The 115,343-nt window shown below is 46.5% G+C and carries 109 protein-coding genes, 1 tRNA gene and 1 pseudogene (2 of these 111 cut by a window edge); 71 read left to right on the top strand and 40 right to left on the bottom strand.

What is annotated here, in order from left to right; translation table 11 throughout:
• The 6 genes from ACUJFK_RS16120 to pepA all read right to left on the bottom strand — a co-directional run.
• Positions 1-270: the 5' portion of an HAAS signaling domain-containing protein gene (locus ACUJFK_RS16120; protein ID WP_445425461.1), read on the bottom strand. Its footprint begins 678 nt before the window's first position; only the first 270 of its 948 coding nucleotides appear in the window; its start codon is at positions 268-270; the stop codon falls past the left edge of the window.
• Between the two features lie 2 nt (positions 271-272).
• Complete coding sequence (locus ACUJFK_RS16115; protein WP_226751761.1) at positions 273-614, bottom strand: PadR family transcriptional regulator; 342 nt, start codon at positions 612-614, stop codon at positions 273-275.
• A 267-nt stretch (positions 615-881) separates the two neighbouring features.
• Positions 882-2,381 carry a Na+/H+ antiporter NhaC family protein gene (locus ACUJFK_RS16110; RefSeq protein WP_445425460.1) on the bottom strand — a complete coding sequence of 500 codons (1,500 nt, stop codon included), beginning with the start codon at positions 2,379-2,381 and terminating at the stop codon, positions 882-884.
• Positions 2,382-2,672: 291 nt separating this feature from the next.
• Positions 2,673-5,531, bottom strand: a complete 2,859-nt coding sequence (locus tag ACUJFK_RS16105; protein ID WP_445425459.1) for a valine--tRNA ligase — start codon at positions 5,529-5,531, stop codon at positions 2,673-2,675.
• Between the two features lie 17 nt (positions 5,532-5,548).
• A complete protein-coding gene (locus ACUJFK_RS16100; protein ID WP_306177796.1) occupies positions 5,549-6,013 on the bottom strand; it encodes a DNA polymerase III subunit chi in 465 nt (154 codons plus the stop codon).
• Positions 6,013-7,521, bottom strand: a complete 1,509-nt coding sequence (gene pepA, locus ACUJFK_RS16095) for a leucyl aminopeptidase (RefSeq protein WP_445425458.1) — start codon at positions 7,519-7,521, stop codon at positions 6,013-6,015. Before pepA ends, ACUJFK_RS16100 begins: the two co-directional genes overlap by 1 nt.
• A 214-nt stretch (positions 7,522-7,735) precedes the next feature.
• Here pepA and lptF point away from each other — a divergent pair, with 214 nt between their 5' ends.
• The gene (gene lptF, locus ACUJFK_RS16090) at positions 7,736-8,839 is read left to right on the top strand and encodes an LPS export ABC transporter permease LptF (protein ID WP_226751766.1); all 1,104 of its coding nucleotides are present in this window, start codon (positions 7,736-7,738) and stop codon (positions 8,837-8,839) included.
• A 1-nt stretch (position 8,840) separates the two neighbouring features.
• Complete coding sequence (lptG, locus tag ACUJFK_RS16085) at positions 8,841-9,908, top strand: LPS export ABC transporter permease LptG (protein ID WP_445425457.1); 1,068 nt, start codon at positions 8,841-8,843, stop codon at positions 9,906-9,908.
• Here the strand turns inward: lptG and ACUJFK_RS16080 are convergent.
• A complete protein-coding gene (locus ACUJFK_RS16080; RefSeq protein ID WP_445425456.1) occupies positions 9,905-10,408 on the bottom strand; it encodes an RDD family protein in 504 nt (167 codons plus the stop codon). The two genes, lptG and ACUJFK_RS16080, sit on opposite strands and share 4 nt — an antisense overlap.
• Positions 10,409-10,854: 446 nt before the next feature.
• Here ACUJFK_RS16080 and ACUJFK_RS16075 point away from each other — a divergent pair.
• Positions 10,855-10,941: transfer RNA gene (locus tag ACUJFK_RS16075), tRNA-Leu, on the top strand.
• A gap of 116 nt (positions 10,942-11,057) precedes the next feature.
• Here ACUJFK_RS16075 and ACUJFK_RS16070 read toward each other — a convergent pair.
• Positions 11,058-11,525: an Hsp20 family protein gene (locus ACUJFK_RS16070; RefSeq protein ID WP_445425455.1), complete on the bottom strand. Its 468-nt coding sequence runs from the start codon at positions 11,523-11,525 to the stop codon at positions 11,058-11,060.
• A 244-nt stretch (positions 11,526-11,769) separates the two neighbouring features.
• Between ACUJFK_RS16070 and ACUJFK_RS16065 the strand changes: the two genes are divergently transcribed.
• The 4 genes from ACUJFK_RS16065 (at position 11,770) to ACUJFK_RS16050 (ending at position 14,514) form a co-directional block, all read left to right on the top strand.
• Positions 11,770-12,024, top strand: a complete 255-nt coding sequence (locus tag ACUJFK_RS16065; protein WP_445425454.1) for a type II toxin-antitoxin system ParD family antitoxin — start codon at positions 11,770-11,772, stop codon at positions 12,022-12,024.
• Positions 12,017-12,313: a type II toxin-antitoxin system RelE/ParE family toxin gene (locus ACUJFK_RS16060; RefSeq protein WP_445425453.1), complete on the top strand. Its 297-nt coding sequence runs from the start codon at positions 12,017-12,019 to the stop codon at positions 12,311-12,313. Before ACUJFK_RS16065 ends, ACUJFK_RS16060 begins: the two co-directional genes overlap by 8 nt.
• 127 nt (positions 12,314-12,440) lie before the next feature.
• Positions 12,441-13,439, top strand: coding sequence for an SMP-30/gluconolactonase/LRE family protein (locus ACUJFK_RS16055; protein WP_445425452.1), 999 nt, complete (start codon positions 12,441-12,443; stop codon positions 13,437-13,439).
• Between the two features lie 94 nt (positions 13,440-13,533).
• Positions 13,534-14,514: a GGDEF domain-containing protein gene (locus tag ACUJFK_RS16050; protein ID WP_445425451.1), complete on the top strand. Its 981-nt coding sequence runs from the start codon at positions 13,534-13,536 to the stop codon at positions 14,512-14,514.
• 31 nt (positions 14,515-14,545) lie between these two features.
• Here ACUJFK_RS16050 and ACUJFK_RS16045 read toward each other — a convergent pair whose 3' ends face one another.
• Positions 14,546-15,283: a substrate-binding periplasmic protein gene (locus ACUJFK_RS16045; protein WP_445425450.1), complete on the bottom strand. Its 738-nt coding sequence runs from the start codon at positions 15,281-15,283 to the stop codon at positions 14,546-14,548.
• Positions 15,284-15,511: 228 nt separating this feature from the next.
• Here ACUJFK_RS16045 and ACUJFK_RS16040 point away from each other — a divergent pair, with 228 nt between their 5' ends.
• Entirely contained in the window at positions 15,512-17,899 is a 2,388-nt protein-coding gene (locus ACUJFK_RS16040) for a zinc-dependent metalloprotease (RefSeq protein WP_445425449.1), read from the top strand.
• A gap of 46 nt (positions 17,900-17,945) precedes the next feature.
• Here the strand turns inward: ACUJFK_RS16040 and ACUJFK_RS16035 are convergent, their stop codons facing one another.
• Positions 17,946-18,860 carry a LysR family transcriptional regulator gene (locus ACUJFK_RS16035; RefSeq protein ID WP_306177748.1) on the bottom strand — a complete coding sequence of 305 codons (915 nt, stop codon included), beginning with the start codon at positions 18,858-18,860 and terminating at the stop codon, positions 17,946-17,948.
• Positions 18,861-18,994: 134 nt separating this feature from the next.
• On the opposite strand from ACUJFK_RS16035, the gene ACUJFK_RS16030 reads away from it, so the two are divergent.
• On the top strand, positions 18,995-19,834 hold the full coding sequence (locus ACUJFK_RS16030) for a type 1 glutamine amidotransferase domain-containing protein (protein WP_445425448.1): 840 nt from the start codon (positions 18,995-18,997) through the stop codon (positions 19,832-19,834).
• Positions 19,835-19,886: 52 nt separating this feature from the next.
• The gene (locus ACUJFK_RS16025) at positions 19,887-21,041 is read left to right on the top strand and encodes an iron-containing alcohol dehydrogenase (protein ID WP_229587400.1); all 1,155 of its coding nucleotides are present in this window, start codon (positions 19,887-19,889) and stop codon (positions 21,039-21,041) included.
• 130 nt (positions 21,042-21,171) lie between these two features.
• Here the strand turns inward: ACUJFK_RS16025 and ACUJFK_RS16020 are convergent, their stop codons facing one another.
• The 3 genes from ACUJFK_RS16020 to ACUJFK_RS16010 form a co-directional block, all read right to left on the bottom strand.
• Entirely contained in the window at positions 21,172-21,807 is a 636-nt protein-coding gene (locus tag ACUJFK_RS16020) for a GNAT family N-acetyltransferase (RefSeq protein WP_445425447.1), read from the bottom strand.
• A gap of 110 nt (positions 21,808-21,917) precedes the next feature.
• Complete coding sequence (folM, locus tag ACUJFK_RS16015; RefSeq protein ID WP_445425446.1) at positions 21,918-22,700, bottom strand: dihydromonapterin reductase; 783 nt, start codon at positions 22,698-22,700, stop codon at positions 21,918-21,920.
• A 202-nt stretch (positions 22,701-22,902) separates the two neighbouring features.
• Entirely contained in the window at positions 22,903-23,151 is a 249-nt protein-coding gene (locus tag ACUJFK_RS16010; protein ID WP_445425445.1) for a DUF3297 family protein, read from the bottom strand.
• Positions 23,152-23,420: 269 nt separating this feature from the next.
• Here ACUJFK_RS16010 and ACUJFK_RS16005 point away from each other — a divergent pair, with 269 nt between their 5' ends.
• The 5 genes from ACUJFK_RS16005 to ACUJFK_RS15985 all read left to right on the top strand — a co-directional run bounded on the left by ACUJFK_RS16005 (position 23,421) and on the right by ACUJFK_RS15985 (position 29,512).
• Positions 23,421-24,407: an alpha/beta fold hydrolase gene (locus ACUJFK_RS16005; protein ID WP_445425444.1), complete on the top strand. Its 987-nt coding sequence runs from the start codon at positions 23,421-23,423 to the stop codon at positions 24,405-24,407.
• Positions 24,408-24,842: 435 nt separating this feature from the next.
• Entirely contained in the window at positions 24,843-25,058 is a 216-nt protein-coding gene (locus tag ACUJFK_RS16000) for a TIGR02450 family Trp-rich protein (protein ID WP_445426797.1), read from the top strand.
• Between the two features lie 106 nt (positions 25,059-25,164).
• Positions 25,165-27,633, top strand: a complete 2,469-nt coding sequence (locus ACUJFK_RS15995) for a tetratricopeptide repeat protein (protein ID WP_445425443.1) — start codon at positions 25,165-25,167, stop codon at positions 27,631-27,633.
• Positions 27,630-28,049 (top strand): hypothetical protein, encoded by a 420-nt coding sequence (locus tag ACUJFK_RS15990; RefSeq protein WP_226751027.1) that lies wholly within the window; start codon positions 27,630-27,632, stop codon positions 28,047-28,049. Before ACUJFK_RS15995 ends, ACUJFK_RS15990 begins: the two co-directional genes overlap by 4 nt.
• Before the next feature lie 92 nt (positions 28,050-28,141).
• Positions 28,142-29,512 (top strand): GAF domain-containing sensor histidine kinase, encoded by a 1,371-nt coding sequence (locus ACUJFK_RS15985; protein WP_445425442.1) that lies wholly within the window; start codon positions 28,142-28,144, stop codon positions 29,510-29,512.
• Between the two features lie 68 nt (positions 29,513-29,580).
• On the opposite strand, the gene ACUJFK_RS15980 is transcribed toward ACUJFK_RS15985, so the two are convergent.
• Both ACUJFK_RS15980 and ACUJFK_RS15975 read right to left on the bottom strand, forming a co-directional pair.
• A complete protein-coding gene (locus ACUJFK_RS15980; protein ID WP_226751029.1) occupies positions 29,581-30,315 on the bottom strand; it encodes a sulfite exporter TauE/SafE family protein in 735 nt (244 codons plus the stop codon).
• Positions 30,316-30,333: 18 nt separating this feature from the next.
• Positions 30,334-31,029 (bottom strand): pirin family protein, encoded by a 696-nt coding sequence (locus ACUJFK_RS15975; RefSeq protein ID WP_306177739.1) that lies wholly within the window; start codon positions 31,027-31,029, stop codon positions 30,334-30,336.
• Between the two features lie 129 nt (positions 31,030-31,158).
• Between ACUJFK_RS15975 and ACUJFK_RS15970 the strand changes: the two genes are divergently transcribed.
• The 5 genes from ACUJFK_RS15970 (at position 31,159) to ACUJFK_RS15950 (ending at position 35,253) form a co-directional block, all read left to right on the top strand.
• Complete coding sequence (locus tag ACUJFK_RS15970; RefSeq protein ID WP_306177738.1) at positions 31,159-32,016, top strand: DMT family transporter; 858 nt, start codon at positions 31,159-31,161, stop codon at positions 32,014-32,016.
• Between the two features lie 143 nt (positions 32,017-32,159).
• On the top strand, positions 32,160-33,074 hold the full coding sequence (locus tag ACUJFK_RS15965; protein WP_445425441.1) for a virulence factor BrkB family protein: 915 nt from the start codon (positions 32,160-32,162) through the stop codon (positions 33,072-33,074).
• A complete protein-coding gene (dtd, locus tag ACUJFK_RS15960; RefSeq protein WP_445425440.1) occupies positions 33,071-33,511 on the top strand; it encodes a D-aminoacyl-tRNA deacylase in 441 nt (146 codons plus the stop codon). Before ACUJFK_RS15965 ends, dtd begins: the two co-directional genes overlap by 4 nt.
• A 4-nt stretch (positions 33,512-33,515) precedes the next feature.
• The gene (locus tag ACUJFK_RS15955) at positions 33,516-34,445 is read left to right on the top strand and encodes a bifunctional GNAT family N-acetyltransferase/hotdog fold thioesterase (RefSeq protein WP_445425439.1); all 930 of its coding nucleotides are present in this window, start codon (positions 33,516-33,518) and stop codon (positions 34,443-34,445) included.
• Positions 34,438-35,253, top strand: a complete 816-nt coding sequence (locus ACUJFK_RS15950; protein WP_445425438.1) for an NAD(P)H-binding protein — start codon at positions 34,438-34,440, stop codon at positions 35,251-35,253. The genes ACUJFK_RS15955 and ACUJFK_RS15950 overlap by 8 nt, the downstream gene beginning before the upstream one ends.
• Positions 35,254-35,260: 7 nt before the next feature.
• Here the strand turns inward: ACUJFK_RS15950 and ACUJFK_RS15945 are convergent, their stop codons facing one another.
• From ACUJFK_RS15945 to hutC, 4 genes are all read right to left on the bottom strand, one after another.
• Positions 35,261-37,282: a methyl-accepting chemotaxis protein gene (locus ACUJFK_RS15945; RefSeq protein ID WP_445425437.1), complete on the bottom strand. Its 2,022-nt coding sequence runs from the start codon at positions 37,280-37,282 to the stop codon at positions 35,261-35,263.
• 156 nt (positions 37,283-37,438) lie between these two features.
• Positions 37,439-38,974 carry a histidine ammonia-lyase gene (hutH, locus tag ACUJFK_RS15940; protein WP_445425436.1) on the bottom strand — a complete coding sequence of 512 codons (1,536 nt, stop codon included), beginning with the start codon at positions 38,972-38,974 and terminating at the stop codon, positions 37,439-37,441.
• Positions 38,971-40,653, bottom strand: coding sequence for a urocanate hydratase (gene hutU / locus ACUJFK_RS15935; protein ID WP_445425435.1), 1,683 nt, complete (start codon positions 40,651-40,653; stop codon positions 38,971-38,973). The genes hutH and hutU overlap by 4 nt, the downstream gene beginning before the upstream one ends.
• A gap of 11 nt (positions 40,654-40,664) precedes the next feature.
• Entirely contained in the window at positions 40,665-41,372 is a 708-nt protein-coding gene (hutC, locus tag ACUJFK_RS15930) for a histidine utilization repressor (protein ID WP_226751039.1), read from the bottom strand.
• 181 nt (positions 41,373-41,553) lie between these two features.
• Between hutC and hutI the strand changes: the two genes are divergently transcribed.
• Positions 41,554-42,786, top strand: coding sequence for an imidazolonepropionase (hutI, locus tag ACUJFK_RS15925; RefSeq protein WP_445425434.1), 1,233 nt, complete (start codon positions 41,554-41,556; stop codon positions 42,784-42,786).
• A gap of 11 nt (positions 42,787-42,797) precedes the next feature.
• Here the strand turns inward: hutI and ACUJFK_RS15920 are convergent, their stop codons facing one another.
• The 7 genes from ACUJFK_RS15920 to priA all read right to left on the bottom strand — a co-directional run bounded on the left by ACUJFK_RS15920 (position 42,798) and on the right by priA (position 49,643).
• Positions 42,798-43,865 (bottom strand): formimidoylglutamase, encoded by a 1,068-nt coding sequence (locus ACUJFK_RS15920; protein ID WP_445425433.1) that lies wholly within the window; start codon positions 43,863-43,865, stop codon positions 42,798-42,800.
• Between the two features lie 3 nt (positions 43,866-43,868).
• A complete protein-coding gene (gene rraA / locus ACUJFK_RS15915; RefSeq protein WP_226751041.1) occupies positions 43,869-44,354 on the bottom strand; it encodes a ribonuclease E activity regulator RraA in 486 nt (161 codons plus the stop codon).
• 166 nt (positions 44,355-44,520) lie between these two features.
• A complete protein-coding gene (locus tag ACUJFK_RS15910) occupies positions 44,521-44,892 on the bottom strand; it encodes a gamma-butyrobetaine hydroxylase-like domain-containing protein (RefSeq protein ID WP_226751042.1) in 372 nt (123 codons plus the stop codon).
• Entirely contained in the window at positions 44,892-46,220 is a 1,329-nt protein-coding gene (gene hslU / locus ACUJFK_RS15905; protein ID WP_226751043.1) for an HslU--HslV peptidase ATPase subunit, read from the bottom strand. Before hslU ends, ACUJFK_RS15910 begins: the two co-directional genes overlap by 1 nt.
• Before the next feature lie 11 nt (positions 46,221-46,231).
• Positions 46,232-46,750 (bottom strand): ATP-dependent protease subunit HslV, encoded by a 519-nt coding sequence (gene hslV / locus ACUJFK_RS15900; RefSeq protein WP_226751044.1) that lies wholly within the window; start codon positions 46,748-46,750, stop codon positions 46,232-46,234.
• 57 nt (positions 46,751-46,807) lie between these two features.
• A complete protein-coding gene (locus tag ACUJFK_RS15895) occupies positions 46,808-47,377 on the bottom strand; it encodes an SPOR domain-containing protein (protein WP_226751045.1) in 570 nt (189 codons plus the stop codon).
• Positions 47,378-47,468: 91 nt separating this feature from the next.
• Positions 47,469-49,643, bottom strand: a complete 2,175-nt coding sequence (gene priA, locus ACUJFK_RS15890) for a primosomal protein N' (protein WP_445425432.1) — start codon at positions 49,641-49,643, stop codon at positions 47,469-47,471.
• Between the two features lie 212 nt (positions 49,644-49,855).
• Between priA and rpmE the strand changes: the two genes are divergently transcribed.
• A complete protein-coding gene (rpmE, locus tag ACUJFK_RS15885) occupies positions 49,856-50,068 on the top strand; it encodes a 50S ribosomal protein L31 (RefSeq protein ID WP_226751047.1) in 213 nt (70 codons plus the stop codon).
• A 230-nt stretch (positions 50,069-50,298) separates the two neighbouring features.
• On the opposite strand, the gene ACUJFK_RS15880 is transcribed toward rpmE, so the two are convergent.
• Together ACUJFK_RS15880 and ACUJFK_RS15875 are read right to left on the bottom strand one after the other, a co-directional pair.
• Entirely contained in the window at positions 50,299-51,198 is a 900-nt protein-coding gene (locus ACUJFK_RS15880; protein ID WP_445425431.1) for a tetratricopeptide repeat protein, read from the bottom strand.
• Positions 51,199-51,299: 101 nt separating this feature from the next.
• Positions 51,300-51,491 carry a hypothetical protein gene (locus ACUJFK_RS15875; RefSeq protein WP_226751049.1) on the bottom strand — a complete coding sequence of 64 codons (192 nt, stop codon included), beginning with the start codon at positions 51,489-51,491 and terminating at the stop codon, positions 51,300-51,302.
• Between the two features lie 88 nt (positions 51,492-51,579).
• On the opposite strand from ACUJFK_RS15875, the gene ACUJFK_RS15870 reads away from it, so the two are divergent.
• Positions 51,580-52,821, top strand: coding sequence for a malic enzyme-like NAD(P)-binding protein (locus tag ACUJFK_RS15870; RefSeq protein ID WP_226751050.1), 1,242 nt, complete (start codon positions 51,580-51,582; stop codon positions 52,819-52,821).
• Positions 52,822-52,863: 42 nt separating this feature from the next.
• Here ACUJFK_RS15870 and metJ read toward each other — a convergent pair whose 3' ends face one another.
• Positions 52,864-53,199 carry a met regulon transcriptional regulator MetJ gene (gene metJ / locus ACUJFK_RS15865; protein WP_226751051.1) on the bottom strand — a complete coding sequence of 112 codons (336 nt, stop codon included), beginning with the start codon at positions 53,197-53,199 and terminating at the stop codon, positions 52,864-52,866.
• Between the two features lie 177 nt (positions 53,200-53,376).
• Between metJ and metB the strand changes: the two genes are divergently transcribed.
• The 7 genes from metB to argH all read left to right on the top strand — a co-directional run bounded on the left by metB (position 53,377) and on the right by argH (position 63,217).
• Positions 53,377-54,549, top strand: coding sequence for a cystathionine gamma-synthase (metB, locus tag ACUJFK_RS15860; protein WP_226751052.1), 1,173 nt, complete (start codon positions 53,377-53,379; stop codon positions 54,547-54,549).
• A gap of 260 nt (positions 54,550-54,809) precedes the next feature.
• The gene (locus tag ACUJFK_RS15855) at positions 54,810-57,713 is read left to right on the top strand and encodes a ligand-binding sensor domain-containing protein (RefSeq protein ID WP_445425430.1); all 2,904 of its coding nucleotides are present in this window, start codon (positions 54,810-54,812) and stop codon (positions 57,711-57,713) included.
• A gap of 122 nt (positions 57,714-57,835) precedes the next feature.
• Positions 57,836-58,864 (top strand): N-acetyl-gamma-glutamyl-phosphate reductase, encoded by a 1,029-nt coding sequence (gene argC / locus ACUJFK_RS15850; protein WP_306177717.1) that lies wholly within the window; start codon positions 57,836-57,838, stop codon positions 58,862-58,864.
• Entirely contained in the window at positions 58,861-59,625 is a 765-nt protein-coding gene (gene argB, locus ACUJFK_RS15845; protein WP_226751055.1) for an acetylglutamate kinase, read from the top strand. Before argC ends, argB begins: the two co-directional genes overlap by 4 nt.
• A gap of 63 nt (positions 59,626-59,688) precedes the next feature.
• A complete protein-coding gene (locus tag ACUJFK_RS15840; protein WP_226751056.1) occupies positions 59,689-60,603 on the top strand; it encodes an ornithine carbamoyltransferase in 915 nt (304 codons plus the stop codon).
• Between the two features lie 8 nt (positions 60,604-60,611).
• Positions 60,612-61,826, top strand: coding sequence for an argininosuccinate synthase (locus tag ACUJFK_RS15835; protein WP_226751057.1), 1,215 nt, complete (start codon positions 60,612-60,614; stop codon positions 61,824-61,826).
• 5 nt (positions 61,827-61,831) lie between these two features.
• Positions 61,832-63,217 carry an argininosuccinate lyase gene (gene argH / locus ACUJFK_RS15830; RefSeq protein WP_226751058.1) on the top strand — a complete coding sequence of 462 codons (1,386 nt, stop codon included), beginning with the start codon at positions 61,832-61,834 and terminating at the stop codon, positions 63,215-63,217.
• 35 nt (positions 63,218-63,252) lie between these two features.
• Here the strand turns inward: argH and ACUJFK_RS15825 are convergent, their stop codons facing one another.
• Positions 63,253-65,817: a penicillin-binding protein 1A gene (locus ACUJFK_RS15825; protein ID WP_445425429.1), complete on the bottom strand. Its 2,565-nt coding sequence runs from the start codon at positions 65,815-65,817 to the stop codon at positions 63,253-63,255.
• A gap of 156 nt (positions 65,818-65,973) precedes the next feature.
• On the opposite strand from ACUJFK_RS15825, the gene ACUJFK_RS15820 reads away from it, so the two are divergent.
• The 9 genes from ACUJFK_RS15820 (at position 65,974) to ACUJFK_RS15780 (ending at position 74,873) form a co-directional block, all read left to right on the top strand.
• Positions 65,974-67,053, top strand: coding sequence for a pilus assembly protein PilM (locus ACUJFK_RS15820; protein ID WP_226751060.1), 1,080 nt, complete (start codon positions 65,974-65,976; stop codon positions 67,051-67,053).
• Positions 67,041-67,640, top strand: a complete 600-nt coding sequence (locus tag ACUJFK_RS15815) for a PilN domain-containing protein (protein ID WP_306177714.1) — start codon at positions 67,041-67,043, stop codon at positions 67,638-67,640. The genes ACUJFK_RS15820 and ACUJFK_RS15815 overlap by 13 nt, the downstream gene beginning before the upstream one ends.
• Complete coding sequence (locus ACUJFK_RS15810) at positions 67,637-68,236, top strand: type IV pilus inner membrane component PilO (RefSeq protein WP_226751062.1); 600 nt, start codon at positions 67,637-67,639, stop codon at positions 68,234-68,236. The genes ACUJFK_RS15815 and ACUJFK_RS15810 overlap by 4 nt, the downstream gene beginning before the upstream one ends.
• A complete protein-coding gene (locus ACUJFK_RS15805) occupies positions 68,233-68,766 on the top strand; it encodes a pilus assembly protein PilP (protein ID WP_445425428.1) in 534 nt (177 codons plus the stop codon). The genes ACUJFK_RS15810 and ACUJFK_RS15805 overlap by 4 nt, the downstream gene beginning before the upstream one ends.
• Positions 68,767-68,781: 15 nt before the next feature.
• A complete protein-coding gene (locus ACUJFK_RS15800; protein ID WP_226751064.1) occupies positions 68,782-70,851 on the top strand; it encodes a type IV pilus secretin PilQ in 2,070 nt (689 codons plus the stop codon).
• A 172-nt stretch (positions 70,852-71,023) separates the two neighbouring features.
• Positions 71,024-71,542, top strand: coding sequence for a shikimate kinase AroK (gene aroK, locus ACUJFK_RS15795; protein WP_226751065.1), 519 nt, complete (start codon positions 71,024-71,026; stop codon positions 71,540-71,542).
• Between the two features lie 20 nt (positions 71,543-71,562).
• A complete protein-coding gene (aroB, locus tag ACUJFK_RS15790; protein WP_445425427.1) occupies positions 71,563-72,618 on the top strand; it encodes a 3-dehydroquinate synthase in 1,056 nt (351 codons plus the stop codon).
• Positions 72,618-74,039: an SPOR domain-containing protein gene (locus tag ACUJFK_RS15785; protein WP_445425426.1), complete on the top strand. Its 1,422-nt coding sequence runs from the start codon at positions 72,618-72,620 to the stop codon at positions 74,037-74,039. Before aroB ends, ACUJFK_RS15785 begins: the two co-directional genes overlap by 1 nt.
• Complete coding sequence (locus ACUJFK_RS15780) at positions 74,040-74,873, top strand: Dam family site-specific DNA-(adenine-N6)-methyltransferase (RefSeq protein ID WP_445425425.1); 834 nt, start codon at positions 74,040-74,042, stop codon at positions 74,871-74,873.
• On the opposite strand, the gene ACUJFK_RS15775 is transcribed toward ACUJFK_RS15780, so the two are convergent.
• The 3 genes from ACUJFK_RS15775 to ACUJFK_RS15765 form a co-directional block, all read right to left on the bottom strand.
• Positions 74,870-75,064, bottom strand: coding sequence for a DUF2970 domain-containing protein (locus tag ACUJFK_RS15775; RefSeq protein ID WP_226751069.1), 195 nt, complete (start codon positions 75,062-75,064; stop codon positions 74,870-74,872). The two genes, ACUJFK_RS15780 and ACUJFK_RS15775, sit on opposite strands and share 4 nt — an antisense overlap.
• A 9-nt stretch (positions 75,065-75,073) precedes the next feature.
• Positions 75,074-75,310, bottom strand: coding sequence for a hypothetical protein (locus tag ACUJFK_RS15770; protein ID WP_445425424.1), 237 nt, complete (start codon positions 75,308-75,310; stop codon positions 75,074-75,076).
• Positions 75,311-75,427: 117 nt separating this feature from the next.
• Positions 75,428-76,111 (bottom strand): TorF family putative porin, encoded by a 684-nt coding sequence (locus tag ACUJFK_RS15765; protein WP_445425423.1) that lies wholly within the window; start codon positions 76,109-76,111, stop codon positions 75,428-75,430.
• Between the two features lie 225 nt (positions 76,112-76,336).
• Here ACUJFK_RS15765 and rpe point away from each other — a divergent pair, with 225 nt between their 5' ends.
• The 9 genes from rpe to speD all read left to right on the top strand — a co-directional run bounded on the left by rpe (position 76,337) and on the right by speD (position 84,721).
• Positions 76,337-77,011: a ribulose-phosphate 3-epimerase gene (gene rpe / locus ACUJFK_RS15760; RefSeq protein WP_267867517.1), complete on the top strand. Its 675-nt coding sequence runs from the start codon at positions 76,337-76,339 to the stop codon at positions 77,009-77,011.
• An 80-nt stretch (positions 77,012-77,091) separates the two neighbouring features.
• Positions 77,092-78,096: a tryptophan--tRNA ligase gene (gene trpS / locus ACUJFK_RS15755; protein WP_229586502.1), complete on the top strand. Its 1,005-nt coding sequence runs from the start codon at positions 77,092-77,094 to the stop codon at positions 78,094-78,096.
• A 28-nt stretch (positions 78,097-78,124) separates the two neighbouring features.
• On the top strand, positions 78,125-78,712 hold the full coding sequence (locus tag ACUJFK_RS15750) for an anthranilate synthase component II (protein WP_445425422.1): 588 nt from the start codon (positions 78,125-78,127) through the stop codon (positions 78,710-78,712).
• Positions 78,713-78,983: 271 nt separating this feature from the next.
• Positions 78,984-80,201 carry an aspartate aminotransferase family protein gene (locus ACUJFK_RS15745; RefSeq protein ID WP_226751074.1) on the top strand — a complete coding sequence of 406 codons (1,218 nt, stop codon included), beginning with the start codon at positions 78,984-78,986 and terminating at the stop codon, positions 80,199-80,201.
• 117 nt (positions 80,202-80,318) lie between these two features.
• Positions 80,319-81,338, top strand: coding sequence for an arginine N-succinyltransferase (astA, locus tag ACUJFK_RS15740; protein ID WP_226751075.1), 1,020 nt, complete (start codon positions 80,319-80,321; stop codon positions 81,336-81,338).
• A gap of 15 nt (positions 81,339-81,353) precedes the next feature.
• Positions 81,354-82,823 carry a succinylglutamate-semialdehyde dehydrogenase gene (gene astD / locus ACUJFK_RS15735; protein ID WP_445425421.1) on the top strand — a complete coding sequence of 490 codons (1,470 nt, stop codon included), beginning with the start codon at positions 81,354-81,356 and terminating at the stop codon, positions 82,821-82,823.
• 135 nt (positions 82,824-82,958) lie between these two features.
• On the top strand, positions 82,959-83,309 hold the full coding sequence (locus tag ACUJFK_RS15730; protein ID WP_306177704.1) for a DUF3802 family protein: 351 nt from the start codon (positions 82,959-82,961) through the stop codon (positions 83,307-83,309).
• 122 nt (positions 83,310-83,431) lie between these two features.
• Positions 83,432-83,842, top strand: a complete 411-nt coding sequence (locus ACUJFK_RS15725; RefSeq protein WP_226751078.1) for an OsmC family protein — start codon at positions 83,432-83,434, stop codon at positions 83,840-83,842.
• Positions 83,843-83,914: 72 nt separating this feature from the next.
• On the top strand, positions 83,915-84,721 hold the full coding sequence (gene speD, locus ACUJFK_RS15720) for an adenosylmethionine decarboxylase (protein ID WP_306177703.1): 807 nt from the start codon (positions 83,915-83,917) through the stop codon (positions 84,719-84,721).
• 58 nt (positions 84,722-84,779) lie between these two features.
• Here speD and ACUJFK_RS15715 read toward each other — a convergent pair.
• Positions 84,780-84,884: pseudogene (locus tag ACUJFK_RS15715) on the bottom strand (hypothetical protein); the annotation flags it as partial.
• Positions 84,885-84,973: 89 nt separating this feature from the next.
• Positions 84,974-85,855, bottom strand: a complete 882-nt coding sequence (locus ACUJFK_RS15710) for a phosphoribulokinase (protein ID WP_226751080.1) — start codon at positions 85,853-85,855, stop codon at positions 84,974-84,976.
• Positions 85,856-86,124: 269 nt separating this feature from the next.
• On the opposite strand from ACUJFK_RS15710, the gene ACUJFK_RS15705 reads away from it, so the two are divergent.
• Positions 86,125-86,520: an MAPEG family protein gene (locus tag ACUJFK_RS15705; protein ID WP_226751081.1), complete on the top strand. Its 396-nt coding sequence runs from the start codon at positions 86,125-86,127 to the stop codon at positions 86,518-86,520.
• Here ACUJFK_RS15705 and ACUJFK_RS15700 read toward each other — a convergent pair.
• The 3 genes from ACUJFK_RS15700 to ACUJFK_RS15690 all read right to left on the bottom strand — a co-directional run bounded on the left by ACUJFK_RS15700 (position 86,517) and on the right by ACUJFK_RS15690 (position 90,506).
• Positions 86,517-88,289: an ExeM/NucH family extracellular endonuclease gene (locus ACUJFK_RS15700; protein WP_445425420.1), complete on the bottom strand. Its 1,773-nt coding sequence runs from the start codon at positions 88,287-88,289 to the stop codon at positions 86,517-86,519. The genes ACUJFK_RS15705 and ACUJFK_RS15700 overlap by 4 nt on opposite strands.
• 97 nt (positions 88,290-88,386) lie before the next feature.
• A complete protein-coding gene (gene purD, locus ACUJFK_RS15695) occupies positions 88,387-89,676 on the bottom strand; it encodes a phosphoribosylamine--glycine ligase (RefSeq protein WP_445425419.1) in 1,290 nt (429 codons plus the stop codon).
• Positions 89,677-89,696: 20 nt separating this feature from the next.
• Complete coding sequence (locus tag ACUJFK_RS15690; protein ID WP_445425418.1) at positions 89,697-90,506, bottom strand: class I SAM-dependent methyltransferase; 810 nt, start codon at positions 90,504-90,506, stop codon at positions 89,697-89,699.
• A 180-nt stretch (positions 90,507-90,686) separates the two neighbouring features.
• On the opposite strand from ACUJFK_RS15690, the gene trmJ reads away from it, so the two are divergent.
• The 19 genes from trmJ (at position 90,687) to ACUJFK_RS15595 (ending at position 110,768) form a co-directional block, all read left to right on the top strand.
• On the top strand, positions 90,687-91,430 hold the full coding sequence (gene trmJ, locus ACUJFK_RS15685) for a tRNA (cytosine(32)/uridine(32)-2'-O)-methyltransferase TrmJ (RefSeq protein WP_226751085.1): 744 nt from the start codon (positions 90,687-90,689) through the stop codon (positions 91,428-91,430).
• Positions 91,431-91,435: 5 nt separating this feature from the next.
• Positions 91,436-92,245, top strand: coding sequence for a serine O-acetyltransferase (gene cysE, locus ACUJFK_RS15680; protein WP_229586535.1), 810 nt, complete (start codon positions 91,436-91,438; stop codon positions 92,243-92,245).
• A 262-nt stretch (positions 92,246-92,507) separates the two neighbouring features.
• A complete protein-coding gene (gene iscR / locus ACUJFK_RS15675; protein WP_226751086.1) occupies positions 92,508-92,987 on the top strand; it encodes a Fe-S cluster assembly transcriptional regulator IscR in 480 nt (159 codons plus the stop codon).
• Positions 92,988-93,004: 17 nt separating this feature from the next.
• Positions 93,005-94,219 carry an IscS subfamily cysteine desulfurase gene (locus ACUJFK_RS15670; RefSeq protein WP_226751087.1) on the top strand — a complete coding sequence of 405 codons (1,215 nt, stop codon included), beginning with the start codon at positions 93,005-93,007 and terminating at the stop codon, positions 94,217-94,219.
• Between the two features lie 36 nt (positions 94,220-94,255).
• Positions 94,256-94,639: a Fe-S cluster assembly scaffold IscU gene (gene iscU, locus ACUJFK_RS15665; RefSeq protein WP_226751088.1), complete on the top strand. Its 384-nt coding sequence runs from the start codon at positions 94,256-94,258 to the stop codon at positions 94,637-94,639.
• A gap of 6 nt (positions 94,640-94,645) precedes the next feature.
• Entirely contained in the window at positions 94,646-94,969 is a 324-nt protein-coding gene (gene iscA / locus ACUJFK_RS15660; protein ID WP_226751089.1) for an iron-sulfur cluster assembly protein IscA, read from the top strand.
• An 18-nt stretch (positions 94,970-94,987) separates the two neighbouring features.
• Complete coding sequence (gene hscB, locus ACUJFK_RS15655; RefSeq protein WP_229586541.1) at positions 94,988-95,512, top strand: co-chaperone HscB; 525 nt, start codon at positions 94,988-94,990, stop codon at positions 95,510-95,512.
• Positions 95,513-95,519: 7 nt separating this feature from the next.
• Complete coding sequence (hscA, locus tag ACUJFK_RS15650) at positions 95,520-97,376, top strand: Fe-S protein assembly chaperone HscA (RefSeq protein WP_445425417.1); 1,857 nt, start codon at positions 95,520-95,522, stop codon at positions 97,374-97,376.
• Between the two features lie 3 nt (positions 97,377-97,379).
• A complete protein-coding gene (gene fdx / locus ACUJFK_RS15645) occupies positions 97,380-97,718 on the top strand; it encodes an ISC system 2Fe-2S type ferredoxin (RefSeq protein WP_226751092.1) in 339 nt (112 codons plus the stop codon).
• Between the two features lie 160 nt (positions 97,719-97,878).
• Positions 97,879-98,310, top strand: coding sequence for a nucleoside-diphosphate kinase (ndk, locus tag ACUJFK_RS15640; protein WP_226751093.1), 432 nt, complete (start codon positions 97,879-97,881; stop codon positions 98,308-98,310).
• Between the two features lie 140 nt (positions 98,311-98,450).
• Positions 98,451-99,578, top strand: a complete 1,128-nt coding sequence (locus tag ACUJFK_RS15635) for a bifunctional tRNA (adenosine(37)-C2)-methyltransferase TrmG/ribosomal RNA large subunit methyltransferase RlmN (protein ID WP_445425416.1) — start codon at positions 98,451-98,453, stop codon at positions 99,576-99,578.
• A 21-nt stretch (positions 99,579-99,599) separates the two neighbouring features.
• Positions 99,600-101,657, top strand: a complete 2,058-nt coding sequence (pilW, locus tag ACUJFK_RS15630) for a type IV pilus biogenesis/stability protein PilW (protein ID WP_445425415.1) — start codon at positions 99,600-99,602, stop codon at positions 101,655-101,657.
• Entirely contained in the window at positions 101,650-102,630 is a 981-nt protein-coding gene (locus ACUJFK_RS15625; protein ID WP_445425414.1) for a RodZ domain-containing protein, read from the top strand. The genes pilW and ACUJFK_RS15625 overlap by 8 nt, the downstream gene beginning before the upstream one ends.
• Complete coding sequence (gene ispG, locus ACUJFK_RS15620) at positions 102,630-103,730, top strand: flavodoxin-dependent (E)-4-hydroxy-3-methylbut-2-enyl-diphosphate synthase (RefSeq protein WP_226751097.1); 1,101 nt, start codon at positions 102,630-102,632, stop codon at positions 103,728-103,730. Before ACUJFK_RS15625 ends, ispG begins: the two co-directional genes overlap by 1 nt.
• Before the next feature lie 101 nt (positions 103,731-103,831).
• Positions 103,832-105,097 carry a histidine--tRNA ligase gene (gene hisS, locus ACUJFK_RS15615; RefSeq protein WP_445425413.1) on the top strand — a complete coding sequence of 422 codons (1,266 nt, stop codon included), beginning with the start codon at positions 103,832-103,834 and terminating at the stop codon, positions 105,095-105,097.
• Positions 105,098-105,117: 20 nt separating this feature from the next.
• Positions 105,118-105,747 carry a YfgM family protein gene (locus tag ACUJFK_RS15610; protein WP_226751099.1) on the top strand — a complete coding sequence of 210 codons (630 nt, stop codon included), beginning with the start codon at positions 105,118-105,120 and terminating at the stop codon, positions 105,745-105,747.
• A 9-nt stretch (positions 105,748-105,756) separates the two neighbouring features.
• Positions 105,757-106,944, top strand: coding sequence for an outer membrane protein assembly factor BamB (bamB, locus tag ACUJFK_RS15605; protein WP_445425412.1), 1,188 nt, complete (start codon positions 105,757-105,759; stop codon positions 106,942-106,944).
• 73 nt (positions 106,945-107,017) lie between these two features.
• On the top strand, positions 107,018-108,493 hold the full coding sequence (der, locus tag ACUJFK_RS15600; protein WP_226751101.1) for a ribosome biogenesis GTPase Der: 1,476 nt from the start codon (positions 107,018-107,020) through the stop codon (positions 108,491-108,493).
• A 16-nt stretch (positions 108,494-108,509) separates the two neighbouring features.
• Complete coding sequence (locus ACUJFK_RS15595) at positions 108,510-110,768, top strand: arginine/lysine/ornithine decarboxylase (RefSeq protein WP_226751102.1); 2,259 nt, start codon at positions 108,510-108,512, stop codon at positions 110,766-110,768.
• A 255-nt stretch (positions 110,769-111,023) separates the two neighbouring features.
• On the opposite strand, the gene ACUJFK_RS15590 is transcribed toward ACUJFK_RS15595, so the two are convergent.
• Entirely contained in the window at positions 111,024-111,593 is a 570-nt protein-coding gene (locus tag ACUJFK_RS15590; RefSeq protein WP_445425411.1) for a gamma-glutamylcyclotransferase, read from the bottom strand.
• Between the two features lie 269 nt (positions 111,594-111,862).
• Between ACUJFK_RS15590 and ACUJFK_RS15585 the strand changes: the two genes are divergently transcribed.
• The 3 genes from ACUJFK_RS15585 to ACUJFK_RS15575 all read left to right on the top strand — a co-directional run bounded on the left by ACUJFK_RS15585 (position 111,863) and on the right by ACUJFK_RS15575 (position 114,265).
• Complete coding sequence (locus ACUJFK_RS15585) at positions 111,863-112,789, top strand: tetratricopeptide repeat protein (protein WP_445425410.1); 927 nt, start codon at positions 111,863-111,865, stop codon at positions 112,787-112,789.
• 783 nt (positions 112,790-113,572) lie between these two features.
• On the top strand, positions 113,573-113,842 hold the full coding sequence (locus ACUJFK_RS15580; protein WP_445425409.1) for a hypothetical protein: 270 nt from the start codon (positions 113,573-113,575) through the stop codon (positions 113,840-113,842).
• A 111-nt stretch (positions 113,843-113,953) separates the two neighbouring features.
• Positions 113,954-114,265: a hypothetical protein gene (locus tag ACUJFK_RS15575; RefSeq protein ID WP_445425408.1), complete on the top strand. Its 312-nt coding sequence runs from the start codon at positions 113,954-113,956 to the stop codon at positions 114,263-114,265.
• 149 nt (positions 114,266-114,414) lie between these two features.
• On the opposite strand, the gene xseA is transcribed toward ACUJFK_RS15575, so the two are convergent.
• On the bottom strand, positions 114,415-115,343 hold the 3' portion of the coding sequence (gene xseA, locus ACUJFK_RS15570) for an exodeoxyribonuclease VII large subunit (protein ID WP_445425407.1). Its footprint extends 409 nt past the window's final position; only the last 929 of its 1,338 coding nucleotides appear in the window; its start codon lies off the right edge, out of view — the gene reads right to left on this strand; the stop codon is at positions 114,415-114,417.

Below are 115,343 nucleotides of genomic sequence, written 5' to 3'. Positions count from 1 at the left end.
GAGTACTAGCGTTAGGGTATAGCGATAAATGGGCATATAACTGGCGTTAATAAATGGCTGCTCGGGTACAAACTGTCTAGCAACTTGTCGTGGATGGCCCATTTGCTTTAACAGCTGGCTGACATCTGCGTCGCTTAAGGCACCTTGCGCTGCCGTTAACGCATCCAGTTCATCCATAATGTTGGCCTGCAACTCTCTCGCAATTTCTTCGCGTTTCGCCGCCGGTAGCTCGCGCTGCACCGCAGCAATATATCGAGTGACTAAGTCCATGACTATTTTTCCTTCTCAGTAACCAATAAGTTAGCCAGTGCGCCATTGAGGTTTTGCCACTCTTGCGTTAGCTGTTGTAACAACGTTGCACCCAAGGCAGACAACTTGTAATAACGTCGCTCACGCCCCTCTGCTTGCTGCCATTCGCTCTCTAGTAGACCTTGCTCAGCTAGCCGCCGGATCAACGGATATAAGGTGCCTTCATCAATGTCGATGCCGCCTTGCTGTAACTGTTGCCGCAGTGAATAGCCATAGTGCGCCTGTTTTAGTGAAGCTAATACTGCCAACACTAGCACGCCACGGCGTAACTCTAGGCGCATTTTATCGCGTTGTGCCAAGGTCATCTGCTTGCTCCTTCTGTTGATGTCGGCGATACTGTACGGCACATACTGTGCGGTACACAGTTAATATGCTAGGTGACGCACAGTAAGATTGCAAGTGATTTTATTTTTATACTTTGCTTAATAAGCGCAGCCATTGCACGACGCTATAATCGGCCATTATTGAGTTTGTGTAAGGGTATTTGCGGGTTTGTTGGCGACTGAAATAGACACAATACAAAACAATAAAGGCGCTTTACGCGCCCTTATGGTTTTTTGCCTGGGCAAAACCTACGCCAGTAAGATAAACCCAAAGAACGCAGCAATGGCCGCCATTAACGCATAAGGGAATTGCGTTAGCGCGTGGCTCATCAAGTTACAGCCTGAGCCTTGTGCGGCCAGTACGGTAGAGTCACTGTAGAAACAGGCTTGGCTACCAAACGAGCTGGCTGAGAGCAGAGCGCCGATCACCAGTGGGATATTCGCCTCGACAGTCATGGCTAATGGCATAACTATGGGGATTGATACCGCGAAGATGCCCCAGCTTGAACCCGTGACAAAAGCTAATACGGCCATCGCGACGAACACTAAGGCAGGGAGCATTTGTGCTGTCATGTAGGGGGCTAAATTCTCAATCACATACAGCGGTAAGCCGAGTTGATCGCAAACATCTTTAAAGGTAAAGGCAGCGATAACGGTACAAATAGCCGGTAGCATGGTTTTAAAACCATGCATCATTAACTCCATCATATCCACAAAGGGCATTAAACGCTGCGCCATGTACATCGGAATGGTGATAATAAACGTTAAAATGAGCGCGGGCCAAATTTCCGCTTCAAACCAAATGGTAAAACCAATCAGCATCAACATCGGTAATAAGAAGTTCATCAACTTGCCGTCGTTCTTATCGGCATGATCAAATTCTTCTTCTAACGATGCTACGGCAAAACCCGTATGTGGTTGGCCGGTAGCCGTGGCGTGATTAGCTTCACTGCTGGCGAGTGCTTTGGCACTGACCACGCTGTCCACCGGGGTATCCACTGCTTGCATCGCGGCTAACTCGGCTTTTTTCATTGGGCCAACTAAGGGCACTATGCCTAAAATAACCAACGGCACTAACAACAGCGCTAACCAGGCATAGATCATGTAAGGAATGGCCGCGATATAGGTTTTAATACCATTCGGATCGCTAGCTGGCGCAATATCGTTGGCAACTAATAAGCCCCCAAAGAAAATAGCCCAGGTTGAGATCGGTACTAACACACACATGGGGGCTGCGGTGGAATCGACCACATAGGCCAGCATTTCGCGTGACACTTTATATTTATCGGTTAACCGTTTCATGGTTTCACCGACAGTCAGGGCATTTAGGTAATCATCAATAAAAATAATTAAACCTAATAGGTAGGTCATGAACAGGGACGGTTTACGGCCTTTAGCATATTGCTGCGCCATGCGGCCAAAGGCAAAGGCCCCACCGGTATGCACCAACAGCGCAATTAACGCACCAAAGCCACCGCAAACTAAAATGAGCCAACCGATGGTTTCATCTTGCATCACGCGAACAGATGTTTCGCCTAAATTAAATAGCGCGTCGAGTGGTGAGCCAATTAATAATAGACCTGACGCAGCACCTAGCACCAGCGCCAAAATGGGGCGCTTTAACCAGATGGCAAAGGCTAGAACAACAAGAGGTGGGATTAAACTTATCGCACTTGGCGCAATGGCGGCCGCTTCGACCGCCGCTGCAACAGGCTCGGCCAAACTCCCTAAGGTATCTTCTGCTGACATATTTTTATTCTCGTATAAAAGTCCGGCTTACCGGCAAAAAAGGTATTGAACCGTTGCAGCAGAATGGACAACTCAACGGAGCGATAGTCACAGTGCGAGCAGTAGCTGTGGCTTGAAAAACTTACCGTAAAAGCTTTCTTACCTGAGCACGCTAATTGTGTTTGTTTAGGATACAAACAAACCTGTGCATGATAACAAAAACTCGCGCTTGTACAATTACCAGCGCTAACAAAAAAATACCCACGGCCAGTTACTGGCCGTGGGTATTGCTTAACATGTTAACTGTGTTGCTTAAATCGCAGCGATCTCTGCTTGTTGCAGCTGTAACTTGGCAACGGCTTGCTCTAGCTCAGCTTGTTTGGCGCGCTCTTTTGCTAAAACCGCCTCTGGTGCTTTGGCAACAAAGCCTTCGTTGTTTAGCTTACCGCCAACACGAGACAGCTCTTGCTCGGTTTTTTCCAGCTGCTTAGCAATTCGGCCTAATTCGGCTTCTTTATCAATTAAACCGGCCATCGGGATCAGCAGATCCATATTGCCAATTAACTGTGCGGCGCTGGCAGGCGCTTTTTGCTCAGGCGCTAACAACTCCAGGCTTTCCAGTTTTGCCATCACTAATAGGAAGTTACGGTTCTGATCAATACGGCGCTGTTCTTCGGTGGAGATGTTGCGTAATAAAACCGTTAAGGGCTTATTCGGCGAAATGTTCATTTCACCACGCACGTTACGGATAGCGGTGATCACGGCTTTTAGCCATTCCAGATCGGCTTGTGCTGTTTCATCGACTAAGTCAGCCTGATATTCAGGGTAAGCGGCCAGCATAATGCTGTCGCTTTGAATATTGGCCAACGGTTTAACCGATTGCCAGATGCTTTCGGTGATGAACGGCATGATCGGGTGCATTAAACGCAGTAAACTTTCGAGCACCGTGATCAAGGTGTGGCGCGTACCACGCTGTTCCGCTTCATTACCTTTAAATAAAATCGGCTTAGTCAGTTCTAAATACCAGTCACAGAACTGATTCCAAGTAAATTCATACAAGGCCGTAGCGGCTAAGTCAAAGCGGTAGGTATCAAAGTAATGCCGCACTTGTTTCACCGTTTGTTGATACTGCGCCAAGATCCATTTGTCGGCCAGCGACAGGGTTTTCTCTGCAGTGCCGAAACCGCAATCTTGCTCTTCGGTATTCATCAACACATAACGGCTGGCGTTCCACAATTTATTGCAGAAGTTACGGTAACCTTCTAAGCGCTTCATATCCCAGTTAATATCACGACCGGTTGAGGCTAACGTGGCTAAGGTAAAGCGCACAGCATCGGTGCCGCTGCTGGGGATGCCTTCAGGGAATTGTTTCGTGGTGCGATCAGCAATTTTCTTCGCTAATTGCGGTTGCATCATATTGCTGGTGCGCTTCGCCAATAAATCTTCCAGGCTAATACCGTCAATCATATCTAATGGATCGATAACGTTGCCTTTGGATTTCGACATTTTATCGCCGCTTTCATCGCGGATCAGGCCGGTAACATAGACTGTTTTAAACGGTACTTGCGGTTGGCCTTGTTCATCTTTGATAAAGTGCATAGTCATCATGATCATGCGTGCTACCCAGAAGAAAATAATGTCAAAACCGGTTACCAACACATCGGTCGGATGAAAGGTTTTTAAATCATCGGTTTGCTCTGGCCAGCCAAGCGTAGAGAAGGTCCACAACGCGGAGCTAAACCAGGTATCTAATACATCGTTATCTTGTTGTAGTGCTATGCTGTCAGCCAGTTGATATTTAGCGCGAACTTCGGCTTCGTTACGGCCAACATAGACTTTACCGTCGGCGTCGTACCAAGCGGGAATACGATGGCCCCACCAGAGTTGGCGCGAGATACACCAATCTTGAATATCGCGCATCCAGCTGTAATACATGTTTTCATATTGTTTTGGTACAAACTGAATTTGACCGCTTTCTACCGCTTCTACTGCGGTTTTCGCCAGCGGTGCAGCGCGCACATACCATTGATCGGTCAGCATCGGCTCAATCACCACGCCGCTACGATCGCCGTAGGGCAGGGTATTGTTATGATCTTCCACCTTTTCCAGCAAGCCCGCGGCATCAAAAGCCGCAACAATGGCTTTACGTGCGGCATAACGTTCTAGCTGCTGAAACTCGGCAGGAATAGGCGCGCTAAGCGCCGGGTTAACTTCACCATTAGTGAAAAAACATTCGCCTTCGCTGCGGATCATGGCATCGAGAGTTAGAATGTTGATCATCGGCAATTGATGACGTTTACCTACTTCATAGTCGTTGAAGTCATGTGCTGGGGTAATTTTGACGCAACCCGTGCCTTTTTCCATATCGGCATGGTCGTCGGCTACAATTGGGATGCGACGATTAACTAAAGGCAACAGGATCTCTTTGCCGATCAGCGCTTGATAACGTGGATCGTCTGGGTTTACTGCAACACCGGTATCGCCCAACATGGTTTCCGGGCGTGTGGTGGCCACCACTAAATAAGTTTTGCCTTCAGCGGTCATGGCGCCGTCGGCTAACGGATAGCGCAAGTGCCACATTTGGCCTTTCTGATCTTTGTTTTCAACTTCTAAATCAGAGATAGCCGTGTGCAGTTTCGGATCCCAGTTCACTAAGCGCTTACCACGGTAGATCAGATCATCTTCGTATAAACGCACAAACACTTCTTGCACGGCATTGGATAAACCGGCATCCATGGTAAAACGTTCACGATCCCAGTCTACCGAGTTGCCTAAACGGCGCATTTGCGAGGTGATGGTGCCACCTGATTCGGCTTTCCACTCCCAGATTTTTTCAATAAATTTGTCACGGCCAAGCTCATGGCGGCCTGGCAAACCTTCTGCGGCTAATTTACGTTCAACCACCATTTGCGTGGCGATACCGGCGTGATCACTGCCCACTTGCCACAAGGCATTTTTACCTTGCATGCGTTGGTAACGTGTTAGCGCATCCATAATGGTTTGCTGGAAGGCATGTCCCATATGCAGGCTACCGGTAACGTTTGGTGGCGGGATCATGATGCAATAGTTATTACCTGCACGGTCATCACCGTTCGGTTTAAAATAGCCTTTGCTTTCCCAGGCCTGATACATGGCCTGTTCTATTTCGCTTGGGTTGAAGGTTTTTTCCATCAGAGATACCTGTAAATTCAGTCGGCTTGCACGGTTTCAGGCGTGATGCCAGCTTGACGATATTGTTTGTAACGTTCCCGGGCTTGCGCTTTTAACGACGCTTCTGCCGGAACAAATTCGATTACACGCGCAAAACGCCGGGTAAATTCCGGCATGTTGTCGGTTAAATTGATTAACACCTGACGACTTTGTCGTGGTGCTTGCCAGCCAATCTCAATGGGTGCGCCACGCGCTGGGCCTTCACCACTGAGGTTATGCGGCACAAAACGTTCCGCATCAAACTGCCAGAGTAATTCGTCTAGCTGTTCGGCCATGTGTTGGTCGGCAGTATATACAAAAACGCGTTGATTGGCGCGGTACAAATCTGCACAAAGCTGACAAGCAAAAGCAAAATGAGCTGGCGCAGGCGACAGCTCATTTGAGATGGCGGTGTGTTCAGCTGAGCCATCAGGCTCAGCCAGCACATAAAACGTAACAGTCATTAATGATCCTGATTGTTGCCCGTACGGTTAATCAGGAACTGCGTTAATAACGCGACCGGACGACCGGTAGAGCCTTTATCTTTACCGCCACTGCGCCAAGCAGTACCGGCAATATCAAGGTGTGCCCAGTTATATTTGCGGGTAAAGCGTGACAGGAAGCAGGCTGCGGTAATAGTACCGGCTGCACGTCCCCCTAAGTTGCTGAAGTCGGCAAAAGGGCTTTCCAGTTGATCTTGATATTCATCCCACAGCGGTAAACGCCAAGCACGGTCACCGCTTTGCTCTGAAGCATTGAGGATTTCATGGGCAAGCGGGTTGTGGTTACTCAGTAAGCCAGAAGCGTGTTTGCCCAGTGCAATCACACAAGCACCGGTTAAGGTGGCCACATCAATCACCAGCTCAGGATCGAAGCGTTCAACGTAAGTGAGTGCATCACACAATACTAAACGGCCTTCGGCGTCGGTATTTAATACTTCAACCGTTTGCCCAGACATCGTAGTAAGAATATCACCCGGCCGATAAGCATTGGCATCCGGCATGTTTTCAGCGGCGGCTAACACCGCCACGATATTAATCGGCAATTGTAAGTTGATCACGGCGTGCATGGTACCAAACACAGAGGCGGCGCCGCACATATCAAACTTCATTTCGTCCATGCCATCGCCCGGTTTTAAGCTAATACCACCCGAGTCGAAGGTTAAACCTTTACCAATTAATACCACAGGCGCGCTGTCGTTACCGGCACCATTGTATTTAATTACCGACATACGTGGCTGGTTAACCGAACCGCGGCCAACCGCTAAGTAAGAGTTCATCCCAAGGGCGCTCATTTCCTCTACACCCAGTACTTCAACACTGACTTTGTCAGACAGGTTTTGTAAGGCAGAGGCCTGTTCCGCAAGGTACACAGGTGTGCAGATATTCGGAGGCATGTTGCCCACGTCTTTACATTGTTTGATACCGGCAGCAATGGCTAAACCATGGTCTACTGCACGTTCACCAATGGTCAGATCGCGACGGGTGGGTACGTTAAACACAATTTTACGCAGCGGGCGGCGTGTTTCATCTTTTTTGCTTTTTAAACGATCAAACACATAGAGACAATCTTGTGTGGTTTCAACGGCATGACGCACTTTCCAGTAGGTATCACGGCCTTTCACATGCAATTCAGATAAAAAGCAGACGGCTTCCATTGAACCGGTTTCGTTCAAGGTGCTAATGGTTTTGGCGATAATTTGCCGGTACTGGCGCTCGTCTAGCTCACGCTCTTTACCACAGCCCACTAATAGCACTCGCTCGCTTAGTACATTCGGAACATGGTGCAGTAACAGCATCTGCCCTGGTTTGCCTTCTAAATCACCACGGCGAAGCAAATTGCTGATATAGCCTTCGCTGATTTTATCTAATTGCTCTGCTACTGCAGAGAGGCGACGCGGTTCATAGACACCAACAACGATGCAAGCACTACGTTGTTTTTCGGGACTTCCGCTTTTTACGCTGAACTCCATGTTTACTCCTGATTCTAAGAGACTATGCTACTATAAGTCGCTAATTAAAGTACTGCGGGCAGTAGCAGACTACAAAGTGATAATGAATTTTACCGAGAATAAATAAAAAAGCTCGGATTTTAAGCCGCTTTGCCCGATAATAATTGCTATAAATACCAAGTTTACTGAAAAATGACCAGCTTTCCAGTGAAAAGACAGGTTTTTAGGGGGCATTTTGATTATTTTTCGTTATCTGATTGGTGAAGTTTTTCGCTCTCAGTTAGCTGTCTTTCTAATTTTGACCACCATCATCATTAGCCAACGTTTTGTGAAGATTTTGGCTGATGCCTCTGAGGGTGAAATACCGGGCCAATTGGTCATGAGTATTGTTGCGCTGAAATTGCCGCAATTAGCCGTGATTATTTTGCCGTTGAGTGCCTTTTTAGGCATTTTAGTCGCTTATGGCCGCATTTATGCCGATAGTGAAATGACGGTGTTGCATGCTACCGGCGTTAGTGAATGGTATATCACTCGTCTCACTTTATTGTTATCGCTCGTGATGGCGCTGTTAGCCGGTGCGGTAACGCTGTATCTGAGCCCATGGGCTACAGAGCAAGAATATACCTTACTGGAACGTGCTGAATCGGATGCGGGGCTTTTTTCGTTGGTGCCGGGGCGTTTTCAGCATACCTCAAATGAAAAAGCCGTGATTTTTGTGCAAGATGTCAGTCGTTCGGGTAATGCGCTATCTAAGGTGTTTGTGGCGCAAAGCAGTGATAATCCAGCAAACCCTGGCCATGCCATTGTTTATGCACAAAGCGGTGCAGTAAAAGAAGATCCGCAAACCGGCGCGCAGATGTTGCAGTTGCAACAAGGCCGTCGCTATGCCGGTGATAGCCAAACTGCGGCCTACGAGATCACCGAGTTTGGCAGTTACCTGATGCAAATTCGTGAACAAGAAGTAGAACAGCGCCGCCGTAAATTAGGCAGTCTTAGCACCCCAGCGTTATTACAAGAAAATAACGCCGAAGCGGCTGCCGAATGGCATTGGCGCATTGCTATCCCATTGTCTATTCCGATCCTTACGCTCATTGCTGTGCCCTTAGCACGAGTTAATCCACGCCAAGGCAAGTTTGGCCGTTTACTGCCAGCCTTATTACTTTATTTAGGCTATTACGCCTTGATGATTATTGCGCGCTCGGCAATTGAAGATGGCAAGATACCCGCAGAGTGGGGTATGTGGTGGTTACATCTACTTGGGCTGACGGTGGGTACCGTGTTAATTTTGCGCAACCGCTCCAGTGCTCAGCGGGTTCGAGCATGGCTAGCAGGACGTTAAGATGCTGAAAATTCTCGATCTTTATATTGGCCGCACTATTTTAATGACCAGTGTGCTTACACTAACAGTGTTAATTGGCTTGTCCTCCATGTTTCGTTTTATCGATCAAATGCGCTCTATTGGTCGAGGTTACTACGACATGGTGCATGCCGCCTTGTTTACCTTGTACAGCGTACCGGGTGATGTGGTGATTTTCTTTCCAATGGCAGCACTGATTGGCGGGTTAATTGGCCTAGGTATGTTGGCCAGTAACAGCGAATTAGTGGTGATGCAGGCGGCGGGTTTATCGCGTTTAAATATTATCAGTTCGGTGATGAAGTCAGCGGTATTGATGGTGTTAGTGATGATGGCTATTGCAGAATGGGGCGCGCCGGTGAGTGATCGTGCGGCACGAGAGCTGCGCATAAAAGCGATTTCTGACGGTAACTTATTTGCTGCCCGCCAAGGCGTTTGGGCGAAAGATGGCGATAGTTTCGTTAATATCAAAGAAGTCGATGATGTGGGTAATTTGCAAGAAATAACCATTTATCAATTTGACGAAAACCTGGCTTTGCAGCAAAAAATCACGGCAATCAGTGCGGTATACATCGAGGATGCTTGGCGTTTACAGCAGGTTACCGCGTTAAATTTTACGCCTGAGCAAATTATTCGCGTTGAAGCAGAAAGCCAACGTTGGCGTTCCACCCTTACCCCTGAAAAACTTGGCGTGGTAACGGTTAAGCCTGAAATGCTATCGCTGCAAGGGTTAATAGAGTACGTCGATTATTTGCAGCAAAATGGCCAAGACGCCAGCCGTTACCAATTAGCCTATTGGCGTAAGGTACTGCAGCCGGTTACGGTGGGGGCCATGTTGTTATTGGCGTTATCGTTTATCTTTGGTCCGCTACGTAGCGTTACCATGGCCGCGCGGGTGTTATTAGGGATCTTAACGGGATTTGGCTTTTACATGAGTAATGAAGTGTTCGGGCCTTTAGCGCTCGTCTATCAACTACCGCCCTTAGCCGGTGCAGCGATACCCAGTTTATTGTTTATCGGGATCTCGCTGTACTTTATGCGCCAAAAAATTTAACGCGCTGTGTCGTGAAGATTCAGCGCTTTGCTTTGCTCTTTGGTTAATACGATCATTTGTGTGCCCGTAAACTGATCTTGCAGAGCCAAACCTTTACCCCAACGCAACCATAACCAAATATTTCCAAAGCCGCCTAGCGATAACAAGGCACGACTTAACGCTTGTAGCAGCGATAAAGGTTCGCCAGCATCTGTTACTAATAACATGCGCCAAGCGCGCATGCCTAAGGTTTGCCCCGCTTTAGACCAAAAGTACACATAAAAGCCTAATATGATGGCAACAAAATAGCCAAGGTAGACCCAGCGACGCCAACTGCTATTTAAATAATCGGCAATGTCAGCATAGCCTTCAATCGACACAATGGCACCCCATACCAGCAGTTGCACCAGCAACATAGCGATCCCTGCTGCAAGCATCACCAGCGCGCACAAGATTAAAACATCATAAATAATCGCAGAGAGACGACGGGCAAAGCCCGCTCTTGGCGCATTAGCGTACATATAAGGTTTCCTTTTAAGCTGAAGTTGCAAGTTTAGCATGACACTGAAAGCAAGCTAAAGACGCGCGTTTATTTAGTCGGTCGCTTTTTAGCGAGTGTGCACAGATGAACGGCTTTTTACCGAGCCTTGCGCTGACAAGATCGCATTAGCCGCCAGTGACACTTAAGTGTATGTTGGCGTGCAATCTTTAGGATGCTTAGCCACTCGGTTATAATCTTGCTGTAAAAATAAGCAAATGCATCAGGCTTATACAATAAACCGCATAAAGCACTTGCACAGTCAGCCGCGCATCGTATAATGCGAGAACTTTAATTTAATGCCTTGTACAAGTTAGTTAACTTTACCGTTAGGCTTTTAAATTAGATTTTTAAACTCTTGAAACGTCTACAGTTCAAAAGTTTTAAAAACAGTTGCCAAGCTGCATACTGTTTGCAAGTCCTCTCAATGCCTGGGTGGCGAAATCGGTAGACGCAGCGGATTCAAAATCCGCCGGGGGAAACTCCGTGTCGGTTCGAGTCCGACCCTAGGCACCAAATTTAAAGAAACCGCCTTTATCGGCGGTTTTTTGTTTTAAGCGCTTCGCTTTAAATTTTTTTACAGAAAGCAAAAAGCCCTGATAAGTCAGGGCTTTTTCTGTTCTTTAGTTAGTTCAAGCCACGTTTTGGGCTTTTAATAGCTCGCTTTGAACTTGGCTACTGCTGTTGCCGATACTGATTTTACGCGGCTTTAACGCTTCGGGTACTTCGCGTACTAGCTCGATATGCAGCAAGCCATGCGCCATGTGAGCGCCGGTTACCTTAATGTAATCGGATAATTGAAATTTACGCTCAAAGTTACGCTCGGCGATGCCTTGATGCACAAAGCGACGGCCTTCTTCTTTACCGGCTTTTTGCCCTTTAACCAGTAACGTATTATGTTCGGTTTCAATACTCATTTCTTGCTCGTCGAAGCCTGCTACCGCCATCGTGATGCGGTACTGATCTTCGCCGGTAATTTCAATATTGTAAGGTGGGTAGGCAGGCTGCTTTTCATTGCGCGCTGCGGCATCCATTAAATTCGCTAAGTGATCAAAGCCAATAAATGAACGGTAAAATGGTGCTAAGTCGATGTTTGTCATAACCAATTCCTCTTCAGCAAACAGGTAGTTTTTTTGCCCTTCAATTGAACGGGCGTTAGGGTTAACAGCACAGCGGCTGTCGGATTCATTAAAGGTGCCGTATCCGGCCACCTTAAATACTTAATAAGGTCGGCTTGTATGATTTCAAGCGATGTTGCAGATCTTTTTCATAACACTTAACTTGTCATGCGTGCGTTGTGCGCATAATATAAGTGTAACGTGCATGCATAATGAGGATTTAGTGATGAATGTTACCTTAGGTCATGAATTTGAAAAACGTATCAATGAGAAAATTTCGTCTGGTTTATATACTTCAGCCAGTGAAGTTATTAGAGATGGTTTGAGATTATTGTTTGAAAAGGATATCGCAAAGCAGCAGCAGCTTGAAATTTTACGGCAAGAAGTGACTCGGGGTTTTGAGCAATTATCAGCAGGGAAACATTCCGCTCGCAATGCCTTGGATATTTTCGATGAAGTCAGCAGGGATATTGATGGTTAGTTATAAGCTATCTTCTTTTGCTGAGTCTGATATTAAAGAAATTGCAGCAAAAACGATAGACGCTTGGGGTAAGCAGCAAGCAAGGTTGTATGCAGAAAACTTGCATAACACAATGCTTATGCTTGCCAATAACCCTGCTTTAGGGCGGATGCGCGATGACATATTCGCTGGTACAAGGAGTTTTCCTTCAGGCAAGCATGTCATTTTTTATAAGCCCTGCAAAGGTGGCATTGACGTTGCTAGAGTATTACATCAGCGCATGGATATACTCAGCCAGCTTGATGAATAATATATAAATAGTCCAATCTGTTTTAAGCAAACTATTCTTAAATTGTTTAGAAAATTTGCTGTATTAGTAGTGGTTTACCTCATCAGCTGCTAGCCTTAGCCAAGCTGATTAATCTTCAGGATCTACCATGCTACTTCGAATGCTTTTTTTAGCCTTGTTAATGCCGGCGGTTTTGGCACAAACGACACCACTGCCTCAAAGGCCTGTGTTGATGCTACAACCACAATTGGCTGAGATTATTGCTGAAGATGCCACTTTAGAAATATTGGCCGAAGGCTTTAGCTGGTCAGAAGGGCCGATTGCCGAGCCGGGTAGTGGCGATATTGTGTTTTCTGATGTGCCTGAAAATAAAGTGTACCGTTGGAATGAACACGCCGGCTTAACATTGTTTTTGCAGCCATCGGGTTATACCGGGTTGCATCCAGAGAATAACCGGCAGCAGGGGGCTAATGGTCTGATTTTTAATGCGGATAAGCAGCTTGTTATCGCGCAGCATGGTGATCGCCGTTTAGCGCTCTTTACTGGGATGCAAGAGGGCGTGCCGCAATATCAAACACTGGCGATGCGTTACAACGATAAGTTATTTAGCAGCCCGAATGATGTCGTACAACACAGTAGCGGAGCCTACTATTTTACTGACCCGCCATACGGTTTAGCCGGTGGTGACGCTTCGCCAGACAAACAGCAACCTGTAAATGGTGTTTATCGGTTGGCACCCGATGGCACAGTGACATTATTGGTTACGCAATTAACGCGGCCGAATGGCTTAGCGTTTTCCGCAGATGGTAAATGGTTGTACGTAGCCAACTCTGATCGCGCCGCCGCACAGTGGTGGCGTTATCCGTTACAAGTCGATGGCAGTGTGGCTGAAGGTGAGCTATTCCTGGATGCCACCGCACAGGCACAGCAACAGCGCGGCTTACCCGATGGTTTGAAAGTATTACCATCAGGTGTGCTCTTGGCCACGGGGCCGGGGGGTGTTTGGGTGATTTCACCTGATGGCGCACATTTAGGTACTATTCAAACCGGTGTCGCCTCTGCCAATGTGGCATTAAGTGCCGATAACCGCTGGTTATACATTACTGCCACCCATTATTTACTGCGTATAGCGCTAAAACCGCAGTAGCTAAACACAGAAATTGATTTTGGTTAAGGTTACTCCCCCACAAACATTGATTGTTAGCTAAACTGAATAACGTAGTGAGGCTCTGGAGTTCAACATGACATTTATCAACGACTTGTTTAACGGTAGCTTTATGCCGCACGGTCATTGTTTGCTATGGCGTACAGATTTATTGATTTTGCATGTCGGCGGCGATGTGATGACCTTTGTAGCCTATATGCTGATCCCTTTGGCATTGCTTCGGTTGGTTAAAATGCGTGAAGACTTAAAGTTTAGTTGGATCGTGTTGATGTTTTCTTGTTTTATATTTTTTTGCGGTGCGACTCATTTTTTGGGCGTCGTTAATGTTTGGCATGGTTACTACTATATTCACGGCATTATGAAAACATTAACGGGCATGATCTCAATTGCAACGGCCATTATGCTGTGGCATTTATTGCCTTATGCGATAGCGATGCCGAGTAAGCGCAATCTCGAAGAAAAAATTATTGCTTTAACCCTTGCCGAAAAAAAATTAGCACAGGCCAATCAGCATTTAGAGTCAGAGGTAGCAAAGCGTACCGCCCAATTAGAAAAGCTGGCTACCACGGATGAGCTAACCGAGTTAGCGAATCGTCGAGAAATCATGCGTATCCTCGATGTAGAGTTATTACGTTGTAGGCGGCAAAAGTCATCGCTATGTGTCATGATGCTCGATCTTGATCATTTTAAAGCTATAAATGATGAGCATGGCCATCAAACGGGAGATCAAACGCTGAAATTCGCGGCTGAATGCTTTAAACAGCAGATCAGAAAAATAGATTTTATTGGCCGAATTGGTGGTGAGGAGTTTTTGATTATCCTGCCCGATACCGCCATCGAACCTGCGGTTGAACTGGCTGAACGGATCCGGTTGGCACTTAATCAGCAATCGACAAAACAGGCTTTGCCCAATTGTACTGTTAGCATTGGTGCCACTGACTGCCAAATCACGGATACGCCGCAAAGTTTATTACAACGTGCTGACGAAATGATGTATCAAGCTAAAACAAATGGTCGAGATCAAGTTTGTTTTAAAGCTTCAGCCTTGGATAAATGATCACGTTTCTGGCAGCTAAGTGGTTATCATTTTAAGGCCACTGGCTGAGGATTTGCTGATACTTGTCTGACGCCATTAGTTTGGCAAGTTCTAGATCAAATTGCAGCTGTAACTGTTTGTCTTTAATAATCGCACCATACGATTTTGCTGCAAAGATAGGATGAATCGAGAATTGCTCTTGCGGGTAATATTGCTTGAAGATATGTTTTAATAAACGGCGCTCGCCAATCACTACATCTGTGCGGTTATTTACCAGTAATCTTAATTGTAATTCCCGATCAGCGACCTCTAAATAATTGATGTCTTGAATAACATGACTTAACTGATCCGCCAGCACCGCATGAGCAAACTGGTAAGTAACGGTTCTTTTACCTTTCAAATCATTAATAACGTTAATGTTGTGCTGCTCAGTTTTCAGTGATATAGCGACATCTTGATATGGTAAATAAGGCTTTGTCAAAAAACCATGCTGAGATTCAAAAGCGGCTGGGCTGGCCACATCAAATTTACCTTCATTAAAGTCTTTAATCAGCCTGCTGTAGCCTAATAAGTGAAATTCTGTCGCATAGCCCATCTGCTGGAATACATGCCGTAAGATCTCAACATCAATGCCGGTGACTTCTTGCCCTGCAGGCTGAAAGGCCCATGGTGGGCCAATATTGATGGCCACTTTCAGTGTTTTCTGAGCCGAAAAGCAAGGCCAAGCTAACAGTAAAAAGCAGATCAAGACGATGCGCATATTGTGTACCGCTAAGTTACTGATGGTCATTTACACCATCTTATTGTTTTTTTGCATTGGAGTGTAGTTGATAAATAGTGTTATACCAGCAGGGAGCGTTATAAAACGGTGCTCCTTGGTGCGTAGAATAGGGCGAAAATTGCATAACTTCAGTCAGTCATCTCACCAATTATGTTCCTGCTTTTCCTTTTTAATCATATACAAGACGGCGTAAAAACCTTTATGGTAGAGGCTTGAATGATTGAAAGGATGGCGTTGATGGAAAAGTTTTTTGCAGCTTGTGGGCTGGTCTTTTTATTATTGCTCAGTGGTTGTCAGCCAGCCACTGAGCAGCAGAGTTTAGCCGATTATAGTCAGCGGCTTGATGCTGAACCGGGTTTGTTTACGCTTTATCGTGATAATGAGGCGGGTAAGGTCTATTTGCAGGTGCCGGCGAGTGATCAGCAATATCTTTATTATTCCAGCTTGCCACAGGGATTAGGTTCAAATGATATCGGTTTAGATCGCGGGCAATTGATGGAGTTAGGCGCACGCTTGGTCAGTTTTGAAGATGCTGGCGACAAAATGTTATTACGCCAGCACAATACGCAATTTCGTGCCGAATCGAACAATCCTTTAGAGCAACGTTCAGTCGATGAGGCTTTTGCCAGTGCCATTATTGGCAGTTTTAGCGTAGTGGCGCGTGATGCTACAAGCGTATTGATTGATGCGACTGATTTTGTGGTCAGTGATAGCCATGGCGTAGCACGTATTTTGAAAGCGCGCGGGCAAGGCGATTTTACGTTAACGCCGAGCCATTCGGCGTTGTATTGGCCAAGGACGAAAAGCTTTGAAAGAAATACTGAGCTTGAAGCCACCTTAACCTTTACCAGCGATAATCCGGGTAATTTTGTGCGCCAAGTGGCGCCTGATCCTTACCAAATTAGTGTGCGCGTACATCACAGTTTTGTTGCGCTGCCTGAACCTGGTTTTGTCCCTCGTACCTTTCATCCACAAAGCGGCTTTTGGTCTTTTGACTATGAAGATTACGCTGCCCCTATTGATCAACCTATTACCCAGCGTGTGATCCCACGCCACCGTTTAGCGAAAAAAGATCCCACGGCCAAGCTGAGCGAAGCTGTAGAGCCGATTGTGTATTATCTGGATGCAGGTACACCAGAGCCGATTCGTTCGGCGCTATTAGATGGTGCGCGTTGGTGGAATGATGCCTTTACCGCGGCCGGATACAAAGATGCGTTTGTGGTAAAAATGATGCCTGAAGGCGCTGATGCCATGGATGTGCGTTATAACATGATCCAATGGGTGCATCGGGCGACGCGTGGTTGGTCTTATGGTAGCAGTGTGATTGATCCACGTACCGGCGAGATTATTAAAGGGCATGTCACTTTAGGTTCGCTGCGGGTACGGCAAGATTATTTGTTGGCGCAAGGTATGACGTCACCTTTTACGGAGCCCGACATCGTGGCGTCTGAACTAACCGAGATGGCGTTAGCGCGTATTCGGCAATTATCGGCACACGAAATTGGCCACACGCTAGGTATTGCGCATAACTTTGCTGCCAGTAACCAAGACCGTGCCTCGGTGATGGATTACCCGCATCCGAAATTTACTTTAACGCCTGAGCAAAGCATCAGCTTAAACGATGCTTATGCCACGGGTATTGGGGCTTGGGATAAACGGGTTGTGCAATACGGTTATGGTGATTTTGCGGATGACGCAGCTCGCTTAGCCTTTATTGCAGAGTCTAATAATGCCGGTTTTGTGTTTATGTCTGATGCCGACAGTAATGGCATTAGCAAAGCACATGCATTTTCGAGTTTATGGGACGGTGGCGCCGATGCGGTTACCGAGTTAGAGCGTATTTTAGCGGTACGCCAGCAAGGTTTGGCAAATTTTAGCCCCGCGACCCTGGCTTTTGAGCGCCCCTATTCTGATTTAGCGGAAATTCTAGTACCTCTGTATTTTTCGCATCGCTACCAAACTGAAGCCGTCGGGAAATGGCTCGGCGGTTATCAATATAGCTATCAGGTTAAAACGGAGAATGTGGCGCCAGATTATCAACCGTTGTCGGGTGCTGAACAGCAACGCGCGTTAGCGACATTATTGAAAACCTTAGAGCCAGCACAATTGGCGTTAAGTGCGCAGATCCAGGCATTAATTCCCCCTAAAGCCTATGGTTATCGCAGTAGTCGCGAGAGCCCACAAGGTTATACTGGGTTGATTTTTGATCCCCTATCTTTAGCCGAAGCGGCCGCCAATCAAAGCTTCGCCATTTTATTGGATGAGCAGCGTTTAGCAAGACTGCAGTGGCAACATCAGTTTGATAACAAGGTGCCCAGTGTCAGTGCTGTTTTAGCGGCTACCTGGCAACAAATTCAGCAGCCGGTTGCAACCCAACCTTTGCTCAGTCGACGCATGCAAATCAGTTACTTGCAGCAGTTACTAGCGCTGGCTAAGTCAGCAGAATTAGCCCCCGAGTTGCGCGCAGAGTTATTGTTTCATCTGCAAGGGCTCAGCGAAAAGTTCGCTTTGGGTAATGATGCGCACCATTTGTTATTATTGAAAATGGCGGGGCAAGTGAGTAATGCGGCAGCGGATCTCAATAAGGTTAAAACCTTACAAGCGCCGCCAGGCTCGCCAATTTAACGGTTATAACAGCAAGCCGGCAATCGTCAGATTGTCGGCGGTTAGGTTAACTGCTGGCTTTTTGGTGGGCATATTTATTAATGTTAGCGAACGCCATCAAGATATCTTTGGCGTAACTGATCCGCGGATGTTTTAGTGCGCCCTTGCGCCAAACTAAATAGATAAAATTCTCAGGCCCCTCTGGTCCTAGCTGCATCAACTCCCCTGCTGTTATCGCCTCTTTACACAAATAATCGGGTAAAACGCTATAACCAATACCGGCTTTTATAATGCCAGCTATGGCACGAATATCGGGGCAAATAGCGGCGATCGGTGACAAACAGCTGTCATTAAACACGGTTTTAAAATACGGCCGGATCAATGGCAGTGTCTCGTCGTAACTGACCACGGGATACAGTCTTAGCTGTTCGCTACTTAAGGTTTGCTGGGCTAATTGTTGGCCATTAAAGCGGTTGGTCACTAAAATTAAACGCTCGCTATCAATAATTTGATAATCATACAAGGCAGGATCGGGAGTAGAAGCGGTGATCGCCAATTCCGCGGTACCTTCAGCTAATAACTGATAAATACGATCTTTATTACCCACATGTACCACTAAATTCACTTCACCCGCTTGCAGTAAATTAGCAAACTGTGCACCGGCAATATAGCTAATATATTCAGCCGGCCCGGCAATATTCAAGGTGCCATAAACGGCACTATTACGATTACGCACTGACGCTAGCTTTTGCTCGACGGCATCAAAGTGTCGTGCCACTTGCAGTGCTAAATCATGGGCCGCTACCGTGGGTTCAACACCTCGAGCTTTACGCTCAAACAACGCAAAGCCCACCCAAGATTCGATACTTTGGATATGCGCAGTGGCTGCCGGTTGTGATAAGCCTAAATTGGCGGCGGCCTTGGTAATGGTGCCGCAGCGATACACTTCAACAAAGGTGCGTAACTGCACAAAATACGACATATGCTATTAGCCATCAGAAATATGATGGCTGATAGTAAAAGAGCTGAGTTCTAACCACAAGTAAAACCCTTTAAGCTTTACTCACTAAAAACACAGCCGCGGTATCGTCGGCCTGTTAAACCAAAGGAGTCACTATGTTCAAGCAAAGCTTAATTGCCGTAGCACTCGTTAGCGTATTTAGCCAAGGCGTTATGGCATCAGACAGTAAAGGTCAGATCTTGGTGTTGTTATCAAGCGAAAGCGAAATGCAGCTGCAAGAGGGTAAAACCATTAGCACCGGTTATTACTTAAATGAGTTTGGCGTACCGGCTGATGCTTTTATTCAAGCCGGCTATGACTTGGTGCTAGCTACGCCAAAAGGTAATGCACCGGTGGTCGATCAAAAATCAGTCACCACTGACTATTTTGGTGGCAGTGCTGCTGAAATGCAGCGTATCAAAGAGGTTATTGCTGCGATCCCTGGCATCGACGATACCTTGTCGTTGCGTGAAATTTTAGACGGTGGTTTAGCGCAGTATAAAGCGGTGTTTATTCCAGGTGGTCATGCGCCTTTAATTGATTTAGCTAACAATCCTGAAGTCGGCAAAATACTCACGCATTTTAATGCTAACGCTAAGCCTACTGCGGCCATTTGTCATGGGCCGATAGCGTTATTGTCACCCCAACAAAACCCAATGGCTTTTCAGCAAGGTTTAATTGAGCAAACTAACCCTAAAGCCAGTGACTGGATTTATGCCGGCTACAAAATGACCATTTTCTCGAACAGTGAAGAAGCGGTATTTGAAGGTTCACTTGACGGTAAAAAGCTGCAGTATTACCCAGGCCAGGCCATGCAGCAGGCTGGTGGCAATATGCAGTATGCCGCAGATTGGACATCGAATGTGGTGGTAGACCGCGAGCTGATTACTGGGCAAAACCCTTTTTCGGATAAAGCCCTTGCAGCCGAAGTATTAAAGCAATTAGCCGCTAAGTAATGTTAACTGCTGGCCAGCGAGCCAGCAGTATTCCCTTTATTTTGGAGTGATGATGTTAAATTTTAATTTTAAAAATCAAACAGAAATCTTATTTGGTAAAGGCCAAATTAAAGAAGCGAAAAGTCGTTTACCGCAAGATGCTAAGGTGCTGTTTTTATATGGCGGTGGCTCGATTAAACGCAACGGCGTTTATGATGACGTGATAGCGTTACTCGATGGCGTAAATTTTCACGAATTTGCAGGGGTTGAACCTAACCCGACCCTAGAAACCTTAATGCAGGCTGTCGAGTTAGTGCGAGCTAAAAACATTAACTTTATTTTAGCTGTGGGTGGCGGCAGTGTGATTGACGGTGCTAAATTTATTGCTGCAGCAGCCCATTTCAAGGGGGAGCCGTGGGATATTCTGGCCAAAGGCGCGGCCTTTGCACACGCCTTACCCATTGGTGCCGTCTTAACCTTACCCGCAACGGGCTCTGAGAGTAACGGTAACTCGGTTGTGACCAACAAAGCCACTGCGCAAAAACGTGCCTTTGCCTCTGATCTCGTGCAGCCAACCTTTGCGGTGTTAGATCCGGTGTATACGCTGTCGCTACCGGTTAAGCAGGTGAGTAATGGCGTGGTGGATGCCTTTGTGCATGTGATTGAACAGTATCTTACTTATCCAGTAAATGCGCCGCTGCAAGATCGTTTTGCCGAGGGTATTTTACAAACCTTAATTAGCGAAGGGCCAAAAGCCTTAGCCACACCCGATGACTACGATGTGCGAGCCAACGTGATGTGGTCGGCGACTATGGCGTTAAACGGTTTAATTGGTAAAGGCGTGCCGCAAGATTGGGCAACGCATATGATTGGTCACGAATTAACGGCGTTATTTGGGCTGGATCATGCACAAACCTTGGCGGTAGTGTTGCCGACACTGATGTATGTGCAGCGCGAAAAGAAACGCCAAAAGCTGCTGCAGTTTGGTCGGCGCGTATTTAACATCAACACTAGCTCAGAAGATGAAGTGATTGATTTAACCATCAAAGCGACACAAGACTTCTTTGAAAACATGGGGGTTAAAACACGTTTAAGCGATTACAACTTAGCCGAAGCGGATATTGATAAATTAGTTGCTAACCTCGAGCGTAATGGCATGACGGCGTTAGGCGAGCATGGCGATATCGATTTAGCTAAAGCACGGCAGATCCTTACGCTGGCGCTTTGATACGGCTAAGTTAACTTACCCAATAAAAACAGCGGTTTAAGCCGCTGTTTTTTTATTTATAAGTATCTTGCTTACCTCACGAAAGGTAACTTTTTCAACGGTTTGCGGGCGGCTTTTTTTCTGATAAGTGCTAAGGCTGTTGAAATCGCGCTAAGCGCGAGTGGACATAAGGGCGACATAACGCCGCTTCTGCATAATCCACAGGGATCGTTGCCGCTTCTTGTTCGCGATGATATTCAACAAAGCCTGCTCGCTGATAAGTCGCTAAGGCTGCAGGATGATCGTCCGAGCAGGTATGCACCCAGATATTCGGCGTTTCTGTATTTTGCTGCGCTTGTAACCACTGCTGCGCTAAGGCAATAGCGGCTTGGCTTAATTTAGGGCCTAAGCCTTGGCCGCTGAATGCGGGTAATAAACCAAAAAACTTTAATTCGACACTGCATTGCTTGGCCTCTGTTGAGCCAGCCACCGCACTGGGTGTACTTGGGTGTAAGTTCAGCTCGACAAAACCGGCAATACTGCCATCTTGATACAGCACCCAGGTGCGAACATGTTCATTTGCAACATGCTCCAGCCATTGCTGATAATCCCAGCTTAAGCGGCTAAACCAGTGCCAAGGCGTACCTACGGCGTGAAATAAAAATTGGCTGAGCTCTGGGCTCGGTCGACGGGCTTCCATCAGCAAACAGTCGGTTGGCCAGTCGGGTAGTGACAGGGTAGGGCCTTGATACTGTAAATACCAAGTGGTGATAAGTTTGCTAGCCATAAGACCATTATTTCAGTGAATAAAGTGTGCCTTATGCTAGCAAAGCTAACTGAGCAGGTAAATGTGGCAATGCCTTAATACGAGGTGTGGCAGTATTAATGCCGCGAAAGTTAAGGTAATTGCAAATGACGGCCGCCATCCAGTGCTAAGCAACGCCCCGTAATGTAACGGCTATTCAGCAGGTAAAGCACGCTTTGTAATACTTCATCTGGGCCAGGGGCAATGCCCATTAAGGATTTTTTCAGTGCTTTTTCGCGATAAGCCGCATCATCGTGCTCGTTAAACATCAATAGCGCTGGGGCAATCGAATTCACTTTCACCTTAGGCGCTAACTTACGTGATAGTGATAGCGTTAAGTTTTCCAATGCAGCCTTAGAGGCAGCATAGGCTTGATGTTTGCTGCTACCGACACTGGCAACAAAGTCGGTTAAATGAATAATATCGGCAGTCTCTGTACTGGCGAGTAATTGGGGCAACAGGGCTCGATTTAACAAATAAGCGGCACGCGCATGAATATGCTGCATCGCATCAAAAACCTCTGCATCCTGCTGTAACTGGCTCAGTATATCTTGCGGCTGAGCTGTTGCGGCTTGCGGGCGATCTGCTTGCCAGCTCGAAGCATTATGAATCAGCGCTCGGATCGCAGGATAGGGCGCCAGTGCTGCAATAAGCGCGGCCATACTGGTTAAGTCATTTAAATCGGTAGCAATACACTGCGCGCCCGCTTGTTGCAGTTCACGGATGCCCGTTGTCATTTTGCGGTAAGTCACCACCAGTTGATAGCCATGTTCAAGCAATGCCTTGGCACAATATAACCCGACACGTTGGCCGGCACCGGTAATAACAATAATGCCTTTATCTGAGGAAGCCTGAGAAACGGTGCTGCTTTGCATATAAAAAACCCTATGAGAACGCTAAAAAAGCCTTATACGCGATAAAGTGTTGTTGGGTTTTACTGTTAAAACAACCGCGAAGTTGACGAAGTGCGAAGAAGTGAGCTGCATAACCGTAGCAGCGAAGCGCCTGCTACGGTTTCATCAGTCTAAGCCGCCTAAATAATACCTTGTGCTGCACGGCTGAGTTGATGGTGAATCATTAACGATAGAAGGCTTCAACTTTGCCTTTTAGGGTCATTAATAGGGGTTGGCCACGACGGTCTAATGCCTTGCCTGCCGCCACTTTTACCCAACCTTCGCTGATACAATATTCTTCTACATCAAAGCGCTCTTTACCATTTAATCGAATACCGATGTCGTGTTCAAAAATAGCTTCAACATAGAAACGGCTGCGAGGATTAACAGAAAGGTGGTCCGGTAAGTCTGGGCGTGCGGTCGTATCGTTCATAGCAGTGCTCTGTCTGAAATTAAGTTGGCGCCATTGTATGCAAAGCGGCGATCTCGCTCAAGTGTGTTGGTAAGAAACAGCTTACACATTACCAAAAGTGGGGAATAAAAAAGAGGACGCAAAGTCTGTGTTATGGTTGTGATAACGGATGTTAAATGATTGACTTCACTACTGATGCTTCCAAGAACATCCTTTTTCGTATGACAGTCGATTAAATGAAAGAATCTGTCGTAGTGATTTAAACAATGGCCTGATGGTGGATGATAAGTATGCGGCTTTTAATGAGGTTAGTGGGGGCTTTGTGTCTGATACTGGTTATCGGCATCGTGATATACATGGCATTACATCGTGAACCTGATCGTACCGTCGAACAACTTCGAGTGCGCTGGGCGCCAGCACCTTCTCAATTTGTTGAGGTGGCTGGTATGCAACTGCATCTGCGGGATGAGGGCCCTCGCGGCGATCCTACCCCTATTGTACTGATACATGGAACCAGTTCTTCGCTGCACACTTGGGATGGCTGGGTGAATGCGTTAAAAGACGAGCGTCGTGTCATTCGATTTGATTTACCTGGTTTTGGTTTAACTGGCCCTTCAGCTGATAACAACTATAGTATTGAAAACTATGCACGAATTGTTATAGCCCTACTCGATGAGTTGCAACTAGAGCAAGTGGTGATCGCGGGCAACTCTTTAGGGGGTAATGTGGCCTGGGCGACGGCGGTGCTGTATCCACAACGTATAAAAAAACTGGTGCTGGTTGATGCCAGTGGTTATCCAAATCAAGCGCAATCTGTACCTATTGGCTTTACGATTGCCCGTATTCCTCTATTAAACAAACTGATGGAGCAGGTTTTACCGCGTAGCGTTATAGAAAGTAGCGTGAAGAATGTTTATGGTAATCCTGCCTTAGTCACAGCTGAACTGATTGATCGTTATTTCGAGCTTACTACCCGAGCGGGTAATCGTCAGGCTTTAAGTCAGCGTTTGCGGCAAACACAAACCGAGTCGTTAGTGAACCGAATTAAGGATCTGAAATTGCCAACACTGATTATTTGGGGCGGCCGTGATCGTCTTATTCCACCTGCTATGGCTGATCGCTTTCATCAGGATATTGTTGGGAGTCAATTGGTGCGTTTTAATAGGTTGGGTCATGTGCCACAGGAAGAAGATCCCGGCAGTACGGTGACTGTTTTTAAGCAGTTTTTGGCCGATGCAAATCAGACCGCAGCACGACAATCTGCTAAGATCAACTGAGCTTTTTTGATAGTTTATTAAAGCTGCAGCAAATTAAGCCAGATGATATGCAAAAGGAGCGCTACTTTTGAACGGTAAACATTGTCCCATTTGCAACAAGGATATTGGCGTTTTAGCCATTATGAAAGCGGCACTCCCTACACGGATAGCCTGTCCGCACTGTAAAAGTGGCTTAGTTTATAAGCCTTTTCCGTGGTTGTTGGCCAGCATGTGTCTCGTTATTTACTTGGCGTTATTGCTCTTGATTATCTTGCTGTATCAACCAGTCTTTTTTATTGATCATCCTTTAGCATTATTGATTCAAATAGGCTTTGCTTTGCTGCTATGGATACCGTTTGAGCTATTTTTAGCAACAGTACTCAGAAGTCAATCTGCCTTATCGGCAAAATAAAAATACAACGTTGGCTGAAATAAGCCATCTTTAAGGTGTGAATGATGAATCAAATTAATCCGAATAAATTGCTTAAGAGCAAATGGACAGCAATAAAACCGATAAACAAAGAAAAGCATTTTATGGTTAATGAAGTCGAGTTTGATGAAGAGGGGAATGTGCTTGCTTGCACGATAGAAGCGGTGATGTCGAAGCGTTCAATGCCTATTCAATGGCAGGAGTTAAAAGATATGCGGATTTGGCAACAAGGCTGGAAGTAGCCGCTTTCATTTGCTGACGATGCTGGTAATTAAGCCAACCTTTGCCATACTTGTTTAATTAATAAGCGACCATGAGTTGTCGTTTATTTAGTTAACAGTGATGGTAGTGGATAATCAGGATAAATTATTAATAACAACTAACCCGCCCGATGTCGAGCTTACCGCTCAGACGTTACAGGCGGGTTTTTGTTTAAGTGATATCACCGTTCTGCCCGAGAAAGGGTTTGTGGTGGTCAATGGCGAGTACCGACATTTATCCGCTAAAGCATTTGAAGTGTTGTTACAGTTAGCGCTGCATGCTGAAGAAATTGTACCGCAACAACAGATATTGTTGGCAGTTTGGGCTGATGTTGATGCACCTAAGGCAAATTTAACCCATGCGATTAGTGAGATCCGGCACGTATTAGGGGATCATAAAGAATGCCCGGTGTTTATTCAAACCCTACCTCGGCGTGGGTATCGCTTGCTTACGCCACTGCAATCTCAACCTACTCCCAGCGCAGCCAATGCGCCACCACTGATAGAGCGGCGAAGCCAAACCGTCGTGGTGAATCGGCATTGGTCGTGGTTGATGTCGCTATTTCGCGGCAGTCGGCTGTTTAGTGTAAGCGTGGCGTTTCTAGTCAGTGTTTGGTTATTTATTCAGGTTATGGCCATCACCTTTCCGCTAATGAATATCTCGGCGACAGGCATGAAGCTGACTTTACTGGTCTTGCTGGTGGGTTTTCCGGTGGTGTTGTTGATTACCTGGGTGGGTGACTTACGCGAGCGCAAAAGACGGATGGCTTTGTCAAATAATCCAAAGCAACGGCAGTTTTGGCGGCGGCAATTAGCCGTCGATTTAGGTTTTTTATTGTTGTCGTTTACGGCAGTGTGGTTGTTAGGTCGCTCAATAAAGCTGGCCATTGATGATGATGTGCAGCAAGCCCCGGCTATTGTGCAGCAAACCGTTGCTTTGGGGCCTATCGCAAACTCCTTAGCTATTTTGCCGTTTCAGCTGCAGCATGGCAGCAAATTAGCCGATTATCTGCTGTCGGGGATCCGTGATGAGTTAGTGTATTCCTTAACGCAATTAAATCAATTTCCGGTGCTGGCCGATCGAGCAATGCAAAATATCAGTACGGATCTGAGCTATCAACAATTAGCGGATCAATTGCGGGTGGAGTATGTGCTAGAGGGGCGTATGCAGATTGTGGATGAACAGTTTCAGCTGGCGATTTCATTGGTTGAAACCGCCACTGGCATGCAGCGCTGGTCGACACGTTTAGCTCAGCCAGAGCAAGCCTTACCGACATTACAACGCGATTTACATCGACAGGTGCAAAATGCATTGGTGCTAGTGATGCCGCAAGTGTCCGTTAGTTTAACCGGGCGTGATTATCAAATAACCAATAACTTCAAAGCGTTTGATGCCTACATGCAAGCCCAGCAACAGCTAAAAAAATATGATGATTTGGCCAGTTTAGATACGGCTGAACAGCTGTTATTACAGGCCTTAAAGGAAGATGCTGATTTTGCATTGGCTTCAGCTAGCTTGTGTAAGGTGCATTTAGATAAATATGCCCTGACTCGACATATCGAAGAGTTCGATTTAGCCAATACCGCTTGCCAACATGCCGCGGGTTTAGCGGTTAACCAAGCAGAAGTGTATTCTGCTTTAGGCGAGCTGTACCGGTTGCGTGGTCAATACCCAGAAGCTATCGCGCAATATGAGCAAGCGCTTGCCGTTAATAGCCGCTGGGTTGATGCTATTACCGGTAAGGCCAGAGTGTTAAGTGCTAAAGAGCAGTCACAAGAAGCGGAGTTGCTGTTTAATCAAGCCATCGAATTAGAGCCAGGATATTGGCAAAACTATATGCATTACGGCCGGTTTTTATATGACAATGCCAATTTTGCTGCCGCTGCGCGTCGTTTTGAGCAAGCGTCGCGCTTAAAACCAGGTAGTACCGATGTGCTAAATAGCCTTGCGGCGGCATGGTTTTTGAGCGGGCAATTTCAGCAGGCGATAACAGTTTGGCAGCAAGTGGTGGAGTTATCGCCCGTCTCGTTATCGTTTTCTAACCTTGGCACGGCGTTATATTTTGCGGGCGATTATCTGCAAGCCGAGCAGTTCTATCGACAAGCGTTAGCCGTGAGCCCAGCGGATTACACCATTTGGACTAATCTAGCCGATGTGCTTGATGTGCAGGCGGATCGGCAACAAGAAGCGTTGGGTCTGTATCAGCGGGCGCTTAGCTTAGCGCAGGGTAATTTGGTGATTAATGCTCAAGCTCAGCCGCTATTATCGCAAATTAGCCGATTACAGGCAGAGCTACAGCAATGCGAGCAAGCTTTTGATACTGAAAAGCAATTATTAGTGAGTAACCTGACTGACTTTTACGTTTTTTATGATTTAGCCATCGCCAACTTTACCTGCCAGCGTGCTTTACAGGGCATAACGTATTTACAGCAAGCGATCGACTTCGGTTATCCGGCCTCTTTGGTGGCGGCTGATCCAAAAATTCCCCATGAGATCTCCTCTCGCCGTTCTGGAAATGCAGTATCGATTAATCAACATGAAGGAATATATAGATGAAAACCTTACTGATGTTCATGATTTTAACCGGCAGCTACTCGTTGTTTGCGGCGGATAAAGATCAGGTGTTACAAATTGAAGCGATGCCAGTTGCAGGCAGTTACTGTATTGTCGGCATTGAACCTGTCGGTGAAGATAATTGTAAAGAAAATAATGGTCAGCGCGGTCAATGTGAAGGTATCGCCAACTGTGTTTGCATAAAACCTGATAAGCATATTGAATGGCAAAGTGCCGACATAAAAGACTATCAAATTTATTTTTATGGAGATTCCCCTTTTAAACCAAATTGTAATTTAGAGTCGAATACTCAGGGTAAATTAAAATGTCGCATCAAAAATGACGCTGTGCAGCATTACGATTACGGTGTCAAAGTCGCAGGCTGTGAAGACTTTGACCCTAGGATCATTATTAAGTAAGCTGTTTTGGCATCATTATAATGCTTTATGCTGCAGCCCAGTTGCTGCAGCAAATTGTATTATGGCCTAATGTCTTATTCTGGGAGGCGATATTGAACAATGCACTTGAAGGATTGTTATTAGCGCTGTCGATGGATCCGCTGTTAGATAGCGATCATCGCTCGCAAGCCGAAAGCGTGTTGTTGCAAACGTGTTTACAGGGTATCAAGGTCTCGCGGGCCAGTATTTGGCTTTATAGCGATGAGAACAGTACTATAGCGTGTAAGTTGTTGTGCACTCAACACGGCATAAGCACTCACGATCTGCCCACATTAAACCGGACAGACTATCCCAGTTATTTTGCCGCACTTGATAAAAAGCGCGTGATCACCGCGCCAGATGCGCGCAGCGATCCGGCCACCTGTGAATTCAACTTGGTTTATCTTGAGCCTTGCAATATCTATTCGCTGTTAGATGTGCCGCTACGCTACAAAGGCGAGGTAATTGGCATTATCTGTTGTGAACAAACACAGCAGCCACGTTTGTGGTCGGATAGCGATGCAGCTTTTGTGGGGGCCTTATCAGACTTGTATGGCCGTATTGTCGCCGCGGCCCAGCGTCATCGTTATCAGGTTCAGCTGGAGACAGCGAATGCCCGTTTAGAAAGCCAAGTGCAAGAGCGTACACAGCACTTACAGGCGGCATTAGATCAGTTAAAACAAACTCAGCATCATCTTATTGAATCAGAGAAAATGGCATCATTAGGTAGTTTAGTGGTGGGCGTAGCGCACGAAATTAATACACCGATTGGCGTTGGGCTTACGGCGAATAGCCATAGCCAATATGTGTTGGAAAAAGTACAGCGTACCGTTGAAACCGGTGGCATCACCAAGCAATCTTTGAAAAGTGCTGTCACCGATTTATTGCAATCGTGCAATATCGTAGAGCGCAACTTAGAGCGTGCAGCTGGGCTGATCCAACAATTTAAACAAACGGCCTTAGATCAAGCGCATTTTGAATTGCACGCGATCGACATTGACGATTATATCTCAGCGCTGAGTAGTACCTTGCAACCATTTTGTCGGCAACATCAGGTTGAGTTACAGTTACAGCTGAGTAGCGGCTTGTCTTTAAACACTTTTCCGGGAGCCTTAGCGCAAGTCATCACCAATTTAGTCACGAATGCTTGCTTACATGCGTTCGAGCAAGCGACGCAGCCCGCGTTAGTTAACATTACTACTCGGGTATCTGCCGATCAACAGCTGTGCATTGTGGTCAGTGATAATGGTTGCGGCATTCCGCGCAGCCATCAACAAAAAATCTTTGACCCTTTTTTTACCACTAAGCGTGGGCGAGGTGGCACGGGCTTAGGTTTATCGATTGTCTACAATATTGTTAAACAGCACTTAAAAGGTGAGCTAAGCCTGCACTCTGAGCCTGCTCAAGGCTGTCGTTTTAGCCTAACCATTCCTAATTTGCATTAAAGTGCGATTGGCCACCCCACGGCGCAATGTTCTTGCTAAAGAGCTGTGAAAGCGGCTTGCAGTTGCGTTTAAGGCAAAGTCCACAATAAGCGCGCGCCTGCCAAGAATAGCAAGCTGTAGATCAGCGGAATAATAATGCGTTCAGGCAGGCGTTTTTTTAAATAGACGCCCAGTTTAATCGCGATAAAGCTCAAAGGTAACAGCGGTAACACTTGATAGAGGTGTTGCAGGGTTAATTGTCCTTGCCAAATATACGCCGGTACTTTTAGCCAATTGGTTAAGGCAAAAAATACCGCTGCCGTGCCCAAGTATGTTGTGTAAGGCAGCTGTCGCGCCAGTAAGTAAATTTTTATGGGCGGTCCACCGGCATGCAATAACGTTGAGCTCAGTCCGGCGACAAAGCCTAAAATACCTCCTCCTAAGCTATTAGCTAACCAGGTTGCCGCTTTACCCCGTTGTAAAAAGTAATTTAGCGCAAATAGCACACTGGCGGCCCCCACTAAGCCTTGTAGAAAAGCCGTATTTAATTTGCCAAGTAACAAGGCGCCAACCAAGATACCGCCTAGCGCAGCCGGTAATAGCCGTTTTAAGTCAACCATACTCCATTGCCGCCAGTATTGATGCAAGGTTAAGGCATCAGCGGCAATTAACAGCGGTAAGAGTAGAGAGAGTGCTGTTGGGGCTTCAAAGCTCAGTAATAGCAGCGGTAAAGCCAGTAAGCCAAGGCTACCTGCAAAGGCGGCTTTGGAGATGCCAATCAGTAACACAGCAATGATCAGTACTGCCCATTGTTCGATTAGCATAGCGTAGCAATACCGAGCTTAAGCCGGTAAATCAAACCAAATGGCATTGACAGGTCCTTGTAACACGTTGCCTTGAAGTGACGCGATCGCGGCAAGCTTGATACCATCACCGGGAGCAAGCGTTTGCTCTGCCAGCGACACTGTGCCACTGATCAGATGCAGATAATACGCTCTGCCAGCAACAACTGGCAACTCAAATGCGTCACCTTCGGTTAAACGAAGCTGTGCCACCTGGGCGTCTTGTCGTATCTGCAAAGTGCCATTGCGGCCATCTGGCGTAATCACCCATGTTAAGCCAAGTGCTTGGCCAAAGTCTTTTTGTTGATAGCGTGGTTCACCCTCTTGTTGATTGGGTTCAATCCAAATCTGCAAAAACGTTAATGGCGCGGTTTTACTGGCATTATATTCGCTGTGTTGAATGCCTTTTCCCGCACTCATCAGTTGGAACTCGCCGGCTGGTAAAATTTTTTCATTACCCGCAGAATCTTTATGCGCGATATGACCGTCGAGTACATAGCTGATAATTTCCATATTGCGATGACCATGCGTACTAAAGCCTGCCCCTGCGATCACCCTGTCATCGTTGATCACGCGTAAGGCTGAAAACCCCATTTGTTTAGGGTTATAGTAATGGCCAAATGAAAAGCTATGTTTGCTGGTTAGCCAGCCAAATTGTGCTTGTCCGCGGTCTGCTGAACGAATAATCTCTAACATGTTAATCTCCGCTAATCAGTTTGCAGGGCCCTATGGTTTACGTTGGCCTTGCATCGTATGTTGCTAGTTTAAGCGGCGGCCTTAAACAAATAAATGGTAATAAATATGATGAATCTTACGGTTAATTAGATGGTAACAGCGAATATGCTTACTTTGCGGGTGTTGTGGTTAACAGTTTTAGCGTTGCTGGCTTTTGCGGGAAATAGTTTATTGAATCGAGCTGCATTTAATCATACTAGTATTGATGCGACGAGTTTTACCTTAGTGCGGATCATATCTGCGGCACTACTGTTATACGTGTTGTTAAGAGTGCGTCGACCGCGGCGGCAGCCTGCGGGCAGTTGGCTCGGTGCGAGCTACTTATTTGCCTATGCGGCGTTATTTTCTTTTGCTTATGTACAGTTGGATACCGCCACCGGAGCGTTATTGTTATTTGGCGCTGTGCAATTAACCATGCTAGCGTTGGGGGTAAAACAGTTAACTCAGGTTAGCGGTTGGCAATGGGCTGGCGCAGGCTTGGCATTAGCAGGGATTGGCTGGCTATTGTTGCCAGGCGCCAGTGCGCCAGAACCCCTGTCAGCCTTCTTCATGTTATGTGCCGGTGCCGCATGGGGATTATATTCCTTACTGGGCCAACGCGCGGGTGATGCTGCGGCAAACACTGCAGGCAATTTTTTAAGAGCGAGCCCACTGGCATTGGTGCTATGTGTAATATTTTGGCCAAACCTGCAATGGGATCCCTATGGTGTGCTGCTTGCGCTGATCAGTGGTGCCATCACTTCTGGTTTAGGTTACTACATTTGGTATCGGGTATTGCCAGCCTTGTCAGCGTTACAAGCTGCATCGGTACAATTGGCAGTCCCTGTTTTGGCTGCCATACTGGGTATAGTGTTGTTAAATGAGCCATTAACGCTACGTTTAGTGACCGCTGCGGCTGTCGTACTTTGTGGTTTAGGCTTGGTCTTATTGAGTAAAAATCGCGCTTAATCCGCTGAAGTATCCGCCTTTTGCGGCACGTTCGCGTGTAAAGCTTGCTCGGGCAAACTGGTGAGCTTGCTGGATTTACGGTATGCTGTAACAGGGTATTGGCCAAGCTAAGTAGTTGCCATGCCAGCAAAAAAGGAATCGATATGCGATCTGTAAATTGGCAAAATGGTTGGCGGCAAACGATAGATTTTGTTCGAGCCTATGCCCAGCGTTGTAAGCAAGATCAGTTGTCTGTGATGGGCGGCTATTTGGCTTATATCTCATTACTGTCTTTGGTGCCTATGGTCACCGTGATGTTTTCTATGCTCAGCGCCTTTCCGATGTTCGCGCAGTTTCGCACGAACTTAGAGCAGTTTATTTATGCGAATGTGATCCCTTCTCGGGGCGAAGAAATTCAAACCTATCTCACGAAATTTATTGGCAATACCGGCAGTATGACCGCTATCGGTATTTTGGCTTTAGTCTGTGTGGCGTTATTGTTGATCCACAATATCGATAAAACCTTGAATAAAATTTGGCGCGTGACGAAACGGCCACGATTAATCATTTCGTTTTCTATTTATTGGATGATTTTAACGCTAGGCCCCATTTTAGTCGGCTTGTCGATCGGGATGACCTCCTACGTGGTCCGACTGAGCAGTTTTGCCGATGATTACACGCCTGGTTTTTCGAGCCTCGTCCTTGGATTAGTGCCTTACGCCATGTCGTTAATCGCCTTTTTTATCTTGTATTTGGTCGTGCCGAATATCAAAGTGCGGCTTAAACATGCCTTGCTCGGGGCGTTATTGGCCACTGTACTATTTGAATTATCGAAGCGCGGCTTTGCTATTTATGTGACACACTTTCCAACCTATCAAACGATTTATGGTGCTTTAGCCTTATTACCTATTTTGTTCGTTTGGGTGCATTTATCGTGGATGGTGGTATTGCTTGGTGCAGAATTAACGGCGTTATTGCAACAACGTGAAGAGGGTGTATGTGAAGAAGGCGATGATTGTGCGGTACCCGATCAGGATGAAGCGCCTCCTAACACTATTGATACCGAGCGCTTAACATGAAAGCATTAATTCAACGCGTGAGTTCGGCTAAAGTTGAGATTGAACACACAACAGTGGGTGCTATTGAGCAAGGTTTACTGGTGCTGCTTGGCGTAGAGGCGACAGATAATGCTGCTGATGTGCAAAAGTTGGCTGAAAAAGTGTGTCGTTATCGAGTGTTTAGCGATGACCAAGGCAAAATGAATTTGAACGTGCAACAGGCCGGCGGAGCCTTGCTGGTTGTTTCGCAATTTACCTTAGCGGCGGATACACGTTCGGGTTTAAGACCGAGTTTTACCCCAGCAGGCAGCCCGCAACTGGCAGAGCAGCATTATCAGGCTTTTTGCCAGGCTTGCCAAACGCTTGGCCTTAAGGTGGCGACAGGGCGTTTTGGCGCGAATATGCAGGTGAGCTTGGTCAATGATGGGCCGGTAACTTTTTTATTGGAGAGTCGTTAAATCGATGAACGCGAACTTACTGAATCAGCGCTGGCAATTGCGCAGCCCAGAGAGCGCCGCCGACTGGCAAGCCTATTATCAATTACGTTGGCAAATTTTACGGGCGCCATGGTTACAAGCTTTAGGTAGTGAGCGCGACGAATTAGAGCAAGACGCTTACCATCTGATGCTCACTAACGCAGCCGGCGAGTTAATTGCGGTGGGGCGGTTACATCAAGTCGATGCCGAAACGGCACAAGTGCGCTATATGGCGGTGGCCTCTGAATGGCAAGGCCAGGGCGCAGGTGCCGCAGTGTTACAAGGCTTGGAGCATTATGCGATAAGCCAAGGGTATAAAAAGCTGCTGCTAAACGCTCGCGATAGCGCCTTACCTTTTTACTTACGTCAGCAATATCAGGTGTTGGGCTCGGCTCCCAGCATGTTTGGTATTGTGCATCAACGCATGAGTAAAACGCTTACGCTAGCCGGCACTGACAGCGAGTTCCGCCAGTGGTGTGCAGATTTGCAACAGACATGGCACAGCACTATTCCGTTAAGCCAGTTTATGCAATTGCAGATCACCTCTTTTGATGGTTTTAGTTTGCAATGTCAGGCGCCATTGGCACCGAATATTAATCTGCATCAGACCATGTTTGCTGGCAGTATTTATACCTTAGCAACCTTAACCGGCTGGGGCATGTTGTATCTTCAGTTGCAAAGTTTAGGCCTAGCAGGCGCGCAGGTGTTAGCGGAAGGCAATATTCGTTATTTACAACCGGTGCGTTCAACACCCACTGCGCGTTGTCATTTAGCCGATGTGCGGGGCGATCTTAGTACCTTAGCCAGTGGTCGCAGAGTACGCCAGCAGATCACTGTAGATATTTTCGTCGATGAACAGCATTGTGCGCAGTTTGTGGGTTTATATGCCGTATTACCTGAGCAAAGCGATGACTAACAAGGTCGTCATTATTGGATGTGGTTGGCTAGGGCAGCAATTGGCGAAGCCTTTAGTGCATGCCGGTTATCAAGTATTCGGTAGCCGACAATCGAGTGCCAGTGCGGCAGCATTACCTGAACCTATCCAGGGTTTTACGCTGGCTTTAAATCAACCACTGCTTGAGAGCGACAAGTTATTGGCTATGTTGGCGGATGCGTGGGTGATTTGCAGTATTGCACCGGGTCGATCCTCCCCTACGGGGTATGTCAGTGCGCTTCAGCAGTTAGCTAAGCTTTGCCAACAAGCCGGTTTTAGAGGGGGCATCCACTTTAGTTCAACAGGTGTGTATCAGGGAGTCGATGGCCAACTGAATGAACAGACCGCGCTATCTGAAACGCAGCCTCGAGCGGTGTTGCTGGCTGAGGGGGAACAGGCTTTACAACAACAAGGTAATTGGCTGACGTTACGTTTAGGCGGCTTAATGGGGCCAGGGCGTCATCCGGCACGTTTTACCCAAGGTAAACGGCTTGCAGATGCACAGCAACCGGTGAATATGCTACACAGTGCTGAGGTGGTGCAAGCTGTTTTAGCCCTGCTACCAGTATGGCCTTTAAGCCAGCCTTGTTATAACTTAAGCTCGCCTGCTCTGGTGAGCAAGGAAGCATTTTATCATGCGGCAACAGCTGCTCTTGGGCTGCCAGACAGTGCTTTTGATACTGAAACGGCAGCTCTATGGCGCAAAGTTGAGAGCCTAGCAATAGAGCGAGATACGCCTTTTCGCTATCGCTATCGTGATGCGCGTGATGCGTTAGCCGATTGTTTGTAAACCCGTCTTAAATTTTAAACTTTGCGGCAGCAAGTTGTAACTGTTCGGCCAACGCTGCCACTTCGGCACTGTGGTTAAGCGTTTCTTCAGCTTGAGCTGCACTGGTTTTCGCCAGCCCGACCATTTCATGCATATTATCGTTAATCGACTGCCCTAACGCTAATTGACTGGCACTTGCGCTTGTAACTGCTTCGCTTATTCTCAAGGTTTCATTGATCGCTGCCGCCACTTGCTGCAAAGCGTTGACTAATTCAGCCATGGTTTGCACGCAGTTTTCCGCATCGGTTTTTCCTGCAGTGACAGCCGTTACGGCTTGTTTAGTTTGTTGCTGCAAATGTTCAATCATCTGGCGTATTTCACTGGTCGCTTGCTGCGTTCGGCTTGCTAAAGAGCGAACTTCATCGGCCACTACGGCAAAGCCGCGACCTTGATCGCCGGCTCTGGCGGCTTCGATGGCGGCGTTTAACGCTAATAAGTTGGTCTGTTCGGCAATGCTGCTGATGGTTGTTAAGATGCCGCCAATGTTAGTCGACTCCGAACTGACTTTGTTAATTAAGCTGCTGGTATTCACCAATTGCCCAGCTAGCTTGCTAATACGTTTGCTGTTTTCATCTGCCAGTGTATTAATTTGTTGGCTTTGTTGTAGCGCCAATTGCATGGCTTGGCCAGTTTCTGCCGCATGCTCTGCGACCGCTTGCGTATTATCGGCTAATTGTTCGGTAATACTGTTAACCGCGCCAATTTGCTGCTGTTGTTGCTGTAACGATTGATTGATATCACTGACGGCATGGGTAGAGCGACTGGCCGTATTGTTCAGCGCACGGGCATTGTGCTGAATATTATTAATTAAGCCGCTAAGGGCACTGATGAGGCTGTTAACCTTTGCAGAGAGGCTGCCAAATTCATCTTGTTGTTTAATCATCAGTTGCCGAGTGAGATCGCCTTGTGCGATGTAGCCTAGTATATGGTTGATACCTTTAAGCGGTTTGATCATGGCATTAATAGTGAAATAGGCGATAGTAAAAGCCAGCACGACTAAAATGACCAAAATAATAGTGGTGCGTTGGCTGCCAGAGTTTAATTCGCTGGAAACTTGTTGTTGTAGCTGAGAAAATTGCTGATCTGCGGCTTGTACCACTTGATCTAAGCTATTAAGCGCTTGCTCAATTTGTTCCTCTGCTTGATTAAGTTGTAAACGTGCCTGCTGTAAGGCCGTGACATGCTGTTTTTTCAGTTGGCTTAAATTCGTTTCTTTGTCGAAAGCCGTATTTAAGTTCTGCCAATTTTCAGCAAACTGCTGCCATAAACCTTGGCTGTTGATGTCCTGCACTAATTGCGCTAAATAATCGACATTGACCTGCATATCACTGACGGCAAATTCAATATTTTGCTCGTTCGGTGCAAATTGTGCGTAGTCACTGTAACCTGCGGTTTCGCGTAGCGTGTTAATTAACCCTACCAGTTGCCCATCTAAACGCGCAGCCGTGCCGGCAATAATTGCAGCCAGTTGTTTATCGCGTGGCAGTTCTAATTCAGACAATTCAATTAAGCTAGCGCCGGCTTCATCTAACAGGATTTCTAACTCAGCTAATTCACTGTTGAGTTGCTGCTGGTAACTCAGGCTACTTAAACGCGCTTGAAACATTTTTGCGGCGGCATCCGTGTAACCTTTGGCAAACTCAGTCGCTTGTTGCAGCTTTTGTTGCAGCGCACTGTCTACATTAAGCTGGGTAAAGCCCTCTGTTAGCTCAGCAAAAGCACGTTGTGCTTGAAGGAACTGTTGCTGTTGGCGTTCAATGGCATTTTGTTGTTCAGCATTAAACCCTGCAGAGGATAAGCGTGCCAGTTTTAATAATTGAATTTGCTCTAAATTGCTTTGTTGTTGTGCGGGCAGCGCTTGTTCATTGACCTGAGTATTGGCACGGGTGATGCTGCGAAATATACCAAGTGCTGAGATGCTGGCAAACAGTAATAATAAGGTGATAAAGGCAAAACCAATACTCACTTTATGTGCAACTTTTAATTTCATGCTGAGTTACCCTGCTTGAAGAAACTTATTATCTTTATTATCGTTTCAACTTAGCAGTTTTTAGCACACTGGTCTAGCCAGCAAAGCAGTCTGGTTAGACCTAAAATTGTGCAAAAGGTGAACACAGTGCACGAAAATGCACTGGTTAGTGTGAGTTTAAAAGCTACATAACATACCGCTGGGTAACATGGGGTTAAATACACCCGAACGCACCAAGGCGGCACTTTTTTCTATATCGGGACCAAAGTAACGATCTTGCTGATAAAAGCTGACTTCGTCGCGCAAAGCGGCTTTTGCTTGCTCTAACACCGGGGTGCTTTTCAGTGGCGCCCGAAAATCCAAGCCTTGTGCCGCAGCAAGATATTCCACCGCCAACACGCCGGTAGTGTTCTCGGCCATATCAGCCAAGCGCCGAGCGGCAAAGGTTGCCATGGAAACATGATCTTCCTGATTGGCTGAAGTCGGTAAACTGTCGACTGAAGCAGGATGTGCTAACGATTTATTTTCTGAGGCCAGCGCAGCAGCGGTCACCTGTGCAATCATAAAACCACTGTTGACCCCACCGTTTGGCACCAAGAAAGCCGGTAACTTACTCAAACTAGCATCAATTAATAACGCCATACGTCGTTCCGACAGTGCGCCAATTTCGGCTATGGCTAAGGCCAAGTTATCGGCGGCCATAGCAACTGGTTCGGCATGGAAGTTACCACCGGATAAAATATCGCCATCCTCTGCAAATACTAAGGGGTTATCTGTAACGCCATTGGCTTCAACTTGCAGCACCTCTGCCGCATGACGGATTTGCGTTAAACAGGCACCCATCACCTGAGGTTGGCAGCGTAACGAGTAGGGATCTTGTACTTTTTCACAGTTTTCATGGGAATGGCCTACTTCAGAGCCGGTTTGCAGCAAGTGCCGATAAATGCAGGCAGTATCAATTTGGCCTTTTTGGCCACGCGCCTGATGGATGCGGGGATCAAATGGCGCACGACTGCCAAGTGCCGCTTCCACGCTCATTGCGCCAATAACGCAACCTGCAGCGTACAAATCTTCGGCATGAAACAAGCCTTGTAAGGCCAGGGCGGTAGAGGCTTGTGTGCCATTCAGTAAGGCCAGACCTTCTTTCGCGGCAAGGGTAATCGGCGCTAAACCGACTAATTCGAGTGCTTCTTTAGCATCATAAATTTGCCCTTTGTAGCAAATCTCACCTTCACCGATTAACGGTAATACCATATGAGCAAGTGGCGCGAGATCGCCAGAGGCGCCAACTGAGCCTTTTTCTGGAATACACGGGTATAACTCGGCATTAACCATGGCAATTAGCATGTCAATCACGCTTAAGCGAATACCCGAAAAGCCACGGCTGAGCGAATTGATTTTTAGCACCATCATTAAGCGTACGGTGCTATCTGCCATAAACTGGCCAAAGCCCGCGGCATGCGATAACACGATAGACCGTTGTAACAATTCTAATTCATCGTTTTTAATCCGTGTGCTAGCCAGTAAGCCAAAGCCGGTATTGATGCCATACACCACTTTATTTTGTTTAATAATATCGGCGACACAAGCGGCTGATTGAGCAATAGCAGGGAGCGCACTGGCATCTAGGCTGAGCGTTACTGCGCCTTGTTGCACAGCACGTAATTGTGCCAAACTAAGCTGGCCAGGGAGCAAGTTTAAGGCGAAGGTCATGGTTGTTCTCCCGTCATCATTGGTAGATCTAGGCCCTGTTCATGGGCACATTTTTTGGCAATGTCGTAACCTGCATCGGCATGACGCATTACCCCTGTACCCGGATCATTCCACAGCACTCGACCTAAACGTGCTGCCGCTTCCTCTGTTCCATCCGCGACAATCACCACGCCACTGTGTTGGCTGTAACCCATACCCACGCCACCGCCATGATGTAACGACACCCACGTAGCACCGCCAGCGGTATTTAATAAGGCGTTCAGTAATGGCCAATCGGAAACGGCATCTGAGCCGTCTAGCATGGCTTCAGTTTCACGATTAGGGCTGGCAACCGAGCCAGAATCAAGATGATCACGACCAATCACCACGGGGGCATTGAGTTCGCCATTTTTTACCATCTCATTAAATGCTAAAGCGATACGGGCGCGATCTTTTAAGCCAATCCAGCAGATACGAGCGGGTAAACCTTGAAACTGAATGCGCTCGCGTGCCATATCCAACCAATGATGCAAATGGGTATCATCCGGGATCAGCTCTTTGACTTTGGCGTCGGTTTTGTAAATGTCTTCTGGATCGCCCGACAGGGCCACCCACCGAAATGGCCCAATGCCTTGGCAAAACAGTGGCCGAATATAGGCAGGAACAAACCCCGGGAAATCAAAAGCATTGTCTATGCCTTCGTCTTTGGCCATTTGCCGAATATTATTGCCATAGTCGGTAGCGACTGCGCCGCGTTGCTGCAAAGTTAAAATCGCTTGCACTTGAACGGCCATAGAATGTTTCGCGGCTTTAACCACTTTGGCCTCGTCTTGCTGGCGCATTTCTGCTGCAATTTGCAGGGTCCAGTTTTGGGGTAAATAGCCGTTTAAAGGATCATGTGCGGAGGTTTGATCGGTCACCACATCTGGCGTGATGTTCCGGTTGACTAATTCGCTAAACACATCGGCGGCATTGGCCAATAAACCAATCGAGGTAGGTTTGCCTGAGGCTTTAGCCTGCTCAAGTAATTGTAACGCTTCATCTAATGAGTAGGCTTTTTGGTCGATATAGCCGGTTTTTAGCCGAAAATCGATGCGACTTTCATCCACTTCACAGGCGATCATATGAAAGCCGGCCATGGTTGCGGCCAATGGCTGTGCACCGCCCATGCCACCGAGACCACCGGTTAAGATCCATTTATTGGCGGCGTTACCGTCAAAATGCTGCTTAGCAATCGCCACAAAGGTTTCATAGGTGCCTTGTACGATGCCTTGCGTGCCGATATAGATCCATGAGCCAGCGGTCATTTGGCCGTACATCATTAACCCTTGTCGATCTAATTCATTAAAATGTTGCCAGTTCGCCCACGCCGGTACTAAATTAGAGTTGGCGATTAACACCCGCGGTGCATCAGGGTGGGTTGGAAAAACACCAACGGGTTTACCGCTTTGCACTAACAGTGTTTGGTTATCCTCTAACCGGTCTAACACCTCGACAATTTTATCAAAACAAGCCCAGTTACGAGCCGCGCGGCCAATACCACCATACACCACCAGGGCTTGCGGATGCTCAGCCACCTCAGGATCCAGGTTGTTCATTAGCATGCGCTTAGCGGCTTCAGTTTGCCAACTTTTGGCGGTGATCTGCTTGCCGCGCGCGGCGCGGATCACTCTGCTGTTATCAATACGGTTCGTGTTCATAGCAACCTCTGTTAACGGGGTAACGCAAAATTAAGGTGTCCGCCTAGCCGATAGCGGCTACCAGGCGAGGTGAGATAAGCCAGGCTAACGGCACCATCACGGCTAAAGGTGCGACGGGTCAAGCGCAGGCAGGGTTCAGGTTTTTTCAGTTGTAGATGCTGGCAAGTAAAGTTATCTGGCCAGATCGCTTCAACGATATGTTCAGCTTCGGTCAGTGGCGCAATCATACTTAGATAGTGATGCGGTGTTTGCTCTTGAAAATCTTGCTGGATATACAGTGGCACTTGCAGCGGATTGACATAGCGCGCTTCGAGTTGCAATGGTTGCCCGGCAGACAGGTGCACAATCAGTGAGAAAAACACAGGATCATTGCGTTTTAACCCCAGTGCTGTTGCCACAATGGTCGGGCAAGGTAATTCGGTTAGCTGTACTAAGGTTGCGCTATAGGTATGGCCACGGCCGGCAATTTCATCAGCAATATTATGTATTTGCAATAAAGATGACTGGGATTTAAGTGCCGCAACAAAGCTGCCAACACCTTGCGTTCGATACAAAATGCCTTGCTCGGTTAGCTCTTGCAAAGCGCGCCGGGCGGTCATGCGGCTAACGGAGAATTGCTCGGCCAATTCATTTTCGGATGGCACACGGCTGTGCTCAGGCCAGGCACCGCTTTCAATTTGCCGTAGCATAAACTCTTTTATTTCTGCAAATTTTGCCATGTTATTCTCGTGTTAGTCAGACAGCGGGTCAGAACGGATCCGCTAATTAGCTGCAAATAAAAATAGCGGATCTTGGTTGTATATACAAGTTTTTCGTATAGACTATTTTTAATAGTTTGGGCTTTAGCCCTAGAGGTCGTTGCGCGATTAAGTGTTAGCAGAATTGTGCTCAGGAGGAACAGTGACAGAATTTGATGCCGTGTGGGTGAATGCTCAGATCGCCAGCATGACGGAAAACGGCCAGCCTTATGGTGCTATCGCGCACGGCGCATTGGCCATCAAAGACGGTTTGATTGCTTATGTTGGGCCACAAGCCGATTTGCCGCAATTTGATGCATTAAGTACGCCGCTTTACGATGCAAAAGGCCAATGGATCCTGCCCGGTTTAATTGATTGTCATAACCATTTGCTGTTTGCTGGTAGTCGCGCCAATGAATTTGAGCTACGCCAACAAGGGGCCAGTTATCAAGCCATCGCGGCAGCCGGTGGCGGTATTGCCAGTACCGTAAAAGCCACTCGGGCAGCCAGCCATGAACAATTGTTTGTATTAGGTAAAGATCGCCTCAATAGCTTACTGCACGAAGGCGTGACGACTGTAGAAATTAAATCAGGCTATGGTCTCGACTTAGCCAATGAGCAAAAGCTGCTTGAAGTCGCCGCGTTGTTAGCTGAGCATCATCCGCTGAATATTGTAAAAACCTTTTTAGGTGCGCATGCACTGCCAGCAGAATTTAAAAAGGATGCGGCGGGTTATATCAACGAAGTGTGTCGTATGTTACCGCTGCTTGCTGAGCAACAGTTGGTGGACGCGGTTGATGTGTTTTGTGAAGGTATTGGCTTTAGTGTTGAGCAGTGTCGGCAAGTATTTAACACGGCCAAGGCATTAGGCTTACCGGTTAAAGCGCATGCTGAACAATTATCTAATTTAGGCGGCAGCGCCTTAGTGGCTGAGTTTTCGGGGTTATCCGCGGATCATCTGGAATATTTGGATGAGGCAGCGATTGCCCGTATGGCAAACGCCGGTACCGTTGCGGTGTTATTACCGGGGGCTTATTACTTTTTACGGGAAACCCAATTACCACCGATAGCGCTGTTACGTCGCTACCAGGTGCCAATGGCGATTGCCACCGATCTTAATCCGGGGACCTCGCCATTTTGTTCATTATTGTTAATGTTGAATATGGCCTGCACCTTGTTTCGTTTAACGCCAGAAGAAGCGTTATTAGGCGTGACGCGTCATGCTGCCAAGGCGCTGGGATTGACTGACCGGGGAAGTTTGGCTGTGGGAATGCGTGCCGATTTTGCCTGTTATGCGATTGGCCAACCGGCAGAATTATGTTATCAATTTGGCGTCAGTGCGCTTAAACAAGTGGTCATTGGTGGCACCTTGTGCCGCTTAGCCAAAAATGTGTAGCTGATCACCCTTTAGTCAATGCTTGGCGGCTGTTGTTGCTTTCCCGCTAAAAAGGCTTGTACCAGTTGGCTTAACACTTGGCCGCATTGATTCATCCCTGCAGCTTCACCACTTGGATGTTGCGCAGGCGCGGCTTCGGCTAAGTGTAAATAAGCGGTTTGCGGTAATTTGGCGAAGTGAAACACGGCTTGCTCTGCTTCAGCTACGCTAATACCACTGTAGTTAAGCGCGCTGGCCGGCATGCTGGTAATGCAGTCGGTATCCACTTCAAGTGCTAACTTGGTGTTAGCGGATAACACTCTTTGCAAACTCAGTTCGATGGCCTGGCTCCAGTTGTACTGGCCTTCTACAAAGATCTGTTGATAGCTGAGATATTCAAAATTCGCTTGCTGTAAGGCCGTCAAACTGGCGGCATTATTTTTTTGCACATGCAGCCCCAGCACAAAATAATGCTGTAATAACGCTTCAGCTTGCGCATAACTAAACGCATTGCCGCTATGTCGGCCTTCTAAGGCACGAAAATCGGCATGCGGATCCAAATTAATACAATTAACCTGTTGCTGCTGACAATCACTTAACGCCCGCAACAGTGGTAAGGCATTGTTATGACCACCGCCAATCACTATCGGGGTTAAGCCCTGCGCAAAAATAGGTTGAACGGCACTGAATACTCGTTCGTCAAGTTGCGCACAAAGGGCGCGTAATTGGCTTAAATGCTCGGGTTGTTGATGATCTAATGCTGTACTTTGTGCTTGTAAATCGGCACAAGCTACCTCACCGAGGATCAAAATAGATTCACCGGCGAGTAATGCATTAGCTTGCAGATTAAGGAATTTGTTTAAAAACGCTTGAAAGCCTAATTGTGCACCAGCAAAGCCACCGTTCGCTCTAGGGCCCAGATCTTCGGGGATCCCCAGTATGACAAACTTGCCACTGTGAGCGGCATGTAAGGCAAGGTTCTCTGCTAACGATAAAGTGGCTTCAGGAAAGCGTAACTGGGCAGATAATCGTTGTTCGCCGCTGCGCTGCTGACAGCAACGCGCAAGTTGCGCTTGAGTCAAATAGTGCAGGGCGTTCATGCGTTACTCGATGTCGAGTGCATCCGGCGATAAAATGATGCCGGTACTGTCAGCATACAGATGATCACCAGGTAGGAAGGTTACGCCGGCAAAATTAACAGGCACTTCGGTTTCACCAAAGCCTGCATCGTCAGCGCCAATCGGGATCGCATTAACGGCTTGAATACCGATATCGAAATCTTCTAATGCATCAAGATCGCGCACGCTACCGTAACAGACAATGCCTTCCCAGCCGTTGCTTGCCGCTAAAGAGGCCAGATCCGCATCAACTAAAGCACGACGAGCTGAGCCACCACCGTCAATCAGTAACACCTTACCAATGCCGTTGTCAGTCAGCATTTGACGCACCAAACCGTTGTCTTCAAAACATTTTACGGTGTGGATTTTTCCGCCAAAAGAACGGCGACCACCATAGTTAGCAAAAATCGGCTCAACGACATCAACTTGATCCGCGTACAGATCGCAAAGCTCTGAGGTGTTATATTCCATAAGGTGGCTCCAAACTGCAAGAAAAGTATGCAGACAGTATAACCTGCTACCACCTAAGCTCAAGCACAACTTCGAGCACCATTAGGCAAAGTCACTTACGCAATGCGGTTTTCTACTTGAGAGAGAAGTGGTAACAGGCGGATGCTTAACGGCAGTGCACTGGCCCTTACAGCGTTTTAATACTGATCAGCGGTTCACGGCTGGCATTAGCCTGTTTTAACTTGGCCAAATAGTCTTGCCACAAGGTTGTTTCATTTTCAGCCAACTGGCAAAGATAAGCAAAACTGTACAAGCCAGTAGCATGGCCATCATCAAAAACCAGTTTTACTGCGTAATGACCCACTGCTTGGATCTGCTTGATGGCAACGTCACGTTTATGGCTGACCAACTTAGGTTGGCCATGACCACGCACCTCAGCAGAGGGGGAGTGCACGCGTAAAAACTCGGCACTCAAACTGCTGAGGCTGCCGTCGCTAAACTGTAAGTCGAGCAAACGGCGACGTTGATGGTAATGAAGTCCAACCAACTTTTTGGTCATTACAAAATAAACCGACTGAGATCTTCGTTTTGTACTAAGTTGCCCAGATGTTTTTCAACATACTCAGCATCGATACTGATTTGTTGCCCCGCATGATCGGCGGCATCATAAGAGATTTCCTCTAATAAACGCTCCATCACCGTGTACAAACGACGAGCACCGATGTTTTCTGTGGTTTCATTGACTTGAAAGGCCGCGGCCGCGATATGCTTAATGCCGTCAGCGGTAAAGCTGATGTTCACCCCTTCAGTGGCGAGCATCGCTTGCGCTTGTTCGGTCAGTGACGCTTTAGGTTCGGTTAAGATGCGTTCAAAATCAGCGGCGGTTAACGCTTCCAGTTCAACCCGGATCGGCAAGCGACCTTGTAATTCAGGCACAAGATCGGAGGGTTTACTCATTTGAAAGGCGCCAGACGCAATAAACAGAATATGGTCGGTTTTTACCATACCGTGCTTGGTGTTCACGGTGCAGCCTTCAATCAGCGGCAGTAAGTCACGTTGCACGCCTTCGCGTGAAACATCGGGGCCGCTGGTTTCGCCGCGTTTACAAATTTTATCGATTTCATCTAAAAATACGATACCATTTTGTTCAACCGCTTCTAAGGCTTCTAGCTTAAGCTCTTCAGGATTAACCAAACGTGCCGCTTCTTCTTCAATTAGTTGCTTAAAAGCGTCTTTGATTTTCAGCTTACGTTTTTTCTTTTTGTCATTGCCTAAGCTTTGAAACATGCTTTGCAATTGCGACGTCATTTCTTCCATGCCCGGTGGCGCCATGATTTCGACGCCAATGGGGCCTTGTGACAATTCCAATTCGATTTCTTTATCGTCTAATTGGCCTTCACGCAGCTTTTTACGGAAAATTTGCCGCGTATTCGATTCGCTACTTTTTTCTGTTTCACCCCAGGCGTCTTTGGCGGGTGGCAGTAAAGCATCGAGGATCCGCTCTTCTGCGGCTTCTTCTGCTCTAAAACGATTTTTGGCAATCGCTTGTTCACGTAACATTTTAACGGCACTGTCTGCCAGATCACGGATGATGCTTTCTACTTCTTTACCGACATAACCCACTTCGGTGAATTTGGTGGCTTCAACTTTAATAAAGGGCGCGTTAGCCAATTTGGCTAAGCGACGAGCAATTTCAGTTTTACCTACACCCGTTGGGCCAATCATCAGAATATTTTTGGGGGTGACTTCTTGGCGCAAGCTTTCATCAAGCTGCATACGGCGCCAACGGTTACGTAAGGCAATAGCAACGGCACGTTTGGCTTTATTTTGACCGATAATGTGTCGATCCAACTCGTGGACGATTTCTCTAGGCGTCATGTCAGACATAATTGTTCCGCTTATAATTCTTCAATGGTGTGATGGTGATTGGTATAGACACAAATATCACCGGCAATTTTTAGGCTTTTTTCAACGATGTCACGCGCGCCTAGATCAGAATTTTGTAGCAGGGCTGTCGCCGCCGCTTGCGCAAAAGGGCCGCCACTGCCAATGGCGATGAGATCGTGTTCTGGCTGGATCACGTCGCCGTTACCCGTAATGATCAAAGAGGTGTTGGCATCGGCTACGGCTAGTAACGCTTCGAGTTTGCGCAGCATGCGATCGGTACGCCAATCTTTTGCTAACTCAACGGCCGCGCGCATTAAATGGCCTTGGTGCATGTCAAGTTTGGCTTCAAAGCGTTCAAATAAGGTGAAGGCGTCAGCGGTACCGCCGGCAAAACCTGCCAAGACTTTATTATGGTAAAGACGGCGAACTTTACGGGCGTTACCTTTCATTACGGTGTTGCCCAGTGACACCTGGCCATCACCGCCGATGGCGACGTGACCATTGCGTCGAACAGATACGATAGTTGTCATGAATATGCCCTATGGCGAATTAACTTAGGGCATAGATAGGGTTTATGCGTTAGCTTTTCAAGCCCAGTTACGCACCTGACAGGTATTAATACCCATTTGCCGTAACCGATTCATATCAACGGTGGCAGCACGACGAGACTCATAAGGGCCCAGCACTACCCGAAACCACACGCCATTAGTACCTTCGGTGCGGCGCACATCGGCGGTAATGCCCGCAAAGGCGATTTGCGCTTTCATGGCTTCGGCTTGGGTTTGCTGTCTAAATGAGCCGCATTGCAGTTGCGCCGGACCACTACGACGCTGCTCTGTCACTTCGACGGTCACTTCTTTATTTTTAAGCTCTTCAATATATTGATAAGGCTCAGCTACGGGCTTGGGAGGCAATTCATCTTTTTTCACGGTAACAGCCGGAGCGGGTGCTTCAGGCGGCGTTACCACCGGAGCTTGTTGGCGTAAAAACCACAAACCGTAAACAAAAGCCAATAAGACACAGAGCACCAAGCCGATTAATATCCAAGGTTTTTGTGAGGCAGCTTGCGCTTTGGCACCGCGTGCTGGGCGGGCTTTGCCTTTGGTCTTGCTGGCCGGTTTCGGGCGACTGGCGCGCACATAATCTTTTTGTGGCATAGTGACTGTTTGATTACCTACTCATTACAACAGCGGCTATTCTACCTTGAATAGTAAAAAATGAAATAGAGCTATCACTCTGGCTTTACGTTTAGCTCAGATCCAGAGCATCCACATCGAGCTGCCATTTTACTTTACGGCTCAGCGGCCAACGTGTGATTTCTGGCAAGATGTGCCCTAAGGCATGATGCAATAGCGGTCTATTTTGGCTGTACAAATGCAACTGCCAGCGATACTTACCCGCTTTGCGCTCTAAAGGCGATAATAACGGCCCTAGCCGCTGTAAACCGTGATAGGCTTGGCAAAGCTCTGCGACCTGTTGTAACCATTGCTGGCATAAGTCACTTTGCAGGGCTTCGGCACGAAATAATGCCAAGTGCTGATAGGGCGGTAAGGTGGTTTGTTGGCGTTCGAGCAGGGCACTGCGTGCAAAAGCCGCATAACCGTTTTGAATAATATCTTGCAGCAGGGCATGTTCAGGATGCTGTGTTTGCAGTAATACCTTACCTTTGTCATTGCCTCGACCTGCGCGGCCAGCGACCTGTGTCAGCAGTTGAGCTAATTGTTCTGGCGCACGAAAGTCTGCGCTGTATAAGGCGCCATCTACATCAACAATTACCACCAAAGTCACAAAAGGAAAGTGGTGGCCTTTCGCCAGCATTTGCGTACCTAAAATTAGGCGTGGCCCAGCTTGATTAATATCCTTGAGCAACTCCCCTAAAGCACCTTTTCGCCTTGTACTATCGCGGTCTAAGCGGGTTACGGGTGTATCTGCAAACAACTGCTGCAAATGTTCTTCTAACTGTTCAGTGCCTTGGCCAACTGGCGCTAATCGAGCACTGCCACAAGAGCCGCATTGTCTAGGAATAGGGCGGCTGGCGCCGCAATGGTGACATAATAATTGGCGACTATGTTTATGATAAGTGGTAAAGGTGCTGCAACGTTTACATTCGGTCAGCCAGCCGCAATCTTGACAGCTAAGCGCGGGGGCAAAACCGCGGCGATTCAAAAATAACATCACTTGCTTACCACGGGCTAACTGGCCGCGGATTTGTTTAATACTGCTATCGGCTAAGCCGAACTGCAATTGTTGCTGTTTTAAATCAATTAACTCAAATGGCGGTAAGCTTTGCCCTGTAGCGCGATGTTGCAGTTCTAAATGCACATAGCGTTTTTGTTGGCAATTATATAAAGATTCTAAACTGGGGGTGGCAGAGCCAAGCAACACAGGGCAGCCTTCTAATGAGCCGCGTTTAATCGCCAGATCACGCGCATGATAGCGAAAGCCATCTTGCTGCTTTAAAGATAAATCATGCTCTTCATCAATAATAATTAAACTGAGTTGTCGAAACGGTAAAAACAGCGCCGAGCGCGTGCCAATGACAATCGCAGCACTGCCACTTGCCGCTTGTAGCCAGCATGACAAACGTTCGCCATCGCTGAGGTTAGAGTGCCAAGCTAAAACGGGCACATTAAAACGCTGTACAAAACGTTGAAGTGTTTGCGGCGTTAAACCAATTTCAGGTAGCAACAATAAGACTTGTTCGCCACGGGCTAATAGAGGCGCAATGCATTGCAAATACACTTCGGTTTTACCCGAGCCGGTGACACCTTCTAACAAGAACGGCTGAAACTTTCCGTAAGCTTGCTGCACCGCACTCACAGCAATAGCCTGGTCAACTGTCAGTTGTAAGGGTGTTTGTGCTAAACCTTGATAGGCGTAAGGTTGACGCTCTAGTGTTTCAGCAACAACCATGCCTTTATCTATCAGTTGTTTCAGTGTGCTGCGATGATGCTGTTGCAGTAGTGTATCTTCAGCTAAAGGGCTGGTTTGCAGCGTGTGCCACAAGGCAAGTTGCTTCGCCGAACGCTTAAAATCACTACTTTGTGCTGCTTCGCCTGCCGCCGTTAATCGATAGCCGGTTAGGGCATAATCGCGCAGTTGTCGGCCTTCACGCAATAACGCAGGAAGGGCTGCGGTCAGCACTTCACCTAACGGATGGTGATAGTATTCCGCTGCAAAGCTTAATAAAAGGCGTAGGGTGCCGGAGATCACCGGAGCGTCTTCTAAAATGTGACTTACTGCTTTGAGTTGGCTGTGTTCAAAAGGACTATCCGGATCAATTTGCCAAACAATCCCAATTAACTGACGTTGACCAAATGGCACTTGTACCCGACACCCCACTGTTACACTGCTGTTTTCAGGCAACAGATAATCAAAATGTTGGCGTAACGGGACGGGCAGAGCCACTCGAATAACGGTCACTATGGTTTCCACAACAAAGCAAAGGGATTGTTAGTTTAAGGATCGATATCCGGCTTGCCAAGTAAAACAAAAATAGTGTTTTTTTGCCGCGGGCAGGTTGCAACTTGTTTGCCTATCAATTAAGCTACGCGCCCTAAATTAACTGTAATTGCGTATGGTGTCTGGCGCCAAAAATTGTGACCAGATAGCGATACGGCCTAACGAGGTAACCCATGAAACCAGGTATCCATCCAGAATACAAAGAAATTACTGCTACTTGTACTTGCGGTAATGCATTCAAAACTCGCTCTGCACTTTGCAAAGACATCCACTTGGACGTATGTTCAGCATGTCACCCGTTTTATACTGGTAAGCAAAAAGTGTTAGACGTAGGTGGTCGTGTAGATCGCTTCAAAAAACGTTTCTCTGTTTTGGGCAATCGTTAATCGATTACCGAACGAAAAAAAACCGGAGCTTAGGCTCCGGTTTTTTTTGCTTCAAAATACCCTGCATGTGCACATTAGCATTCATCTGTTCTGCGCATAGCGGTAGGGTTTTCATGGCGATGGTTGTAGCACAATAAAACAACGCCATGCTCAGCATGCTAGCTAAGACATAGCGTTAAGTGAGTACAACCTATGGCTAAAGCGATGGTACAGCAAATTCAAACAACCGGTTATTGACCACCTGATAGCACTTGGTTGATTGAAGAGGAAGAGCTGTCTGGTTTAATACTGGCGCAATTGCTGCCGCTTTGCTCACAACTGACTCCGCGAATACGACTACCGACAGAGCGGCTATCATAAAGCCCTGAAGAATTTAACCGTTTGACTAAACCGGCAAGCATGTTGTTCATTTGAATTTGCTGCCCCGTCACGCGGATGACCTCAATGTTTTCAACTTGCTGTAAATCTTTTACTAATTCTGCATGTTCATTGCTTGCTGCTAGTTCAGCGCTGACTTCCGCTAAATAAGGTTTGGCTTGGGTTTGCCCAGTTAACACTAAGCGTTTAAACAACTCTGCTGCCGCAACAAGATCTTTTTCAGTACCAATACCGTGTTGTTTAAGTTGGCCCAGTAACAGCATTGACGTTGCTAACTTTTGTTCTGACGCTTGCTCGAGTAATACCACAGCTTGCTCGATTTGCGTTGGATCTTCAGTTTGCAACAATGTTACTGCTTTTGAATATTGGGCTGGAGCATAATTTAAAGAGATGGCTTGTTCTAATAACCGGTCTGCTTCTGCGATATCTTGCTCAATAACAAAGCCATTTCGTAACCAATCTGACATCAAGTAAACTGACATGGGGTTGCGCTGGCGTACACCTTGGCGAAGATAGCGTAATGCTTGACTGGTATTCTGTTCTAAACCATCGCCTGTCGCATAAGACATGGCAACGATCGCCGCGGCATCGCCGCTACCTGCTCGAGCCAGTCGCATCAATTTACGCAGCTCTTTTGTGCAGTCAGTTTCAGTGCATATTTGCTCATTGTTTCCGGCATTTTGTGCAGTGGCGGGCAGGCTAATACTGATGCTACTTACGAGAATAAGTGCAGAGATCGATAAAAGGCGCATGGCATAACCTCATTAACTAAATATTTACCAGATATTGTAGTGATATTTTAATGACGGTCAAGGGATGTCGCTAAAATTAATAGTGATTTGTTTTATTTATGTTAAATTTTGGTGGTAACTAGTTCAACATATAAATACTCAGCAAGAGATTGGGTTTTAAGTGTATAGGCTTCTTTATGGCTAGCGCATTTCTTGCTATAAGAAGAGAAGAAAATATCAACAAGAAGGTGGTCATACTTGCTTAGGCTGGTAGGTCCAGCAACAAATTGGTGTTTTTCTATTAAAGAGCTCATTAAAATGAGCCTTCATCTGGCTTGCTGTAAAACAATAATAAGCATAATTGCAGCCTGTCGCCGCTTACCTTACTCCAGGACAATTAGAATGACAGATTTCAGAGAACAGGCACTTCGCTACCATGCCGAACCCCGCCCAGGAAAAATTAGTATTGAAATTAGCAAACCGGCTGAAACCGTCCGCGATCTTGCGCTAGCTTACAGCCCAGGTGTGGCGGAGCCCGTTCGTGAAATTGCTGCTGATCCAGACAATGTGTATAAATATACCGCTAAAGGTAACTTAGTCGCTGTGATTTCTAACGGTACTGCGATTTTAGGTTTGGGCAATCTGGGGCATTTAGCATCAAAACCGGTGATGGAAGGTAAAGCCTTGTTGTTTAAACGCTTTGCCAACTTAGATTCGATTGACATTGAAGTGTCACATCGCACAACGGAAGAGTTTATAACGACGGTTGCCAATATTGCCGATACCTTTGGTGGTATTAATTTAGAAGATATTAAAGCGCCAGAATGTTTTGAAATAGAGAAAGAGTTAATCAAACGCTGCAACATCCCGGTGTTTCATGATGATCAGCATGGTACAGCAATAGTCACTGCTGCCGGTATGCTTAATGCGTTAGAAATCCAAGGTAAGGATATTAAACACGCCATTATCGTTTGTATGGGTGCGGGTGCTGCGGCTATTGCTTGCATGGAGTTATTAATTAAATGCGGTGCCATGCGTGAGCATATCTATATGTTGGATACCAAAGGGGTGATCCATGCTCGGCGCGAAGATTTAAACCAATATAAATCGTTATTTGCCAATAATACCGATAAACGGACTTTAGAAGATGCTTTACAAGGGGCGGATGTTTTTGTTGGTGTATCGGGCCCCGATGTGTTGCCAGCAGAAGCTTTAATGTTAATGGCAGATAAGCCTGTTATTTTTGCTTGTTCAAACCCTGATCCGGAAATTAAGCCTGAGCTCGCGCACGCGGCTCGACAAGATCTGATCATGGCAACAGGTCGCTCTGATTACCCTAATCAAGTGAATAATGTTTTGTGCTTCCCGTTTATTTTCCGTGGTGCTTTAGATGTACGTGCCAGTGAAATCAATGATGCAATGAAACTTGCAGCAGTAGAAGCGATCCGCTCAATTGCTAAAGAGCCGGTGCCAGCCGAAGTTTTGGCGGCGGCTGATGTATCAGCTTTAGAGTTTGGTAAATCTTACATTATTCCAAAACCGATGGATCCGAGATTGTTACCTCGAGTGGCACGTGCTGTGGCGGAAGCCGCGGTAAACTCTGGCGTTGCTCGTTTACCATTGCCTGATAATTACTATAAGTAAGCTGAGCCGCTTATAAAAAAAACCGCCTATTGGCGGTTTTTTTTATTCTTCGTCGTTTTCTGCTTCAATGATGACTGGGATGGGTTTACCCATGCTGGTCAAAATCTGCCGAACTTCAGCAGGAATTTGATGCGGATTATCTTTACGTAGATCGTCATCAGCCGGTAATGGCTGGCCAGTAAAGGCGTGCAAAAAGGCTTCGCACAATAACTCACTATTTGTCGCATGCCGTAAGTTGTTCACTTGGCGGCGAGTGCGTTCGTCAGTTAGCACTTTTAAAACATTCAGCGGGATCGATACGGTAATCTTTTTAACTTGTTCTGATTTTTTACCGTGTTCCGCGTAAGGGTGAGCATACTCACCATTCCACTTAGCCATAAGGGTCCCTTGTTATTGGTCGAGAGAAATTGCTCGCGCAAGTGCGAAATTCTACTGTTTTCTCTGTTACAGTCAAACACTGTGCAACAAATAAACATTATAGACGGCTAAATGGTTTGACTTCCAGTGTTAACGCATTATACTTTTTGGACATCTAAACATCCAAAAGGGCGTATTATGACCAAGCGTCATCCAGCGACTATCGTTGCTCGTGCGGGTATTGCGGAAGATACCGCCTTTGGTGCAGTGACACCACCAATTTACCTCACTTCAACTTATCAACTTCCGGCATTAGGGCAGCCAGGTCCTTATGATTATTCACGTTCAAATAACCCTACCCGCGATGTATTAGGGGAGGCGTTAGCCGAACTCGAAGGCGGTGCTAAAGCGATTATCACCAATACTGGTATGTCAGCTTGTTTGTTAGCACTGCAATTACTAACACCCTCTGACACCTTAGTGATCCCGCATGATTGTTATGGTGGTAGTTATCGATTATTTACCAATTTGGCGCAAAAGAAGCAGGCTTTTAAATTACACATTATCAATTTTCAAGATGCCGATTGGGCCGAGCAATTACGGTTAAGCCAAGCCAGCATGATTTGGTTAGAAACACCGAGTAACCCATTACTGCAAATTACTGATGTGCGAGCGGTTTGTCAGTTAGCGGCCAGCCTCAAAGCCAAAGTGGTGGTGGATAACACCTTTTTATCGCCAGTATTACAGCAGCCCCTCTCCTTAGGTGCAGATTTAGTCATACACTCGACGACGAAATTTATTAATGGCCACTCTGACATTATCGGCGGTGCCGTGATTGCTAAGGATCTGGCGGTTGGTGAAGAATTAAAATGGTGGGGAAACTGTTTAGGCTTAACCGGTGGAGCATTTGATGCCTATCTTACCTTGCGAGGCTTAAGAACGTTAAACTTGCGCTTAAAGCTGCAACAAGAAAATACGGCTGCAGTGGTCGATTTTTTAGCGGCGCATCCTTTAGTTGCTAAAGTGTATTATCCCGGGCTGACAAGTCATCCTGGGCATCAGATTGCTAAAGAACAGCAATTGGGTTTTGGGGCGATGTGTAGTTTTGAGTTGAACGCTCCTGCTGCATTGTTAAAAGATTTTTTCAATGCTCTAGAGTATTTTACTTTGGCACAGTCACTGGGAGGCACTGAAAGTTTAATCTGTCATCCTGCTTCAATGACGCATGCTTCGATGGATGCGGCGGCGCAGCAGCGAGCGGGTATTGCTGCCACCTTAGTGCGTTTATCAATAGGCATTGAAGATGTGGCAGATTTACGTGCTGATTTGCAACAAGCGCTAAACGTGGTAGCTCAGCGTTTAGCTGACTAAAACAACTCCTCTAGCTTAGACAACAGATGATTTAATGCCTGTTGCCTATTTTTTTTAATATTATGTGAGCTCTCACTAATATCTGAAATTCATTAACTTAATGATTTCTTTATTTTAGTTCGTGTTTGATGGTTTCTTTATACCGTAAAATCAAGTTCCGTAAGCAGGTAACACGCTTGGCATTGTTAATTAAATTCGGGTAATCTAAAGTATATTAGTAGCTAGGCGCTAACGTTACAGCCAAGGAATTGGATTTCTGCATGCTTTTATCGGGCCTGTGTCGGCATCGGCGACATGTTTATCATTTTTTCTGCTTTTTGTTGTGTACTGTATTTTTTAATACGGCAGCGGCTTCTGCTGCAAAGCATATTCCTAGCTTAGATAATTATTTTAAAGAAACGCTCAACACTCGAGCCGGCTTACCGCACAACACTATTAATGCTATTACTCAAACGCCGGATGGCTATATGTGGTTTGGCACTTGGGAAGGCGTTGCTCGATATAACGGTCGCGAATTTCGCATTTTTGATCGTAACCCCCAAACCGGTTTGCCAGATGTCGGCGTGCGTACTTTTCATTTAGATAAACATAATGTTTTGTGGATAGGTGGTGCACGGGGCGGGTTGGTTAAAGTACAAGATGGGCAATGGCAAGCTTTTCCCCCTTTTGGTGAATTGATTAATCGTTTGTTTATGGATAATCAAGATCGATTATGGGTTGCTACCGAGGGGCAGGGGCTTTACATGCAAGATGCCACCGGTAAACGCACACATTTTACGCTTGACGATGGATTACCCTCTCTCCAAATTCACAGTTTGCAACAAGATGCCAACGGCTTACTGTGGGTTGGCACCGCGAATGGATTGGTTTACTTAGATGCACAATTGCAAATTCAACCGGTTGCTGCAGACGAATTTAATGGCGTACCGATATTTGCATTGGAATTAAATCATCAAGCAGCGTTACTAGTGGGCACAGAACGTGGCCTTTACCTGGCACAGCCAAGTCAATCTAAGCCATTAACTTTATTAGATAATGTTCCGGTGTCGGCCATATTGCAGGAGAACTCAGACATTCTATGGATTGGCACTATAGATAGAGGCTTATTACGCTTACATAACGGTATTACTGAATCTTTAGATATGCGGCAGGGCTTACCCAATAATCGTATTTTAGCTTTGTTAAAAGACAAAGAAGGTAATTTGTGGGTTGGAACAAATGGCGGCATTTTTCGTTTAAGAGATGCACCTTTTAATACCATGACTACAGAAGTCGGATTAGCCGGAAATTATACCCGTGCTCTGTTATCGCATTCTAATGGCTGTATGTATGTTGGTAGCAGCCGCGGTTTAACTCGTATTTGTAATGGTGCGTTCAGTATTATTGATTTAACGGCAGTCAGTGTCGGGCAGTCGGTGTTAAGTCTAGCGGAAGGACCCGATCAAACGGTGTTAGTGGGCACCTATGCCGATGGTTTAATTGAACTGCAACATGATCAGATCCGACGCCATTATGATACCGGGAACGGTTTACCAGCCAATGAAGTTCGCGCCATCCTACCTCTGGGCAACGGTCAAATGTGGGTAGGCACGTCTAATGGTGTTAGTCTTATAAAGGATGATGGTATTTTAAGTTTAGGCGTTGCGGATGGTTTACCCAGTTCTTTTGTTGTCTCGCTGTTTCAAACACCCGATCAGCGAATTTTTATTGGCACTGGCAATGGTGTGGCCGTTTATGAAAACGAGCAACTGAGAACACTAAATATAGCGGCATACGATGATGCACACTATGCCTTTGGAATGACCTATGATGCCCCGGTAAACATTTTATGGATCACCACGGATCGAGGCCTGATGGCCTATCATCTAGCCAGCAATGACATACAGATTATTGGCCGAGCGCAAGGCATGCCGTTTGATAAAATATTTGAGTTAGTTCAAGACCAGCAAGGTTCTTTTTGGATCAGCAGTAATAGGGGCATTTTAAGGTTAAATCGCAGCCATGCCCTGGCGCTTTTAGCCGGTAAGCGTAGTTCATTAAGTGTCGAACTTTATGGCGAAAGCGATGGCATGATCAGCTCGCAAGCCAATGGCGGCTCGGCTAAAGCGGGTGCACTTCACCATGATGGCTCGGTGTGGTTTGCCACATCGATGGGAGTCACCCGGGTTCAGCCTGAGCGTTTACAGCAATTTGCTGAAATTGCTCCGCCAGTAGTTATTGAAAAAGTACATGTTGATGGCCAAGCTTTACCCTTAGGTTCTCCAGTTAATCTTGTAGCAGGCAGCAATCGATTGGAAATTAGTTACGCAGGCTTGGGTTTTGTGATGTCAGGGCGAATTCAGTATCGTACTAAATTAGAAGGTTTTGATCGTGATTGGGTGACGCGTGGCACTGCCAATACTGCCGAGTACACTAACTTACCACCAGGCGAATATCGCTTTTTAGTGAGTGCTAGTTATCCCGACGGTGAGTGGAGCAAGCAAGAAGCTGTCTATACCTTTACGCTACTACCTCATCTCTGGCAGCGTTGGTGGTTTAAATTCGCCATTATCTTGTTACTCACCACACTCAGTATTATTGCGGTGCGTTGGCGTATGTCGAGTTTAAGACACACTGAGCAACGTTTGCGTAAATTAGTCGCAGAGCAAACAACCGAATTGCAATTGCTCGCAAGACAAGATGCCTTAACCGGTTTGGCTAATCGCCGAGCCTTTGATGAAGAATTGCAGCATGAGTATCAACGCGCGCAGCGGAATAACACCACTTTATGTCTGGCATTAATAGATGTTGATCATTTTAAGCGGGTTAATGATCAACTGTCGCATGCGGTAGGTGATGAAGTACTGAAACGTTTGGCTGAAGTGTTAAAACAGCAATGCCGGACGGTTGATATGCTTGCACGTTGGGGCGGCGAGGAGTTTGTGGTGTTGTTACCTGATACCTCATTACAGGATGCTTCAGAGGTGTGTGAACGCCTTCGTCATAAAGTAGAAAAACTTAACTTCACTGATCTAGCTGCTGATTTGCATATCACAATAAGTATTGGTTTAACCACGAATAATAAGTTGGAATTACCCCAGCTATTAGTGAGTGCCGATAAAGCCTTGTATAACGCGAAAAAATTAGGGCGTAATCGCTTAGCCTTAGCTGACAATACGCGTTAAATATTGGGTATTAATTCAAAAAAACAGCATAATAATTCTTGATTGTGCATATCCTTCGTTCTACACTAGGCGCCATATTGTGCTATAACTTGTAGCCTAGTTTTTCTTTTTAAGAGTTTTCCATGTCCGTTGAACAACAAAACATTAAAATTCGCAGTGCCGTACTCGGTGCGGCGGGATACAGTGGTGCTGAGCTATGTGCTTTGCTATGCGCTAACCCCTATTTTGAACTGAGCTATGCTTTTGCATCGGCCGGTCGCAGTAGTGAACCTTTCGCCCAGTTATATCCTCGTTTTCAGCAACAAGTCGATATTTTGGTTGAGCCTTGGACCGATGAGCGCGTAGAGGCGTTAGATGTGCAGGTAGCGTTTTTGGCGTTGCCACATGAAGCCAGTGAAGCTATTGCCCCGCTGTTGTTAGCAAAAGGCATTGCGGTAGTCGATTTATCGGGTGCCTTTCGTTTAAAGCAAGCTGACTTATACCCGAAATACTATGGTTACGCTCATCAACATCCTGAGTTATTGGCCCAAGCGGTGTATTCATTAATGGAATGGCAAACGACTCCATTGGGTGATCTAGTCTCTGTTCCTGGCTGTTATCCTACCGCTTGTACGTTGGCGTTATTACCGCTGCTAAAAGCGGATTTAGTAACTAAAGACTGCATTCCGGTGATCAGTGCCACAAGTGGTGTCTCGGGTGCTGGCCGCAAAGCCAGCTTAAGTACTTCATTTTGTGAAGTCGGTTTAAATGCTTATGGTTTCTTTAAACACCGGCATCGCCCAGAGATTGAACAAAATCTGGGACGCAAAGTGGTGTTTACCCCTCATCTGGGTAATTTTAAGCGCGGCATTTTAGCAACCTGCGTTGTCACGTTAAAAGCCGGCGTGAGCGCTGAGCAAGTTGCGGCAGCTTTTCAGCATGCTTATGCCAGTAAGCCGTTAATCCGTTTTACTAAGAACTCTCCTAATGTTGCCGATGTGGCGGGTACACCGTTTTGTGATTTGTATTGGCAGCAAGATGGCGAGCAATTAGTCATTATGTCAGCCATTGATAACTTATTAAAAGGCGCTGCCGCGCAAGCGATGCAGGCGGCGAATGTTCGTTTTGGTAAACCTGAGACAGCGGGTTTATTAGCAGGAGCCAGCCTATGAAACCGCTAGTATTAAAAATGGGTGGCCGCTTACTGCAAGACAGGCAAGCGTTAGATGCCTTATTAGCGGTATGTGCCAACATTAAGCAGCAACGGCCGGTCATTTTAGTACACGGTGGTGGCGATCAGGTTGATCAATGGCTGAGCAAGTTTGGTTTTGTCACAGAAAAAATTGATGGGCAACGGGTATCACCAGCAGAACAAATGCCTGTGATAACTGGTGCTTTAGATGGCGCGGTAAATGCTGAAATGGTCAGCCGTGCCATGTTGCAAGGTTTGTTGCCTGTTGGCTTAAATTTATCCGCGGGTAATGCCTGTCAATTCACTGTGAATACGCGCCTTGGTGCGGTAGGTATTGTTAAACCCGCTGATGCGACTTTAATTGAGTTGTTATTAACCCAAGGCTATACCCCCGTATTTAGCTCGATTGGCATTGCCGCCGATGGTCAGTTGTTAAATGTGAATGCCGATTTAGCCGCAGCGGCGATTTGTCAGCTAGTGAAAGGCCAATTGGTGTTATTGACTGACGTTCCGGGAATTCTCGATGCCAATATGCAGTTAATTAACGAACTTTCTGCCGAACAAGCCAGTAACTTAGTGCTTGAGGGTGTGATTAAAGGCGGCATGAAAGTGAAGCTAGATGCTGCTTTAGAAACAGCGGCTGCGTTGCAAAGCAATATTGTGGTCGCGGGCTGGCAAAATCCAGCCGATTTGATGAATTTGATGCAGGATAAGCCTGTCGGCACCTGTATTTTGTATTAATTAGCGGCGCCATTGCTTGGCGCCATTGAGTAAGGATACCGCTTAGCGGATAACGCGTGTGCTATGAGTAAATTAACCCAGCTGCTATGTTTAGCTGAACTGGATCAACAACAATTGTCTGCTCTGCTTGATCTCGCTTTAGATATCAAACAATCACCTAACAATTACCGACATGCTTTGCAGGGGCGCAGTATTGCTTTGCTGTTTGAAAAGCCCTCGTTACGCACCCGCGTAAGCTTTGATGTGGGTATTCACAAATTAGGTGGCCATAGTGTCTATCTTGATTTGCAAAATGGCGCTATGGGTGAGCGTGAATCGGTTGAAGACTTCGGCAGTAACTTAGCATGCTGGACCGATGCTATTGTGGCGCGTGTTTACTCACAAAAAACCTTAGTGCGTTTAGCCTTAAGCAGTAAAAAACCGGTTATCAATGCTCTAAGTGATATTTATCACCCATGTCAAGCCTTAGCCGATTTATTGACATTAAAAGAGCAATACGGCGATTTATCTCAAGTACACTTAGCCTATGTGGGCGATGGTAATAATGTTTGCCAATCTTTAATGTTAGGTGCTGCGATCATGGGGATGGACTTAACGGTGGTCACACCACAAGGTTTTGGCCCTGATGCGCATGTATTATTAAAAGCGCAAGAAATCGCGCAGCGCAGTGGCGCCAAGTTAACATTGAGCCAGCATGTTTCTTCTGCGGCCGGTGCTGATGCGATCTATACCGATACTTGGTTATCAATGGGTACCCGTTCTGATCCTGCGTTAATTACTGAAATTTTTTCACCCTATCAGATCAATACTGCAGTGATGCAGCGTTTAGCGGTAAAACATTTTATGCACTGTTTACCTGCACATCGTGGCCACGAAGTGACCAGTGAAGTGTTAGACAGTGAACATTCTTTGGCATTGCAGCAAGCGGAAAACCGCATGCATGCACAAAATGCCGTTTTAGTCAGTTTATTTAGTTGAGGTTGATGATGAGCGTTGAAAACGTTAAAAAGGTAGTTTTAGCCTATTCAGGTGGTTTAGATACATCGGCTATCGTGCCGTGGTTAAAGGATAATTATAACTGCGAGGTGATTGCCTTTGTTGCTAACGTCGGTCAAGGCGACGAAGAGCTTGCCGGTGTAGAAGAAAAAGCCATTAAATCAGGTGCTAGCAGCTGCTACATCGTTGACTTACGTGAAGAGCTAGTCAATGAAGTGATTTTCCCGACGTTAAAAACCGGTGCGGTGTATGAAGGCCAATATTTATTGGGAACCTCTATGGCACGCCCTGTGATTGCGCGTGCCCAAGTTAATTTAGCCTTAGAATTAGGTGCTGATGCGTTATGTCACGGCTGTACTGGTAAAGGTAATGACCAAGTACGTTTTGAAGGGGCGTTTGCCGCGTTAGCGCCACAATTAAAAGTGATCGCGCCATGGCGTGAATGGGAATTTAACTCTCGTCAGTCACTGCTTAATTACTTGGCTGAGAAAAATATTCCGACTACCGCTTCTGCGACCAAGATTTATAGCCGTGATGCTAACTTATGGCATATTTCACACGAAGGCGGTGAAATTGAGAATCCGTGGAACGAGCCTTCAGATCAAATCTGGATGTGGACGAAATCACCTGAACAAGCTCCTGATCAAGCAGCTTACGTTGAGTTAAGTTTCGAAGCCGGTGAATTAACCACCATCAATGGTCAAGCGATGGGGGGTGTTGCTGCCATTGAGTTACTGAATGATATCGGCTCTGAGCATGGTGTTGGCCGTATCGATATTGTTGAAAACCGTTTGGTTGGCATGAAATCTCGGGGTTGTTATGAAACACCCGGCGGTACAATTTTATTAGCCGCATTAAAAGGTTTAGAAGCCTTAGTGTATGACCGTACTTCACTGAAATACCGTGAAGAAGTGGGTTTAGAGTTTGCGCAGCTGGTTTATGATGGACGTTGGTTCACGCCATTAAAAGACGCCTTACTTGCCGCAGCAACCTCTTTAGCATCACAGCTAACCGGTGATGTTGTGATCAAACTATACAAAGGTAATGTCACGGTAGCGAAGCGTCGCTCACCAAACAGCTTGTACTCAGAAGCATTCGCCACCTTCGAAGGTGATGAAGTGTATAACCAAAAAGACGCTGAAGGCTTTATCAGATTATATAGTCTGGCTAGCCGGATCAGAGCCTTACACGCAAACAAGGGTTAAGTATTATGGCTATGTGGGGAGGGCGCTTTACTGAGGCCACACTAGCAGAATTTCGTGAGTTCAACGATTCCTTGAGCTTTGATTATCAACTTGCATTGCAAGATATTACCGCATCCCGTGCTTGGGCTGCGGGCTTGCTGCAAGCCGGTATTATTAATCAGCAAGAAGCGCAGCAGTTAGATGCCGGCCTGGCCGACTTAGCTGTAGCGATTGAAGCTGATCCTAAGTTACCGTTGCAAACGCAAGAAGAAGATATTCATAGTTGGGTCGAAGCCCAACTAACGGCCAAGCTAGGTAATGTTGCGAAGAAATTACACACGGGGCGCAGCCGTAATGACTTGGTTGCAACTGACTTGCGGCTCTGGACTCGTTTAAATGCGGGTCATGTGCGTCAATCACTACTGGCGGCGTTAAAAGCCTTGTTGGTGTTTGCTGAGCGCGCCGAAACCGCCGTGATGCCGGGTTTTACACACTTACAGCGGGCACAGCCGGTATTAGTGGCGCACTGGGCCTTGGCCTATGTAGAAATGTTTAAACGTGACCTGGGCCGATTGGATGATGCTGTCGCACGTTTAGACAGTTGTCCGCTAGGTTGTGGCGCACTTGCCGGAACGGGCGTAGCAATGGATCGGCATACACTGGCACAACGCCTAGATTTTGCCGAACCTGCAGCTAACAGCTTAGATGCGGTTTCCGATCGTGACTATGTGGTTGAGTTATCCGCTGCCGCAACTTTATGCATGACGCATTTATCACGTTTGTCAGAAGATGTTATTTTCTTTTGCTCAGGTGAAGCGGGCTTCTTTAAATTAGGTGACGCGATCAGTAGCGGCTCCTCTTTAATGCCGCAAAAGAAAAACCCCGATGTATTTGAGTTATTGCGTGGTAAAACCGGTCGTGTCTTGGGCCATTTAGTGGCCATTTTGCATGTCATTAAAGGTTTACCTCTGGCATACAACAAGGACATGCAAGAAGATAAGCAAGGCTTTTTCGACTTGATGAGTACTTGGCAGCAATCGTTGTTAGTACTGGCAACTGTATTGCCGCATTTGTCGGTAAACGAAGCGCAATGTCGTTTAGCAGCAGAGCTCGGCTATAGCAATGCGACTGACTTAGCCGATTATCTGGTGGCGAAGGGTATTCCGTTTCGTGATGCGCATGAGTTATCCGGAGAGTTGGTGTTAAAGGCATCAGCGGCGAAGGTTGCGTTAGAAGCACTGCCACTAGCAGAGATGCAGCAGGTATGTGAACTGATCAGTGATGATGTGTTTGCTGCTTTGACCATCGAAGCCGGCTTAGCCAAGCGCAATGCTTATGGTGGCACTTCACCACAACGCGTATTGGCTGCGTTAAAAGCGCGCCAAGCTTGGTTGGATAGTATTTTGGCCTAAGTCCATTTGAAAAAAAACCGGCTTTCGCCGGTTTTTTAGAACAATTCTTCGACTTCTTCAGTTTTTTCAACCGGCTCTTCGCCAAATTGAATTTGCGGTACACTTCCTGAAACGTATTGCGTCGGCTCCGTGCCCAACTTGAAGTATTCAAAGGTACTGCTGTCATCGGTACGACGGCTTAACAGCCCAGTGGCCTGATCAATACGTACTGAAGAAATACCTACGGGAGTTGGTAAAGACTTTTCAGCATAAGCGGGCAATACAACTCGCATGTAGTTTAGCCAAGCTGGCAGAGCAGTACGAGCACCAGACTCTGTGCCTGCACTTTGATTTCTGTCTAAATTGGCATTCCACAAGGCACGGCCTAAGCTACGGTTAGCATCATCAAAACCAACCCAACTTGTTACAACAAGTTGCGGGGTAAAGCCTGAAAACCAAGTATCTTTAGAGTCGTTGGTGGTACCGGTTTTACCCGCAATATCTCGACGTTTTAGGCTTTGTAATTGCCAGGCCGTACCATTCCAGCCTGTGCCTTGTCGCCAATCGCCACCGCCCCAAACGCTGCTTTTTAAGGCATCGGCGATTAAGAACGCATTTTGGGCAGAAATAACTTGTGGCGCATATTGTTCTGTTGCCATGGCGTTAAGGCCAGTTAATTCATCTACTGTCGCGTCGGTCAGCTCGGCAGAACTGTCTGGATTTTGCTGTTCGCCACAGGCTTGGCAAGCCAACAACGGTTGATGTTGATAAACCACTTTACCTTCGGCATTGATAACTTTATCAACAACATAAGGCTGAACCAAATGGCCACCATTAGCAAAAACGGCATAGCCAGTAACCACTTCTAATGGGGTTAATGAGGCTGAACCCAGCGCAAGCGTTTCGTTACGTGGCAGGTCGCTTTGTGCAAAGCCAAATTTTTGCAAATGGGCAATACTGGCATCAACCCCGATACCGCGCAATAAGCGGATCGACACGACGTTTTTGGATTTAGCTAAAGCTTCACGGATGCGAATTGGTCCATCATAAACGGCGGGTGAATTCTTCGGCCGCCATGCAATACCCGCGTTATTATCCCATTGATGGATGGGAGCATCATTCATGATGCTGGCTAAAGTATAGTTTTGCTCTAAAGCCGCAGAATAGATAAAAGGTTTTACGTTTGAGCCGACTTGACGCTTGGCTTGTGTTACGCGATTAAATTGGCTTTGTGAGAAGCTGTAGCCACCAACTAATGAGCGGATCGCACCGTTTTGCGGGTCTAATGCCACCAAAGCACTACTGACTAAAGGCACTTGGCTTAAACGCCAGGCATTATCTTGCTGACGTACTAAAATACTCATGCCGGGTGCTAAGATGCTGGCAGCAGATTTTGGTGCTGTACCTTGACGATCATCAGCAATAAAGTTACGCGCCCATTTTAAGCCATCCCATTCCAAAGTGAGAGTTTGGCCGCCTTTTAAAATCACTTCCGCACTTTGTTGCGCCACGCTCAATACTACCGCTGGCACTAAATCTTCGATTCCCTGTTGTTGGTCAAGAAACTGGGTAAGTGCCACGTCATCTAAACGCCCGCTTTCGTTAAACACAGGAGACTCATCATCGTTACTGACAAATTCGGCCTGCCACGCTCTGGCAACAGGGCCGCGATAACCATGGCGTTCATCGTAATCGTAGATATTTTGCTGTAACGCTTGTTTGGCAGCGGCTTGTTGTTGACTATTGATAGTTGTAAAGACTTTAAAGCCATCAGCATAGGCGACTTCTTCACCGAACAAGTCAACCATTTGTTGCCGAACCATTTCAGCAATGTAGGGTGCTGATGCGGTAATTTGTGCACCATGCAAGCGGCTGGTCACAGGTGCAGCAATGGCGTTTTCATAAGTTGCTTGATCGATAGCGCCGGTATCGAGCATCCGACCTAACACCACGTTACGTCTAGCGCGAGCGTTACTGGCAGAACGAACGGGGTTAAGGATGGATGGCGCTTTAGGTAAACCCGCGATAATGGCAATTTCGTCAACCGTAAGTTCAGTGACAGACTTGCCAAAGTAAACTTGTGCAGCAGCACCGACACCAAAAGCACGTTGACCTAGTTCAATTTTATTTAAATAAAGCTCTAAAATTTCTTGTTTAGTCAGTAGCTGTTCAATGTGGATCGCTAAAAAGATCTCTTTTACTTTACGAATGATTTTTTTCTCACGCGATAAAAAGAAATTTCGAGCTAATTGTTGGGTGATGGTACTGGCACCTTGGCTTAATTCACCCGACGTCGCTACTACACTGGCGGCACGAATAATACCAATAATATCAATACCAGGATGTTCATAAAAACGAGTATCTTCGGTTGCTAGGAAAGCTTCGAGCAATAAGGGGGGCATTTGCTCTAAGGTTAAAGGTATGCGGCGTTGCTCGCCAAACTGGGAGATCAGTTCGCCATCAGCGGTGAATACTTGCATGGGGGTTTGCAGCCGCACATCTTTTAAAGTGGCAACATCAGGTAGGTCATCTTTTAGAACAACATAGGTAATACCGATAGTGGCGACACCTAAAAATGTCATTAAGACGAACAAAATAAAAAGCTTTTTAACCCACGACACCGTTGGCCCCCAATTTTTAACTCCCAATTTGACAATAACGCTGCTAGTATATATTTATTAGGTTGAGATTAAACGCTTTTTCTTGCCAAAAACCTGTGACTGGACTAAGAATACCTAAACAAAAATCGATAAATAATAATACGGCTGCAAGGCGCTATGATTAAAAGCCTGTTTAGTAAACAATCACCCATAATGGTGGGCATTGACATCGGTTCTCACACCGTGAAAGCAGTGCTATTAAGTATGCACAGTGGCTACTACAGGGTAGAAGCCTTTGCAGTTGAGCCCATGGTAAAAGGCGCAATGGCAGATCGTGAGATCCAAGACATTGAAGCTGTTGGTAATGTGCTGGCGAAAATTCGTAAAAAAATTCCACGTAATGTTAAGTTTGCGGCTGCAGCTATTTCTGGTTCTACCGTTATCAGCAAAGTCATTTTCATGGATGTGTCATTAACTGACGCTGAACTTGAAAGCCAAATTGAAGTTGAAGCGGATACTTTAATTCCTTATCCATTAAATGAAGTTAGTCTTGATTTTGAAAAACTTGATGTTAATGAAGCCGATCCTTCTAAAGTTAACGTGCTTTTAAGTGCTGCTCGAACTGAAAGTTTAGAAGCGCGAGTCGCTGCATTAGCCGATGGCGGTTTTACAGCAAAGGTCGTCGATGTTGAAAGCTATGCGTTAAGTCGATCAGCAGAGTTATGTTTAAGTCAGTTACCTGCGGATGCCGCCAATAAAGTGGTTGCTATGATAGACATTGGTGCAACCATGACATTATTAAGCATTGTTGAAGGTGGCAAAACACTCTATACCCGTGACCAAGTATTTGGTGGCGAACAATATACTCGCAGTATTTTGTCTTACTACAATAAAAGCTACGATGAAGCTGAAACTGCCAAAGTTTCTGGTGATTTACCCCCTAATTATACTTTCGAAGTGTTAGCACCTTTTCAAACTATGTTACTGCAACAGATCCGGCGCGGTATTCAAATGTACTTAACCAGCAGTGGTAAAGAAACACTGGATTACATCGTAGTGTCGGGTGGTTCAGGTATGATTGAAGGTATCGATAAGTTATTAATTGACGAGTTAGGCATTCATACTGTGATAGCTGATCCCTTTAACAGTATGGAAGTGGCGTCATCAATTGACCGCGATCTTTTAGATAAGCATGCTCCACAATTAATGGTAGCCAGTGGGTTAGCCTTAAGGAGTTTTTCACCATGGCACATATAAACCTACTGCCGTGGCGTGATGCGGCTCGAAAGGAACGTCAAAAAAACTATGTGATGGTATTGGCTTTTACCGCATTAATGAGTTTTTTGGTGTTTTTTTTAATTAATATGATTTACAACGCACGTTTAGAAGGCCAAGCGAAGCGTAATCAGTATCTGCAAAGTGAAATTAGCATCTTAGATCAACGAATTGCCGAGATTAGCCGTTTAAATGAAACCAAACGCAGTTTGCAACAACGTTTAACATTAATTGAGCAACTGCAAAGCAGCCGAAATTTAGGTACGCAAGTGATGTCTGAAATTGCGACCATCATTCCAAACGGTGTTTATTTGACACAATTAGAGAAAAAAGGCTCGATGTTACTGTTAGTGGGGAAAAGTGAGTCAAATAACCGACTGTCTAATATGCTGCGTGAAGCGGAGCAGTCAGAGTTATTAGCAGAGCCTTACCTCGAGTTTATTCAAGCTGCCAAAGAGCGCTCAAGTTTATTAAGTGATTTTCAAATGCACTTAAAAATTGTCGGCTTTGAAGCCCTAGACAACAGCAACGCAGAGACTAAAAACAATGCACAGGGAGGCCGGAAATGAGCCTCAACATGAAGTTATCTGATATTGATGTTAATGATTTAGACTTAGACAATATGGGCTCTTGGCCTGTATTGGTGAAAGTGATTTTTGCTGCTATTTTAGCGGCCTTGGTGTCAGTAATCAGTTATTACTTATTAATCGACAGTAAAATTGACGAGTTGGCGAGCGCGAAACAAAAAGAAACCGAACTGATGCAATTGTATCAAACCCGCTATGCGGTTGCGGTGAACCTAGAAGCGTATCGCGAACAAATGAAAGAAATGCAAGATTCATTAGCTTTCTTATTAAAACAGCTACCGACCACGTCTGAAACGCCTGGTTTGTTGGATGACATTACCTATGTTGGCACAACAAGCGGTTTAGTTTTTTCCAAAATTAACTGGGAACCGGAAGTTGAAAAAGAATTCTACACCGAGCTGCCAATTAAGATTGATGTGACCGGCGATTACCATCAATTTGGTAACTTTGTCAGCGAAGTGGCTAAATTACCGCGTATTGTCAGTTTGCATGACTTTAATATTCAAGCTGAAAAAGACGGTAAACTAAGGTTCAATGTGGTCGCAAAAACCTATCGCTATAAGGAGAACAGCCAATGAGAGCCATACTGCTAGCCGGTACCTCAGTGCTGCTACTCAGCGGTTGTTTTGATAGCGTCGACCATATTCAAGCACATATGGATAATGTAAAAGCCAATACACGGCAACGTATTGAACCGTTACCGCAAGTAAAAGAGTTTTCTCATATCAGTTATGCGGCTGCAAATGAACGTAGTCCTTTTGCAGAACCTACGCCAGAAGCAATTCAGGAACGACTCTTGCAACAACAAGATTGTTTGTATCCTGATCCTAATCGGCGCAAAGAACTGCTGGAAAGATTTGCGTTGGAAAACCTGACAATGCGCGGTACTTTAGGGGATGGTGATAAACTCTGGGGCTTGATTGAATCTGCTGACAAGTCTTTATACAGAGTAACAATTGATAATTATTTGGGCTTATTCAGTGGCAAAGTAATCAATGTAGAGCCAACTTATATCGATTTACTGGAATTAATTCCTGATGGTTCTGGCTGCTGGGTGGAACGTGAAACACGGATCCAGATGTACGATGCTGCGACTGCAGGTAACTAGGTGTGCGAGTGAATCATGGATAAATTAATAAAAATTAAAAATGTAGGACGCAAAGTTAGCAGACTTGGTTTGTTATCGTGGTTATTGCTTGCTTTACCTGCTAGTGCAGCGCCTTTGCTCTACGAGGTTCGTTTCAATCCATTACTTAATGGTGAAACCGAGATCGAGTTCGTGTTCGATGAACCTTTGCTGCAAGAGCCGGACATCAGCCTGTTAAATGAGCCATCGCGTTTAAACGTGCGCTTTGCTGAAGCTGAGCTGGAACAGCGTATTGCGGATGTGGCGATTAATAATGCTGGCGTTAGCCGAGTGAAGTCTACCTTGTCTGAAGGTGGCATTAATTCTGTTATCAGCATGGATTCCTTAAAAGTCTACCGCACCAGACTTGATGGTAATGTCTATGCTGTGCATCTCGCAAATTCACCACAAATTGTTAAAGCGGGTTCGACATCTGAGCTTAATCCAAGCTTTATTAATAAGTTGCAGGCAATTGATTTTCGTCGTGGTGATAAAGGCGAAGGCCGAATTTTAGTATTTTTAAAAGAAAATGCAGCGGCAGTTGATGTGCAAGAGCGTCTTGGCAAATTAGAAATTGAATTCTATAACACCGATATTCCCGATGAGTTACTTTATCAGCTTGATGTCGGCGATTTTGCGACAGTAGTGAAAGGTATTGAAACTTTTAAAACTAAAACCTCTACGCGTTTAGTGATTGATGCCACAGATCAGTTCACTTTTAACTATCAGCAAATCGACAATATTTTTACGGTTACTATGCAACGTGATTTGACCAGCCGGAGTATTTTAGGTGGTGGTCGTGATTATAAAGGCCGTGCTATTTCTTTGAACTTCCAAGATATTCCGGTAAGAACTGTACTACAAATTATCGCCGATTATAACGGCTTCAACTTAGTCACCAGTGATTCTGTTGTTGGTAATATTACTTTGCGCTTAGATGGTACTCCGTGGGATCAGGCCTTAGATATCGTGATGCGTGTTAAAGGTTTAGATAAGCGTATGGAAGGTAACATTCTGTTGGTGGCGCCAACTGAAGAGTTAGCCGCGCGAGAAGCGAAAGAATTAGAAGTATTACAGCGGGTGGAAGAGTTAGAGCCTTTGTATTCAGATTTCTTACAAATTAATTATGCAAAAGCCGTTGATTTAGCGCTGTTGTTGTCCAATAAAGATGCAACATTACTTTCTCCTCGCGGCAGTGTTGTCGTGGATGAACGCACCAATACCATCTTAATCAAAGATACAGCCCGTAACATTGAAAATGTCCGCAGATTAATTGAACGTTTAGATATTCCTGTACGCCAAGTTTTAATCGAATCGCGTATTGTCACGGTAAATGACAGCGTAACGGATGAGCTTGGTATTCGTTGGGGTTTTAGTGATCAACAAAGTACCAGTGGCGGTGATCGCGGTGTCTCAGGTAATGCCACCGGCGCTAATGGTATTTCAACGGGTGGTTTCCCAGCGTTAGATGATCGTTGGAATGTAAATCTGCCCGTTTCTAGCCCTGCTGGTAGTATTGCCTTTCACGTTGCTCGGTTAGCTGACGGGACTTTGTTAGATCTTGAATTATCGGCGTTAGAGCAAGAAAACAAAGGTGAAGTGATTGCTAGTCCACGCATCACAACTTCTAACCAAAAAGAAGCGAGTATTGAGCAGGGTGTTGAAATCCCTTACGTGCAAGCAGCTTCCAGTGGTGCGACAACGGTAGAATTCAAGAAAGCCGTGTTGAGCTTAACGGTGACACCGCAAATCACCCCAGACAACAAGATTATTTTAGACTTAGTCATTACCCAAAATACCCGTGGTGAGACAGTACAAACGCCTACAGGCCCAGCTACAGCTATTGATACACAGCAAATTAAAACGCAAGTGTTAGCCGACAACGGCGAAACTATTGTGTTAGGCGGTATCTACCAGCAGCAAGTGGTATCAACGGTTACTAAAGTACCGTTACTGGGTGATCTGCCTTACATGGGTGTGTTATTCCGCAACAAAAGCGAATTAAACGAGAAAAGCGAGCTGTTAATTTTCGTTACACCACGTATTTTGACTGAAGGCCAGCCTTAATTCAGGCACAAGCGATGGTCGCTGACCATCGCTTGTGCGGATGACGCTGTCAGAATTAACTTGCCAATCAAAGGGCATTCCTGACATAATTCAGCGCTTCAAATTTTCGTGGGAGCCTAGTGGTCCTTGAATTCAACTTTTCTTTGAGTTAGCTGATTTAGCAATACGACATATGGCAGAAAAACGTAATATCTTCCTTGTGGGGCCAATGGGTGCAGGTAAAAGCACAATCGGCCGCCATTTAGCAGACATGCTGCATCTTGATTTTTATGATTCTGATCAGGAAATTGAACGACGCACTGGTGCCGATATCGCCTGGGTTTTTGACCTCGAAGGCGAGGAGGGTTTTCGGGTGCGTGAGGAAAATGTCATTCAGGATCTAACTGAATTACAAGGAATAGTATTAGCGACCGGTGGTGGCTCAGTTATCAGTAAAGAAACGCGCAATAGGTTATCTGCCCGCGGTATCGTGGTCTATTTAGAAACGCCTATTGAAAAGCAAGTGGCCAGAACACAACGTGATAAAAAGCGGCCATTATTGCAAACAGAAGAAGAGCCAAAAGAAGTTTTAGAACGTCTAGCAGCTGAACGCAACCCGCTATATACGGAGATTGCTGACTTTACTGTTCGTACCGATGAACAAAGCGCCCGCAATGTAGCTAACCAGATTATTGAGCAACTGGGTTTTTAATCATTAAAGGAGAACTGCATATGCAAGAAGTTGCTGTACAACTTGGCGAGCGCAGTTATCCCATCATCATCTCCGATACGTTTCCTGCATTACTCCCTGAGCTAGCGAAAGCGGCTCAGGTAGTGATTGTTTCAAATCCTACTGTTGCTGAACCATATCTGGCCGCTGTCAGTGCGTTATTCCAGCAACCGGTAAAACATTTCCTTTTACCAGATGGCGAAGCCTATAAAACGCTGGCATCGTTTGAGCAAGTGCTATCCTTTTTGTTAGAGCAAAAAGTGTCACGGGATGCGGTGCTTGTCGCATTAGGTGGCGGCGTAATTGGTGATATGACCGGTTTTGTTGCAGCGTGTTTCCAACGTGGTGTGCGCTTTGTACAAATTCCGACCACCTTATTGGCGCAAGTTGATTCATCCGTCGGTGGTAAAACCGCAGTTAATCATCCGTTGGGTAAGAATATGATCGGTGCGTTTAAACAGCCCGAGCAAGTGTTAATCAATACCAGTGTGCTAAGCACCTTACCTGATCGCGAATTTGCTGCAGGCATGGCAGAGGTGGTGAAATACGGTTTATTAGGCGATGCAGCTTTTATTCAGTGGTTGTTAGCTAATGCGCCGGCTATTCAACGTAAAGAGCCGCTAGTATTAGCGCAAATGATTAAACATTGCTGCAAAATGAAAGCCGATATTGTTAGTCGTGACGAAACCGAGCAAGGCGACCGTGCCTTATTAAACCTTGGTCATACTTTTGGTCACGCTATTGAAGCCTTTTTGGGCTACGGCGAATGGCTGCATGGTGAAGCGGTTGCCGTTGGTATGGTGATGGCGGCTAAACTTGCGCAGAGTCGAGGTTGGTTAAGCGATAACGACCTCACTCAAACCATCGCATTATTACAGGCTTTTAACTTACCTATTGTTGCACCTGCTCAGATGAGCATTGCAGACTTTCTGCCGTATATGAAAACAGATAAAAAAGTGAAAGAGGGCAAGATGCGTTTTATTCTGCCAACGGCGTTAGGTGCCAGTAAAGTGGTTGCGGATGTAACCGAGCACGAACTTAGCCAAGTTTTTGCCTGATGAAAGTACGCGGCCTCCAACAACAGCTGGCCAATTCTGGATATTTGCTGCCCTCGCAACGTGATGTGTTATCGCGCTTATTATTTCAATTAGCCTTTAATGATTTTTCCCGCCTCGCTATTATTGGTGCTTCAGGCAGTGGTAAATCGACATTGGCTCTCGCCTTAGCTGAATTATTTTCTGAAGCTGAAGAAATCTCGGTCAATGTTGCAATGCTTCAAGCACCGATTGCTGAGGCATTATTAGCTTCGCAGCTTGGCAAACAATGGTTCGCGACCAGTGATTTAACCGAGCAAAATCTATTGCAGCGTTTGCAAAACGTTGACGCCGATACCCGTTATATTTTAATTACCGATAATCCCGAGCTATTAAGTACTGAGCAATATGCTTGGATCTTAAGTTTACCGGTGACATTATTTGTCTTCACGACGCAAGCGGATAGTCAGATGCAGCTTAACTTGACGATCCCTGGGCTTACCTTAGCGGATTGCGAGCAGTTGTTACAGGCAGAACAATTAGATCCCTTAGCGTTAGCGGAACGTTTTGCCAACTGTCAGAATAACCTGCATAAATTAATTAGCCCAGCGCCTGCACGAACGGCTCGGGCGGCACGCAAGCCCGTGGTTAGCAGACCCAAAGCCCCCTTAATTGCAGCAAGCGTAGGCGCGGCACTGATCGTATTGTTTATTCTCACTAGTTGGTTAAATTCAACACCTTCTGCAGATCAGGCAAAGCCTGTTGCAGAGATGGCCATTGTACCCATACCGCAAGAGCAATCAGCTACAGCAAGCCCTGAAACGATTGGTGCAACGAGTCAATCAGCGCTGATTGATTTATCTAATGACGCTAGGATGCCAGAGTTAGCTGAAGCAGAAGCTGAATTAGAAGCCGAGCCCGAGCCCGCTATAGTCGATATGCCCAGCAACGCTGAGAACATTAAGGCTGTTGTTATTGACGAGGCCAAAACGGTCGTTGCAGAACCGACAGTAGCAACCACATTAAATAATGTGCAGCCATTACCTGCTAAGTTATTACAAGAATCAGTGCTTACCCCTGAGCCTGAAGTGAAACGCGAACAAGACACGCCGAAGGTGCATCAGCACGGCGCATTACTTGCCACGCCTGCTCAACACTTTGTTGTGCAAATCGCGGTATTATCGAGTGAAAACGCGTTAAGCCGATTTAAGCGTAACTATCCAAAATTATCGATACAAGTGTATCAACGCAGTTGGCAGGGGCGAGGTCAATGGGTCATCGTCAGCCAAAGTTTCGCCAGCAATACCGCCGCTAAACAGTATGTGCAACAATTACCCAGCGCGCTGAGTTCAGCTGGGCCTTTTATTAAAAGTGTGGGTGCTGTCCAGCAAGAGATCAAAGCTTGGCAACGATTGCAACTGGCCCAAAGTAGTCAGGATAATTAAGTGGTACAGAAAAGAAGTCGTGCCTTTTTAAAGTGGGCGGGTGGTAAATATAATCTAGTCGAACAGTTGCAGCGGCATTTGCCCGCAGCTGATTGTTTGGTTGAGCCTTTTGTCGGTGCGGGCTCCGTTTTTTTGAACACGCATTATCCGTCTTACAAGCTAAACGATATTAATGCTGATCTGATTGAATTATATAAAATTGTTCAGCAGCAGCCAGAGCGTTATATTGCTGACGCTCGTCAACTTTTTGTGCCCAGTGCCAACGAGCGCACAAGCTATATCCGCTTTCGGCAGCAGTTTAATGAGCAACAAGATACCTATCAACGTGCTTTGTTATTTTTGTATTTGAATCGCCATGGTTACAACGGTTTATGTCGTTACAACCTGTCTGGCAAGTTCAACGTACCCTTTGGTAGTTATAAAAAGCCTTATTTCCCAGAGGCCGAGCTGTATTTCTTTGCGGAAAAAGCACAGCTCGCCGAGTTTACCTGTAGCAGCTACCAAGATGTCTTTCAGCAGTTAACTGTTGGCGCCTCTGTGTATTGTGATCCTCCTTATGTCCCTTTAAGTAAAACGGCCAGTTTCACTAGCTATGCGCGGCAGGGTTTTACTTTAGATGATCAGGCGCAGTTAGCGATTTTAGCCGAGCAAGCGCAGGCCAATGGGCATAGCGTATTGATCAGTAATCACGATACGACTTGGACTCGGAAGATTTATCAGCAAGCAGAGTTGCATACCATAAACGTTAGTCGTTCAATCAGTCAAAAGGGCAGTGCTAGGGGTAAGGTTGCAGAGTTATTTGCGTTATATCTGGCCGAGCAAAAAAGCAGTTAAGGGACGACGAAGCTAACGATCAATAATAAGACACTCACAAATAGCGCTGCCATCAGAATGCCTGTGATAATGTAAGGTACCGCGCTGTCGCTTTGAAAATCTTGTAAGCGTTGTTTTTCAGACTGCACACCAATAAAAGCGCCGAGCACGGCTTTGATAATTTGCCAAGTACTTGCTTTCGTGTGGCTCATACCAAGAAACTAAGAAGGGTTATTGTTGCTAGGAGACATACGACTTAAAAGTTCTAGAAAATCAACAAAATGGAACTGTACAGAGCGACTATCGCCAGACAACCAACTCACCCAATTACGTTGAATTTCTTTACAGCCAACAAGGTTGTCAGAGCATTGCGACAAACTATCTATTTGCCAAAGCGCAACAGCAAACACCATACCACTGATGGCAAGCATTGATTTGCTGGTTTTAGTTAGTTTCATGTTAAATCCTGTTAACGACGCATAACTTCCTTATATTAGTAGATTACACCACCAGATACAAGCTGATTATTTATTAAGCACTGTATCGGTGGCGTAAGTTAGTGATGGAAACGAGATTTAGAAGCTTTTTGAGACGCCAAACACCACACGACTATCAGCTAAATATAAATCTTTAACATCGGTATCGATATAGGCTAATGATAACCCAAGACCCAATACCTCAGTGCTGACCGTGACACCGTAGTCTAAATAGCTTAATGAGCTATCGTCTGAATATTCGTTTTGACCAACATGAAAATCAACAGCCAGATTATCGGTTAACGCTAAGCTGTAACCGGCATAGACATAGTAGTAGTTACCACTGTTGCCATAGTAATCATCGCTGTAGGCTAAGCCTAAGCTGAAGTCTTTGTAAGCAACAGAACCGTATAGTTCCCAGAAGTTAGAGCCTTCGAACTCGGTGTTTGGGTAGCCATAACGCATAATACCTACGTCGGCCGACCAACCTTCAGCAATATCACCGCTCCAACCTAACATCACGTCTAGCTCTAAAGTGCCAGTACCACCGAAATCAACGCTTGAGCCCCATACTGACAAATAGATGCCTGACTCATCACTTAAGGTTAAAGCACCCTGTAAGGCTGCCGCTTCGTCCGTTTGTGAAATACCACGGAAGGCATAGTCAGAAACAAAGGTGACATCGCCACTCACTTCTACCGCGTGGCTCTGCATGCTGGCCGCGCTCATGGCTACAAATAAGGTGCTATAAGTTGCTACAGATAGTTTTTTTAATAATGTCATTATTGTTTCCCCTCATATTGGATTCATCTAATTGTTTCCAAGATATATGCCATGTGGAAATTTTCATTAATAAACAGCACCTTAGTTTTTTTGATCGACTTGGTTTGCTAAGTTTTGCGACATCTTGGTGCAGCTATGCTTGTATTTTGTGCAGCACGGCTTAAGCCGTTGATGCATTCTGTTGAATAATTCAGTAAAGTCGGTGTTTTTCCAAGGAGAACACTGATGCAACCATTTTTAATCGCGCCGTCTATTCTGTCTGCTGACTTTGCTCGCCTAGGTGACGATGTAGCCAAGGTGCTCTCTGCTGGAGCGGATGTGGTGCACTTTGACGTGATGGATAACCATTATGTCCCTAACCTCACTATGGGGCCGATGGTTTGCCAAGCGTTGCGAGATTATGGTGTGACGGCCCCCATCGATGTGCATTTGATGGTTGAGCCTGTCGATAGCATGGTGCCGCAGTTTGCTAAAGCCGGCGCCAGTATTATTACTTTTCATCCCGAAGCCTCTCGGCATATCGACCGTACCTTACAGCTGATCAAAGAACACGGTTGCCAAGCTGGCTTGGTGTTTAATCCTGCAACACCGCTCAGTTATCTGGATTACGTTATGGATAAAATTGATGTGGTGTTATTGATGTCGGTGAATCCCGGTTTTGGTGGCCAGAAATTTATTCCTGCCACGCTCGATAAGTTACAAGAGGCACGGCAACGTATTACGCAAAGTGGTCGGCCAATCCGTTTAGAGGTTGATGGTGGCGTTAATTTAGATAATATCGCTGACATTGCTCGTGCGGGTGCCGATATGTTTGTCGCTGGCTCGGCTATTTTTAACACGCCTGATTATGCGGCAACGATACAAGCGATGCGAGCCGAATTAGCAAAAGTCTGCTGTTAATGGCTTTTTTGCTGCGAGCTTAGCCGACAACAGCGTATAATAACGCGCTTACATGGTTTTAAAACAGGATATTGCAAAGAATGAGTCGTAAACCGATAGTGCTAAGTGGCGCACAACCTTCAGGACAATTGACGATTGGTAATTACCTTGGGGCATTGCGTCAATGGGATGAAATGCAAAATGATTACAATTGCTTGTATTGTATTGTCGATTTGCATGCCATTACAGTGCGTCAAGATCCTACGGCGCTGCGTAGTGCTTCCTTGGATAGTTTGGCACTTTACTTAGCCTGTGGGATCGATCCGGCTCGTTCTGCGGTCTTTATGCAGTCACATGTGCCTGAACATAGCCAATTAGCTTGGGTATTAAATTGTTATACCCAGTTTGGTGAATTAAGTCGTATGACACAGTTTAAAGATAAATCAGAGCGGCATAACAATAACGTGAATGCCGGTTTGTTTACTTACCCGGTGTTAATGGCGGCCGATATTCTACTTTATCAAGCAAATCAAGTGCCTGTAGGTCAAGATCAAAAGCAACATTTAGAATTAGCTCGTGATGTTGCCAGTCGTTTTAATGCGTTGCATGGTGATATTTTTACGGTGCCTGAGCCCTTTATCCCAGCGGTAGCCGCGCGTGTCATGAGCCTACAAGAGCCGCAAAAGAAGATGTCAAAGTCTGATGAAAACCCTTGGAATTTCGTTGGCTTATTAGAAGATCCCAAAGTGATCAGTAAAAAGTTTAAAAAAGCGATGACAGACTCTGAAGATCCACCACGCGTTTACTTTGATCAAGAGAATAAACCTGGTGTAGCAAACTTATTGAATATTCTCAGTGGTGTAACCGGTAAAACGGTAACAACCTTAACCAATGAATACGAAGGTAAGATGTACGGCCATTTAAAAACAGATGTGGCCGATGCCGTGATTGGTTTATTAGAACCGGTACAGCAGCGCTTTAAAGAAATCAGAGCGGATCAAACCTATATGCAGCAAGTCATGCGAGCTGGTGCCGCTAGTGCTCGTGAGCATGCCTGCAAAACGTTAGAGCAGGTGAATGCCGCTGTTGGTTTTGTCACGCCTTAAGTTGGTTTGGGTCTGGAGTTAATACCCTATGCTGCTGATGATCGACAACTATGATTCTTTTACTTGGAATCTGGTGCAATATTTTGCTGCCTTAGGGCAGCAAGTTGTGGTGCGCCGCAATGATGACATCAATGTCGAACAGATCCGCAGCATGGCTCCGCGTTATCTGGTGATTTCACCGGGGCCGGGTAACCCTAGTCAAGCGGGCATCAGTTTAGCCGCTATTGAGGCTTTTGCCGGTCAGATCCCCATTTTAGGGGTTTGCTTAGGACATCAGGCGATAGCACAAGTATTTGGGGCTAAAGTGGTGCGGGCGTCCCGTGTGATGCACGGTAAAAACTCGATTATTCAACATCAGCACCAGTCGGTGTTTCAGCAGTTACCCTCACCACTGAGTGTGACGCGTTATCATTCGTTGTTGGTAGAGGCCGCAAGCTTACCGGCAAATCTGCAAGTCAGTGCCACAACTATTCCGCTTAATGAAAACGAGCCGCCTGAAATTATGGGCCTGTACGACCCAGCCTTAGCACTACATAGTGTGCAATTTCATCCGGAAGCGATTCTCAGTGAGCAAGGACAGCGGATGCTCGCAAATTTTTTAGCAGTGACTATTTAAGCTTTTCATAAAAATAGCGCGGTTTACCGCTAAGGCATAGGCTGCTGCATCTCGCCGAGCATTTCGCTTTCATTGAATATTCTTAAGAAGCGCTTGAATATTCATTTCCACTGCAAATCTATCTGTATCCCTTGTTTTTTCAGGTGTTGCTACAGATGTAGATGCAAGACAACGTCAGTATAATCTGTAATAATGGCGCTATAACGATGTCAATACTGACACCTATACGTGCAAGCTATTCCCTACAAATAAGCGAAAGAGGAACACGAATATGACCGCAGAGATCCAAGTAACCCGAGCTTTGTTCGATGACGTAATGGTACCCAATTATGCTCCAGCAAAATTGATACCGGTAAAAGGGCAAGGCGCTCGCGTTTGGGATCAAGAAGGTCGGGAATATATCGACTTTGCAGGTGGTATTGCGGTCAGTAGCTTAGGTCATTGTCATCCTGCGTTAGTGAATGCGTTAAAAACGCAGGCTGAAAAACTGTGGCATTTAAGTAATGTTCTCACTAACGAGCCTGCGCTGCGTTTAGCGAAAAAGTTAGTCGACGCGACCTTCGCCGAAAAAGTGTATTTTTGTAACTCGGGTGCTGAAGCTAACGAAGCGGCCTTTAAATTAGTGCGTCGTTGGGCTTTAGACAATTTTGACGAGAGCAAGCAAGAAATTATCTCGTTTGGTAAGAGTTTCCATGGTCGGACATTCTTTACCGTCACGGTCGGCGGCCAAGCGTCTTATTCTGACGGTTTTGGTCCAAAACCTGGTGCTATTGTGCATGCTGAATTTAATAACTTAGACAGCGTGAAAGCGCTGATCTCGGATAAAACCTGCGCCATCGTTGTTGAGCCCATTCAAGGTGAAGGCGGCATTATTCCGGGCGATGCAGCGTTTTTAAAAGGGTTACGTGAGCTGTGTGATCAGCACAATGCCTTATTAGTTTTTGATGAAGTACAAACAGGCGTTGGTCGCACAGGCCAGTTATATGCGTACATGAACTACGGTGTCACGCCCGATATATTAACCACGGCAAAATCGCTTGGTGGCGGTTTCCCGGTGGGCGCTATGTTAACCACCACGGCGATTGCACAACATTTAAAAGTGGGTACCCATGGTAGTACTTATGGCGGTAACCCCTTAGCTTGTGCCGTTGCTGAAGCCGCAATCGACACCATCAATACCCCTGAAGTATTAGAAGGGGTATTGAAAAACGAAGCTATTTTCCGCGAGTGTTTAGCCACGATTAATGCCGAGCACAAGGTGTTTGCCGAAGTGCGTGGTAAAGGCATGTTGTTAGGTGCGGTATTAAACGAGCAATACAAAGGCCGTTCACGTGAGTTTTTCTTAGCGGCAGCTGACCATGGTTTATTTGCTTTAGTTGCTGGCACCGATGTTGTGCGCTTTGCACCCTCTCTGGTTATTACCGAAGCTGAAATTCGTGAAGGTATGAAGCGTTTTGCATCTGCCGTGGCGCAAGTTGTCAAAGGCTAAGCGGTTTACGTGTTTTTGCTTGTCGATAATCGTTAATTCAACTGCATGCTCAGTCAAACTTGGGGCTTTTAGCTCTGAGTTGCGACCGCGGCCTGTATCAGAATGGAGTAAGCTAGCATGATGGTGATTCGCCCGATCCGAGCGAATGATTACCCCGCACTGTATCAAATGGCGGTAGAGTCAGGACATGGCTTTACCTCGTTGCCGGTTAATGAAGAGCTGCTGATGCGTAAAATCAGTCGTTCGATGGCGTCTTTTAATAAGACCGTCAGTTCGCCCGGAGACGAAGGTTATTTGTTTGTGCTGGAGGATACGTCGAGTGGCCAGGTGTGTGGTACCAGTGCGTTAGAGGCCGCCGTAGGGCTAGAAGATGCGTTCTATCATTATCATCTTGGTAAGGTCGTGCATAGCTCGAAAACCTTAGGCGTGTACAAAACGGTCGATATCTTGACGTTATGTAATGACTACACGGGCGTAAGCGAATTATGTACTTTGTTTTTGCGACCGCCGTTTCGCCAGAAGTTTAATGGCCGCTTGTTGTCTAAAATGCGCTTTTTATTTTTAGCTGAGTTTGCTGAACGTTTCTCAGATAAAATTATTGCCGAGTTACGTGGTGTATCTGATGCCCAAGGTAACTCACCATTTTGGCAATGGTTACAAGCCCACTTCTTTTCAGTTGATTTTCCAACGGCAGATTACTTAACAGGCATTGGTCAAAAAGAGTTTATTGCCGAACTGATGCCAAAATATCCAATTTATGTCAGTTTGCTGAGCAAAGCCGCACAGCAAGTGATTGGTCAGGTGCACGAACAAACCCGCCCGGCGCTCGCTTTGTTAGAGTCTGAAGGTTTTTCTTGTCGTGGTTACGTCGATATTTTTGATGCAGGCCCAACGGTAGAAGCGCGCATTTCACAGATCAGAGCCATCCGAGACAGCCAGCGTTTACAAGTGCGCATTGCTGAGGCAACGGGAAGTGGTGAGGCCTATATGATTTGTAATACGACCCTAAGCGATTTTCGAGCTTGTTGGGCAGAGTTACAACCGCAGGCCAATAGTACAGAAATTAGCATTCCCGCCGAACTCGCTAAGGCCTTGCAGGTCAATGCTGGTGAGTGGGTGCGGATCAGCAAACTATAATAATAGGAGAGACAGATGAGCCAAGCAGTGCAGTTTATTAACGGTCAATGGCAGGCAGGTGAAGGTCAAGCTTTTCACTCTATCGATCCCGCAAAAAATAAGGTTATTTGGCAAGGCCAAGCGGCCAGTGCCACGCAAGTTAAGCAAGCGATCCTTGCAGCGCGTCAAGCACAAATTGCTTGGGGATACTTGGGTTTTGCAGAGCGTGTGGTGTTTGTTAAACAGTTCGCCGCCCAACTAAGCAGCCATAAAGAACAACTGGCGGCCTGTATTGCTGAAGATACCGGCAAAGCGTTATGGGAAAGCCTAACCGAAGTGGGCGCCATGATCGGTAAAATAGACATTTCAGTGCGCGCCTATGAAGAACGTACCGGCACCAAAGAAAACCCGATGCCACAAGGGCGAGCGTTTTTACGTCATAAACCACATGGTGTTGTGGCGGTGTTTGGCCCGTATAATTTTCCCGGCCACTTGCCTAATGGCCACATTGTACCCGCACTTCTCGCAGGTAATACCGTGGTGTTTAAACCGTCGGAATTAACGCCAAAAGTAGCAGAATTAACCGTTAAGTTATGGCAACAAGCCGAACTTCCCGCCGGTGTGTTAAACCTAGTGCAAGGTGAAGTTGATACAGGTAAAGCCTTGGCCAGTGATGATGGCATTGATGGCTTGTTCTTTACCGGGAGTTCTCGCACCGGCCATTATTTACATCAACAGTTTGCCGGCCGACCAGAAAAAATTCTGGCACTGGAAATGGGCGGAAATAACCCCTTAATCGTGCAAGATGTGGCAAATATTGATGCTGCGGTGCACGATATTGTGCAATCGGCCTTTATTACCTCAGGCCAGCGCTGTACTTGTGCTCGTAAGTTATTTTTACCTGTAGGCGCTAATGGTGATGCGATTTTACAGCGCTTGTTAGAGGTTAGCCGCAACATTCAAGTGGGTGAATACGATGCCCAGCCGCAGCCATTTATGGGGGCCATGATCTCCGTCCAAGCAGCGAAAGGGATGTTAGCCGCGCAGCAGCAGCTGGTGGCGTTAGGCGGAGAGATCTTACTGCCGTTAAGCCAACCTTATGCCGATAAAGCCTTGGTCACGCCAGGTATTATTGAGTGTACGCACATTACTGATTTTCCAGATGAAGAGCACTTTGGCCCCTTATTAAAAGTGTTCCGCTTTAGCGATTTTGATGCCGCCATTGCTGCAGCGAATAACACCAGCTTTGGTTTGTCAGCGGGCTTGTTAAGCGACAGCCATGAGCTGTATCAACACTTCTACAAGCATATTCGTGCGGGTATTGTAAACTGGAACCGGCCTATCACAGGTGCCAGTTCAGCGGCGCCATTTGGTGGTATAGGTAAAAGTGGTAATCATCGTGCTAGCGCTTATTATGCCGCCGATTATTGCGCTTATCCCGTGGCGTCGGTAGAGTTAGAACAAGTGGTGTTACCCGAACAATTATCACCCGGCTTACAATTTTAAGTGCGTCAGTTTATCGGCGCTTCGGCGCCGATTTGTTTTTCATGACATTGTTTGCTTAAATAAAGAGAGTTGATAAAACAACATTTTGGCTGTTTATCAGCAAATCTCGCCGCACTATGACGATATAGGTACAGTATGGTTATTGATAAAGTCGGTTATGAGCATCTTATTCAGTTTTTAACTGAACATTTAGATTTATTTACAACTCAAGGCTCTGCAGATGTATCGGGTAAATCGATAGGCGCTTTATTAGAAGAGCATATTGCTGAGCAAATTATTACCTTATGCACGCAACATCAAGAACTCGAAATGAATCATCGTGCACTGATTATCCGTGAGATTGACGGTATCATGTATGATTTTCAAGAAATCCTTGCCTCGGTATTAGATAATACCGCCACGCCACAACAAGTCGAATTAATTAACGAGATCGCGCTGTTAATTAAAAATTTATTTGATAACGCCATTGCCGAATTATTTGATTAACAATTACTGATGTTACCCGTATAAACGTTATGGCTGCTCGGCAGCTAATGTACGATTTTACTAGCGGCACACTGGGCTTTTACGTAGAATACTCACCCTTGTTTTAAAGCTGAGATACGAAGATGAAAGCCAAGGTCAGTTGGGTCAATGGGTTAACCTTTTTAGGTCAATCTGAGAGTGGTCATGCCGTAGTATTCGATGCCGATCGTGACAGTAATACTGCACCGACGCCAATGGAAATGCTATTGATGTCAGCCGGCGCATGTTCTTCGGTTGATGTGGTCAGTATTTTAGAAAAAGCACGTCAGCAAGTGTCTGCTTGCCGGGTTGAATTATCCGGTGTGCGCGCTGAGACCGTGCCTAAAGTCTTTACTGAGCTGCATTTACATTTTGTTGTTAGCGGTAAAGCCTTAAGCGAAAAGCACGTAGAGCGAGCCGTAAGCTTGTCTGCTGAGAAGTATTGCTCAGTGTCTATTATGTTATCGCAAAGCGTAAAAGTAACTCACTCATTTAGTGTTGAAGACGCTGAGTGAATCAATTGTCTGCACGGTCGGGCTGAAAGTTAACTACGGCGTATTTGGGCGTCGTTAGCGGAGAGCAAAGAATTGGTTAAGCCTTTTGAAAAACTGAAACTGCACGGATTTAATAACCTGACTAAAAGCTTAAGTTTTAGCATTTATGATATTTGTTATGCAAAAACAGAACAGCATCGTCAAGAATATATTGAGTATATCGATGAGCAATACAACGCGGATCGTTTAACCGATATTTTGACCGAGGTGGTGGATATTATTGGCGCCAATGTTTTGAATATTGCCCGGCAAGATTATGATCCTCAAGGTGCCAGCGTGACCATTTTGGTCAGTGAAGAGCCGGTACTGGTTGATCCGGACAATACTGAAAACCCTGGGCCATTACCTGAAGCGGTGGTTGCGCATTTGGATAAAAGCCATATTTGTGTGCATACTTATCCTGAAGTACACCCGCATGGCGGTATTTGTACGTTTCGAGCTGATATTGAAGTATCAACCTGTGGCATTATCTCACCGTTAAAAGCGTTGAATTATTTGATCCACAGTTTTGAATCGGATGTGGTGACTATCGATTATCGGGTACGGGGTTTTACGCGTGATATTAGTGGCACTAAACACTACATCGACCATCCGATCACGTCGATCCAAAACTTTATGGATTACGATACCAAGAAAGCCTTCCAAATGATTGACGTTAACGTTTATCAGGAAAATCTATTCCATACCAAGATGATGCTAAAAGAAGGTGATTTAAACAATTACTTATTTGGGATGGGCACGGATTCGATGACCGCCGATGAACAAAAAGACATCAGTAGTAAGGTGTTTCGCGAAATCCGTGAAATTTTCTACGGTCGCAATTTGCCAGAAGTAAAATAACGGCAACGACAGACAGTACGGGCAACAGCAGAGGGGCGCTGTTACCTGTACCGTTGTGTTACTTGGTTTTCGGTCTTACCGCAATCACCTCAATTTCCACTAACATTCCTGGTCGCACTAAACCGGCAATTTTTACCGTTGAGCGCGCAGGTAAATTAGGTTGTTTCGCGGCCTCACCAAACTAAAAAAGCAAACATCAAGGGCACTGGCAGGGCAACTTAGTTATGCTAAAACGGCATTAATCGGCAAGTTTTAGTACAAAAATTGTGAATTACGGCGCTTCTGCATCAACGCTTCAATCAGCGGCGTTAATATTAACTCCATCGCTAAGCCCATCTTGCCGCCTGGCACCACTAAGGTGTTAACCCGAGACATAAAAGATCCATCAATCATCTTCAAATAATAGGGAAAGTCGACATGTTTGATCCCGCGAAAGCGGATGACCACGAAGCTTTCATCTAATGATGGGATATCTTTGGCACTAAAGGGGTTAGACGTATCAACCGTAGGTACGCGTTGAAAGTTAATATGGGTGCGAGAAAACTGCGGAGTAATGTGGTTAAAGTAGTCTTCCATGCTGCGCACAATACTAGCTTGCACTGCTTCGCGGCTGTGCCCACGTTCAGAGGTATCGCGAATAATTTTCTGGATCCACTCCAAATTAACAATAGGCACCATACCAATCAGCAAATCGACATGTTGGGCGACATTCTGTTGTTCGGTAACGGCACCGCCATGCAACCCTTCATAAAAGAGCAGATCGGTATTCGCGCGTAACTCTTGCCACGGTGTAAAAGTGCCCGGCAGTTGGTTATAGGGCACCGCTTCATCGAAGGTATGTAAATAGTGGCGAATTCGTCCGGTACCGGTTTCAGCATAGCTAGCGAAAAAGCTCTCTAAAGCCGCAAAATCGTTGGCTTCTGGGCCAAAATAGCTAATATGTCGACCTTCTTCACGTGCTTTACGTACCGCTAAATCCATTTCAGGTCGGCTAAAACGATGAAAGCAATCACCTTCAACAAAGGCTGCATCGATACCCAGTGTACGGAAAATATGTTTAAAGGCATTGGTCGTAGTTGATGTGCCTGCACCCGATGAACCGGTAACCGCAATAATAGGATTTTTGTGCGACATAGTGTCACCCTGTAACTTAAATTAGCTTCACCTTATCGGATTTGGGCCTAGCGACGCAACTATTATCCATTCAGGTTTGTGTCGCATGACCGATTAAATTTTGGGATTTGCTGGGGTTAAGCTAGGCAAAGGCAGCGTATTGTTGGAGTAAGCTACTGGGTTATGCTAACCGCCACAAATAACAACTGACGCGAGATTTAACTGATCCGAAATGAGCTGAACGAGTACAAAGCCACAGTAGGTTTAATACGATATTTTTGGAGAATGCCATGGCAGATATGCTGCTAACCTTATTAATTGTTGCAGTGATGCCTTATTTAGCGAAGGCGCCTTTGGTGTGGGCAATGCAACAGGCCGGGGGCTATGACAATCATTATCCTCGGCGGCAACAAGCATTATTAAAAGACTTTGGGGAACGTTGTACTGCGGCGCATTACAACAGTTTTGAAGCCTTAGGGTTATACATTGCGGCGATAGTATTTGTGGTTGCAGCGGGGAACGTCACAAGCTCAATGCTCATCGCTGCTTGGTTGTTTGTGGTTTGTCGACTGGGCTATTTATTGTGCTACTGGTTAAATTGGGCGGCTGCACGCAGTTTAATTTGGCTTGGCTCGGTAGCGGCAGCCATCAGCTTAATGCTGATGGCGTTAGCCGAATTACCTTAAAAGCGGAAGGTAGCAATAATCGGATCGTGGTCAGAAGAGCGATAAGGTGTTGGCGCATATAATTGTTGCTGTTGCGCCGCTGATTTAAAGCGTAAGCTGTAATCCAGTAATACCGGTTCATCCGCATTAATGGGCCAGTGCTGAAAATGGCTTAGCTGTTGTGCCAAGGCTGGGCTAGCTAACATGTGATCTAAAGATCCGGCTCGGCCTCTGAATACAAAAGAGTAGGAGGCGTGTTTATTCTCGTCTAAATATTGCCAGCCTTGCTGTTCTAAATAGGTAATCGGATCTTCAAAACGATAGGCATTTAAATCACCTAGCACCACTTGGTAGGATGTGGCAATGCCAGTGGGCGTGGTCGTTAACCATTGCTGTAACGCAGTCACGGCTTCTACTCGAGCTGCATTCCAACACGCTTGACCATCAGCTTGATCTTTTTGCAGTGCATAATCACTGGCATTGGCGCGAGGGCAACTGCCTTTAGATTTTAAGTGACCAAGTGCCAAGGTGAGTTGTTGGTTTGAGGCAAGATGCCGAAAACTTTGCGCCAGCGGTGGCCGATGCAAGCGGGTAAACGGCGCTGCGGTATTAACTGCGGTTTGCCCAATGGCTTCAATACGCTCTGAGCGATAAAACATACCAACTTTTATGGCATCTGAACCCGGTGCCACCGCGGTTGTAATCATGCTATACGGTGAGGCACTGCGCTCATTAACAGCGGCTAATAACGTCGCAATAGCGCTGCCCTCATCGTAGCCATTATTTTCTAGTTCTAGCAAACCAATAATATCAGCGTCTAAGGCGACGAGTGCTTCAACTAATTTGGCTTGTTGTCTGGCTAATTCAGCGGGCGAACGAGCTCCTCGGCGTGTTGGGAAAGGCTTATCCTGGCCATGGCCGTTAAAGAAATTCAGCACATTATAACTGGCAATTCGCAGTTCGTTCTGTTGCACCGGTGTCGGTACCGCAGGCCGTGGATTAGCACTGACAAACTTAGCGGGTGACGTGGGCAAAATGCGATAGCCGCGCTCGTCTTGATGTACTATACCGGCAACATCTAATACCTGATCGCCAATCCGTAAAGTGCTGCTGGCGCTTAAGCCGTTATTAGGATATGGCAGAGGGTCGGGGTTTTGTTGCCAATGGCCATCATCTAACCAGATTTCTTGGCGGTTTTGTTGCTCTGCCAGTTTTGCAGCAGCTTCGCCCGGACTGACGACTTGCGTCGGCACCATTAAACGTTCATTTGCCAGTAAAATCTCGCCATAACGACCTAAAGGATAAGTATCGGCGACTAACAGCGGTTGGCTAAAGGCCACCCACATCCCTTCATAAGCTTCCCAACTTTGTTCTGCTGCCAGCGGTAAGCTCAAGGCTAAGGGTTGTGTGCTGCTCTGGCCGCAGGTGTTAAGCACGGTTGCATCCACCAGGCTGGTCTGCTGTTCAATTTCAGCGACGGTGCCTTGTACCGTTAAGATCTGCCCGACTTGATAATTTGCCGCATCCGCGAGGCTGAGTAAAATCGCTTCAGCGGTTTGAGGATCGTTATCAGGCTCAACACTTTGTAACATGAGCCCTGGCATAGGCCCATCGAGGTAGACGGGGGCTGATACCACACCTTGCAGCGTAACGTGCTGTCCAAGCAATGGGCTGATTTCTGCCGTGCCTTGAACTTGCGCAATGCTATGAGTGGTTTCGCCACAAGCGGTGGGCGGTTGCTGACATGCTGCCAGACATAAGCTGATAAAACCGAGAGCAATAATTCGCATAATCTATCCTATGAAAGCCGATAAAAAAGGTGCCGAAGCACCTTTTAACACCCTTTAATTAGGGCAAATCTAATTAGCCTAATGGCTAATAAAAACGTTAAGCTTGTTGCTCACGCGCAATAGCGCGATAGCCAATATCATGACGATAATACACATTATCCCAATGAATTTTTGTCACAAGCTGATAGGCCGCTTGTTGTGCTTCGGTAACGCTGTTACCCAATGCGGTGGCACATAACACGCGGCCACCATTCGTCACGACATCGTTGCCAACCAGTTCGGTACCGGCATGAAACACTTTACCCGCAAGGGCTGCGGCATCGTCTAAACCATGGATCACTGTGCCTTTAGCATAAGCATCAGGGTAACCCCCAGCAGCCATCACCACACCTACTGCCGCTTTAGGGCTAAATTGAATGTTGGTTTGTGCTAATTGACCTTGCACCGCACTTTGACATAAAGCGACGAGATCTGACTTTAAGCGCAGCATAATCGGTTGTGTTTCAGGATCGCCAAAGCGACAGTTAAACTCTAACACTTTAGCCGAGCCATCTGCGGCAATCATTAAACCTGCATATAAAAAGCCGGTAAATACATTACCTTCAGCGGCCATACCTTTAACGGTAGGCATAATCACCTGCTGCATAACCCAATCATGCACCGCAGGGGTGACTACGGGGGCAGGAGAATAAGCACCCATTCCACCTGTATTTGGGCCTTTATCGCCGTTATCACGCGCTTTATGATCTTGCGAAGAGGCAAAGGCCAGAGCATGGCTGCCATCCACCATCACAATAAACGAGGCTTCTTCACCGGTCAGGAATTCTTCAATGACTACGCGACTGCCAGCATCACCAAATTTATTACCCGCCAGCATATCATCGATAGCGGCAAAAGCCTCTGCCTCGGTTTGCGCGATAATGACACCTTTACCTGCGGCTAAGCCGTCGGCTTTGATCACTATCGGCGTGCCGAGGCTTTTTACATAGGCTTTCGCCGGAGCAATTTCAGTAAAGTTTTGGTAAGCGGCTGTAGGGATGTTGTGCCGTGCCAAAAAGTCTTTGGCAAACGCTTTTGAGCTTTCTAATTGTGCCGCAGCTTGGGTTGGACCAAAAATGGCTAAACCAGCTGCACGAAAGCGATCGACAACGCCTTTGGCTAAAGGCGCTTCAGGGCCAACAATCGTCAGATCAATCTGTTCTTGTTGGGCAAAAGCCAGTAGACCTGCCACATCATCGGCAGCAATAGCGACATTTTGCAACGCCGCTTCGCGAGCGGTGCCCGCGTTGCCTGGTGCGACAAATACTTCGGTTGCCAGTGGAGATTGTGCTGCTTTCCACGCTAGGGCGTGTTCACGACCACCGCCGCCAATTACCAATACTTTCATCAGTTTGTCCGTTTGCTCAGTTAGTTAATGGGTTTGCGGAATTTTAACGTCATGCGATCGCTTTCGCCGATAGCTTGATATTTTGCTCTATCTTGTTCACCTAAACGTAAAGTAGGTAGCAAAGTCCACACACCTGAAGGGTGGTTGGCAGTATCTTTGGCGTTGGCATTGATTTCGCTGCTGCCTTCAAATACAAACCCCGCTTGCTCTGCTAAACGCACCGCCATGCTTTGTGGCATGTAACCGCTGCGTGTCCATTCGGTGTTTAATTGGCTTTCAGGTAAGCGGTGTTCAACCACACCTAATACGCCACCCGGTTTTAATGCGGTAAAAAACTGCTTATAGGCTGCAACCAGCGCGTCTTCACCACCGCCAATATACCAATTGTGTAAATTACGGAAGGTTAATACCACATCGGCTGAGTTAGCAGGAGCAATAGTGACACCGCCAGCAGCCGAAAACTCGGTGACCTGAACTTTACTGTATTGTGGTTGGCTCGCCATTTTTTCGATAAAGGCTTTGCGGCTACGCTGACCATACTCTGACGAGTTGGCAGGAAAATGTGCCGCATAGTACATGCCTTTTTCAGCAACGAGTGGCGCGATAATTTCCGTGTACCAACCGCCGCCGGGAGAGATTTCAACAACGGTGCTTTGTGGCGTAACGTCAAAAAAGGCCAAGGTAGCGACCGGATTGCGGTATTGATCACGCTGTAAATATTCAGGCGTACGTAGCGGATTTTTTACAGCGGTTTCTAAAGCTTCATTTGCGGCAAGTGGCAAGCTGCATAATAAAGCAGTCAGGCTTAATATTTTGCTGAAACGTAACATAATGGTGAGCTCCTTTTAGGGGTGGCTGTAGTTTAGCAAAGCAACTGCAGAATTGCAGCGTCTTTCGTTGCCCAATAAATAGGCACTTTTGTTTTTTTAGGTGGCTAGACTGCTAATTTTCAAGCTACAATCTGCCGTGGCTATGCTAGAATAGCCCCCTTTTTTAGTGTGAGTTGCATTATGTTAGATCAGATTAAAGTGGTATTGGTGGGCACGACACATACGGGTAACATGGGTTCGGTTGCTCGAGCTATGAAAACGATGGGTTTGTCACAGCTTTGTCTGGTTGCACCGAAAACCGCCCCTGACGGCCAAGCCTATGCCTTAGCCGCGGGTGCCAGTGAAATTTTAGCTAACGCGCAAACGTTCGAATCTTTAGCCGAAGCCGTGGCCGATTGCAGTTTAGTGGTCGGCAGTAGTGCGCGTTCTCGCACCTTAAGTTGGCCAATGTTGTCGCCGCGTGATTGTGGCTTAAAAGCGGTAGCAGAAGCTACGGCAGCACCGGTGGCGTTAGTGTTTGGCCGAGAAAGTAGCGGCTTAAGTAACGAAGAGCTGCAGCTGTGTCAGTACCATGTGTGTATTGATGCCAATCCAGAATACAGCTCGCTTAACTTGGCGATGGCCGTACAAATTATTTGTTACGAAGTGCGAATGGCGCATTTAGCGGCCAAGCCGTTACCTGAGGTCGCGGATGATGAAAAATATCCAAGCTCAGCGCAGATGGAAAACTTTTATCAACACCTAGAAACCGCCTTGCAGCACACGGGCTTTATTATTAAGCAGCATCCGGGTGTGGTGATGACAAAACTGAAGCGCTTGTTTACTCGCGCTCGACCTGAAGAGGCGGAATACAACATTTTACGCGGCATTTTAACCTCGATGCAGCGTCTTGAAAAAATTGATCAGACGAGTCACAAGGAATAATAGGCATGTTCTCCGGCATCAAAGAAGATATCCGAAGTGTATTTGAGCGCGATCCGGCAGCACGCAGTGCCTTTGAAGTACTGACCACTTACCCTGGCCTACATGCCATTTGGTTACATCGCTTAAGTCATCGTTTATGGCGTGCTCAGTGGCGTTGGTTAGCGCGTTGGCTCAGTACCCTTGGGCGCTGGCTAACGGGCGTGGAAATTCATCCTGGCGCTAAAATTGGCAGACGTTTTTTTATCGATCATGGTATGGGCGTGGTGATAGGTGAAACGGCTGAAATTGGCGATGATTGTACGCTGTACCATGGTGTGACCTTGGGCGGTACGAGCTGGAATCCGGGTAAACGGCATCCTACTTTAGGAAATGGCGTGGTTATTGGTGCCGGTGCCAAAGTACTCGGGCCGTTAATGGTGGGCGACAATGCCCGTATCGGTTCCAACGCGGTCGTGGTTAAAGATGTGCCAAAGGCAGCAACGGTTATCGGTATTCCGGGACGCGTTGTATCTAAGCCCGATGCCGATGTGTCTAAACAGCGACAACATTTAGCCAAGAAATATGGCTTTGATGCCTACGCGGTAGCGGCAGATAACCCGGATCCGGTTGCCAATGCGATTGGCAGTTTATTGGATCATATCCAAGTGCTCGACAATAAGGTTGCTGAACTTTGTCACAGTGTTAATGCGCTAGGGGGCAATGTGTGTGAAGAAGTGCCCACGGTCAATATTGAGGAAAGTGATTTTCGGGAAGCGGAGCAACGCGCTGCCGAGCAGCGCTGTAAAGATGAAGAAGTGTTTGATCCGCGGGTCTAATGGTTAATCGCGAATACCGATAAGTTTAGGCTTTAGCATGACGCTGTTTGCTCAGCTTAATGAACCTTGAATCATCCCTGAGGCGCGATGATTATCTGCATTGCTGCAGTTCATCCTTGGCCTGTAAAGGTTGATTTAGAGCAAACAAGCCATACTGAACAGGCGGGTATTCGGTTAATACCTGACTAAAACACTAGGGTTAATACTTGACTAAAATAGTCAGGAATGTAAAATGGACCCCATTCTGAAATGGGAGCCAATTATGCGATTAACTTCAAAAGGCCGTTATGCCGTGACTGCAATGTTAGACGTTGCTTTACACGCAGTACAGGGACCTGTACCTCTCGCAGACATATCAGAGCGACAAGGGATCTCACTTTCTTATCTTGAACAATTATTCGCTCGTTTACGCAAGCACGGGCTGGTAAGCAGTGTACGTGGCCCCGGCGGCGGTTACCAATTAGGTATGGCAGCAGCGGCAATCTCTATCTCTGCCGTGATCGCTGCGGTAGATGAGTCCGTAGATGCCACACGCTGCCAAGGCAAATCCGATTGCCATGGTGGTACTCGCTGCTTAACCCATACGCTGTGGAGTAATTTAAGCCACCGTATAGAAGACTTTCTGACCAATATTTCGTTAGAAGAACTGGTCAATCAACAAGAAGTGCGGCAAACCGCTCAGCAACAAAGCCGTAAGTTAAAGAATCCTGCCACTGATATTGACGTCAGTTGTCAGCTGTAAGCGCAACGGAGCAAACCATGAAGCTACCAATATATTTAGACTATGCTGCAACAACCCCGGTTGACCCGCGGGTTGCAGAAAAGATGATGCAATTTTTGACAATGGATGGCCAGTTTGGTAACCCAGCGTCACGCTCGCATCGTTTTGGCTGGCAAGCTGAAGAGGCGGTAGAAATTGCACGCAGTCAGATCGCCGACTTAGTCAATGCTGATCCACGTGAGATCGTGTTTACCTCTGGTGCCACTGAATCAAATAATTTAGCCATTAAAGGTGCGGCCGAGTTTTACCATAAAAAAGGTAAACACCTGATCACGGTCAAAACAGAACATAAAGCGGTATTAGATACTATGCGCCAATTGGAGCGCGATGGCTTTGAAGTGACCTATCTAGATGTTGAAGCCAACGGTTTAGTCGATTTAGCGAAGCTAGAACAAGCCATCCGCCCTGACACCACGCTCATCAGCATTATGTTTGTCAACAACGAAATTGGTGTGGTGCAAGATATTGCGGCTATCGGTGAATTATGTCGCAGTAAAGGGATTATTTTCCATGTTGACGCGGCGCAAGCAACCGGCAAAGTAGCGATCGATTTACAAACCTTAAAAGTCGATTTAATGGCCTTCTCTGGTCATAAAACTTACGGACCGAAAGGCATTGGTGCTTTGTATGTGCGGCGCAAGCCACGCATTCGTTTAGAAGCACAAACGCACGGTGGTGGTCATGAGCGTGGTATGCGCTCTGGTACTTTAGCTACGCACCAAATCGTCGCGATGGGCGAGTCTTTCCGCATTGCTAAAGAAGAAATGGCTTCTGAAAATATCCGAATCACCGCGTTACGTGATCGCTTATGGAATGGCATTAAAGATATTGAACAAGTTTTCTTAAATGGCGATGCCGAACATCGCGTGCCAGGGATCACTAACATCAGCTTTAACTATGTTGAAGGTGAGTCTTTAATCATGGCATTAAAAGACATTGCGGTATCGTCAGGTTCTGCCTGTACGTCGGCCAGTTTAGAGCCATCTTATGTGCTGCGCGCACTGGGCTTAACTGACGAACTGGCGCACAGTTCCATTCGTTTTAGTATTGGCCGTTTCACCACGGAAGAGCAAGTTGACCACACTATTAAGATCGTGCATGCCGCTATCGATAAATTACGTGAAATGTCGCCGTTATGGGATATGTATAAAGACGGTGTCGATTTAAACACTGTGGCCTGGGTGGCGCACTAAACACTAGGCGCTATCGCCACAACAGAGGGTATTAACATGGCTTACAGCAATAAAGTTATTGATCACTACGAAAATCCACGCAACGTTGGCGCTTTTGCTAAAGATGATCCAACCGTTGCCACCGGCATGGTGGGTGCGCCGGCTTGTGGTGACGTAATGAAACTACAAATCAAAGTCAATGAGCAAGGCATCATCGAAGATGCGAAGTTCAAAACGTACGGTTGTGGTAGTGCTATCGCTTCAAGCTCACTGGTTACTGAGTGGGTAAAAGGGAAAACCTTAGATGAAGCACAGCTAATTAAAAACACTGATATTGCGCAGGAACTCGCTTTACCACCGGTGAAAATTCACTGCTCAATTTTAGCTGAAGATGCTATTAAAGCCGCTATCGCAGATTATAAACAAAAGCACGGAGGCTAATGCCCGATGGCGATTTCAATGACAGCAGCGGCGGCCGAGCGGGTCAGTAGTTATCTGCATAATCGCGGTAAAGGTGTTGGCCTGCGCGTTGGTGTTAAAACCACTGGCTGTTCTGGATTGGCATATGTACTGGAATTTGTTGATGAGTTGAACGACGATGATCAAGTGTTTGAAGATCATGGTTTAAAACTCATTGTTGATGGCAAAAGCTTGGTATATATCGACGGCACGCAGCTTGATTTTGTTAAAGAAGGCCTAAATGAAGGTTTTCAATTTAACAATCCGAACGTCAACGGCGAATGCGGTTGTGGCGAAAGCTTTACAGTGTAATGCAGACCCTGAGGTAGCATGAATTACTTTCGGTTGTTTGATTTACCTGAGACATTTGAACTGGATCTAACCGAATTAGGTTCGCGTTATTTGTCGTTGCAAAAGCGTTTTCACCCCGATAATTTTGCGGCCGGCTCTGAGCGTGATCGCTTGATGTCGGTGCAGCAAACGGCCAACATTAACGATGCTTATCACAGCCTAAAGCAGCCTTTGCTGCGGGCTGAGCATATGTTAGCGTTACGTGGTTTAAAAATTAGCAATGAACAGCGAAGTTTTACCGACCCGCTGTTTTTAATGCAGCAAATGGAATTGCGCGAGCAACTAGCAGAATTACAAGACGAGGCCGATCCAGAAGCGGCCTTGTTTGCTATTGAGCAACAGATCCAGCAGCAACGCAAACAGCTATTAAAGGCGTTAAGCGAAGCCCTGGTTGAGCAGAGCGCTGAACAAGATCAGCTCGCCGCCGAGTTGGTGCGTAAATTAAAATTCTTTTATAAACTGCAGCAAGAGCTGGAGTTAATCGAACAGCAACTACAAGACTAATTTCACTATGGCTTTACTACAAATTGCAGAGCCGGGCCAAAGTGCGGCCCCGCATAAACATCGGTTGGCCGCAGGCATTGATCTGGGCACCACTAATTCCTTAGTTGCAACGGTACGCAGTGGTGAAGCAAAAACTTTGCTGAACCAAGCCGGCGAATCGATGGTTCCTTCCGTGGTTCGTTACACTAAAGACGGTGTGCAAGTCGGTAGTGCTGCCGAAGCCGCTGCCGTTAGCGATGCTGAAAATACGATTGTTTCGGTTAAGCGTTTAATGGGCAAGGGCTATCAAGAAACGCTGGCTTTAGCCAATGCGCTACCTTACCGCTTAGTGGAGCAAACCGGCTTAGTCGCTATCGAAACGGTACAGGGTATCAAAAACCCGGTAGAGATCTCTGCTGAAATTCTGGCTACTTTAGCGAATACCGCCAGTGAAACACTCGGTGGCGAACTGAATGGCGTAGTCATTACCGTACCGGCTTATTTTGATGATGCGCAGCGCCAAGCAACCAAAGATGCGGCGAAGCTAGCCGGTTTAACCGTACTGCGCTTATTAAATGAGCCAACAGCGGCAGCCTTAGCTTATGGCCTCGACAGTGGCCAAGAGGGCGTCATTGCCGTTTACGATTTAGGCGGCGGTACCTTTGATATCTCCATCTTACGTTTGCGTCGTGGCGTGTTTGAAGTACTTGCGACCGGGGGTGACTCAGCTCTCGGTGGTGATGATTTTGATCAAGCCATTGTTAGCGAATTGAAAGAACGTAGCGGCCAAACTGATTTATCCTTTAGTGCTCAGCGCCAATATCAGCAGCAAGCTCGGGCCTTGAAAGAAGCATTAACCGATAAGGCCAGTTTCGATTATCATTTTACTGCTGATCAACAAGAGGTTAAGGGAACTTTAACCCGTACTGAGTTAGATCAGTTAATTCTGACGTTGGTGAAAAAAACCATCCGGGCTTGCCGTCAAACCCTTCGCGATGCTGACTTAACCACCGATGAAGTGTTAAAAGTGGTTATGGTCGGTGGTTCAACCCGAGTCCCCCTTGTCAGGCAGCAAGTAGCAGAGTTTTTTAATACCGAGCCATTAACCAGTATCGACCCTGATAAAGTTGTGGCCTTAGGCGCGGCTATTCAAGCCAATGTGCTGGTGGGTAATAAAGCAGACAATGAAACCTTATTGCTTGATGTGATCCCACTGTCGTTAGGCATTGAGACCATGGGTGGGTTAACCGAAAAAATTATTCCACGCAATACGGTGATCCCGGTTTCGCGTGCCCAAGAGTTTACTACCTTCAAAGATGGTCAAACGGCGATGGCGATTCATGTCGTGCAAGGTGAACGTGAATTAGTCGAAGATTGCCGTTCTTTAGCACGCTTTGAATTACGCGGTATTCCTCCAATGCCTGCCGGTGGTGCTCATATTCGAGTAACCTTTCAGGTTGATGCCGATGGTTTGCTCAATGTCAGTGCCGAAGAAAAATCGACCGGTGTGCAAGCTAGTATTCAAGTGAAGCCGTCTTATGGTTTAAGTGATGATCAAATTGCTAGTATGATCAGTGGCTCGATGCAGCACGCCAGACAAGATATGCAGCAGCGCTTGTTGCGTGAGCAGCAAGTTGAAGCAGAACGAGTCATTGAAGCCGTTAGTGTGGCGTTAGCCTCTGATGCGGCGTTACTTGATGAGCAGAAGCAAGCCGACATTAAGCAGGCGTTAGCCACCTTAAGTGAGTTACGTCAGCAACAAGATACCGCGGCCATTAAAGCTGCCATAGAACATACCAACCAGTTAACAGATGAATTTGCAGCCCTTCGCATGGATAAATCTATTCGTTTAGCGCTGCAAGGTCATAAGGTAGATGAGGTCTAAGTTATGCCACAAATCGTATTTTTACCCCATGCCGAATTATGCCCTGAAGGCGCGGCTCTCGACGCTAAAAGTGGCGAAACGGTATTAGATGTTGCATTGCGCAACGGTATTGCCATTGAACATGCTTGTGAAAAGTCTTGTGCCTGTACTACCTGCCATATTGTGGTACGTGAAGGTTTTTACTCGTTAAACGAAAGTGACGAGTTAGAAGAAGACATGCTGGATAAGGCTTGGGGTTTAGAGCCGGAGTCTCGCTTAGGTTGTCAGGCGCGAATTGCCAATGACGACTTAGTGGTTGAGATCCCGAAATATACCCTGAATATGGTCAGCGAAGGGCATTAAGCCCCGCTAGCGCTCTGCGCTGTCTAGTCGCAGCACAGAGCGCAGTAAGTGTGTTACCTCACTAGGCAATCTTTTCTTCAAGCTAGGTTTTTTATAACTTTTAGCGTATAATATGCCGCCCAAATTTTTTAACCCTTTATTAGATTAATAGGAGCCAGACATGGCCTTAGAACGTACTTTCTCTATCGTAAAACCTGATGCCGTAGCCAAGAACCATATCGGTGCTATCTACAGCCGTTTCGAATCTGCAGGTTTACGCATTGTTGCTGCTAAGATGTTACACTTAAGCCAAGAACAGGCTGAAGGTTTCTACGCTGAGCACAAAGAGCGTCCATTCTTCAATGCATTAGTTTCTTTCATGACGTCTGGCCCAGTAATGGTTCAAGTGTTAGAAGGTGAAGATGCCGTTCGTAAAAACCGTGAAATCATGGGTGCTACTAACCCGAAAGATGCTTTCGCGGGTACTTTACGTGCAGATTTCGCTGCTAGCATCGACGAGAATGCGGTACACGGTTCTGACGCTGCTGCTTCTGCTGCACGTGAAATCGCTTACTTTTTCACTGAAGCTGAGCTGTGCAGCCGCACACGTTAATTTTCAGCGTTTAGTGAACAAACAAAGGGGGCGCGAGCCCCTTTTGTGCATTAATGCCCTCACTGCGGTGAGCATGACGACAATAGCGTAAGTTATTGTTCTGAAAAGATAGTTATATTGGTTAGCAGGAGTATCCTGGAATGAGTAGCTCATCCACTTTAGTTAATTTGTTAGATCTTACCCGATCGCAGATGCAGGAATTTTTTGTCACGCTTGGCGAAAAACCGTTTCGTGCCGATCAGGTAATGAAGTGGATATACCATTACTGTGTCGATGATTTCGACAAGATGACCAATATTAACAAAAAGCTGCGCGATGTTTTAAAAACGTGCTGCGAAATTAAAGCCCCGGTAGTAGCGACGCGGCAAGATAGCGCCGATGGCACTATCAAGTTTGTGATGGCCTTAGCGGGTGGTCAAGAAGTTGAAACCGTTTGGATCCCCGAAAAAGATCGCCGTACACTTTGTGTTTCTTCACAGGTGGGTTGTGCGCTAGATTGTTCATTTTGCTCTACTGCGCAGCAAGGGTTTAACCGTAATTTATCTGTCTCAGAAATCATCGGTCAGGTTTGGCGTGTTTGCCAAATTATCGGCAGCTATGGCGATACCGGTGTAAAACCCGTTACCAATGTGGTGATGATGGGCATGGGCGAGCCACTACTAAATTTGAATAACGTTGTGCCTGCGATGGAACTGATGATGGAAGATTTCGGTTTTGGTTTATCTAAACGTCGTGTCACTTTAAGCACTTCGGGTGTTGTGCCCGCGTTAGATTTATTGCGTGAGCGTATTGATGTCGCTTTGGCTATTTCGTTACACGCCCCCAATAATGCTTTACGGGATCAGTTGGTGCCAGTCAATAAAAAGTACCCTATGGAAGAATTTTTGGCGGCTTCGCGCCGTTATGTTGCGCAATCAAAAGCCAACGATAAAGTCACCGTAGAGTACGTTATGCTTGATGGCATCAACGACAGCATGGAGCAAGCGCATGAACTGGCTAATGCTTTAAAAGAAACGCCCGCTAAGATTAACTTAATTCCATTTAATCCATACCCTGGATCGCCTTATAAGCGTTCGAGCAATTCTAGGATTGATCGTTTTAACAAGGTCTTACAAGAACATGGTTTTACTGTTATGGTACGTAAAACCCGAGGCGATGATATTGATGCGGCATGCGGGCAGCTGGTTGGTGATGTTATCGACCGAACTAAACGTTTAATGAAAAAGCAGCAAAAAGGTGAGTCAATCACAATAAAAGAGCTGCAATAACAAAAGGGAACGCCAGTGGTAATGCAGAGATTTCCTGTTGTCACCGCGCTTACGGCATTGTTAATACTCTCAGGATGTGTTTCTGAGAGCACTTATGTTGCGAATGAGCGCCAGGTTAGCCAGCGCAGTGTGGATAACACCGAAGCGGCTAGAACCCGAATTTCGCTAGGTTTAAACTATTTGCGTCGTGGCGATACAACGCAAGCGCTTTATAATCTTGAGCGTGCCAAAACGATGGCACCTAATTTGCCAGAAGTGTTTAACGCCCTGGCTTATTATTACCAATCGGTGGGTGAACATACTCAGGCTGAAAACGCTTACAAGCAAGCGATTGCTAAAGATTCAAACAATGCGGATGCTTACAATAACTATGGTGCATTTTTATGCCAAATAGGAAAGTACGCTGAGGCTGAACAGCTGTTGTTATCGGCCATTTCCAAGCCCGGTTATATCCGCGTAGCGGAAAGTTACGAAAATTTAGCCCTGTGTCAGTTAGAACAAAACGGTTTTGAACAAGCCCGAACCTATTTAGGGTTTTCTATCTCACACAATGGCACGCGGATAAGTGCGTTAATCAACAGTGCTTCGGTTAACTATGCCATGGGCAACTTAATTGATGCCAAAGCCGATTTGCAGCGTATTCAACGTTTAGGCCGTGTCTCTGCGCGCAGCACTTTATTAAATTATTTGGTGTCTGAAAAGCAGGGTGATATGGCAACCATGCGCCATGCCGAACAACTATTGCTGACACTGTATATTGATACGGCTGAAGCCAAATTGCTGTTACAGCAACGTACATTGGATAGCGAGTTTGAGCAGTTGCGTGAACGCTACAAGCAAAAACTTCTGGCTAGCATTCAACCTGTGGTTACTGATACACCTGCCGCCAAACAACAGCGGCAACCGGTGGCTAACCCGCAGTTGCGGATACGACGCAAATCGACCGAAGCCGAGCCGGTTAACGATACGCCTGTAGCGAATACGCCTGCTGCTGCGCTAAGCCATAACCTTACACCGCCCACTGCGGCGGTAACGCGTCAGCCAGAGCCGACGCATTCGGTGGCGGATATTGCTAACAGCTTTAGTGCGCAACAAACCAAGCCGGCTGAACTTCCACCGGCTTTACCGGTTGAGCATGTGCTGTTAAATGACGAAACCGTGAATGCTGCCCACAATACATCGGCTGCCACAGCTGAAGAACTCAGTGCTCAAGCTGCGCTCATCACGCAAAACGAGCCCAGCAACAAGACCACAACACCGCGCAGCGATCCGGCGCTGCAAGCAACAAAACTGGAAAGCGCCGTTACTGCGCAACCAAGGTTAAACCCTGCTACAGCCACCAGTGCTGCTCCTGAAGCGCAGCTTACTGCTGTGTCTAATACTCCCACTGCGAGCTCCCAACAAACGGCGCAAGAGCCGTCAGCGGTTACGCCTGCGCTTGACACCAAGAAGGCATTAGAAACATTAACAACAGCAGCTGTGGATAGCGCTGCGCCAAGCATGATGTCAACTGAACCAGCCGCCACGCTGACCGTTCAGCCTGATCCTTTAACGAAACAAACCATGGTGGATACTGCAGAGCCCGCTGTTACAGCGAATTTACCTGCCGCTGATCCTGTTGCGTCATTGCAACCTATCTCTTCTGCACAGCCAACCATAACGATGCCACAAAGCAATAATGAGCTTATTGCTGATATCAGTGATGTGCCTTTTCATCAAGTCGCCGAGGGCGAATCACTTCACAGCATCTCGATAAATTACAATATTTTATTAACCCGCCTGCAAGAGTGGAACGCCTTAACGCCAACCTCTAAATTGCGGGTAGGACAAAAAATCTGGTTAGCTCCGAGTGATGCCCCGCCAGATTCGGGTGCACCGCCAGTGCGATTGGCCAATGCGCAGCCAGTCGATGAATATTTTCATCTGGTTGCTGAAGGTGACACTATGTTTGCTATTTCGTACCGCTATAATATTCGTTTAGAGCGGTTCATGGCCTGGAATGCATTAACGGAACAAAGCCGTTTAACCATCGGGCAAAAACTTTACATTGTGGATCCGGCATCAATTAATCATGACTAATGACGAACAACTTGAAGCGAGCTCAGCACCTGAATTGACGGTCGGTCAGATCTTACGGCAAACACGTGAGAAGCGCGGCTTATCTCTAAAGGATGTAGCACAACAACTAAATTTAAAAGCCGAAGTGTTGCAATGCATAGAAGCCGATGAACCTGATAAAAACATCCTGCCGACCTTTATGCGTGGTTATGTTCGTGCCTATGCGCGGCATTTAAAATTACCTGAGTTGCCGCTACTAAAACAGTTTGAACAGGCGCACCATGTCAAAAGTGCACCGGTGAAAACCATGAAAACCTTTTCTAATCGGCAGGCCAAGCAGCAAACTGAAGCTCGCTTTATGTGGCTGACTTATTTGATTGCCGCTATTTTACTGGCCTCGTTAGCCATTTGGTTTTGGCAGGGCTCGCGTGATTTTGTCACAAGCGATAGCCTACCGACCAGCAGCACAACGCCCGCGCTGACAGAATCGAGCGGGACTATTCCACTTACGCAAACCGCATCACAGCCTAGCAGCTGGGAGTCACCACCAGCGGCCAATAACGTAGCAGATAACAGCAATGAGCCAGAAAGCTTAGTGAGCGAGTCGGTAACGCAAAGCGATTCGTCTGCATTACCCAGCAGTGTGCCCATGGTTGAGCTGGCAGCGCCCATTACCGACACGCTGCTTGCGCCAGAAAACAACGAACTGGCCACAGAATCTTTTGGTGACAGTAACGACAGTGGTTTAGATCGGTTAAAAATGACGTTTGCCGAAAACTGCTGGATTGATGTTGTGGATGCCAGTGGCGAGCGAGTTGCTTATGGCACCAAGCAAGCTGGCTACATTATGGAACTGAATGCCAAGGCACCGTTTGTGATTACCTTAGGCAATCCCAGCGTGGTCGCCATCGAATTAAACCAACAGCCTTATGATATGTCGAAATATCCTGGAGGCCGTGTTGCCAAATTTACTTTGTCAGGACAGAACGAATAATGTTTGCAGAAAATCCGATTAAACGTCGGCAATCTACTCAAATTAAAGTAGGAAATGTATTAATTGGCGGTGATGCGCCAATCGCCGTACAATCAATGACCAATACTCGCACTACGGATGTTGACGCGACCGTGGCACAAATTCGCGCCATTGCAGCTGCTGGTGCTGATTTAGTGCGTGTTTCAGTGCCAACCATGGAAGCTGCCGAAGCCTTTAAGCTGATTAAACAGCAATCGCCAGTGCCTTTAGTTGCCGATATACATTTTGATTATCGAATCGCTTTAAAAGTGGCTGAGTATGGTGTTGATTGTTTGCGCATTAATCCGGGTAACATTGGCAAAGAAGATCGTATTCGCGCGGTGGTCGATGCCGCTAAAGATTACAATATTCCCATCCGTATTGGTGTGAATGGCGGTTCCTTAGAAGCGGATATTCAAGAGAAATACCGTGAGCCGACGCCCGAAGCGCTAGTAGAATCAGCTATGCGGCATGTCGATATTCTGGATCGCTTTAACTTCGACAATTTTAAAGTCAGCGTAAAAGCCTCCGACGTGTTCTTAGCCGTCGGCGCTTATCGTTTACTGGCAAAGCAAATTAAACAACCACTGCATTTAGGCATTACCGAAGCAGGTGGCGCAAGAGCCGGCGCAGTAAAATCGGCCATTGGTTTAGGAATGTTATTGGCAGAAGGTATCGGCGATACACTGCGCATTTCATTAGCGGCCGATCCGGTTGAAGAAGTTAAAGTGGCATTTGATATTTTGAAATCGCTGCGGATCCGTTCGCGAGGTGTTAATTTTATTGCCTGCCCTAGTTGTTCACGTCAAGAATTCGACGTGATTAAAACCATGAATGAGTTAGAGCAACGTTTAGAAGATATTGTTGATCCTTTAACGGTGTCCGTGATTGGTTGTGTCGTCAATGGCCCGGGTGAAGCGTTAATTTCAGATCTGGGTGTGGCCGGCGCCAATCGTAAAAGTGGCTTTTATATCAACGGCGAGCGGCAAAAGCTGCGGTTGGATAACGGGCAAATTGCTGAACAACTCGAGTTTCAAGTACGGCAGTATTTGCAACAACGTATCGCAGTAAAACAACTCTAAGAGTAGGATGCTTGGTGTTTTGCGGCGCAGGCTCTATAATCCCTGCTTTTGCAGACACCTTAGCGGTGCTCTTTGCGTAATAGTTAAACGGAAGCATTATTTTGGCTAAGCAAATTCAGGCAATTCGTGGTATGAACGATTGCCTGCCGCAGGATTCTGGTCTGTGGCAATATGTAGAACAAGTCCTTCGCGACACCGCGGCTAGCTATGGTTACAGTGAAATTCGCTTTCCCATTGTGGAGATGACCGAGCTGTTTAAACGCTCTATTGGCGAAGTCACCGATATCGTTGAAAAAGAAATGTACAGTTTCAACGATCGCAATGGCGACAGCTTAACCTTACGACCAGAAGGCACTGCCTGCTGTGTGCGTGCGGGTAATGAGCACGGCTTACTGTATAACCAAGAACAACGCCTGTGGTACACCGGCCCGATGTTTCGTCATGAACGGCCGCAAAAAGGCCGCTATCGCCAATTTCACCAATTTGGCTTAGAAGCTTTTGGTATTGGCAGTGCTGATATTGATGCGGAAGTGATCATCTTAAGTGCGCGTTTATGGCAAAAGCTGGGTTTAACCCCTTATGTGAGCTTAGAGCTGAACTCATTAGGCTCGAATGAAGCGCGCGCGGCCTATCGTGATACCTTGGTAGCCTATTTAGAACAGCATAAAGATCTGCTGGACGAAGACAGCTTGCGTCGTTTGTACAGCAACCCTTTACGGGTGCTGGACAGCAAAAACCCGGCCATGGCCGAGATGCTGGCCGCCGCACCAAAGCTAGCCGATCATTTAGATGCAGAGTCAACAGCGCATTTTAATCAATTACAAGCACGCTTAACTGCGGCGGGCATTAGTTTTACCATTAATCCTCGCCTTGTGCGCGGCTTAGACTATTACAATCGTACCGTGTTTGAGTGGGTAACCACAGAGCTGGGTTCGCAAGGTACCGTGTGTGCCGGTGGTCGTTACGATGGTTTAGTCGAACAGCTTGGCGGCAAACCTACGCCGGCCGTTGGTTTTGCTTTAGGTTTAGAGCGCTTGATTTTATTACTGCAAACATTAGAGTTAGCGCCAATATTAGCCCCAACCGCAGATATTTATCTGATGGCAATGGGTGAGTCTGCGGAACTTGCAGCTGTTAGCGTTGCCGAAAGGCTGCGTAGCGATTTGCCGACCAAACGTGTTATCTTGCACTGCGGTGGCGGCAATCTAAAAAAACAATTTAAAAGGGCTGATAAATCAGGTGCCGAATTAGCACTGATTTTAGGCGATGAAGAACTGGCCCGTGGCGAAATCACCTTAAAATGGTTACGTCAGGATCAGCCACAACAAACCTTGAAACTGAGCGAATTGGCTCAGCATCTGGCCTGAGAGCATAACGGAGTAGTTAGGTGGAAATTTACACAGACGAAGAACAACAGGTTGAAGCCCTCAAACGGTTTTGGAATGAATATGGCAAAGCTATTTTTGGTGGTGTAATTATTGGTGTAGCTGCCTTGTATGGCTGGCGCTTTTATCAGGCTGAACAGCGAGCTAGCGCCGAAGCCTTATCCAACAGTTATGCTCAACTGGTGCAAAAACAAGCCAGTGAGGATGATTTCTTAGCTGAAGCGCAAACTTTTATTAGCGAGCAAGGTAATAATAATTATGCCGTGTTCGCGGCGTTATTAGCGGCGAAAGATGCGGTGACCGCTGAGAATTTTGCCGAAGCGATTAAGCAGTTAAGCTGGGTACAGCAAAACAGCAAAGACGCTAGCGTTAAGGCGATTGCTCAGTTACGTTTAGCTCGTGTACAACGTCAAACAGGTGACTATACCGGCGCTTTAGCAACCTTAGAGCAAGCTGTACCATCCAGTTTTGTTGGGCAACAAGCAGAGCTGAAAGGCGATGTGTTACAAGCTACGGGTGATTTAGTCGCGGCGAAAGCGGCTTATCAAGTCGCCTTTAGCAATGCCGGCCAAAATACGCAATTATTGCAGATTAAACTTGATGAGCTGGCGCACATCACCGCTGCGAACTAAGGGGCCGATATGAAATTTGCCTTAAAACATGCGGCGTTGGCGTTGATTTCGCTAACGTTGATTGCTTGTTCTAGCAAAGATAAATTAGTACTGCCCGATATCGAAAATCGCATTAGCCCCAAGAAAGTGTGGTCGATGCAAGTCGGTGACGGCGTTGGCCATTACGAATCAGGCTTAAAGCCACTGATTTTAGATGACAAAGTGTTTATGGCCAGCCGTGAAGGCATCGTGGTGTCAGCAGATCTAGCCACAGGCAAACGCTTATGGACCTTTGATCTACGCCAAAACGCGCAAGTGTCTGCTTGGCAAAAATTAAATTTAAGCTGGTCTGAAGGTAATGCCCGCATTGCTGGTGGTATTAGCCAAGGTTACGGCAAGCTTTTTTTAGGTACTGAAAATGGCGAAGTGGTTGCGCTTGATGCGGTTACGGGCAGTTTAGTTTGGCGTGCGCAAGTGCCGGGTGAAGTGTTAGTGAGTCCTGCGGTTGGCGATGGCTTTGTGGTAGTTAAATTAGGTACCGGTACGCTTTTGGCATTAAACCCAGATGATGGCGAGCAGCGTTGGGTGTTTGAAAACGAACAGCCTCCTTTAACGATCCGCGGTGTCAGCGAGCCGGTTATTGAAAGCGGCGGCGTTATTTACGGTAATGCGAATGGTCGTATCGGCGTATTGTTAGTGGATCGTGGTTTCCAAGCTTGGGAAGAAACGGTTGCGACACCTAAAGGCAGTACCGACTTATCACGTTTGGTCGATGTCGATGCTAAGCCGTTAGTCGTTGGGGGGACAGTTTACACTATCGCCTTTAACGGTGAGTTATTTGCACTAGATCTGCGTTCGGGTCAGCAATCTTGGAAGCGCGATTATGCCAGTTTCCGCAATATGGCGATCAGCGGTTCAGTGATTTATCTGGTCGATTCTGAAGGTCGTATTTATGCGGTCGATCGTCGTAATGGGTCGGAGATCTGGAGTCAAACCGGTTTACATAAACACTTTTTAACTGGCCCTACCGTGTATAAAGACTACCTGGTTATCGGTGATAGCAAAGGTCATTTGCATTGGTTTGATCGCAACACTGGTGACTTTGTTGCCAGACAAAGCTTTGATGATTCGGGCTTTTATCGTGAAGCTGTTGCCAATAATGACTATATAGTCGTCACAACTCGTGATGGTGAGCTAGTATTATTACAAACGCCTTAAACTGCGTATTAATCTACTTAACAGAAAACAGGCCTAAACTGAGGCCTGTTTTCTTATTTTTGAGGTTGACTAAATGTTACCTGTAGTTGCCCTGGTTGGGCGCGCCAATGTTGGCAAATCAACACTGTTTAACCGTTTAACCCGCACCCGCGATGCGCTTGTTGCTGACTTTCCGGGATTAACACGTGATCGCAAATATGGCTCGGTCAACTTCGAAGGCATGGAGTTTATTGTGGTGGATACCGGTGGTATCGACGGCAATGAGCACGGCATTGAAGTCGAAATGGCTGATCAATCGTTAAAAGCCATTGCTGAAGCCGATGTTGTGCTGTTTCTTGTCGATGCACGCGCCGGTTCAACGGTGGGCGATCAAGCGATTGCGGCTCATATTCGTCGGGTCGAAAAACCCGTCTTTTTGGTTGCCAATAAAACCGATGGTCTAGACGCAGATACCGCCGTTGCCGACTTTTACAGTTTGGGCATAGGCGAAGTTTATCCCATAGCGGCTGCACATGGCCGAGGTGTTTCTTCCTTGTTGCAACATGCCTTATTGCCGTTCTTGCAACAACAAAAAGACGAAACGGCTAGCGAAGATTCTGTGATCAGTGATTACACGGATGTCTCTGAAGAGGACGCTGCCGCAGAAGCGGCCAGACTGCGTTCTGAACATATCAAGTTAGCCATTGTTGGCCGGCCTAATGTGGGTAAATCGACACTGACTAACCGTATTCTGGGTGAAGAGCGGGTAGTGGTGTTCGATATGCCGGGTACCACCCGCGACTCAGTGTATATTCCGATGCAGCGTAATGAGCGTGATTACACCTTGATTGACACTGCGGGTGTGCGTCGCCGTGGCAAGATTGATGACATGGTCGAGAAGTTCTCGGTTGTTAAAACATTGCAAGCGATTGAAGATGCTAACGTGGTCATTTTGGTATTGGATGCTCGTTTAGGCATTTCAGATCAAGATTTGAGTATCTTGGGCTTCGTATTGAATGCCGGGCGTTCCTTAGTGTTAGCGGTTAACAAATGGGATGGCTTAAACGACGGTGTGAAAGACGAAATTAAACGCGAGTTAGATCGTCGCCTTGGTTTTATCGACTTTGCCCGCTTACATTTTATTTCTGCTCTGCATGGCTCTGGCGTGGGTAATCTATTCGACTCGGTTGAAGAAGCCTTTGATTCTGCGACGAAACGCGTTAGTACCTCGTTATTAACCCGCATCATGAAAATGGCGCAAGAAGATCACCAGCCACCGATGGTGCACGGTCGTCGCGTTAAATTGAAATATGCGCATGCCGGTGGTTATAACCCACCGATTATTGTCATTCACGGTAACCAAGTAAAAGATTTACCGGACTCGTATAAGCGTTATTTGATGAATTACTACCGAAAAGCGCTGCAAATGATGGGTACGCCAGTGCGTATAGAATTCCGTGAGGGTGAGAACCCCTATACGCCCACTAAGAAAAATACTGAGACTGCGCTGCAAAAGTACAAGCGTGAGCGCTTAATGAAAGCCCGTCAAAAAGTGGCTAAAAAAGATTAACAGCAAGGACTAACAGATGAAATTCCGTTTTCCGGTTATTGTAATAGACGAAGATTTCCGCTCAGAAAATATTTCAGGTTCGGGTATTCGTGATCTCGCCCAAGCGATTGGTGGCCATGGTTTTGAAGTAGTGGGTTACACCAGCTATGTTGATTTAACCGCTTTTGCCCAACAAGCGAGCCGCGCATCTTGTTTTATTTTGTCGATTGATGACGAAGAGTTTGGCAGTGGCAGCAACGATGATGTGAATAAAGCGCTGATTGAGCTGCGTGCTTTTGTTAAAGAAGTGCGTAAGCGAAATGCCGATATTCCGATTTTTTTGTACGGTGAAACCCGTACCAGTCGGCATATACCGAATGATATTTTGCGCGAGCTACATGGTTTTATTCATATGTTCGAAGATACGCCTGAGTTTGTCGCGCGGCATATTATTCGTGAAGCTCGTAAATATTTAGACGCCTTAGCGCCACCATTTTTCAATGCGCTGATGGATTATGCCCAAGACAGTTCATACTCATGGCACTGCCCAGGTCATTCTGGTGGCGTGGCATTCTTAAAAAGCCCGGTTGGCCAAATGTTCCACCAATTCTTTGGTGAAAACATGCTTCGGGCTGATGTGTGTAACTCGGTAGATGAATTAGGCCAACTGCTTGATCACACTGGGCCTGTGGCCGAAAGTGAAGCGAATGCGGCGCGTATCTTTAATGCCGATCATTTGTTCTTTGTCACAAACGGGACCTCCACCTCGAATAAGATGGTGTGGCACTCTGTGGTGGCACCCGGTGATATCGTGGTGGTTGACCGTAACTGCCATAAATCGATTTTACACTCGATCATTATGACCGGTGCTATTCCGGTGTTTTTAATGCCCACCCGTAACCATTACGGCATTATTGGGCCTATTCCGAAAAGTGAGTTTTCGCCTGAAGCCATTGCCAAAAAGATTGAAGCTAATCCGTTTGCTCGCAATGCCAAGAATAAAAAGCCGCGTATTTTAACCATTACTCAAAGTACCTATGACGGTATTTTGTATAACGTGGAAGAAATTAAGCAAGAGCTTGGCTCAACAATCGACACCTTGCACTTTGATGAGGCGTGGTTACCACACGCCAGCTTCCACGAGTTTTATCATGAAATGCATGCTATTGGTAAAGATAGACCGCGCTCGGAAGAAACGCTGGTATTTGCTACGCAATCTACCCATAAATTGTTAGCCGGTTTATCTCAAGCTTCGCAAATTTTGGTACAAAATGCTGAAAAGCGTAATTTAGATACGCACCGCTTTAATGAATCTTATTTGATGCACAGCTCGACCAGCCCGCAATATGCCATTATTGCTAGCTGTGACGTGGCTGCGGCGATGATGGAAGCACCCGGCGGCACGGCGCTGGTGGAGGAGTCGTTGTTGGAAGCCATCGATTTTCGTCGGGCGATGCGCAAAGTCGATGACGAATTTGGCGATGATGATTGGTGGTTTAAAGTATGGGGCCCCGATATTCTGCCAGACGAAGGTATTGGCCATCGCGAAAAGTGGGTGTTACATGCCACCGATAGCTGGCACGGTTTTGGTGATATCGAGTCAGGCTTTAATATGCTGGACCCGATCAAAGCCACTATCATCACCCCAGGTATGAACTTGCATGGGCAGTTTGATGAAACCGGTATTCCGGCAGCAATTGTCAGTAAATACTTGTCTGAGCACGGTATTATTATCGAGAAAACCGGCCTGTATTCATTCTTTATTATGTTTACCATTGGTATTACCAAAGGTCGTTGGAACTCTATGGTGACCGAGTTACAGCAGTTTAAAGACGATTACGACCAAAACTTGCCGTTATGGCGCGTCATGCCAGAGTTCGCGGGTAAGAACAAGCGTTACGAAAAAGTCGGTTTACGCGATCTGTGTCAGCGCATTCACAATATGTATCGCAAGTATGACGTGGCCAAAGTGACCACCGAAATGTACTTGTCGCAAATTGATACGGCGATGACACCGGCCGATGCTTGGGCGAAAATGGCGCACCGTGAAATTGAGCGAGTGTCGATTGATGAAATCGAAGGGCGGGTAACGGCCATGTTAGTGACGCCGTATCCACCAGGTATTCCACTGATGGTACCAGGTGAACGTTTCAATAAAACCATTATCAACTACCTGAAGTTTACCCGTGCGTTCAATGGCGAGTTCCCCGGTTTTGAAACCGACGTGCACGGTTTAGTGCGTGAGTTGGTTGACGGTGAAGTGAAGTACTTTATTGACGTGGTAAAAGAAGCTTAAGCAAAACTGCTATTGCGTTATTTAAATCAAAGGTCGCCTTGTGCGCAATGCAAGTCAGTTAAGCATGACCTGTTTGCTCTAAATCAACCGTTGAAGGCCATGGATGGCCGGAATCGAGCCTCAGGGATGATTCATGGCGTGTTGATGTGAGCAAACTGCGTCATGCTATACGTTAAACTGATCGGTATTAGCCTAATGCGACCTTTTTTTATGCGTTTGATTTAAACTCGCAGGCTTATGTTAATACATGGTATCTCACGCTAGCAGGTTTAACAGTTCTCGCTCTATCGCAAATACATGCTCATCATGTTCACCCAACTCACGTAGCGAAGCGGCCAGCTGCAGTAAATACTCGCTATTCGGGCCACTTGGGCCAGCACTTACCGCAATATGTGCCGCAATGGCCGCATCACTGTCTGGGCCTAAATAAGCTTCATTATCGGCGCTGGCTAAATAGACCAAGCCTGTTGTTTGGCCGGGCTCATCTTGCCAATGTAATTCAGTAAAAAAGCGCAGATAACCATTCTTCTCACGATGGTCTAAGTGAGTAAAAGTTTGAGGCGTCACCTGATAGGCCATGCCAGCACAGCGCTCACCAGGGGCTTCTATTAGCGTTAAAACACGACCAGGTGTCTCTGGTGTACCACGATGATCATGTGAGCCTTGCCAAAAACGGCGCTGCCAGCCATAAATACAGGCAGGCTTGCGCTGTAGATAAGGAAAATCTGCCTTATAAATCAATGAGCCATAGCCAAACAGCCACACCGACTCGAAGTGATCAAGTGGCTGGCGTTGCTGATTTAAAGCGATGGTATTGTGTGACATAGCACTCCGTACAGCTGAAATTAAAAATGTTCTTAATCATTAAGCGTAACAATTCGCTGCTCATAAAACGATAATAAGTATTTGAGAATATCACAAAGCAGCCTGTTTCGAGTTTTTGCCAGAAAGTCGTTTTGGGATTTCACCCTGCAATAAATTAGATGTCTAGTTAAATGTAAGTGAATTAATTTAATTATTTTGTTACTTAAGGTTGCTTTTTTGGATTTGCGAGCCTAATGTTTAATCAGGTTTTTTATTGATAAGGATTGAAGATGAAGCATTTTAATAAACATTTATTATTAACTGGCTTAGTGGTTTTGCCTTTTTTGTTTCCCTTACAAGTACATTCAAATGCTCAGGTCTCCACTCACTTACTGTGTAGCGATGATCAGTGTGAAAGTGAAATTGTTAAACTCCATAAAATGGCGCGTTACAATAACTACCCTGCAATGACCTTACTCAGTATGATCTACGCGACAGGCGACGGCCGTGAGGTTGATCACAAAAAAGCGTTAAGCTACTTAGAGCGTGCAGCGGGGAGTCAACACCCGATGGCCGTGTTTACCTTATCGGAATGGTATCGAGAAGGTTTTGTTGTAGAACAAAATTTAGCACAAGCTGATGCATTATTAGCGCAAGCGGTATCACTTGGACATGTGTCTGCACAGTATAAAAAGACTTTATTGTTATTACAGCAGGCTGATGCCGCCAATGCCGATGAAGCCAACGTTTTTGCAAATGAAGCTATCACCTTATTGCAACAGGCCAGTGACCAGCGTTCCGTTGAAGCGATGTTTTTGCTAGCGAGGTTGAAACAGCAAGGTCTCTTTACCCAGCTTGATTTAGAAGGCGCTGCTCAGCTTTTTAAACGCCTAATGATATCGGGCCATGAAGCCTCCAGACCTTTCTTGCAAGAAACGATTGCCATGCTGGCAACGAAACCCGACACCGCAGGGTTAGTGGCCGATTTACAGCAAGCTTATGCAGTAGAGGTCATTAAGGTGTCAACCAATGACCTCAATCCCGATTCCATATTATCCGATGTAATTGCACAACTTCAGCGTAAAGGTGTTTACTCTAAAGGCAGTGCATCAATGGTGACTACCGCTTGTGGTGTGAGTTTTAGCTGTAATGCTTTTGCCGCAGAAATGGGGCCCAAGTTAACTAATCAAGTTATAACCGGTGAACCGAAGCGTTAACGTTTTTGCCGTTGGCGAGGTACTTTCTTTTGCGTCGCCAAAAGAAAGTACCTAAAGAAAATGCGACCACTTCCCTCGAAAGCCCTACTGCTCCTGCTATAGCCCAAGGCGAAAAGGTTACTCTTGCGGCGCAGCAGCGCCGCACTCAAACATCCGTTAAGACCTTGACCAACGATGTACAGTCGGCTCGCCACAGAGAGGGGAAACCTTTGAGGTCAGAAACAAATCTTTTCGCAAGGTTGCCCGGCTTGTAAACTAATGGGATTAACAGTAATAAACTGTCATGGCTTTTGAAAAACATTTGGGTGGAACTGAACGAGTTAACAGCGAAGTCAACGTTGGCTGGGGACGTCTTTTTCAGGGATGAAAAAGAGGAGCATACAGGGACGTATTTACCGCGTGCTCCAGCCGACTGTTTACGCAGCGTTTAACGTTTCGTAAGCTTCAAACTTTAAGTCAGATACCGAAATACTTCGTTTTCGCCATTGGCGAGGCACTTTCTTTTTTCTGTTCTAGATGAATATTTCTTTAAAACAAAGAGCATGACTGAAACTTCTTAATAATTTGGTCAATTTAATAACTAATTATCTTTTCAATATGTTGATTTTCGGTAAACTCCTAAGTATAAATTTGTTTAGCCTTTTGGACGCTGCTAAGAGGTCTACTTAATAGCGGTTAGGCCTTTAAAAGGAACTTAAAGAAATGAGATGTTTGTTAATAATTTTTTCGTTAGCCATATTCACAGGGTGTGCAACAACACCAATCTTAACCACAGCCGACACGATGCAAATAATAAAAGCCGCTGCAGACTCTGCCCCAGCTGGCGTTTATGGAAAATACACCTTATTAATTCAATCTACTGGCTCGCAAATTGGCGATGATCGAATCTTTCTAAACACAGAATTAGATTACAGAGACCAAAGAAATATCACTATTGCTCTGTCCCATGATGCTGTAAAAGAATTAAATGACCACGCTGGGCAACCTACAGGTAAATACTATTACCAGACACATATTCGTGTCACTCAAGTGTCTCAAATTAAAGTGTTATAAAGCCATGCCTAACACGGCGCTGTTGTCCCTGCTACCATGGTTTGGACGGCTTATGCTGCGTTCTAGCAGCCCCAAAGTTTTGCTTAAGACAGACAAACAAGGAAGGTCAAAATGAAATCGGAAATCATAACAATCAACGTAGCTCAAACAGCAAAAACACTGTCGTTCCTCACTGCACTCATCAGTTCACTAATAGCCGTTATAGGTATAGTGTTATTAGCCGCCGGCGTCGAAACTACAATCGCATTCAGCTACATAATTTCGATAACGGTTAACAGTAACGGGGGCAAGCTTTTCTTATTTTTATGCTTACCCGTGTTAACTTTTGCAGCTACTTATATATCAGTCGCTATTTTTTGTATCGCATACAACTTCGTGGCAAAAAAAACCGGCGGAATAGCCTTTCAAACTAAGCTTCAATAAAGGTATGCCTGACAATACGCCGAGCAATATCATGCCTCATTTGGCCAGTGAGCGTGATGTTCAAACGCATTGTTTACAATACCATCAAGCATATCTGTTGATAAAAAAGACTCATTTAAATAGGTTGTTGAAGATGGCTTATCTTCCCCTTATTTATGAATCACTTCTGTCACCGTTGCCATAAAGCGGCCCTCTGCTAAACGCGTACTGATAGTATCGCCTAACTTTAGTTGTGAGCTGCTGGTAATAGCTTGTTCTGTGGCATTAAAACTTATGCTGTATCCACGAGCTAGGGTGGCGAGTGGGCTAACGGTGTGCAGTTGGGCACTGAGTTTCGCCAGTTTTTGTTGTTGCTGTTTTACCTGTTGTTGCTGCGCGTGCTGCAAGCGGCGTTGAAGTTGCTGCAACAGGTTGTGTTGTTGTTTTAAGGTTTTAGCGGGCGAGAGATGCAGCAAGCTTTGTTGTAAATAGCTGTGCTGGCGTTTAGCTTGCTGTAACTGTAGCTGCATCACCCGTTGTAAGCGCAGTTGTAACTCATCGAGGCGCTGTTGCTGTTGTTCTAAACGGCGTTGTGGGTGCAGTTGTTGTAAGCGTAGCTGTAACTGACTGAGCTTGGGTGTCAGCCTTTGTAAAAACAAGCGCTGGGCTCGAACTAAGCGGCTCGACAGTTGTTGCAGTTGCAACACAAAATGGCTTTGATCGGGTGACACCAGTTCAGCCGCCGCGGAAGGGGTTGCCGCCCGCACATCTGCTACAAAATCGGTGAGTGCAAAGTCAATTTCGTGTCCCACGGCACTGACAATCGGAATAGGGCACTGCGCAACGGCTCTGGCCAAGGCTTCGTCGTTAAAACACCACAAGTCTTCTAACGAACCACCACCACGGCCAATAATTAAGACGTCAACCTCATCACGCTGAATGGCCGTACTGAGCATTTGCCGTAGCTGCCCAGCGGCGCTGTCACCTTGCACTTGGCATGGGTAAACGATCACCTTAATACCGGGGGCACGGCGTTGCAGCACAGTAATAATATCGCGCACGGCGGCACCGGTGGGTGAGGTAATTACGCCGACGGTGC

Source organism: Alishewanella sp. HL-SH06 (genome assembly GCF_052656265.1).
The sequence above is the reverse complement of the archived record's forward strand: the minus strand, read 5'-3'. Positions and strand labels throughout refer to the sequence as shown.

Excerpts from the sequence above, each read along its gene's own strand:
- astA (WP_226751075.1), top strand. The coding sequence starts at position 80,319 with ATGATGGTGATTCGCCCGATCCGAGCGAATGATTACCCCGCACTGTAT.
- folM (WP_445425446.1), bottom strand. The coding sequence starts at position 22,700 with ATGCAAAGCAGCACCGTTTCTCAGGCTTCCTCAGATAAAGGCATTATT.
- ACUJFK_RS16000 (WP_445426797.1), top strand. The coding sequence starts at position 24,843 with ATGAATCAAATTAATCCGAATAAATTGCTTAAGAGCAAATGGACAGCA.
- ACUJFK_RS15625 (WP_445425414.1), top strand. The coding sequence starts at position 101,650 with ATGACTAATGACGAACAACTTGAAGCGAGCTCAGCACCTGAATTGACG.
- trpS (WP_229586502.1), top strand. The coding sequence starts at position 77,092 with ATGAGTCGTAAACCGATAGTGCTAAGTGGCGCACAACCTTCAGGACAA.
- lptG (WP_445425457.1), top strand. The coding sequence starts at position 8,841 with ATGCTGAAAATTCTCGATCTTTATATTGGCCGCACTATTTTAATGACC.
- hutC (WP_226751039.1), bottom strand. The coding sequence starts at position 41,372 with ATGGCAAAATTTGCAGAAATAAAAGAGTTTATGCTACGGCAAATTGAA.
- ACUJFK_RS15745 (WP_226751074.1), top strand. The coding sequence starts at position 78,984 with ATGACCGCAGAGATCCAAGTAACCCGAGCTTTGTTCGATGACGTAATG.
- ACUJFK_RS15595 (WP_226751102.1), top strand. The coding sequence starts at position 108,510 with ATGAAATTCCGTTTTCCGGTTATTGTAATAGACGAAGATTTCCGCTCA.
- pilW (WP_445425415.1), top strand. The coding sequence starts at position 99,600 with ATGCAGAGATTTCCTGTTGTCACCGCGCTTACGGCATTGTTAATACTC.
- ACUJFK_RS15875 (WP_226751049.1), bottom strand. The coding sequence starts at position 51,491 with ATGAGCTCTTTAATAGAAAAACACCAATTTGTTGCTGGACCTACCAGC.
- ACUJFK_RS15810 (WP_226751062.1), top strand. The coding sequence starts at position 67,637 with ATGAGCCTCAACATGAAGTTATCTGATATTGATGTTAATGATTTAGAC.
- hslV (WP_226751044.1), bottom strand. The coding sequence starts at position 46,750 with ATGACAACTATCGTATCTGTTCGACGCAATGGTCACGTCGCCATCGGC.
- rpe (WP_267867517.1), top strand. The coding sequence starts at position 76,337 with ATGCAACCATTTTTAATCGCGCCGTCTATTCTGTCTGCTGACTTTGCT.
- ACUJFK_RS15770 (WP_445425424.1), bottom strand. The coding sequence starts at position 75,310 with ATGAAACTAACTAAAACCAGCAAATCAATGCTTGCCATCAGTGGTATG.
- hutH (WP_445425436.1), bottom strand. The coding sequence starts at position 38,974 with ATGACCTTCGCCTTAAACTTGCTCCCTGGCCAGCTTAGTTTGGCACAA.
- ACUJFK_RS15785 (WP_445425426.1), top strand. The coding sequence starts at position 72,618 with ATGAAAGTACGCGGCCTCCAACAACAGCTGGCCAATTCTGGATATTTG.
- ACUJFK_RS16020 (WP_445425447.1), bottom strand. The coding sequence starts at position 21,807 with ATGGCTAGCAAACTTATCACCACTTGGTATTTACAGTATCAAGGCCCT.
- ACUJFK_RS15820 (WP_226751060.1), top strand. The coding sequence starts at position 65,974 with ATGATTAAAAGCCTGTTTAGTAAACAATCACCCATAATGGTGGGCATT.
- ACUJFK_RS15980 (WP_226751029.1), bottom strand. The coding sequence starts at position 30,315 with ATGCTAATCGAACAATGGGCAGTACTGATCATTGCTGTGTTACTGATT.
- ACUJFK_RS16045 (WP_445425450.1), bottom strand. The coding sequence starts at position 15,283 with ATGACCATCAGTAACTTAGCGGTACACAATATGCGCATCGTCTTGATC.
- dtd (WP_445425440.1), top strand. The coding sequence starts at position 33,071 with ATGAAAGCATTAATTCAACGCGTGAGTTCGGCTAAAGTTGAGATTGAA.
- argB (WP_226751055.1), top strand. The coding sequence starts at position 58,861 with ATGAAACCGCTAGTATTAAAAATGGGTGGCCGCTTACTGCAAGACAGG.
- ACUJFK_RS16105 (WP_445425459.1), bottom strand. The coding sequence starts at position 5,531 with ATGGAAAAAACCTTCAACCCAAGCGAAATAGAACAGGCCATGTATCAG.
- hscA (WP_445425417.1), top strand. The coding sequence starts at position 95,520 with ATGGCTTTACTACAAATTGCAGAGCCGGGCCAAAGTGCGGCCCCGCAT.
- fdx (WP_226751092.1), top strand. The coding sequence starts at position 97,380 with ATGCCACAAATCGTATTTTTACCCCATGCCGAATTATGCCCTGAAGGC.
- iscA (WP_226751089.1), top strand. The coding sequence starts at position 94,646 with ATGGCGATTTCAATGACAGCAGCGGCGGCCGAGCGGGTCAGTAGTTAT.
- ACUJFK_RS15880 (WP_445425431.1), bottom strand. The coding sequence starts at position 51,198 with ATGCGCCTTTTATCGATCTCTGCACTTATTCTCGTAAGTAGCATCAGT.
- pepA (WP_445425458.1), bottom strand. The coding sequence starts at position 7,521 with ATGGAGTTCAGCGTAAAAAGCGGAAGTCCCGAAAAACAACGTAGTGCT.
- ACUJFK_RS15895 (WP_226751045.1), bottom strand. The coding sequence starts at position 47,377 with ATGCCACAAAAAGATTATGTGCGCGCCAGTCGCCCGAAACCGGCCAGC.
- ACUJFK_RS16025 (WP_229587400.1), top strand. The coding sequence starts at position 19,887 with ATGTTAAATTTTAATTTTAAAAATCAAACAGAAATCTTATTTGGTAAA.
- ACUJFK_RS15840 (WP_226751056.1), top strand. The coding sequence starts at position 59,689 with ATGAGTAAATTAACCCAGCTGCTATGTTTAGCTGAACTGGATCAACAA.
- ACUJFK_RS15670 (WP_226751087.1), top strand. The coding sequence starts at position 93,005 with ATGAAGCTACCAATATATTTAGACTATGCTGCAACAACCCCGGTTGAC.
- ACUJFK_RS16050 (WP_445425451.1), top strand. The coding sequence starts at position 13,534 with ATGACATTTATCAACGACTTGTTTAACGGTAGCTTTATGCCGCACGGT.
- iscU (WP_226751088.1), top strand. The coding sequence starts at position 94,256 with ATGGCTTACAGCAATAAAGTTATTGATCACTACGAAAATCCACGCAAC.
- ACUJFK_RS15815 (WP_306177714.1), top strand. The coding sequence starts at position 67,041 with ATGGCACATATAAACCTACTGCCGTGGCGTGATGCGGCTCGAAAGGAA.
- metJ (WP_226751051.1), bottom strand. The coding sequence starts at position 53,199 with ATGGCTAAGTGGAATGGTGAGTATGCTCACCCTTACGCGGAACACGGT.
- ACUJFK_RS15855 (WP_445425430.1), top strand. The coding sequence starts at position 54,810 with ATGCTTTTATCGGGCCTGTGTCGGCATCGGCGACATGTTTATCATTTT.
- astD (WP_445425421.1), top strand. The coding sequence starts at position 81,354 with ATGAGCCAAGCAGTGCAGTTTATTAACGGTCAATGGCAGGCAGGTGAA.
- ACUJFK_RS15910 (WP_226751042.1), bottom strand. The coding sequence starts at position 44,892 with ATGACCAAAAAGTTGGTTGGACTTCATTACCATCAACGTCGCCGTTTG.
- ACUJFK_RS15835 (WP_226751057.1), top strand. The coding sequence starts at position 60,612 with ATGAGCGTTGAAAACGTTAAAAAGGTAGTTTTAGCCTATTCAGGTGGT.
- ACUJFK_RS16065 (WP_445425454.1), top strand. The coding sequence starts at position 11,770 with ATGAATGTTACCTTAGGTCATGAATTTGAAAAACGTATCAATGAGAAA.
- ACUJFK_RS15710 (WP_226751080.1), bottom strand. The coding sequence starts at position 85,855 with ATGTCGCACAAAAATCCTATTATTGCGGTTACCGGTTCATCGGGTGCA.
- ACUJFK_RS16100 (WP_306177796.1), bottom strand. The coding sequence starts at position 6,013 with ATGACTGTTACGTTTTATGTGCTGGCTGAGCCTGATGGCTCAGCTGAA.
- rpmE (WP_226751047.1), top strand. The coding sequence starts at position 49,856 with ATGAAACCAGGTATCCATCCAGAATACAAAGAAATTACTGCTACTTGT.
- ACUJFK_RS15870 (WP_226751050.1), top strand. The coding sequence starts at position 51,580 with ATGACAGATTTCAGAGAACAGGCACTTCGCTACCATGCCGAACCCCGC.
- ACUJFK_RS16030 (WP_445425448.1), top strand. The coding sequence starts at position 18,995 with ATGTTCAAGCAAAGCTTAATTGCCGTAGCACTCGTTAGCGTATTTAGC.
- ACUJFK_RS15945 (WP_445425437.1), bottom strand. The coding sequence starts at position 37,282 with ATGAAATTAAAAGTTGCACATAAAGTGAGTATTGGTTTTGCCTTTATC.
- ACUJFK_RS15800 (WP_226751064.1), top strand. The coding sequence starts at position 68,782 with ATGGATAAATTAATAAAAATTAAAAATGTAGGACGCAAAGTTAGCAGA.
- ACUJFK_RS15920 (WP_445425433.1), bottom strand. The coding sequence starts at position 43,865 with ATGAACGCCCTGCACTATTTGACTCAAGCGCAACTTGCGCGTTGCTGT.
- ACUJFK_RS15990 (WP_226751027.1), top strand. The coding sequence starts at position 27,630 with ATGAAAACCTTACTGATGTTCATGATTTTAACCGGCAGCTACTCGTTG.
- ACUJFK_RS16055 (WP_445425452.1), top strand. The coding sequence starts at position 12,441 with ATGCTACTTCGAATGCTTTTTTTAGCCTTGTTAATGCCGGCGGTTTTG.
- rraA (WP_226751041.1), bottom strand. The coding sequence starts at position 44,354 with ATGGAATATAACACCTCAGAGCTTTGCGATCTGTACGCGGATCAAGTT.
- ACUJFK_RS15585 (WP_445425410.1), top strand. The coding sequence starts at position 111,863 with ATGAAGCATTTTAATAAACATTTATTATTAACTGGCTTAGTGGTTTTG.
- purD (WP_445425419.1), bottom strand. The coding sequence starts at position 89,676 with ATGAAAGTATTGGTAATTGGCGGCGGTGGTCGTGAACACGCCCTAGCG.
- ispG (WP_226751097.1), top strand. The coding sequence starts at position 102,630 with ATGTTTGCAGAAAATCCGATTAAACGTCGGCAATCTACTCAAATTAAA.
- aroK (WP_226751065.1), top strand. The coding sequence starts at position 71,024 with ATGGCAGAAAAACGTAATATCTTCCTTGTGGGGCCAATGGGTGCAGGT.
- ACUJFK_RS15970 (WP_306177738.1), top strand. The coding sequence starts at position 31,159 with ATGGTAACAGCGAATATGCTTACTTTGCGGGTGTTGTGGTTAACAGTT.
- metB (WP_226751052.1), top strand. The coding sequence starts at position 53,377 with ATGACCAAGCGTCATCCAGCGACTATCGTTGCTCGTGCGGGTATTGCG.
- hutU (WP_445425435.1), bottom strand. The coding sequence starts at position 40,653 with ATGAACACGAACCGTATTGATAACAGCAGAGTGATCCGCGCCGCGCGC.
- argC (WP_306177717.1), top strand. The coding sequence starts at position 57,836 with ATGTCCGTTGAACAACAAAACATTAAAATTCGCAGTGCCGTACTCGGT.
- ACUJFK_RS16110 (WP_445425460.1), bottom strand. The coding sequence starts at position 2,381 with ATGTCAGCAGAAGATACCTTAGGGAGTTTGGCCGAGCCTGTTGCAGCG.
- hslU (WP_226751043.1), bottom strand. The coding sequence starts at position 46,220 with ATGTCTGACATGACGCCTAGAGAAATCGTCCACGAGTTGGATCGACAC.
- ACUJFK_RS16005 (WP_445425444.1), top strand. The coding sequence starts at position 23,421 with ATGCGGCTTTTAATGAGGTTAGTGGGGGCTTTGTGTCTGATACTGGTT.
- der (WP_226751101.1), top strand. The coding sequence starts at position 107,018 with ATGTTACCTGTAGTTGCCCTGGTTGGGCGCGCCAATGTTGGCAAATCA.
- ACUJFK_RS15730 (WP_306177704.1), top strand. The coding sequence starts at position 82,959 with ATGGTTATTGATAAAGTCGGTTATGAGCATCTTATTCAGTTTTTAACT.
- ACUJFK_RS15965 (WP_445425441.1), top strand. The coding sequence starts at position 32,160 with ATGCGATCTGTAAATTGGCAAAATGGTTGGCGGCAAACGATAGATTTT.
- hscB (WP_229586541.1), top strand. The coding sequence starts at position 94,988 with ATGAATTACTTTCGGTTGTTTGATTTACCTGAGACATTTGAACTGGAT.
- ACUJFK_RS15750 (WP_445425422.1), top strand. The coding sequence starts at position 78,125 with ATGCTGCTGATGATCGACAACTATGATTCTTTTACTTGGAATCTGGTG.
- ACUJFK_RS15590 (WP_445425411.1), bottom strand. The coding sequence starts at position 111,593 with ATGTCACACAATACCATCGCTTTAAATCAGCAACGCCAGCCACTTGAT.
- ACUJFK_RS16040 (WP_445425449.1), top strand. The coding sequence starts at position 15,512 with ATGGAAAAGTTTTTTGCAGCTTGTGGGCTGGTCTTTTTATTATTGCTC.
- ACUJFK_RS15955 (WP_445425439.1), top strand. The coding sequence starts at position 33,516 with ATGAACGCGAACTTACTGAATCAGCGCTGGCAATTGCGCAGCCCAGAG.
- ACUJFK_RS15700 (WP_445425420.1), bottom strand. The coding sequence starts at position 88,289 with ATGCGAATTATTGCTCTCGGTTTTATCAGCTTATGTCTGGCAGCATGT.
- ACUJFK_RS16035 (WP_306177748.1), bottom strand. The coding sequence starts at position 18,860 with ATGTCGTATTTTGTGCAGTTACGCACCTTTGTTGAAGTGTATCGCTGC.
- ACUJFK_RS15635 (WP_445425416.1), top strand. The coding sequence starts at position 98,451 with ATGAGTAGCTCATCCACTTTAGTTAATTTGTTAGATCTTACCCGATCG.
- argH (WP_226751058.1), top strand. The coding sequence starts at position 61,832 with ATGGCTATGTGGGGAGGGCGCTTTACTGAGGCCACACTAGCAGAATTT.
- ACUJFK_RS15725 (WP_226751078.1), top strand. The coding sequence starts at position 83,432 with ATGAAAGCCAAGGTCAGTTGGGTCAATGGGTTAACCTTTTTAGGTCAA.
- ACUJFK_RS15950 (WP_445425438.1), top strand. The coding sequence starts at position 34,438 with ATGACTAACAAGGTCGTCATTATTGGATGTGGTTGGCTAGGGCAGCAA.
- ACUJFK_RS16070 (WP_445425455.1), bottom strand. The coding sequence starts at position 11,525 with ATGACAAACATCGACTTAGCACCATTTTACCGTTCATTTATTGGCTTT.
- ACUJFK_RS15690 (WP_445425418.1), bottom strand. The coding sequence starts at position 90,506 with ATGTTACGTTTCAGCAAAATATTAAGCCTGACTGCTTTATTATGCAGC.
- ACUJFK_RS15775 (WP_226751069.1), bottom strand. The coding sequence starts at position 75,064 with ATGAGCCACACGAAAGCAAGTACTTGGCAAATTATCAAAGCCGTGCTC.
- aroB (WP_445425427.1), top strand. The coding sequence starts at position 71,563 with ATGCAAGAAGTTGCTGTACAACTTGGCGAGCGCAGTTATCCCATCATC.
- cysE (WP_229586535.1), top strand. The coding sequence starts at position 91,436 with ATGTTCTCCGGCATCAAAGAAGATATCCGAAGTGTATTTGAGCGCGAT.
- ACUJFK_RS15705 (WP_226751081.1), top strand. The coding sequence starts at position 86,125 with ATGGCAGATATGCTGCTAACCTTATTAATTGTTGCAGTGATGCCTTAT.
- bamB (WP_445425412.1), top strand. The coding sequence starts at position 105,757 with ATGAAATTTGCCTTAAAACATGCGGCGTTGGCGTTGATTTCGCTAACG.
- ACUJFK_RS16010 (WP_445425445.1), bottom strand. The coding sequence starts at position 23,151 with ATGAACGATACGACCGCACGCCCAGACTTACCGGACCACCTTTCTGTT.
- ACUJFK_RS15575 (WP_445425408.1), top strand. The coding sequence starts at position 113,954 with ATGAAATCGGAAATCATAACAATCAACGTAGCTCAAACAGCAAAAACA.
- iscR (WP_226751086.1), top strand. The coding sequence starts at position 92,508 with ATGCGATTAACTTCAAAAGGCCGTTATGCCGTGACTGCAATGTTAGAC.
- ACUJFK_RS15765 (WP_445425423.1), bottom strand. The coding sequence starts at position 76,111 with ATGACATTATTAAAAAAACTATCTGTAGCAACTTATAGCACCTTATTT.
- trmJ (WP_226751085.1), top strand. The coding sequence starts at position 90,687 with ATGTTAGATCAGATTAAAGTGGTATTGGTGGGCACGACACATACGGGT.
- ACUJFK_RS15580 (WP_445425409.1), top strand. The coding sequence starts at position 113,573 with ATGCAAATAATAAAAGCCGCTGCAGACTCTGCCCCAGCTGGCGTTTAT.
- ACUJFK_RS16080 (WP_445425456.1), bottom strand. The coding sequence starts at position 10,408 with ATGTACGCTAATGCGCCAAGAGCGGGCTTTGCCCGTCGTCTCTCTGCG.
- ACUJFK_RS16115 (WP_226751761.1), bottom strand. The coding sequence starts at position 614 with ATGACCTTGGCACAACGCGATAAAATGCGCCTAGAGTTACGCCGTGGC.
- ndk (WP_226751093.1), top strand. The coding sequence starts at position 97,879 with ATGGCCTTAGAACGTACTTTCTCTATCGTAAAACCTGATGCCGTAGCC.
- ACUJFK_RS15975 (WP_306177739.1), bottom strand. The coding sequence starts at position 31,029 with ATGTTAGAGATTATTCGTTCAGCAGACCGCGGACAAGCACAATTTGGC.
- ACUJFK_RS15805 (WP_445425428.1), top strand. The coding sequence starts at position 68,233 with ATGAGAGCCATACTGCTAGCCGGTACCTCAGTGCTGCTACTCAGCGGT.
- ACUJFK_RS16060 (WP_445425453.1), top strand. The coding sequence starts at position 12,017 with ATGGTTAGTTATAAGCTATCTTCTTTTGCTGAGTCTGATATTAAAGAA.